General features: G+C 66.7%; 112 protein-coding genes and 12 tRNA genes (2 of these 124 only partly in view). 33 read left to right on the top strand and 91 right to left on the bottom strand.

Features of this window, described 5'->3' with window-relative positions:
• The 5 genes from ATSB10_RS04210 to ATSB10_RS04190 form a co-directional block, all read left to right on the top strand.
• A protein-coding gene (locus tag ATSB10_RS04210; protein ID WP_063670731.1) for a hypothetical protein crosses the window boundary here: on the top strand, nucleotides 1-347 show its 3' end. Its footprint begins 523 nt before the window's first position; only the last 347 of its 870 coding nucleotides appear in the window; its start codon lies beyond the left edge, outside the window; the stop codon is at nucleotides 345-347.
• Nucleotides 344-940: an IMPACT family protein gene (locus ATSB10_RS04205; RefSeq protein ID WP_063670730.1), complete on the top strand. Its 597-nt coding sequence runs from the start codon at nucleotides 344-346 to the stop codon at nucleotides 938-940. Before ATSB10_RS04210 ends, ATSB10_RS04205 begins: the two co-directional genes overlap by 4 nt.
• A 156-nt stretch (nucleotides 941-1,096) precedes the next feature.
• Entirely contained in the window at nucleotides 1,097-2,866 is a 1,770-nt protein-coding gene (locus ATSB10_RS04200; RefSeq protein WP_063670729.1) for an ABC transporter transmembrane domain-containing protein, read from the top strand.
• A gap of 54 nt (nucleotides 2,867-2,920) precedes the next feature.
• A complete protein-coding gene (locus ATSB10_RS04195) occupies nucleotides 2,921-3,478 on the top strand; it encodes a DUF3228 family protein (RefSeq protein WP_063670727.1) in 558 nt (185 codons plus the stop codon).
• A gap of 55 nt (nucleotides 3,479-3,533) precedes the next feature.
• Nucleotides 3,534-4,016, top strand: a complete 483-nt coding sequence (locus ATSB10_RS04190) for a L,D-transpeptidase family protein (RefSeq protein WP_063670725.1) — start codon at nucleotides 3,534-3,536, stop codon at nucleotides 4,014-4,016.
• Nucleotides 4,017-4,142: 126 nt separating this feature from the next.
• On the opposite strand, the gene ATSB10_RS04185 is transcribed toward ATSB10_RS04190, so the two are convergent.
• From ATSB10_RS04185 to ATSB10_RS04145, 9 genes are all read right to left on the bottom strand, one after another.
• Nucleotides 4,143-4,352: a cold-shock protein gene (locus tag ATSB10_RS04185; protein WP_063670723.1), complete on the bottom strand. Its 210-nt coding sequence runs from the start codon at nucleotides 4,350-4,352 to the stop codon at nucleotides 4,143-4,145.
• 161 nt (nucleotides 4,353-4,513) lie between these two features.
• Nucleotides 4,514-5,257 carry an S-methyl-5'-thioinosine phosphorylase gene (locus ATSB10_RS04180; protein WP_063670721.1) on the bottom strand — a complete coding sequence of 248 codons (744 nt, stop codon included), beginning with the start codon at nucleotides 5,255-5,257 and terminating at the stop codon, nucleotides 4,514-4,516.
• 23 nt (nucleotides 5,258-5,280) lie between these two features.
• Entirely contained in the window at nucleotides 5,281-5,832 is a 552-nt protein-coding gene (locus ATSB10_RS04175) for an NADPH-dependent FMN reductase (protein WP_063670719.1), read from the bottom strand.
• Nucleotides 5,833-5,863: 31 nt separating this feature from the next.
• Nucleotides 5,864-6,412 (bottom strand): hypoxanthine-guanine phosphoribosyltransferase, encoded by a 549-nt coding sequence (locus ATSB10_RS04170; protein ID WP_063670718.1) that lies wholly within the window; start codon nucleotides 6,410-6,412, stop codon nucleotides 5,864-5,866.
• Nucleotides 6,409-7,425, bottom strand: coding sequence for a beta-N-acetylhexosaminidase (gene nagZ, locus ATSB10_RS04165; RefSeq protein WP_063670716.1), 1,017 nt, complete (start codon nucleotides 7,423-7,425; stop codon nucleotides 6,409-6,411). The genes ATSB10_RS04170 and nagZ overlap by 4 nt, the downstream gene beginning before the upstream one ends.
• On the bottom strand, nucleotides 7,419-7,949 hold the full coding sequence (locus ATSB10_RS04160; RefSeq protein WP_063670714.1) for a CYTH domain-containing protein: 531 nt from the start codon (nucleotides 7,947-7,949) through the stop codon (nucleotides 7,419-7,421). Before ATSB10_RS04160 ends, nagZ begins: the two co-directional genes overlap by 7 nt.
• Before the next feature lie 11 nt (nucleotides 7,950-7,960).
• On the bottom strand, nucleotides 7,961-9,271 hold the full coding sequence (gene rlmD, locus ATSB10_RS04155; RefSeq protein WP_063670713.1) for a 23S rRNA (uracil(1939)-C(5))-methyltransferase RlmD: 1,311 nt from the start codon (nucleotides 9,269-9,271) through the stop codon (nucleotides 7,961-7,963).
• Between the two features lie 81 nt (nucleotides 9,272-9,352).
• Nucleotides 9,353-9,955 carry a YdbL family probable chaperone protein gene (locus ATSB10_RS04150; RefSeq protein ID WP_063670711.1) on the bottom strand — a complete coding sequence of 201 codons (603 nt, stop codon included), beginning with the start codon at nucleotides 9,953-9,955 and terminating at the stop codon, nucleotides 9,353-9,355.
• A gap of 27 nt (nucleotides 9,956-9,982) precedes the next feature.
• The gene (locus tag ATSB10_RS04145) at nucleotides 9,983-11,971 is read right to left on the bottom strand and encodes an AsmA family protein (protein WP_083966066.1); all 1,989 of its coding nucleotides are present in this window, start codon (nucleotides 11,969-11,971) and stop codon (nucleotides 9,983-9,985) included.
• Between the two features lie 78 nt (nucleotides 11,972-12,049).
• On the opposite strand from ATSB10_RS04145, the gene ATSB10_RS04140 reads away from it, so the two are divergent.
• A complete protein-coding gene (locus tag ATSB10_RS04140) occupies nucleotides 12,050-12,808 on the top strand; it encodes a response regulator (RefSeq protein WP_063670707.1) in 759 nt (252 codons plus the stop codon).
• 6 nt (nucleotides 12,809-12,814) lie between these two features.
• Here the strand turns inward: ATSB10_RS04140 and recO are convergent, their stop codons facing one another.
• From recO to ATSB10_RS04085, 11 genes are all read right to left on the bottom strand, one after another.
• On the bottom strand, nucleotides 12,815-13,525 hold the full coding sequence (gene recO / locus ATSB10_RS04135) for a DNA repair protein RecO (RefSeq protein WP_063670705.1): 711 nt from the start codon (nucleotides 13,523-13,525) through the stop codon (nucleotides 12,815-12,817).
• Between the two features lie 7 nt (nucleotides 13,526-13,532).
• Nucleotides 13,533-14,480, bottom strand: coding sequence for a GTPase Era (era, locus tag ATSB10_RS04130; RefSeq protein ID WP_063670702.1), 948 nt, complete (start codon nucleotides 14,478-14,480; stop codon nucleotides 13,533-13,535).
• 65 nt (nucleotides 14,481-14,545) lie between these two features.
• Nucleotides 14,546-15,202, bottom strand: coding sequence for a ribonuclease III (rnc, locus tag ATSB10_RS04125; protein WP_063670701.1), 657 nt, complete (start codon nucleotides 15,200-15,202; stop codon nucleotides 14,546-14,548).
• A 3-nt stretch (nucleotides 15,203-15,205) separates the two neighbouring features.
• Nucleotides 15,206-15,583, bottom strand: a complete 378-nt coding sequence (locus ATSB10_RS04120; RefSeq protein WP_063670700.1) for a DUF4845 domain-containing protein — start codon at nucleotides 15,581-15,583, stop codon at nucleotides 15,206-15,208.
• Between the two features lie 136 nt (nucleotides 15,584-15,719).
• Complete coding sequence (gene lepB / locus ATSB10_RS04115; protein ID WP_017461133.1) at nucleotides 15,720-16,667, bottom strand: signal peptidase I; 948 nt, start codon at nucleotides 16,665-16,667, stop codon at nucleotides 15,720-15,722.
• A gap of 71 nt (nucleotides 16,668-16,738) precedes the next feature.
• On the bottom strand, nucleotides 16,739-18,529 hold the full coding sequence (lepA, locus tag ATSB10_RS04110; RefSeq protein ID WP_063670698.1) for a translation elongation factor 4: 1,791 nt from the start codon (nucleotides 18,527-18,529) through the stop codon (nucleotides 16,739-16,741).
• A gap of 142 nt (nucleotides 18,530-18,671) precedes the next feature.
• Nucleotides 18,672-20,132: a DegQ family serine endoprotease gene (locus tag ATSB10_RS04105; protein ID WP_063670696.1), complete on the bottom strand. Its 1,461-nt coding sequence runs from the start codon at nucleotides 20,130-20,132 to the stop codon at nucleotides 18,672-18,674.
• 115 nt (nucleotides 20,133-20,247) lie between these two features.
• Nucleotides 20,248-20,898: a sigma-E factor negative regulatory protein gene (locus ATSB10_RS04100; RefSeq protein ID WP_063670694.1), complete on the bottom strand. Its 651-nt coding sequence runs from the start codon at nucleotides 20,896-20,898 to the stop codon at nucleotides 20,248-20,250.
• The gene (gene rpoE / locus ATSB10_RS04095; protein ID WP_063670692.1) at nucleotides 20,895-21,488 is read right to left on the bottom strand and encodes an RNA polymerase sigma factor RpoE; all 594 of its coding nucleotides are present in this window, start codon (nucleotides 21,486-21,488) and stop codon (nucleotides 20,895-20,897) included. The genes ATSB10_RS04100 and rpoE overlap by 4 nt, the downstream gene beginning before the upstream one ends.
• A gap of 129 nt (nucleotides 21,489-21,617) precedes the next feature.
• Complete coding sequence (locus ATSB10_RS04090) at nucleotides 21,618-24,176, bottom strand: putative bifunctional diguanylate cyclase/phosphodiesterase (RefSeq protein WP_063674327.1); 2,559 nt, start codon at nucleotides 24,174-24,176, stop codon at nucleotides 21,618-21,620.
• A 19-nt stretch (nucleotides 24,177-24,195) separates the two neighbouring features.
• Entirely contained in the window at nucleotides 24,196-24,690 is a 495-nt protein-coding gene (locus ATSB10_RS04085) for a hypothetical protein (protein ID WP_063670690.1), read from the bottom strand.
• A 161-nt stretch (nucleotides 24,691-24,851) separates the two neighbouring features.
• Between ATSB10_RS04085 and ATSB10_RS04080 the strand changes: the two genes are divergently transcribed.
• A complete protein-coding gene (locus ATSB10_RS04080) occupies nucleotides 24,852-26,921 on the top strand; it encodes a 3-hydroxyacyl-CoA dehydrogenase NAD-binding domain-containing protein (RefSeq protein WP_063674326.1) in 2,070 nt (689 codons plus the stop codon).
• A 43-nt stretch (nucleotides 26,922-26,964) separates the two neighbouring features.
• On the opposite strand, the gene ATSB10_RS04075 is transcribed toward ATSB10_RS04080, so the two are convergent.
• The 5 genes from ATSB10_RS04075 to ATSB10_RS04055 all read right to left on the bottom strand — a co-directional run bounded on the left by ATSB10_RS04075 (nucleotide 26,965) and on the right by ATSB10_RS04055 (nucleotide 31,914).
• A complete protein-coding gene (locus tag ATSB10_RS04075) occupies nucleotides 26,965-27,513 on the bottom strand; it encodes a DUF2058 domain-containing protein (protein ID WP_063670688.1) in 549 nt (182 codons plus the stop codon).
• A 24-nt stretch (nucleotides 27,514-27,537) separates the two neighbouring features.
• Entirely contained in the window at nucleotides 27,538-27,762 is a 225-nt protein-coding gene (locus ATSB10_RS04070) for a SlyX family protein (protein WP_063670685.1), read from the bottom strand.
• A gap of 5 nt (nucleotides 27,763-27,767) precedes the next feature.
• A complete protein-coding gene (locus ATSB10_RS04065; RefSeq protein ID WP_063670684.1) occupies nucleotides 27,768-29,108 on the bottom strand; it encodes a UDP-glucose dehydrogenase family protein in 1,341 nt (446 codons plus the stop codon).
• A gap of 125 nt (nucleotides 29,109-29,233) precedes the next feature.
• Nucleotides 29,234-30,001, bottom strand: coding sequence for an FKBP-type peptidyl-prolyl cis-trans isomerase (locus ATSB10_RS04060; protein ID WP_063670682.1), 768 nt, complete (start codon nucleotides 29,999-30,001; stop codon nucleotides 29,234-29,236).
• A 170-nt stretch (nucleotides 30,002-30,171) separates the two neighbouring features.
• The gene (locus ATSB10_RS04055) at nucleotides 30,172-31,914 is read right to left on the bottom strand and encodes a cation:proton antiporter (protein WP_063674325.1); all 1,743 of its coding nucleotides are present in this window, start codon (nucleotides 31,912-31,914) and stop codon (nucleotides 30,172-30,174) included.
• 156 nt (nucleotides 31,915-32,070) lie between these two features.
• Between ATSB10_RS04055 and ATSB10_RS04050 the strand changes: the two genes are divergently transcribed.
• The 3 genes from ATSB10_RS04050 to ATSB10_RS04040 all read left to right on the top strand — a co-directional run bounded on the left by ATSB10_RS04050 (nucleotide 32,071) and on the right by ATSB10_RS04040 (nucleotide 32,361).
• Nucleotides 32,071-32,146: transfer RNA gene (locus tag ATSB10_RS04050), tRNA-Ala, on the top strand.
• 8 nt (nucleotides 32,147-32,154) lie between these two features.
• Nucleotides 32,155-32,230, top strand: a tRNA-Glu gene (locus ATSB10_RS04045).
• Between the two features lie 54 nt (nucleotides 32,231-32,284).
• Nucleotides 32,285-32,361, top strand: a tRNA-Asp gene (locus ATSB10_RS04040).
• Between the two features lie 63 nt (nucleotides 32,362-32,424).
• Here the strand turns inward: ATSB10_RS04040 and ATSB10_RS04035 are convergent.
• On the bottom strand, nucleotides 32,425-32,907 hold the full coding sequence (locus ATSB10_RS04035; RefSeq protein ID WP_063670680.1) for a DUF1249 domain-containing protein: 483 nt from the start codon (nucleotides 32,905-32,907) through the stop codon (nucleotides 32,425-32,427).
• Between the two features lie 25 nt (nucleotides 32,908-32,932).
• Entirely contained in the window at nucleotides 32,933-33,748 is an 816-nt protein-coding gene (gene ppsR / locus ATSB10_RS04030; RefSeq protein ID WP_063670678.1) for a posphoenolpyruvate synthetase regulatory kinase/phosphorylase PpsR, read from the bottom strand.
• A gap of 224 nt (nucleotides 33,749-33,972) precedes the next feature.
• Between ppsR and ppsA the strand changes: the two genes are divergently transcribed.
• Together ppsA and ATSB10_RS04020 are read left to right on the top strand one after the other, a co-directional pair.
• Entirely contained in the window at nucleotides 33,973-36,345 is a 2,373-nt protein-coding gene (gene ppsA / locus ATSB10_RS04025; protein ID WP_063670676.1) for a phosphoenolpyruvate synthase, read from the top strand.
• 180 nt (nucleotides 36,346-36,525) lie between these two features.
• Nucleotides 36,526-37,278: a TetR/AcrR family transcriptional regulator gene (locus ATSB10_RS04020; RefSeq protein WP_063670674.1), complete on the top strand. Its 753-nt coding sequence runs from the start codon at nucleotides 36,526-36,528 to the stop codon at nucleotides 37,276-37,278.
• Nucleotides 37,279-37,332: 54 nt separating this feature from the next.
• Here the strand turns inward: ATSB10_RS04020 and ATSB10_RS04015 are convergent.
• Nucleotides 37,333-37,422, bottom strand: a tRNA-Ser gene (locus ATSB10_RS04015).
• A 111-nt stretch (nucleotides 37,423-37,533) separates the two neighbouring features.
• Between ATSB10_RS04015 and ATSB10_RS04010 the strand changes: the two genes are divergently transcribed.
• The gene (locus ATSB10_RS04010; RefSeq protein ID WP_063670672.1) at nucleotides 37,534-38,235 is read left to right on the top strand and encodes a PP2C family protein-serine/threonine phosphatase; all 702 of its coding nucleotides are present in this window, start codon (nucleotides 37,534-37,536) and stop codon (nucleotides 38,233-38,235) included.
• A 5-nt stretch (nucleotides 38,236-38,240) separates the two neighbouring features.
• On the opposite strand, the gene dnaQ is transcribed toward ATSB10_RS04010, so the two are convergent.
• Genes dnaQ through ATSB10_RS03995 form a run of 3 tightly spaced genes read right to left on the bottom strand, consistent with a single transcriptional unit; the run spans nucleotide 38,241 to nucleotide 40,107 of the window.
• On the bottom strand, nucleotides 38,241-38,960 hold the full coding sequence (dnaQ, locus tag ATSB10_RS04005) for a DNA polymerase III subunit epsilon (protein WP_063670670.1): 720 nt from the start codon (nucleotides 38,958-38,960) through the stop codon (nucleotides 38,241-38,243).
• Nucleotides 38,957-39,400: a ribonuclease HI gene (gene rnhA / locus ATSB10_RS04000; protein ID WP_063670668.1), complete on the bottom strand. Its 444-nt coding sequence runs from the start codon at nucleotides 39,398-39,400 to the stop codon at nucleotides 38,957-38,959. Before rnhA ends, dnaQ begins: the two co-directional genes overlap by 4 nt.
• A gap of 26 nt (nucleotides 39,401-39,426) precedes the next feature.
• On the bottom strand, nucleotides 39,427-40,107 hold the full coding sequence (locus ATSB10_RS03995; protein WP_063670666.1) for a methyltransferase domain-containing protein: 681 nt from the start codon (nucleotides 40,105-40,107) through the stop codon (nucleotides 39,427-39,429).
• 184 nt (nucleotides 40,108-40,291) lie between these two features.
• On the opposite strand from ATSB10_RS03995, the gene gloB reads away from it, so the two are divergent.
• Together gloB and ATSB10_RS03985 are read left to right on the top strand one after the other, a co-directional pair.
• Complete coding sequence (gene gloB, locus ATSB10_RS03990) at nucleotides 40,292-41,059, top strand: hydroxyacylglutathione hydrolase (protein WP_063670664.1); 768 nt, start codon at nucleotides 40,292-40,294, stop codon at nucleotides 41,057-41,059.
• An 8-nt stretch (nucleotides 41,060-41,067) separates the two neighbouring features.
• On the top strand, nucleotides 41,068-42,222 hold the full coding sequence (locus ATSB10_RS03985) for a LysM peptidoglycan-binding domain-containing protein (protein ID WP_335645879.1): 1,155 nt from the start codon (nucleotides 41,068-41,070) through the stop codon (nucleotides 42,220-42,222).
• A 79-nt stretch (nucleotides 42,223-42,301) separates the two neighbouring features.
• Here the strand turns inward: ATSB10_RS03985 and ATSB10_RS03980 are convergent, their stop codons facing one another.
• The 16 genes from ATSB10_RS03980 to rlmE form a co-directional block, all read right to left on the bottom strand.
• Nucleotides 42,302-44,206 carry a SurA N-terminal domain-containing protein gene (locus ATSB10_RS03980; RefSeq protein ID WP_063670660.1) on the bottom strand — a complete coding sequence of 635 codons (1,905 nt, stop codon included), beginning with the start codon at nucleotides 44,204-44,206 and terminating at the stop codon, nucleotides 42,302-42,304.
• Between the two features lie 84 nt (nucleotides 44,207-44,290).
• Nucleotides 44,291-44,367, bottom strand: a tRNA-Asp gene (locus ATSB10_RS03975).
• Nucleotides 44,368-44,377: 10 nt separating this feature from the next.
• Nucleotides 44,378-44,452, bottom strand: a tRNA-Val gene (locus ATSB10_RS03970).
• 20 nt (nucleotides 44,453-44,472) lie between these two features.
• Nucleotides 44,473-44,745 carry an HU family DNA-binding protein gene (locus ATSB10_RS03965; protein WP_017461157.1) on the bottom strand — a complete coding sequence of 91 codons (273 nt, stop codon included), beginning with the start codon at nucleotides 44,743-44,745 and terminating at the stop codon, nucleotides 44,473-44,475.
• Nucleotides 44,746-45,088: 343 nt separating this feature from the next.
• On the bottom strand, nucleotides 45,089-47,587 hold the full coding sequence (lon, locus tag ATSB10_RS03960) for an endopeptidase La (RefSeq protein ID WP_063670658.1): 2,499 nt from the start codon (nucleotides 47,585-47,587) through the stop codon (nucleotides 45,089-45,091).
• 155 nt (nucleotides 47,588-47,742) lie between these two features.
• Entirely contained in the window at nucleotides 47,743-49,035 is a 1,293-nt protein-coding gene (gene clpX, locus ATSB10_RS03955; RefSeq protein ID WP_063670656.1) for an ATP-dependent Clp protease ATP-binding subunit ClpX, read from the bottom strand.
• Nucleotides 49,036-49,140: 105 nt separating this feature from the next.
• Nucleotides 49,141-49,764, bottom strand: coding sequence for an ATP-dependent Clp endopeptidase proteolytic subunit ClpP (gene clpP / locus ATSB10_RS03950; RefSeq protein ID WP_425478157.1), 624 nt, complete (start codon nucleotides 49,762-49,764; stop codon nucleotides 49,141-49,143).
• Nucleotides 49,765-49,822: 58 nt separating this feature from the next.
• Entirely contained in the window at nucleotides 49,823-51,115 is a 1,293-nt protein-coding gene (gene tig / locus ATSB10_RS03945; protein ID WP_063670653.1) for a trigger factor, read from the bottom strand.
• Between the two features lie 81 nt (nucleotides 51,116-51,196).
• Nucleotides 51,197-51,282: transfer RNA gene (locus tag ATSB10_RS03940), tRNA-Leu, on the bottom strand.
• Nucleotides 51,283-51,533: 251 nt separating this feature from the next.
• A tRNA-Lys gene (locus ATSB10_RS03935) sits at nucleotides 51,534-51,609 on the bottom strand.
• Between the two features lie 14 nt (nucleotides 51,610-51,623).
• Nucleotides 51,624-51,700 (bottom strand) — tRNA-His (locus tag ATSB10_RS03930).
• A gap of 15 nt (nucleotides 51,701-51,715) precedes the next feature.
• Nucleotides 51,716-51,792: transfer RNA gene (locus tag ATSB10_RS03925), tRNA-Arg, on the bottom strand.
• Between the two features lie 25 nt (nucleotides 51,793-51,817).
• Nucleotides 51,818-51,894, bottom strand: a tRNA-Pro gene (locus ATSB10_RS03920).
• 170 nt (nucleotides 51,895-52,064) lie between these two features.
• Nucleotides 52,065-52,141 (bottom strand) — tRNA-Arg (locus ATSB10_RS03915).
• Between the two features lie 230 nt (nucleotides 52,142-52,371).
• Nucleotides 52,372-54,306 carry an ATP-dependent zinc metalloprotease FtsH gene (gene ftsH / locus ATSB10_RS03910; RefSeq protein WP_205631091.1) on the bottom strand — a complete coding sequence of 645 codons (1,935 nt, stop codon included), beginning with the start codon at nucleotides 54,304-54,306 and terminating at the stop codon, nucleotides 52,372-52,374.
• Nucleotides 54,303-54,953, bottom strand: coding sequence for a 23S rRNA (uridine(2552)-2'-O)-methyltransferase RlmE (rlmE, locus tag ATSB10_RS03905; RefSeq protein WP_063670651.1), 651 nt, complete (start codon nucleotides 54,951-54,953; stop codon nucleotides 54,303-54,305). The genes ftsH and rlmE overlap by 4 nt, the downstream gene beginning before the upstream one ends.
• An 82-nt stretch (nucleotides 54,954-55,035) precedes the next feature.
• On the opposite strand from rlmE, the gene yhbY reads away from it, so the two are divergent.
• Nucleotides 55,036-55,332, top strand: a complete 297-nt coding sequence (yhbY, locus tag ATSB10_RS03900) for a ribosome assembly RNA-binding protein YhbY (protein WP_017461164.1) — start codon at nucleotides 55,036-55,038, stop codon at nucleotides 55,330-55,332.
• Nucleotides 55,332-55,709 carry an Mth938-like domain-containing protein gene (locus ATSB10_RS03895; RefSeq protein WP_063670649.1) on the top strand — a complete coding sequence of 126 codons (378 nt, stop codon included), beginning with the start codon at nucleotides 55,332-55,334 and terminating at the stop codon, nucleotides 55,707-55,709. Before yhbY ends, ATSB10_RS03895 begins: the two co-directional genes overlap by 1 nt.
• An 18-nt stretch (nucleotides 55,710-55,727) precedes the next feature.
• On the opposite strand, the gene ATSB10_RS03890 is transcribed toward ATSB10_RS03895, so the two are convergent.
• From ATSB10_RS03890 to surE, 4 genes are all read right to left on the bottom strand, one after another.
• Nucleotides 55,728-56,645, bottom strand: coding sequence for a peptidoglycan DD-metalloendopeptidase family protein (locus ATSB10_RS03890; RefSeq protein ID WP_236886487.1), 918 nt, complete (start codon nucleotides 56,643-56,645; stop codon nucleotides 55,728-55,730).
• 62 nt (nucleotides 56,646-56,707) lie between these two features.
• Nucleotides 56,708-57,313, bottom strand: a complete 606-nt coding sequence (locus ATSB10_RS03885) for a YqaA family protein (protein WP_063670645.1) — start codon at nucleotides 57,311-57,313, stop codon at nucleotides 56,708-56,710.
• Nucleotides 57,313-57,993, bottom strand: a complete 681-nt coding sequence (locus ATSB10_RS03880; protein WP_063670644.1) for a protein-L-isoaspartate(D-aspartate) O-methyltransferase — start codon at nucleotides 57,991-57,993, stop codon at nucleotides 57,313-57,315. Before ATSB10_RS03880 ends, ATSB10_RS03885 begins: the two co-directional genes overlap by 1 nt.
• Nucleotides 57,994-57,996: 3 nt before the next feature.
• Nucleotides 57,997-58,776 (bottom strand): 5'/3'-nucleotidase SurE, encoded by a 780-nt coding sequence (surE, locus tag ATSB10_RS03875; RefSeq protein WP_017461170.1) that lies wholly within the window; start codon nucleotides 58,774-58,776, stop codon nucleotides 57,997-57,999.
• 155 nt (nucleotides 58,777-58,931) lie between these two features.
• Here surE and ATSB10_RS03870 point away from each other — a divergent pair, with 155 nt between their 5' ends.
• A complete protein-coding gene (locus ATSB10_RS03870; RefSeq protein ID WP_063670642.1) occupies nucleotides 58,932-59,483 on the top strand; it encodes a Smr/MutS family protein in 552 nt (183 codons plus the stop codon).
• 9 nt (nucleotides 59,484-59,492) lie between these two features.
• On the opposite strand, the gene truD is transcribed toward ATSB10_RS03870, so the two are convergent.
• The 13 genes from truD to cyoA all read right to left on the bottom strand — a co-directional run bounded on the left by truD (nucleotide 59,493) and on the right by cyoA (nucleotide 71,934).
• A complete protein-coding gene (gene truD / locus ATSB10_RS03865; protein WP_063670640.1) occupies nucleotides 59,493-60,509 on the bottom strand; it encodes a tRNA pseudouridine(13) synthase TruD in 1,017 nt (338 codons plus the stop codon).
• Between the two features lie 36 nt (nucleotides 60,510-60,545).
• Nucleotides 60,546-62,000, bottom strand: coding sequence for a magnesium transporter (gene mgtE, locus ATSB10_RS03860; protein WP_063670638.1), 1,455 nt, complete (start codon nucleotides 61,998-62,000; stop codon nucleotides 60,546-60,548).
• The gene (gene ispF / locus ATSB10_RS03855; RefSeq protein WP_269465619.1) at nucleotides 61,997-62,470 is read right to left on the bottom strand and encodes a 2-C-methyl-D-erythritol 2,4-cyclodiphosphate synthase; all 474 of its coding nucleotides are present in this window, start codon (nucleotides 62,468-62,470) and stop codon (nucleotides 61,997-61,999) included. Before ispF ends, mgtE begins: the two co-directional genes overlap by 4 nt.
• Nucleotides 62,471-62,474: 4 nt before the next feature.
• The gene (ispD, locus tag ATSB10_RS03850; RefSeq protein ID WP_063670634.1) at nucleotides 62,475-63,185 is read right to left on the bottom strand and encodes a 2-C-methyl-D-erythritol 4-phosphate cytidylyltransferase; all 711 of its coding nucleotides are present in this window, start codon (nucleotides 63,183-63,185) and stop codon (nucleotides 62,475-62,477) included.
• A complete protein-coding gene (gene ftsB / locus ATSB10_RS03845; protein WP_063670632.1) occupies nucleotides 63,182-63,508 on the bottom strand; it encodes a cell division protein FtsB in 327 nt (108 codons plus the stop codon). Before ftsB ends, ispD begins: the two co-directional genes overlap by 4 nt.
• A 16-nt stretch (nucleotides 63,509-63,524) precedes the next feature.
• Entirely contained in the window at nucleotides 63,525-64,838 is a 1,314-nt protein-coding gene (eno, locus tag ATSB10_RS03840; RefSeq protein WP_063670630.1) for a phosphopyruvate hydratase, read from the bottom strand.
• Nucleotides 64,839-64,860: 22 nt separating this feature from the next.
• Nucleotides 64,861-65,145, bottom strand: a complete 285-nt coding sequence (locus tag ATSB10_RS03835) for a hypothetical protein (RefSeq protein ID WP_157469043.1) — start codon at nucleotides 65,143-65,145, stop codon at nucleotides 64,861-64,863.
• Nucleotides 65,146-65,252: 107 nt separating this feature from the next.
• On the bottom strand, nucleotides 65,253-66,083 hold the full coding sequence (gene kdsA / locus ATSB10_RS03830; RefSeq protein WP_063670628.1) for a 3-deoxy-8-phosphooctulonate synthase: 831 nt from the start codon (nucleotides 66,081-66,083) through the stop codon (nucleotides 65,253-65,255).
• A complete protein-coding gene (gene pyrG, locus ATSB10_RS03825; protein WP_063670626.1) occupies nucleotides 66,080-67,756 on the bottom strand; it encodes a CTP synthase in 1,677 nt (558 codons plus the stop codon). Before pyrG ends, kdsA begins: the two co-directional genes overlap by 4 nt.
• A gap of 219 nt (nucleotides 67,757-67,975) precedes the next feature.
• Nucleotides 67,976-68,344, bottom strand: coding sequence for a cytochrome o ubiquinol oxidase subunit IV (gene cyoD, locus ATSB10_RS03820; RefSeq protein ID WP_063670623.1), 369 nt, complete (start codon nucleotides 68,342-68,344; stop codon nucleotides 67,976-67,978).
• A complete protein-coding gene (gene cyoC / locus ATSB10_RS03815) occupies nucleotides 68,344-68,976 on the bottom strand; it encodes a cytochrome o ubiquinol oxidase subunit III (protein WP_063670621.1) in 633 nt (210 codons plus the stop codon). The genes cyoD and cyoC overlap by 1 nt, the downstream gene beginning before the upstream one ends.
• 3 nt (nucleotides 68,977-68,979) lie before the next feature.
• Entirely contained in the window at nucleotides 68,980-71,001 is a 2,022-nt protein-coding gene (gene cyoB, locus ATSB10_RS03810; protein ID WP_063670619.1) for a cytochrome o ubiquinol oxidase subunit I, read from the bottom strand.
• A gap of 3 nt (nucleotides 71,002-71,004) precedes the next feature.
• Entirely contained in the window at nucleotides 71,005-71,934 is a 930-nt protein-coding gene (gene cyoA, locus ATSB10_RS03805; protein ID WP_083966064.1) for a ubiquinol oxidase subunit II, read from the bottom strand.
• 137 nt (nucleotides 71,935-72,071) lie between these two features.
• Between cyoA and ATSB10_RS03800 the strand changes: the two genes are divergently transcribed.
• The 3 genes from ATSB10_RS03800 to ATSB10_RS03790 all read left to right on the top strand — a co-directional run bounded on the left by ATSB10_RS03800 (nucleotide 72,072) and on the right by ATSB10_RS03790 (nucleotide 76,449).
• Nucleotides 72,072-73,880: an aminopeptidase P family protein gene (locus tag ATSB10_RS03800; RefSeq protein WP_205631090.1), complete on the top strand. Its 1,809-nt coding sequence runs from the start codon at nucleotides 72,072-72,074 to the stop codon at nucleotides 73,878-73,880.
• A 119-nt stretch (nucleotides 73,881-73,999) separates the two neighbouring features.
• A complete protein-coding gene (gene parE, locus ATSB10_RS03795) occupies nucleotides 74,000-75,889 on the top strand; it encodes a DNA topoisomerase IV subunit B (RefSeq protein ID WP_063670617.1) in 1,890 nt (629 codons plus the stop codon).
• 35 nt (nucleotides 75,890-75,924) lie between these two features.
• Nucleotides 75,925-76,449 carry a 3-hydroxyanthranilate 3,4-dioxygenase gene (locus ATSB10_RS03790; protein WP_063670614.1) on the top strand — a complete coding sequence of 175 codons (525 nt, stop codon included), beginning with the start codon at nucleotides 75,925-75,927 and terminating at the stop codon, nucleotides 76,447-76,449.
• A gap of 4 nt (nucleotides 76,450-76,453) precedes the next feature.
• Here ATSB10_RS03790 and ATSB10_RS03785 read toward each other — a convergent pair whose 3' ends face one another.
• The gene (locus ATSB10_RS03785) at nucleotides 76,454-76,975 is read right to left on the bottom strand and encodes an NUDIX hydrolase (protein ID WP_063670612.1); all 522 of its coding nucleotides are present in this window, start codon (nucleotides 76,973-76,975) and stop codon (nucleotides 76,454-76,456) included.
• A 210-nt stretch (nucleotides 76,976-77,185) separates the two neighbouring features.
• On the opposite strand from ATSB10_RS03785, the gene ATSB10_RS03780 reads away from it, so the two are divergent.
• Both ATSB10_RS03780 and ATSB10_RS03775 read left to right on the top strand, forming a co-directional pair.
• Nucleotides 77,186-78,700, top strand: coding sequence for an amino acid permease (locus ATSB10_RS03780; protein ID WP_063670610.1), 1,515 nt, complete (start codon nucleotides 77,186-77,188; stop codon nucleotides 78,698-78,700).
• Nucleotides 78,701-78,779: 79 nt separating this feature from the next.
• A complete protein-coding gene (locus ATSB10_RS03775; RefSeq protein ID WP_063670608.1) occupies nucleotides 78,780-80,219 on the top strand; it encodes an amino acid permease in 1,440 nt (479 codons plus the stop codon).
• Between the two features lie 399 nt (nucleotides 80,220-80,618).
• On the opposite strand, the gene ATSB10_RS03770 is transcribed toward ATSB10_RS03775, so the two are convergent.
• Nucleotides 80,619-80,948, bottom strand: a complete 330-nt coding sequence (locus ATSB10_RS03770; protein ID WP_017461192.1) for a high-potential iron-sulfur protein — start codon at nucleotides 80,946-80,948, stop codon at nucleotides 80,619-80,621.
• A 166-nt stretch (nucleotides 80,949-81,114) separates the two neighbouring features.
• On the opposite strand from ATSB10_RS03770, the gene ATSB10_RS03765 reads away from it, so the two are divergent.
• The 4 genes from ATSB10_RS03765 to ATSB10_RS03750 are packed head-to-tail and all read left to right on the top strand — an operon-like array spanning nucleotide 81,115 to nucleotide 84,094.
• Entirely contained in the window at nucleotides 81,115-81,762 is a 648-nt protein-coding gene (locus ATSB10_RS03765) for a methylthioribulose 1-phosphate dehydratase (protein WP_063674320.1), read from the top strand.
• Nucleotides 81,759-82,331, top strand: coding sequence for a 1,2-dihydroxy-3-keto-5-methylthiopentene dioxygenase (locus tag ATSB10_RS03760; RefSeq protein ID WP_063670606.1), 573 nt, complete (start codon nucleotides 81,759-81,761; stop codon nucleotides 82,329-82,331). Before ATSB10_RS03765 ends, ATSB10_RS03760 begins: the two co-directional genes overlap by 4 nt.
• A gap of 31 nt (nucleotides 82,332-82,362) precedes the next feature.
• Nucleotides 82,363-83,049: an acireductone synthase gene (gene mtnC, locus ATSB10_RS03755; protein WP_063670604.1), complete on the top strand. Its 687-nt coding sequence runs from the start codon at nucleotides 82,363-82,365 to the stop codon at nucleotides 83,047-83,049.
• Between the two features lie 22 nt (nucleotides 83,050-83,071).
• Complete coding sequence (locus ATSB10_RS03750; RefSeq protein ID WP_063670602.1) at nucleotides 83,072-84,094, top strand: C13 family peptidase; 1,023 nt, start codon at nucleotides 83,072-83,074, stop codon at nucleotides 84,092-84,094.
• A 6-nt stretch (nucleotides 84,095-84,100) separates the two neighbouring features.
• Here the strand turns inward: ATSB10_RS03750 and hisIE are convergent, their stop codons facing one another.
• From hisIE to ATSB10_RS18855, 23 genes are all read right to left on the bottom strand, one after another.
• Nucleotides 84,101-84,733: a bifunctional phosphoribosyl-AMP cyclohydrolase/phosphoribosyl-ATP diphosphatase HisIE gene (hisIE, locus tag ATSB10_RS03745; protein WP_063670600.1), complete on the bottom strand. Its 633-nt coding sequence runs from the start codon at nucleotides 84,731-84,733 to the stop codon at nucleotides 84,101-84,103.
• Nucleotides 84,734-84,771: 38 nt separating this feature from the next.
• Nucleotides 84,772-85,542, bottom strand: coding sequence for an imidazole glycerol phosphate synthase subunit HisF (gene hisF / locus ATSB10_RS03740; protein ID WP_063670598.1), 771 nt, complete (start codon nucleotides 85,540-85,542; stop codon nucleotides 84,772-84,774).
• On the bottom strand, nucleotides 85,536-86,264 hold the full coding sequence (gene hisA, locus ATSB10_RS03735; protein ID WP_063670596.1) for a 1-(5-phosphoribosyl)-5-[(5-phosphoribosylamino)methylideneamino]imidazole-4-carboxamide isomerase: 729 nt from the start codon (nucleotides 86,262-86,264) through the stop codon (nucleotides 85,536-85,538). Before hisA ends, hisF begins: the two co-directional genes overlap by 7 nt.
• Nucleotides 86,261-86,851 (bottom strand): imidazole glycerol phosphate synthase subunit HisH, encoded by a 591-nt coding sequence (gene hisH / locus ATSB10_RS03730; RefSeq protein WP_063670594.1) that lies wholly within the window; start codon nucleotides 86,849-86,851, stop codon nucleotides 86,261-86,263. Before hisH ends, hisA begins: the two co-directional genes overlap by 4 nt.
• A complete protein-coding gene (gene hisB, locus ATSB10_RS03725; protein ID WP_063670592.1) occupies nucleotides 86,851-87,915 on the bottom strand; it encodes a bifunctional histidinol-phosphatase/imidazoleglycerol-phosphate dehydratase HisB in 1,065 nt (354 codons plus the stop codon). Before hisB ends, hisH begins: the two co-directional genes overlap by 1 nt.
• 106 nt (nucleotides 87,916-88,021) lie before the next feature.
• On the bottom strand, nucleotides 88,022-89,080 hold the full coding sequence (gene hisC, locus ATSB10_RS03720; RefSeq protein WP_063670590.1) for a histidinol-phosphate transaminase: 1,059 nt from the start codon (nucleotides 89,078-89,080) through the stop codon (nucleotides 88,022-88,024).
• Complete coding sequence (hisD, locus tag ATSB10_RS03715; RefSeq protein ID WP_063670588.1) at nucleotides 89,077-90,384, bottom strand: histidinol dehydrogenase; 1,308 nt, start codon at nucleotides 90,382-90,384, stop codon at nucleotides 89,077-89,079. The genes hisC and hisD overlap by 4 nt, the downstream gene beginning before the upstream one ends.
• 20 nt (nucleotides 90,385-90,404) lie before the next feature.
• Nucleotides 90,405-91,298, bottom strand: a complete 894-nt coding sequence (gene hisG / locus ATSB10_RS03710) for an ATP phosphoribosyltransferase (RefSeq protein WP_063670587.1) — start codon at nucleotides 91,296-91,298, stop codon at nucleotides 90,405-90,407.
• Nucleotides 91,295-91,630 carry a YerC/YecD family TrpR-related protein gene (locus tag ATSB10_RS03705; RefSeq protein ID WP_063670586.1) on the bottom strand — a complete coding sequence of 112 codons (336 nt, stop codon included), beginning with the start codon at nucleotides 91,628-91,630 and terminating at the stop codon, nucleotides 91,295-91,297. The genes hisG and ATSB10_RS03705 overlap by 4 nt, the downstream gene beginning before the upstream one ends.
• Before the next feature lie 128 nt (nucleotides 91,631-91,758).
• Nucleotides 91,759-92,748 carry a tetraacyldisaccharide 4'-kinase gene (gene lpxK, locus ATSB10_RS03700; RefSeq protein ID WP_063670584.1) on the bottom strand — a complete coding sequence of 330 codons (990 nt, stop codon included), beginning with the start codon at nucleotides 92,746-92,748 and terminating at the stop codon, nucleotides 91,759-91,761.
• Nucleotides 92,749-92,754: 6 nt separating this feature from the next.
• Nucleotides 92,755-94,530 carry a lipid A export permease/ATP-binding protein MsbA gene (gene msbA / locus ATSB10_RS03695; protein WP_063670582.1) on the bottom strand — a complete coding sequence of 592 codons (1,776 nt, stop codon included), beginning with the start codon at nucleotides 94,528-94,530 and terminating at the stop codon, nucleotides 92,755-92,757.
• Nucleotides 94,527-94,958 (bottom strand): ExbD/TolR family protein, encoded by a 432-nt coding sequence (locus ATSB10_RS03690; RefSeq protein WP_063670580.1) that lies wholly within the window; start codon nucleotides 94,956-94,958, stop codon nucleotides 94,527-94,529. Before ATSB10_RS03690 ends, msbA begins: the two co-directional genes overlap by 4 nt.
• 5 nt (nucleotides 94,959-94,963) lie before the next feature.
• The gene (locus ATSB10_RS03685) at nucleotides 94,964-95,602 is read right to left on the bottom strand and encodes a MotA/TolQ/ExbB proton channel family protein (RefSeq protein WP_063670579.1); all 639 of its coding nucleotides are present in this window, start codon (nucleotides 95,600-95,602) and stop codon (nucleotides 94,964-94,966) included.
• A 117-nt stretch (nucleotides 95,603-95,719) separates the two neighbouring features.
• Complete coding sequence (locus ATSB10_RS03680; protein ID WP_083966063.1) at nucleotides 95,720-98,038, bottom strand: DNA internalization-related competence protein ComEC/Rec2; 2,319 nt, start codon at nucleotides 98,036-98,038, stop codon at nucleotides 95,720-95,722.
• Nucleotides 98,039-98,165: 127 nt separating this feature from the next.
• Nucleotides 98,166-98,891 carry a lipoprotein-releasing ABC transporter ATP-binding protein LolD gene (gene lolD, locus ATSB10_RS03675; RefSeq protein ID WP_063670577.1) on the bottom strand — a complete coding sequence of 242 codons (726 nt, stop codon included), beginning with the start codon at nucleotides 98,889-98,891 and terminating at the stop codon, nucleotides 98,166-98,168.
• A gap of 4 nt (nucleotides 98,892-98,895) precedes the next feature.
• Nucleotides 98,896-100,140, bottom strand: a complete 1,245-nt coding sequence (locus ATSB10_RS03670) for a lipoprotein-releasing ABC transporter permease subunit (RefSeq protein ID WP_063670575.1) — start codon at nucleotides 100,138-100,140, stop codon at nucleotides 98,896-98,898.
• 120 nt (nucleotides 100,141-100,260) lie between these two features.
• Nucleotides 100,261-100,692 carry a protein YgfX gene (locus ATSB10_RS03665; RefSeq protein ID WP_063670572.1) on the bottom strand — a complete coding sequence of 144 codons (432 nt, stop codon included), beginning with the start codon at nucleotides 100,690-100,692 and terminating at the stop codon, nucleotides 100,261-100,263.
• A complete protein-coding gene (locus ATSB10_RS03660) occupies nucleotides 100,664-100,912 on the bottom strand; it encodes an FAD assembly factor SdhE (protein WP_063670570.1) in 249 nt (82 codons plus the stop codon). The genes ATSB10_RS03665 and ATSB10_RS03660 overlap by 29 nt, the downstream gene beginning before the upstream one ends.
• Before the next feature lie 72 nt (nucleotides 100,913-100,984).
• Complete coding sequence (locus tag ATSB10_RS03655; protein ID WP_017461215.1) at nucleotides 100,985-101,767, bottom strand: succinate dehydrogenase iron-sulfur subunit; 783 nt, start codon at nucleotides 101,765-101,767, stop codon at nucleotides 100,985-100,987.
• Nucleotides 101,768-101,865: 98 nt separating this feature from the next.
• Nucleotides 101,866-103,653 carry a succinate dehydrogenase flavoprotein subunit gene (sdhA, locus tag ATSB10_RS03650; RefSeq protein ID WP_063670568.1) on the bottom strand — a complete coding sequence of 596 codons (1,788 nt, stop codon included), beginning with the start codon at nucleotides 103,651-103,653 and terminating at the stop codon, nucleotides 101,866-101,868.
• 1 nt (nucleotide 103,654) lies between these two features.
• Complete coding sequence (gene sdhD, locus ATSB10_RS03645) at nucleotides 103,655-104,044, bottom strand: succinate dehydrogenase, hydrophobic membrane anchor protein (protein ID WP_063670566.1); 390 nt, start codon at nucleotides 104,042-104,044, stop codon at nucleotides 103,655-103,657.
• Nucleotides 104,041-104,436, bottom strand: coding sequence for a succinate dehydrogenase, cytochrome b556 subunit (sdhC, locus tag ATSB10_RS03640; protein WP_063670564.1), 396 nt, complete (start codon nucleotides 104,434-104,436; stop codon nucleotides 104,041-104,043). The genes sdhD and sdhC overlap by 4 nt, the downstream gene beginning before the upstream one ends.
• A 70-nt stretch (nucleotides 104,437-104,506) precedes the next feature.
• A complete protein-coding gene (locus tag ATSB10_RS18855; RefSeq protein ID WP_083966310.1) occupies nucleotides 104,507-104,674 on the bottom strand; it encodes a DUF1674 domain-containing protein in 168 nt (55 codons plus the stop codon).
• A gap of 103 nt (nucleotides 104,675-104,777) precedes the next feature.
• Here ATSB10_RS18855 and ygfZ point away from each other — a divergent pair, with 103 nt between their 5' ends.
• The gene (ygfZ, locus tag ATSB10_RS03635; RefSeq protein WP_063670562.1) at nucleotides 104,778-105,590 is read left to right on the top strand and encodes a CAF17-like 4Fe-4S cluster assembly/insertion protein YgfZ; all 813 of its coding nucleotides are present in this window, start codon (nucleotides 104,778-104,780) and stop codon (nucleotides 105,588-105,590) included.
• Between the two features lie 438 nt (nucleotides 105,591-106,028).
• Nucleotides 106,029-106,463, top strand: a complete 435-nt coding sequence (locus ATSB10_RS03630) for a cell wall hydrolase (RefSeq protein WP_017461220.1) — start codon at nucleotides 106,029-106,031, stop codon at nucleotides 106,461-106,463.
• Between the two features lie 77 nt (nucleotides 106,464-106,540).
• Here ATSB10_RS03630 and ATSB10_RS03625 read toward each other — a convergent pair whose 3' ends face one another.
• Nucleotides 106,541-107,020: an outer membrane lipoprotein gene (locus ATSB10_RS03625; RefSeq protein ID WP_063670560.1), complete on the bottom strand. Its 480-nt coding sequence runs from the start codon at nucleotides 107,018-107,020 to the stop codon at nucleotides 106,541-106,543.
• 29 nt (nucleotides 107,021-107,049) lie between these two features.
• Nucleotides 107,050-107,619 (bottom strand): glycine zipper 2TM domain-containing protein, encoded by a 570-nt coding sequence (locus tag ATSB10_RS03620; protein WP_063670558.1) that lies wholly within the window; start codon nucleotides 107,617-107,619, stop codon nucleotides 107,050-107,052.
• A 180-nt stretch (nucleotides 107,620-107,799) separates the two neighbouring features.
• Here ATSB10_RS03620 and ATSB10_RS03615 point away from each other — a divergent pair, with 180 nt between their 5' ends.
• The 4 genes from ATSB10_RS03615 to ATSB10_RS03600 form a co-directional block, all read left to right on the top strand.
• Nucleotides 107,800-108,579, top strand: coding sequence for a TatD family hydrolase (locus tag ATSB10_RS03615; protein WP_063670556.1), 780 nt, complete (start codon nucleotides 107,800-107,802; stop codon nucleotides 108,577-108,579).
• An 83-nt stretch (nucleotides 108,580-108,662) separates the two neighbouring features.
• A complete protein-coding gene (locus tag ATSB10_RS03610) occupies nucleotides 108,663-109,187 on the top strand; it encodes a MarR family winged helix-turn-helix transcriptional regulator (protein ID WP_063670554.1) in 525 nt (174 codons plus the stop codon).
• Between the two features lie 26 nt (nucleotides 109,188-109,213).
• Nucleotides 109,214-110,695, top strand: coding sequence for an efflux transporter outer membrane subunit (locus ATSB10_RS03605; RefSeq protein WP_063670552.1), 1,482 nt, complete (start codon nucleotides 109,214-109,216; stop codon nucleotides 110,693-110,695).
• Nucleotides 110,692-110,716 carry the 5' end (the start) of an HlyD/EmrA/EmrK family protein gene (locus tag ATSB10_RS03600; protein WP_063670550.1) on the top strand. 1,181 nt of this gene lie beyond the right edge of the window, so 25 of the gene's 1,206 nt are visible here — the first part of the coding sequence; its start codon is at nucleotides 110,692-110,694; its stop codon lies beyond the right edge, outside the window. The genes ATSB10_RS03605 and ATSB10_RS03600 overlap by 4 nt, the downstream gene beginning before the upstream one ends.

Raw genomic sequence — 110,716 nt, 5'->3', positions numbered from 1 at the left:
CACCGACGCCGGCGCTTCGCGCAAAAGCGGACTCATCCGCAGTGGAACGGCCGATGGCCGTGCCGTTGGCCGTACCGATGGCGCCTGCGCCCCCGCCGCCTGCACCTCCCGCACCACCGGAGCCGATGGCGCCGACGCAGTTCGCCGAGCCCGCGCCGGCGCTGGCGCCGACCTTCGCTCCCGCCCAGAATGCGATGACTCCCGCCGCGGAGCTGGAGGCGATCCGCGGGCTGTATGCCAAGGGCGCGACCGTCGAGGCCGACAAGCGCCTGCGGGCCTTCCACGACAGCCATCCCGACTGGCCGCTGCCCGACGACCTCCGCCGCCATCTGGACAGGACCCCGTGAGCGACGCACTCGCCGCACTCGCGGGACGCTGCCGGCACGAGCAGGACATCAAGAAGAGCCGCTTCCTCGCCCTGGCCGCCCCGGTCGACTCGCCCGAGGAAGCGCTCGCCTTCGTGCAGGAAGTCGGCGATCCGGCAGCCACGCACAACTGCTGGGCCTACCGCATCGGCCAGGCCTACCGCTTCAACGACGACGGTGAGCCCGGCGGCACTGCGGGGCGTCCCATCCTGCAGGCAATCGAAGGCCAGGGCATCGACCGCGTCGTGGTCGTGGTCACCCGCTGGTACGGCGGCATCAAGCTCGGCGCCGGCGGCCTGGCCCGTGCCTACGGTGGCACCGCGGCCGAGTGCCTGCGGCTGGCCGAGCAGGTGCCGATCGTGCCCAGGGCCATGCTGGCCCTGGACTGCGAATTCGCCGACCTCGCCCTGCTCAAGGCACGGCTGGCGGAGCTGGAGGCCAGCGTGACCGACGAGCAGTTCCACGCCAGTGGTGCGCGGCTGCAGTTGCAGTTGCCGGAAAGCCGGGTGGCCGAAGCGCAGGCGCGCATCGTCGATCTCACCCGCGGTCGCAGCGAGGGCAAGCGCGTGGAGTGAGGCGGATGCGGGAGTCCGGTAACGGGCCGGTCCGTCATTCGCCAGGCGGCGATCGCCGGACCCGCACGCCTGGCGGTCGATGACGCAACAACCTGCGCATTGATTCCCCGCCGCCGCCCCCCAACTATGCGGGCTGATGCCCCGCAAGCGACTCCCATGACCGACGACGCCGGCAAGCCCCGTTCTCCCCGTCGCCTCACCTCCCTGCGCTCGCTCTGGCCATATCTGCGGCCGCACAAGGCCCTGGCGATTGGCTGGCTGGTGTTCCTCGGCCTGTCTTCCGGTGCCTCGCTGGTGCTGCCGATGGCGTTCCGCCACATCATCGACCAGGGCTTCGGCACCTCCAGCCTGGCGGTGATCAACGAGACCTTTCTCGCCCTGTTCGGCGTCGCGCTGGTGCTCGCCGTAGCCACGGCGGGGCGCTACTTCTGCATCACCCTGCTCAGCGAACGCTCGCTCGCCTCGCTGCGTGACGCGCTGTATGCCCACGTGATCCGGCTGGACGTGGAGTTCTTCGAGAAGAGCCGCGTCGGCGAGCTCACCTCGCGCCTCAGTGCCGACACCGAGGTGGTGCAGGCGCTGGTCGGTTCCGGCGTGTCGGTGGCCCTGCGCAGCGCGGTGATGCTGGTCGGCGCGGCGGTGGCGATGGTGTGGACCGCGCCGGCACTGGCCGGCCTCACCGCGCTGGTGATTCCCGGCGTGATGCTGCCGATCCTGGTCTTCGGCCGTCGCGTGCAGAAGCTCTCGCGCGCCAGCCAGGACCGGCTGGCCGACGCCGCGGCGATCGCCAACGAAACCCTCAATGCCGCCACCGCCGTGAAGGCCTATGCCCGCGAAGGCATCGAGAGCAGCCGCTACGGCAACGCCATCCGCCTGGCGCTGGCCACCGCGCGCCGTCGCATCGGCATGCGCGCGCTGCTCACCATGTCGGTGATCGTGCTGGTGTTCGGCGCGATCACCCTGGTGCTGTGGGCCGGCGCCCGCCACGTGCTGGCCGGCACGCTGGACGCCGGCGTGCTCGGCCAGTTCGTGCTGTACGCGGTGTTCGCCGCTGGCTCGGTGGCGGGTCTTTCCGAGGTGTGGGGCGACGTGCTTCGCGCGGCCGGCGCGATGGAGCGCATCGGCGAGCTGATGGCCGAGACCCCGCAGGTCACCGCCCCCGCCCAGCCGCTCGCCCTGCCCGCGCCGGCGCGCGGTGCGCTGGCCTTCGACCACGTGCGCTTCCACTACCCGACCCGCCCGAACACCGCCGCGCTGGAGGACTTCAGCCTGGTGGTGAATCCGGGCGAGACGGTCGCCCTGGTCGGCCCCTCCGGCGCCGGCAAGAGCACGGTGTTCGGCCTGCTGCTGCGCTTCTACGACCCGCAGTCCGGCCGCATCACCTTCGACGGCGTGGATTTGCGCGCGCTGACCTTGCCCGACCTGCGCGGCGCCATCGCGCTGGTGCCGCAGGAGACGGTGATCTTCAGCGGCACCGCCGCGGACAACATCCGCTTCGGTCGGCAGGACGCCAGCGACGAGCAGGTGACCGAGGCCGCCCGCGCCGCCGAGGCGCACGAGTTCATCAGCGCGCTGGACGACGGCTACCGCGCCGAAATGGGCGAACGCGGCGTGCGCCTGTCCGGCGGCCAGCGCCAGCGTGTGGCGATCGCCCGCGCGATCCTGCGCGATGCACCGCTGCTGCTGCTCGACGAGGCCACCTCGGCGCTGGACGCGCAGTCCGAGGCGGCAATCCAGCAGGCACTGGAGCGGCTGGAGAAAGGCCGCACCACCCTGGTCATCGCCCATCGACTGGCCACCGTGCAGCGCGCCGACCGCATCGTGGTGATGGACGGGGGACGTATCGTGGCGCAGGGCACGCACGAGAGCCTGCTGGCCGAGGGCGGCCTCTACGCCGAACTGGCCAGGCTGCAGTTCGTCGCCTGAGCCGAGGCGTCGCGGACGGGTTACTCTCGTCCGCTGTTCCACCGGTTGCCTGCCATGTCCATCGTCCTCACCCCGTTCGCCCGCGCCCGCCTGTTCCCACGCGAATCCCGCCGCAACACCATCCAGGATTGCAGCGCCGATGCCTTCGAGCGCCGCCTCAATGAAGAGTCCCCGCTGAAGGTGCTGGAAGGCTACGCGCCGTTCTGCCGCCTGCATGTGCACCGCAACTGGACCTCCACGCGCTGCATGGCCGTGCCGATCACCGACGCCAACCGCCATCTGCTGCACTCGGCCTACGAGGCGCGCACCAAACAGGAACTGCCGGTGCTGGTGCGCTGGTTCGAGGGTGTGGAGCCGCCGGTCGCCCACTACCTGCTGCCGATCCTCTACTGCCGCGAGCAATTGGCGAAGGAAGGCGAACCGATCGACGCCGACTGGGGTGTGGTCGGCTGCCTATACACGATGGAGCCGGAGGAAATCCCGATGGTGCCGATCACCATGCTGCGCAACGCGCTGGGCGTGGAAGAAGGCGGCTCCGGCGTGCCACTGGACCGTGATGCCTACCGGCAGGCAGCAGCGTTCTGGGACGTCCACGCGAACTGGCGCGGGTAGGCCCAACCGGCGCTACCCTGACGCAGCCCCCCGTCGCCAGTCCGGAGCAAGCGCCATGCGTTTTCTTGCCGCCACCCTCCTGATGCTCGCCGTCGCGCCCGCATCTGGCAGCGGAGCCGCGACGCGCGTGGTGCTGATCAAACACACGCGGACACTCCGCCTGTACGACGGCCAGCGCCTGCTGGGCACATACCGGGTTGCCCTGGGCTCGCGGCCCAAGGGCGCCAAACAGCGCGAAGGCGACGGTCGCACGCCTGAGGGGCACTACCTGCTCGACCGGAAGAACGCGCACAGTGCCTTCCACAAGGCGATCCACGTGTCCTATCCGAACACCCGGGACATCGCGCTGGCCAGGAACGCTGGGGTCTCCCCGGGCGGCGACATCATGATCCATGGCCAGAAAAACGGTCTGGGCTGGGCGTCTTCGATCACGCAGCGCATGGACTGGACGCGCGGCTGCATCGCCGTCAGCAATGCGGACATGGACCGGATCTGGGCCGCGGTACCAGCCGGTACGCCGATCGATATCGAACCCTAGGTTCGTCGCGCCATATCCTGCGGATACCGTCCGTGGCTTCGCGGCGACCGCATGCGGCGCCCCGAAAAGAAAACCCCGCGCCAGGCGCGGGGCTTTCCACTACAGGGTATTTCCTGGGTCGAGCGATCAGGCAGTCGCGAGCTCGACGCCCGAAGCCTGGGCACCCTTCGGGCCGTTGGTGACTTCGAACTTCACACGCTGACCTTCCTGCAGGCTGCGAAAGCCCTTGGAGTTGATCGCAGAAAAGTGGACGAAAACGTCCTCCCCACCGTCCTCGGGTGCGATGAAACCGAAACCCTTGGCGTCGTTGAACCACTTGACCGTACCGAAACGCATTGCGGCAACCTCTGAAGCTTAAGGATGGATGCACCAAGGTCTCGCGCTGAACCCCTGATCCCCTTGGTCCGCCGCCCCTGGCACCTCCGAAGTATCAGCATGTTTGTGGGTCGAGCGCAATATCCTGAACAGGTTCCCCGGCTAGGCCTTTTTCCGGGGTGCTAGCCGGCGAGCATCGCGGCGAGGATCTTCGGCACTTCGGCAGTCGCCGCCGCGAGATGGGCGAAGATCTCCTCGATGCTGATCTCCTCCTCGTCGCCGCAGCCGGCGGCGAAGTTGGCCACCAGCGCGAGGCAGGCGTATTCCAGCTCCAGCTCGCGGGCCAACGCGGCTTCGGGCATGCCGGTCATGCCGACCAGGTCGCAGCCATCGCGCTTCATGCGGGCGATCTCGGCGCGGGTCTCCAGCCGCGGCCCCTGCGTCGCGCCGTAGCAGCCGCCGTCGATCGCCGGCACGCCGGCACGCGCGGCTGCGGCGAGCAGGTCGCGCCGCAGCGACGCCGTGTAGGGCTCGCTGAAGTCGATGTGCTTCACCTCGGCCCCTTCCACGTCGCAGAAGCTGGTGAACCGGCCATGGGTGTAGTCGATGACCTGATCCGGCACCACGATCACCCGCGGCCCCATGTCGTCGCGGATGCCACCGACGGCGTTGACGCCGACCACCCGGCGCGCGCCGAGCTGGTGCAGCGCCCACAGGTTGGCGCGGTAGTTCACCCGGTGCGGCGGCAGGCTGTGGCTCTCGCCATGGCGCGCCAGGAAGGCCAGCTGTTTGCCGGCGAAATCGCCGGTCACCACATCGCCCGAGGCGGGGCCGAACGGCGTCTCCACCGATTGCCTCTGGGCGTTCTCCAGCCCGGGGAAGTTGTACAGGCCACTGCCGCCGATGACGGCCAGATCGATGCTCACGATATCGTTTCCGGTTCGATGGATCAGGAAGCGCGCTCAACCTGCGCGATGAAGTTCTGCAGATGGCGGGTCAGCGCCTCGCGGGTGCGCTCGTCGACCAGCCTGCCGTCGGCGATCTTGGTGTGTGCCTGGAACACCAGCACCTCGCCCTGCGGCTCGACGATGGCACCGGCCCGACGCAGCACCAGCCGCAGCGCGTCCTGGGCGCGCACGGTTCCGGTAATGCCGGGACTGGCACCGACGATGCACACGCGCTTGCCGGCCAGCGGCGCGACATCGCGCGCCGTGCCCTTGCGCGAGGCCCAGTCGATCGCGTTCTTCAGCACGCCGGTGATGCCGCCGTTGTACTCGGGTGAAGCCAGCAGCAAGCCGTCGGCGGCGGCCATGGCGTCCTTCAGAGCGACCACCTCGGCCGGATCGCCCTGCTCTTCCACATCCTGGTCGAACAGCGGCAGGCCATGCAGGTCATGAATGACCAGGCTGTTGCCGGCTGGCAACAGTTCCGCCGCCGCGTGCAGCAAGGCGGTATTGAACGAGGCCCGGCGCAGGCTGCCGGAGATCCCGAGGAGTTTCATGGCGCATCCCTCCCGTGTGTGGTGGACCCGATCAGTCCTCGCGCAGGGCGTAGATGCCCGGCAGGTTACGGCCCTGTTCGTGGTAGTCCATGCCGTAGCCGAACACATAGCGGTCCGGCAGTTCGAAGCCGTTGAAATCCGAGGCGACACCCTCGACCAGCCGGTCGTGCTTCTTGGTGCACAGGCTGGCGATCAGCACGCGGCGCGCGCCACGGTGCAGGCAGTCGTCGCGCACCGCCTTGAGCGTATGGCCTTCGTCGAGGATGTCGTCGACCAGCAGCACGGTGCGCCCTTCCATCGGCACCAGCGGTTCGCGCAGCCAGTGCAGGTCGTGGCCGGTGGTGTCGCCGCGATAGCGGGTGGCGTGCACGTAGTCGAACTCGAGATCGGTGCGGATCGCCAGCGCGAGGTGCCCGGCGAACATCAGCGCACCGTTCATCACGGTGAGGAACAGCGCACGCTCACCCTCGAGCACCACGTCGATCTCGCCACCCATGCGGGCGACGGCGGCGTCGATGGCGGCACGGTCGACCAGCAGGTCGGATTTCTTCAGTGCATCGGCGAGCGGCGGCAGGGTCATGCGGGGGTTCCTTCGGCGTCCAGCGCCGTGATGCGCGCGATGAAGCGGTCGCGCTGCGGGTTGTCGGTCAGCGAGTCCCAGCTGGCACCAATCGCGCCGCGCAGGGCCGCGAGGCGATGGGCGAAACCCGGCGCACGGCCGGCCACGGCGGCGATGGCCTCGTCCACCACGTCGGGGAAGCAGGCCAGCACCAGGTCGCAGCCGGCATCGAGGTGCGCATGCACACGCGCGGCCACGCCGCCGGCGGCACCGGCCGCGGCCATCGAGATGTCGTCGCTGATCACCGCGCCGTCGAAGCCGAGCCGGCCGCGCAGGACGTCGCCGATCCACACCGGCGAAAAGCCGGCCGGACGCTCGTCGACGGCCGGATAGATCACGTGCGCCATCATCACCGCCTCGACGCGCGACTCCAGGCACTGCGCGAACGGCACCAGGTCAGCCTGCTCGATGGCGGCCAGCGGGCGCGGGTCGATCGCCTGCGCCTTGTGCGTGTCGGCTGCCACCGAGCCGTGCCCCGGGAAATGCTTGAGCACCGCGGCCATCCCGGCCAGGTGCATGCCGCGCACGTAGGCCTGGCCCAACTCGGCGGCCACCGCCGGATCGGCGTGGAACGCGCGCAGGCCGATCGCCGCATTACCTCGGGCAAGATCCACCACCGGGGCGAAGCTGAAATCCACACCCATGGCGCGCAGTTCGCTGGCCATCACCCAGGCGTGCTCCTCGGCCAGCCGGATGGCATCGACCGGATCGCGGTCGTACGCCGCTCCCACCTTCGCCAGCGCCGGCAGCCGGGTGAAGCCGTCGCGGAAGCGCTGCACCGGGCCGCCCTCCTGGTCGACCGCGATCAGCATGTTCTCGCCGCCGACCTCGCGGATCGACTCGACCAGCGCACCCAGTTGCTCGCGCGAGGAGAAGTTGCGGGCGAACAGCAGCACGCCGGACACACCGGGCGCGACCAGCCAGTCGCGTTCGCGCGGCTCCAGGGCGAGCCCGGCCAGACCGATCATCAGCATGTGGGGGGTTCTCCGTCGAGAGCGTCGCGTTCGTCGGGCGTCCAGCGCACGTAAGGGTACGCAATGAGGTTGACGTTGTAGTAGCGCGCCAGCGTGCTGACTTCGCGACCGAGCCAGTCCGGCCGCGGGAACGGTGCATCCACGGCGGGCAGCTCGACCTCGGCCACGACCAGCCCGGCGTTGTCGCCCTCGAACTCGTCGATCTCGAACAGCACCCCGTCGACGGTCACGTAATGGCGCTGCTTGGCCAGCACGCCGTCGCACAGGGTAGCCAGCATGGCCTCGGCGTCGGCCACCGGCACCGCGTATTCGAACTCGGCGCGGGCGATGCCGAGCTGCGCCGACTTGATGTTGAGCCAGGCCCGGTCGCCGGCGATGCGCGCCCGCACCGACGACTTCGCCGTACCGTCGCGCAAAGCCTGCGCACCGACCAGGTAGCCCTGGGCCATCCGCTCGGTGCGCTCGATGCGCGCGCGCCAGCCGTCGCCGGTGAGGAGGAATTTGCGTTCGATCTCCAGTCCCATGGCAATCGGCCTCAGCGCTCGAACAGCGCGATGGACTCCACGTGCGCCGTGTGCGGGAACATGTCCATCACCCCGGCCGCGGACAGCCGGAAGCCGTGCTTTTCGACCAGGATGCCGGCGTCGCGTGCCAGCGAAGCCGGATGGCAGGACACGTAGACGATACGCTTCGTCGCCTTGTGCGGCAGGTACTCGAGCACCTTGTCGGCGCCGGCGCGCGGCGGATCGAGCAGCAGCTTGTCCCAGGGCTGGCGAGCCCACGCAGTGCCGCGCTGGTCCTCGAACAGGTTGGCCACGTGGAAGCTGGCGTTGGCCAGCCCGTTGCGCCGGGCGTTTTCCGCGGCCCGTTCGACCAGGCCGTGCTCGCCCTCGATGCCGACCACCTCGGCGACCCGGCGGGCGATCGGCAGGGTGAAGTTGCCCAGGCCGCAGAACAGATCCAGCACGCGGTCGGTCGGTTGCGGGTCGAGCAGTTCCAGCGCCCGCGCCATCATCTTCGCGTTCATGCCGGCATTGACCTGCACGAAGTCCAGCGGGCGGAACTCCAGCTCGACGTCGTCCACGCCCTCGCCCGCCGCGATGCGGAAGGCAAGCCGGTGATCGGCCGGCCACAGCGGATGCACGCTGCTGACGCCGCCCGGCTGCAGGTAGATGGCGAAACCGTGCTGCTGGCCGAAGGCCACCAAGGCGGTGCGGTCGCGCTCGCTCAGCGGGTTCATGTGACGGAACACCAGCGCCATGGTGTCGTCGCCCGCGGCGAACTCGACCTGCGGGATGTCGCGCGCGGCCTCCAGCGAACCGATCAGCTCGGCCAGCAGGCCGATCTTCGGCCCCAGCGCCGGATGCACCACTTCGCAGTGGCTGATGTCGGCGACGAAGCGCGGGTTGCTCTCCTCACGGAAGCCGACCAGCACGCGCTCCTTCTTCGCGACATAGCGCACCGACAGCCGGCCCTTGCGGCGGTAGCCCCAGGGGGTGTCCGTGAGCGGTTCCAGCCAGCGCTTCGGCTCGACCTTGCCGATGCGCGCGAAGTTGTCGGCGAGTACCTGCTGCTTGGCATGGATCTGCGCCGCGGCGTCCATGTGCTGCAGCGAGCAGCCGCCGCAGGCACCGAAATGGCGGCACTTCGGCTCGACGCGGTACGGCGAGGGCGTGAGCACCTCCACCATCTCGGCCTCGTCGAAATGACGATGGCGCTTGCGGATGCGCAGGTTGATCTGTTCGTCGACCAGCGCACCGCTGACGAAAGTGGTCTTGCCCTCGATGCGGGCGACGCCGCGGCCGTCGTGGCCCAGCGCGGTGATGGTGGCCTGGATCTCTTGCATGACGCTCCAAAAACAGCACGCCCGGGTCGTGAGGACCCGGGCGCGTCGATCGGGTGGATGTTGGCGGCGCCGACGGCGCGCTTACTTGCGCTTCCAGGCGCCCGAAGCATCCTGATAATACCAGCCGGCCGGCGCCCGCTCGATCCAGCCCTTGGCGAAGGTGGCCTGGATCTTCGATTGCCACTCGGGGTGCCCGTTGGCGTTCGCCACCTCGCGGTAGAGCGCGGCGCGGTCCCGGTTCTCCTCCGCCACGGTGGCATTGACCTGCGCACGCTGGCTCAGCGGCACCTTGGAGGCGTCGCGCACCGCGACCATGCCGTCATGGGTGAAACCCACCGCGCCGCTGGCGAACAGCGGGCCCAGGGTGCTGTTGAAGCGCGCCTGCATGCGCTTGCGGATCGCGTCGGTCGTGGCGTTCTCGATGCGGATGTTCGGCACGTCGGCCGCATAGGCTGCGGGCACCAGCAGGTCCAGCAGCATGGCCGAAGGACGTGCCGCCGGCTTGACCGGGGGTGGTGTGGACGAGGCCGGTGCAGGTGCCGGGGCGGCCCTGTCCAGCACGGTGCCGATGAACTGGTCGGCCGCCTTCTGCGCGGCGGCCTCGGGGAAATACACGTTGATCGTGACGCACCCCACCAAGGCGACCATCATCGTGGCCAGCAATCCAATGAATATCTTGCGCATGATCAGCTCCGTGGATGGGGAAAGGGGTCAGCGAACTTCCGGACCGCCACCGGCAACGGCCGCCTTGAGGCGACGGACCAGGGTGGGCCAATCGACGTCCGACTCGTGGCCGATGACTTCCAGATGCGGCAAACCGCTGCCCTCGACGATAGTGTAGCCGCCCGAGTTCGGCTCCAGTCCGCTCATGTGGCAGAGCGAGCCCTGCAACCGGCAATTGAGCCCGATCCGTTTGTAGCCGAAGGTCTTGAATAGCTTGAGCACGGCCCCCTGCAGCCCGGCCGCGATGCCACCGCCGCCGACCGAGGTCAGGTTGTTCACCGCACGCTGGCTGATCCGCCCGCCCTGGTCGGCGAGCAGTTGGGCGTCGAATGCCACCGGCTGCCAGTTCACCAGCCGCAACCCGTTGACGTGGCCATCGAGGGGGCCGGTGATGCTGCCGAAATCGAACACACTGGTGATCGCGCCCAGGTCGAGCTGACGCAGCGCGATGTCGCCAGCCAGTACCGGGTTGTCGCCGAATGGCTGCTGCAGCGACAGCCCGGTCACGTCCACGAACCCACCGAAGACACTGACCGACAGACCACCATTCAAGGCAATCCGGTCGTCGCTGACGGAAAGACCGGTGATTGCGCCACCGAGCGTTCCGGGGAAGGCAGGCCACCCCATCGTCCGGCTGAAGGCAGCCATGTCTACGCCGGTGACAGCGAGCGATGCGTTCAGTTGTTGCCCTTGCGCCGCCGCCGGCGCCCAGGCCAGTTGACTCAGCCGCACCTGGCCGCCCAGCAGCCCCATACTCACCGGCTTCTGCAGGTTGAGCGTGCCGTCGTCGCTCTGCCACCTCGACCGCACGGGGCCGTTGACCAGCTTGTAGACGCTGAGCGACTGCCAGTCGAGGTCGGTGGGCGGGCGGCTGCCGCTGCGGATCCAGTCGAACCCGCCTTTCAGCCTCTGCACCGCAAACCGGCCGTCGCCGTCGGCGAGGTCCAGGCCATCGGTGTCGAACTTGAATGCGTGGAGACCGTCCTGACGCAGATCCAGCGTGGCGTCCAGATCGCCACGAATGGTCATGTCGTGCAGCCCCATCGCCGCCAGCCATGCCTTGCCGTAGCGGTCGTAGGCGGCAGGGAACCCCAGCTCGAGGCGGGACAGATTGAGCGATTGGAGGTCCCCTTTCGCGTCGAACGCCATGGCGCCATTGAGCGCCAGTGCATCGGGGTCTCCCACGCGCAGACGATCGATCGCCAGCCTTCCCGCATCGGCCACGGCATCCATCGACAGCTGCACCGCGTGTGCCGGGAGGTTGGCGTAGACCGGACCGAGCAGGAGCTCGCCCCCACGCAGCGTGCTCTCCAGATTGATCTTTGCCGGCCCCTGCGTGGTATCCAGCGAGAAACGACCGCTGCCCCCCAGCCCCTGGGCCGCCAGCTTGCCGCTGGTCGAGTCCACACCGAGCGACGAAACGCTGAACTGGCCGGACGCCTGCAGCCCAGGGTCACGCAGGTCCAGCGCCATCAGCGCGTCGATCCGCCCGCCGGTGGCCTTTCCTGCCCAGACCGTGCCCAGCAGCCCCTGCAGCCAGCCGAACGGCAGCTTCTTCAACTGGATCTGTGCGTGGGTCGGCTGGTCCAGCGGCACGGCTACCGTGGCCTGCGCCACACCCTGTCGTACGTCGAGCAGCAGGGTATTGGCCGCCACGTCGACCTGCAGGTCCACCGTGGCATCGCTCATCGCGCTGCCGGGCGCGCTCTTGAGTTGCAGGGCGCCGGCCAGCAACCAGCGATGCTCGGGATCGCGCTGCAGCACGCCATCGAGATGCAGGGGTACGCGACGCCAGCCCATCGCGGGCAGATCGAGCCGGTCGGCATCGATGCGGACCCGCAGCCCGCCGCCGGCGGCCGGCACGATCTCTCCGTGCACCTGCTGGAGCGTCGCGCCGGGCAATTGCAGGGTCGTCGCTGAAAACACCGCTCCGGCGCGGACCGGTCCGGCCAGCACGCCGAGCAGCACCAGCAGCATGACTCTGTAAATGCGGCTTGATAGGAATTCCATGTCCCGCCATTCTGCCAAACTCTGCTGAACGACAAGGACCCGGTCATGACGCACCCTGCCCCAGCCGCCGCAGCCCCCCTCCCGGACCGGGTGCCGCCGAGCGTACTAGTCGCCGACGACGACGAGGCCAGCCTCCGTTTCCTGCATGACGCGCTCGAGGCACTTGGCGCCCGCGTGACCGGATGCAGCGACGGGCCGCAGGCGCTGCAAGCCGCGTCGTCCCAGCCGTTCGACCTGCTGCTGCTGGATTGCCGGATGCCAAACTCGGGCGCTCGCGAGGTGCTGGCCGCCCTGCGGGCGGACGGCGCCGCGGCCTCCCGTGATGCCGTCGCCATCGCGACCACCGCGGAACTGGCACCACCGCTTCGCGCCGAGCTGCTGGCTGAGGGCTTCGGCGAGATCCTGGTCAAGCCCTGCGTCATTGACGACCTGAGGCGGATCATGGGGCTCACTCCCGCCTATATGCGCCAGTTGCCCGTTCTCGATGATGCTGCGGCGCTTCTGGCCAGCGGCGACTCGGCCACCATGGCGGCATTGCGCCAACTGCTTCAGCAGGAACTGCTGGCCTTGTGCAACGAGTTCGATCGGTTGCGCGTGGATCCGGAGGCACTGCGCGACAGGCTGCACCGCCTGCGCTCGTCATGCGGGTTTTGCGGGACGGCGGCACTGTCCGCCCACGTGGTGGCGCTGCAGCAATCGATGACCGAACGGCCGACGATGGTCGAGAGAGACATGGCCCGGTTCCGCCTCGCCTTGATCCAGACTCTGCAGGCGCTGGACTGCCATTTGCCCGCACTGGCCTGAGCGGCCTCAGCGAGTGGGCGCGCTTCCGGCCAGGACATGCCAGGAGCGCAGTTCGCCTCCTCCGAGGTGAAACCGTATGACCTCGCGCATCATGCCGCGCAGGGCCTGCTGCCCGGCCGCATCGGGCGGCACGTCCCCGGCCAGCGCCGCCAGCCAGGCACCGAGCAAGGCACCGCCGGCCGTCGGCGGGCAACGCTGGGGGCCATGTTCGACGCGATATCGATAGGACAGCTCCGGCTCCAGCGGCAGACCGGTCTCCGCCTCATGCCCGAGCACCAGTGCATAACCGAGCGCGGCCAACAGATCGCGTTCGAAACGGCGCAAGGTCCACGCCGCTGGCTCGCCAGCGGCCAACCGCGACAGCGCCAGGGCGTAGGTATCGAAAACGCCCGCGTGCGGGTCCTGGCGACCGGTCAAGCGAACCAGCAGCTCATTGAGATAGAGGCCGGCGATCCCGGTATCGGCCGCCAGCCGCCGCGCCGTGCCTACCGGCTCGGCCGACCGCAGCGTGGCGAGTTCGCCGCGCAGCAGCAGGTCCATCGCCAGCAGCTGGAACGGCTCCAGCGAGGCCCGCAGCGCGCGGCCGCGCTCGCTGCGCACGCCACGTGCGATCACGCCGATCCGGCCATGGTCGCGGGTCAGGCATTCGAGCAGTAGCGAAGTCTCCCGGTAAGGCCGGGCATGCAGCACAAAAGCCGGCTGCTGGTCGATCCGCACGATCGCCTCAGTCGGTGTAGCCGAGGCGCTTGAGCATACCCTCGTCGTCCACCCAGCCCTCGCGGACCTTGACCCACAGCTTGAGGAATACCTTGCGCTCGAACATCTTCTCCATGTGCCGGCGCGCGGCACTGCCGATCGCCTTGAGCTGGGCGCCGCCCTGCCCGATCACGATCGCCTTCTGGCCCTCGCGCTCGACCCAGATGACCGCATGGATCTCCGCCACGCCATCGGGTCGATCCTCGAATCGCTCGATCTCCACCGTGGTGGCATAGGGAAGCTCCTGGTCCAGCCGCAGCATCAGCTGCTCACGCACCATCTCGGCGGCCAGGAAGCGTTCGCTGCGGTCGGTGACCTCGTCCTCGCCGTAGACCGGCGGCTGTACCGGCAGGCGCGCGAGCAATGCGCGCTCGAGCTCGGGCAGCCCCTTGCGCTTGAGTGCACTGACATAGTGGATCTCGTCGAAAGCATGCGTTTCGGCGAGTTTGGCCACGAACGGCAGCAGCACGCCCTTGTCCTTGCTGAGGTCGACCTTGTTGATCACCAGCAGGCGCGGCACCGCCTGCTCGACGAGCGCGGCGTAGACCGCCTCGTCCTCGTCGGTCCACCGCGCCGCCTCGATCACCTGCACCGCGACGTCGACGTCGCTGATGGCCGAGCGCGCGGCACGGTTGAGGCTGCGATTCATCGCCCGCTTGGCGCCCCGGTGCAGGCCTGGCGTATCGACGTAGAGGATCTGCCCCGCTTCGGTGGTGTTGATGCCGAGGATGCGATGGCGCGTGGTCTGCGGACGCGGACTGACAATGGACAGGCGAAAGCCGATCAGCGCGTTGAGCAAGGTGGACTTGCCCACGTTGGGGCGGCCGGCGAGGGCCACCAGGCCGCAACGGTAGTCCTCGTGCGGGAGCTCGCGGGGAGCCTGGTCGAAATCGGGCAGGTCGATGGGGGTGTTCATGGTCTTCGTTCTTTCGGGGAATGGCGCCAGCATCGCGCCGCGGAGGCCTCGACGCCAGCGGGAGGTCAGTCTTTCGACGCTTCCAGCAGGCGGGACAGCACCGATTCGGCAGCCTCCTGCTCCGCAGCACGGCGGCTCGAAGCGGTAGCGGCGGCTTCCACCACCAGCGGTTCGCTGACCAGGCAGAGCACGTCGAACTGCTTGGCATGGTCGTCGCCGTGGCTGGCAAGCAGCTCGTAACGCGGCAGCGGCAACCCAAGCGCCTGCAGATGCTCCTGCAGCCGGGTCTTGGCATCCTTGGACGAGCGTGGCAACGCTGCGACACGGTCGGAGAACAGGCGCTGCACGACCCCGCGGCAAGCATCGAACCCGCCGTCCAGGTACACCGCCGCGATCAGCGCCTCGAATGCGTCGGCAAGGATCGACTCGCGACGGAAGCCACCGCTCTTCAACTCGCCGGGACCAAGCCGAAGCCGATCACCCAGCTCGAGCTCCCGCGCGATCACCGCCAGTGCCTGGCCGTTCACGAGCTGCGCGCGAAGGCGGGAAAGCTCGCCCTCGCTGGCATTGGGATGCGCCTCGTAGAGCATCTCGGCGACGATCGCCCCAAGAAAGGCATCGCCGAGGAATTCAAGCCGCTCGTTGTTCGGCTTCCCGACGCTGCGATGGGTCAGCGCCAGGTCGACCAGCGACGGATCGCGGAAACGATAATCGAGCGCCAAGAATCACTCGCCCAGGGTGCCGGGAAGCTGCACGCTGTTGTTGAAATGCAGCAGGAAGTCGATATTGGCGATGAAGGGGATCTGCTTGTCGTAGCTGACGGTCAGCGTGTAGGCGCCGTTGTTGCGCGTGACATTGATGTCGTTCGGACCGACGGTGGCATCGTCGACGTACTGAAAGTCCAGCTTGCGCAGCAGGTCCTGACGAACAGCCTCGACCGAATGATCGCCACCATCGGTTGCGATCTGGGACATCGCCTTCTTGACGCCCATGAACTCGATATACGACGGCACCAGCTTCATCGCCATGTAGCCGAAAAAGGCGGCAATGATCAGGATGAACAGGAACCCGATCATCGTGATGCCCGACTGCTTTGATTTCATAGTCCCCTCGCTATGCCGCAAAGCGGCGACCCTCGGTGATGTGGATGATGTCCAGCCGCCCCATCGGCACGCGCTCGACCGCGCCGCAGATTCTGCACCCGGGCGCGGTGATCGTCACGCGCAGTCCGTCCCGGAATCAGTGGATCAACGTGCCGATGCGCTTCCAGTCGACGAAGCCGGTGTGCAGGCCCCGCCAGCTGAACCAGATCAGGAAGGCCTTGCCGGCAAGGTTCTTCTCCGGCAGGCAACCCCACCAGCGGCTGTCCAGACTGTTCTCTCGATCGTCGCCCATCACCAGATAGCACCCCTGCGGCACCTTCGACGGCACCAGCTCGTTGGGAATGGCGTTGGTGGACATGCGCGCCGGCATCCGTGCCACCAAATGGTTGACCGTCTTGCCATCGGCCCCCGGCAGGTGCTCGGTCCAGATCGAGGCGCCGTAATAGAGCAGCTCGGCGTCTTCCGCGCGCTGCGGATTGCCCACGTAGGGACCGAGCTCGTCCGACGGTACCGCCTTGCCGTTGATCACGATCTGGCTGTCCCGCACCTCGATCGTGTCGCCGGGCAGGCCGATCACCCGCTTGATCCAGTTCTGGCTCTGCACGGGCAGCGCATCGGCCGGACAGCGGTCGCCGGGCCCCAGGCGCGGCGGACCGTTCTCGTCACCGCCGACCCGGGTCAGCTTGCCCGAGGCATCGCGGCACAGGTAGCCGGGAAACCGGAACACGACCACGTCGCCGCGCTTGGGCTCGCCGAGGTCGAGGAACTTGGTGTTGAACGCCGGCAGTCGCAGGCCGTAGGCGAACTTGTTCACCAGGATGAAATCGCCGACATCCAGTGTGGGCATCATCGAGCCGGACGGGATGCGGAACGGCTCGGCGACGAACGAGCGCAACAGCAGCACCACGAAGACCACCGGAAACAGCGAACGGGCCCAATCCACCGGCACCGGATCGCGGTACTCCGCGCCGGCCGCGTCCAGCCGCGCCTTGCGACGTCGATACAGCAGCAGGCGATCCAGCCCCCACACCACGCCGAACAGCACGGTCAGCCCGAGCAGGATGGCGGAAAAATCGAAATCCATGTGTCGCTCCGTCAGCGGAAAACGCTCGACCCAATCCGGCGATCATGCCGGCGGGCCACCACCCCCGATCCCTACTTGTCGACCTTCAGCACCGCCAGGAAGGCCTCCTGCGGGATCTCCACCCGGCCGACCTGTTTCATGCGCTTCTTGCCTTCCTTCTGCTTCTCCAGCAGCTTCTTCTTGCGGCTCACGTCGCCGCCGTAGCACTTGGCCAGCACGTTCTTGCGCAGCGCCTTGACGGTGGATCGCGCGATGATCTGCGCGCCGATCGCCGCCTGGATCGCCACGTCGAACTGCTGCCGCGGAATCAGGTCCTTCATCCGCTCGACCAGCTCGCGGCCACGCCGCTCGGCATGCACCCGGTGCACGATCAGGCTGAGCGCGTCGACGCGGTCGCCGTTGATCAGCACGTCGGTCCGCACGAAGGGGCCGGCCTCGAAGCGGTCGAAGTGGTAGTCCATCGAGGCGTAGCCGCGCGAGACCGACTTCAACCGGTCGAAGAAATCCAGCACCACCTCGGCCAGCGGGATCTCGTAGGTGATCTGCACCTGGGTGGCCAGGTACTGGATCGAACGCTGCACACCGCGCTTCTCCTCGCACAGCGTGATGATGTTGCCGATGTAGTCCTGCGGCGTGAGGATGCTGGCGACCACGATCGGCTCGCGGATCTCGTCGATCTGCGGCACCGGCGGCAGCTTCGCCGGGTTGTCGAGCGACATCACGGTGCCATCGGTCTTGAGGACTTCATAGACCACAGTGGGCGCGGTGGTGATCAGGTCCAGGTCGTACTCGCGCTCCAGCCGTTCCTGCACGATCTCCATGTGCAGCATGCCGAGGAAGCCACAGCGGAAGCCGAAGCCCATCGCCTCGGACGATTCCGGCTCGAAGAACAGCGCCGCGTCGTTGAGGCGCAGCTTGTCCAGCGCCTCGCGCAGTGCCGGGTAATCGTCGGCGGAGACCGGAAACAGGCCGGCAAACACCCGCGGCTGCATGGTCTGGAAGCCCGGCAGGGGCTTCTCGGCCGGCTTACCGGCCAGGGTCAGCGTGTCGCCGACCGGGGCGCCGTGCACATCCTTGATCGAGGCGGTGATCCAGCCCACCTCGCCCGCGCCGAGCTTCGCCAGCTTCTTGCGCTTGGGCGTGAACACGCCCAGCTCGCCCACCTCGTGCGTGCGTCCGGTGGACATCACCAGCAGCTTGTCGCCGGGCTTGATCTCGCCCTGCATCACGCGCACCAGCGAGACCACGCCCAGGTAGTTGTCGAACCAGGAGTCGATGATCAGCGCCTGCAGCTTGTCGGTATCGCGCGGCCTCGGCGGCGGGATCCGGTGGATGATCGCCTCCAGTACCTCGATGACGTTCTGGCCGGTCTTGGCGCTGACCGGGATCGCGTCCGACGCGTCCAGCCCGATCACCGCCTCGATCTCGCCCTTGGCCTTTTCGATGTCGGCCGTGGGCAGGTCGATCTTGTTGAGGACGGGAATGACCTCCAGCCCCTGCTCGATGGCGGTGTAGCAGTTGGCCACCGACTGCGCTTCCACGCCCTGGGCCGCATCCACCACCAGCAGCGCGCCCTCGCAGGCCGAAAGCGAGCGGCTGACTTCGTAGCTGAAGTCCACGTGGCCCGGGGTATCGATGAAGTTCAGTTGGTAGGTCTTGCCATCGCGTGCCGTGTAGGGCAACGAGACCGACTGCGCCTTGATGGTGATGCCGCGCTCGCGCTCGATCGGGTTGTTGTCGAGCACCTGGGCTTCCATCTCGCGCTCGGACAGGCCACCGCAGAGCTGGATGATGCGATCGGCCAGCGTGGACTTGCCGTGGTCGATGTGCGCGATGATGGAGAAGTTGCGGATCAGTTCCATGGGCTACGCTGTCAGCTTGCACCGCGACGGGAGGGCCGTGGCGGCGTGCCGCCGGGCTGGCGGCACGAACCCGGCATTATCGCATGGAACGCCCCTTTCCCACCGCCCCCGGGGCCGGTTTGGACCCCGGGGTGTCCGTGGACTACTTGTCCTTCGGCACGGTGACGCCGAGGAAGCTGCTTTGGTCGCCACGGCGCACCAGCAGCAGCACCGTGCTGCCCGCCTTGACCTCCCTGGTGGCGGACTTGAAGTCGGCCACGCTGCCGATCGGTGTCTGGTCGACGCGCAGGATCACGTCGCCCGGCCGCAGGCCCGCCTGCGCGGCCGCCTCGCCGCTGATGTCGGTCACCTGCACGCCCTCGCCAGCACGCAGGCCCATCTGCTTGCGGTCGTCCGCGTCGAGCGGACCGACGGTGAGGCCGAGCGCCCGCGCCCCGGTCACCGACGCAGCGATGCTGCCGGTCGAGGACACCGCATCCGGGTCGCGCGGCGCCGAACCGACCGTCACCTCCAGCGTCTTGTGCTTGCCGTCGCGCAGGATCTCCAGCGGCACCTTGGTGCCGGGCTTGGTCAAGCCGACCAGCGGCGGCAGGTCACCCGGCTGGTCGATCTCCTGCCCGTTGTACTTGAGGATGATGTCGCCCGGCTCGATGCCCGCCTTTTCCGCCCCGCTGTCGGGGCTCACCTGGGTCACCGCGGCACCCGCGCCGCGGTCGAGCTTGTAGACCTTGACCATGTCGTCGCTGATGCCCTGCACCATCACGCCGAGCTGGCCGCGCGTGACAAAACCCTTGGTCTTGAGCTGTTCCACCGCGTTCATCGCCACGTCGATCGGGATCGAGAACGCCACGCCCTGGTAGCCGCCGGTGTTGGAGTAGATCTGCGAGTTGATGCCGACCACCTGACCCTGCAGGTTGAACAGCGGACCGCCGGAGTTGCCGCGGTTGATCGGAACGTCGGTCTGGATGAACGAGGTGTATGGCTGGTCGCCGCTGCCCAGGTTGCGCCCGATCGCGCTGACGATGCCCTGGGTCACGGTGTAGTCGAAGCCGAACGGCGAGCCGATCGCCAGCACCCACTGACCCGGCTTGAGCGACTGCGATTCGCCGATATGGACCGTCGGCAGCTTGCCCGGGACGTTTACCTTGAGCAAAGCGATGTCGTACTGCGGATCGGTCCCCACCACCTTGGCCGTCAGCGTGCGTCGATCCTGCAGGCGGACCGTGACCTCATCGGCATGATCCACCACGTGGTTGTTGGTCAGGATGTAGCCGTCACTGGAAATGATGAATCCGGAGCCCAGCGAGATGTGCTTCTGATCTTCGGGCGACGGCATCATGGGCATCCCGAAGAAGCGACGCAGAATCTCCGCCTGATCGTCGCCTCCGGCTCCGTTGCCGGCAATTCGCGGCTGGCTGCGACCGTTGTACTTGGCCTCGACGTGAACCACCGCCGGGGCGTTCTGCTGGACGATTCCAGTGAAATCAGGCAACGCGGCCGTAGCTGCCGCCGCAGGGGCGGCCACCTGGGCCTGCACGCCACCGGCGGCGGCCAGACCGATCAGGACACTGCAAGCAAGCAGGCGCAGGGTGGGACGACTCATGATCTCCTCCTGTGGGACTAAATCAGGCAAACGACGGCCGACGATGCGTCGCAGACGCATCGGACCGGAGGTCGGGAAAGGGATATGCGCCGCGGCTCAGCCACGCGGCGCTTCGTCACTGGGCCGTAGCGGCCTCGCGCACGGGGCGCCGGGCCGGCTGACGGGCCATACCGGGATCGACCAGCAACAGATAGCTGCCATCGGCGGCCGGGAGCGTGGTCTTCACACGGTACGGAGAAATGGATTGCTCGTAGGGGGAAATCGAATCGCCCTGCGGGTAGGATGCCATTTGCGTCATGCGCATCGGGTTGCTGTTGCTGAGCCAGCGCGGTACGGCCGCGGGCGCGGGCAATGCTGATGGCGCGGGACTGGTCGTCTGTCCTGGCGCGTTCGACTGGGCGATGGAAGTCGGGCCAGGAGCACTGCCGGCGACCGGACCGGTCGGACGGGCTGCCATCAGCGCGACCACCGCCACACCCGCTGCAATGGCGCCACCCGCCGACAGGCGGAGCCAGTGATGGCGCCGCGCACGAGGCATGGCGACCGAGGCCGAATCGCCTTCGATCGCATGCATCACCCGGTCGGTGAACGAGGCCGTGGCCAACGTCGGCAGCTCGCGGCGCAGGCTGGCCGAAGCCAGCTGGAACCGTTCCCAGCGCACCAGCAGAGCCCGATCATGGTCGAGCCCACGAAGCAGGAACCGAAGCTCCTCGCCAGTCAGCTCGCCGTCCATGCCGGCAGAAAGTTGTTCGGGTTGATGATTCATGCCTGATCCTCGCGATCGGACAACAGCGGACGCAACTTGTCATCGATAGCCTCCCGCGCACGGAAAATGCGGGAACGCACAGTGCCGATGGGACACTGCATTGCCTCGGCGATCTCTTCGTAGCTCAGACCATCCACCTCTCGTAGCGTGATTGCGGTCCGCAGCTCTTCGGGCAGGGCTTGGACCGCGGCGAACACGGTTTGTTCCACCTGCTGACGCATCATTTCGCGCTCGGGCGTCGCGGTCTCCTGCATGCGGTCGGAGCCCGGTACGAAGACGGCATCTTCCGCGTCGATGTCATCGGCCGGCGGACGCCGCCCCTGCGCGACCAAGTGATTCTTGGCGGTGTTGACGGCGATCTTGTACATCCACGTGTAGAAGGCACTGTCCCCACGGAACGAACCGATCGCCCGCCAGGCGCGGACAAACGCGTCCTGGGCGATGTCCTCTGCCTCGGCGTGATTGTTCGCATAGCGGGAGACCAGCCCGATGATCTTGTGCTGGTACTTCCGCACCAGCAGATCGAACGCCCGCTTGTCCCCTTTCTGGACGCGTTCGACCAGCGCCCGGTCCAGCTCGTTTTCGCCCATCCGGGCCGTCTCCTTGATTACTGTCGCCACGAATACCGGATTCTCGACGGGAGGATGGAGGCCGGTCAGACAAGTCGCGACGCCGCAAGTTCACCCCGCCCCTTCAGGTTGGGATGCACCCGGCCCGGCTCAAGCCGCCACCGTCCCACCCGACTCCACCAGACGCTGGCGTTCCGCCAAAAGCCGCTCGAAGCTGGACTGCGGCAGGGGGCGGCAGAACAGATAGCCCTGCAGCTCGTCGCACTGATTGGCCCGCAAGAACTCGAAGTGCTGCTCGATTTCCACGCCCTCCGCGACAACCCCGCGCTTGAGTCGATGAGCCATCTCTATGGTGGCGCGAACGATGGCCTCGTCGTCCGGATCGATGCCGATGTTGCGCACGAAGCTCTGATCGATCTTGATGCGGTCGGCCGGCAATCGCCGCAGGTAGTCCAGCGACGCCGCACCGGTACCAAAGTCGTCGATGGCGATCCGGCACCCGAGTTCGTGCAGGCCCTCGAGGTTCTCGACCAGATTCGGCACTTCCTTGATCGAGATGCTCTCGGTGACCTCCAGCTCCAGCAGATCGGGGTCGAGCCCGGTCTCCCCCAGCACCCCGGCGACCACTTCGAGAAGATTCCGTTCCATCAGCTGTACCGCCGACAGGTTGACCCCGAGCCGCAGGCGCAGACCATAGGCCCGCTCCCAGGCGTGCGCCTGAGCACAGGCCGTGCGCAGGACCCATTCGCCGATCGACACGATCAGGCCCGATTCCTCCGCCAGCGGGATGAAAACGCCGGGACTGATCCCCCCCAGCTCGGGATGCTCCCAGCGCACCAGCGCTTCCATGCCCACGATGTCCTCGGTACCCGCATCCACCTGCGGCTGGTAGAACACGCGCAGCTCGCCGTTGCGCTCGGCGTGGCGGAGCCGCGATATCAGGGCCACGTCCTGCTGCTGAGCCTGGTCCTGGCTCATCTCGTAGATCTGGAAATTGTTTCGTCCCAGATGCTTGGCCGCGTACATCGCCTCGTCGGCATGCCTGAGCAAGGTGTCGGCATCGGAGGCGTCATCCGGGAAGAAACTCACGCCGATCGAGGCGGTGACCTGCAACTCCTCACCACCGTCGAGGTGCAGCGGGGCTTCCATCACCTGCACGATCTTCTCCGCCACGCGCAGGACATCGTCGCTCTTGATGATGTGCCGGAGCACGACCGTGAATTCGTCGCCCGCGTAACGCGCCACCGTGTCGGAAGCGCGAATCGAACTGCACAGGCGTTGGGTCACCACGCGCAGGACCTGATCGCCGGCGGCGTGCCCAAGGGTGTCGTTGATCCCCTTGAAGTTGTCCAGATCCAGGAACAGCACGGCAAAGCACTCACCCGTACGGTGGGCCTCCCGCAGGATGGTTTCCAGGCGATCGTTGAACAGCAAGCGATTGGGCAGGCCGGTAAGCGCGTCGAGCAGGCCCTCCGCCCGCCCCTGCTCGCGCGTGCGTACCAGTTCGATCGACTGAGCGAAGCGCGCAGCCGCACAGTGCAGGACGGGCTCGACTATCTCGGCGCGACCCAGCCCCCGGCGGCGACCGACCAGCAGCGCGCCGATGACACTGCGGCGCTCGTCCAAAAGTGGCAGCCCGGCAAATCCCTCCAGCTGGAGCGACTGCAGCAGCGGATCATATTCGGCCAGTCGGCGGCCATCCTCGACGTGGAACATGCTCTTGCCCCCGAGCACTCGCCGCAGTGAGACCTGCTCCTGCGGCGGCGGCCAAGGCAAGTCTTCACCTTCCCAGTGCTGCAGCAACCGTATCGGTGTGGCGCTGTCCTCGGGACGTGCCGACCACAGCGCCAGGTAGTCGAGAGAAAGCTCGTCGACCAGCAACCGGGCGGTGGACGCGTGGGGGTCGACTCCCCCGCCGGATTGAACGATGCGCGACAGGAGTGCCAGCGCCGCCTCGCCGCGGGTTTCGGCACGATCGCTGCGAAAAGCGATGGCGACGGCGTCGCGTCCGCGATGCCTCACGCGCCGCGCATTCGCCTGTCCCGTATCGGTACCGTGCGGAGTCCTTCGCTGGCACGGATACCAGTGGCGGTCGGCCTCCCCGAGCACCTGCTCGAGCTCGACCCCCTCGAATCCCAGGAGCTGGGCGAGCGGCTTGCCGAGCAGATCGGTCACGGCAAGCTGCGAATGCCGGAGCAAGGCAGCATTGAGATCAAGCACGCGATCACCGGCCGGGTCCACGATCACCCATTCGGCATCGCCATCCTCGTCGTCGAAAGCAAAGCGGTAAGCGAGCGTCTCCTCTGGCGCCGGGCGGAGCGGCCCGACAGGGGATGACCCGCCGGCCGGCTGGCGCATGAGGACCCTTTGCCAACGGGCCACCAGGTCACGTTCGATGTTGGTGCTGTCCAACCAGTCGGCCACCGACTCGGGCAGCAGCGCCGGACCGATCTTGCAGTCCGGCGCGAACACCACAAGCATCGGCGCGGCGCGGCAGCTTTCCATCGCGCGAAGCTGCTCGCAGCAGGCGCGGGAAGCACGACCATCCCCTTCGAAAGCCAGAACGACCAGCGAGACAGGCCCGCGGCCAGCCAGCAGGATGGCCGCATGGGCGGCATCGCGAGCGCTCAGGATGCGATCGTGGTCCTCGCGATCGAGCACGTCGAACAGCCGCCGCCGCAACTCGCGGTGCGATGCGACCACCAGCATGTCGTTCGCGGCGGCCAAATCAGACCACCCAACGACCGTCGCGCAGCCGCGGGCGAACAGGCTGGTCGGCCTCGCCCCCGATCCGCACGATCGCCTCGCCAAGGTGCTCGACCAGCGCCGCGGGCGGATCGAGCAGCACCACCCGCCTCAGGTGCCCGCTGGGGGCCCGTGCCAGCTGGCGCAGCAAGGTCGCATCCATCGCGGAGAGGGGGAGTTCGATGCCCGATATCAGGTACACGCCGAAATGCATGCTCTGCTGCATGTAGCGCAGCGCATTGCCGAGCCGCTGGCACCCCGGCACCTTCGAGTGCGCCTCCCGCAGGCTGCCCAAGCCGACGTCCGGCTGCCACAGGTAGACCGCCTGCCCGGTATGCCGGGCAATCGCCCGGAAGTCCTGCAACAGGGTCGCCATGTCACCACCCTCGAGCGCTATCAGTCCTCCCGGTGCCGAGAGGATGCGCTCGAAGAGCTCGATACCCGCCTTGGGCGGACTGGAGGCCATCATGGTCTGCATACAGCGCGGTACGTTTGCGCACTGCCGGGCAATTGGCAATAGCTGACGTGACGCGGTTGGCACGGCGCGCTGCCGGCGCTTCCCGGAACGGCTGCGGCAACCTCGCAATCGACCGTCCGGGAGGGTATGGTTTGGCTCCCCTCCCTCGGCACCTCATGCCCATGTTCGAAGGATTGCGATTCATCCACTGGAAAACCAGCTTGGACGACAACGGCGTCGTCACGCTTTCGCTGGACAGGGCTGGCAGCAGCGCCAACGCCATCTCGCGGGCGGTGCTTGACGAACTGGAACAGATCGTCGAGCGCCTGGCCATCGAGAAGCCGGCCGGCGTGATCATCCACTCGGCAAAAGCCTCCGGGTTCGCCGTAGGCGCGGACATCCGGGAATTCGTGAACTACGCCGCACAGGGCACGGTGCGGGAAAACATCGAGCACGGACAGCGCGTATTCGAGCAGCTTGCGCGCCTGCCCTGCCCGACGGTCGCCGCCATCCATGGAGCCTGCATGGGGGGCGGCACGGAGCTGGTGCTGGCGTGTCGCCAGCGTATCGCCGCCGATGACGACTCGACGCGGATCGGCCTGCCCGAGGTGATGCTGGGGATCCATCCCGGCTGGGGCGGCTCGGCAAGACTGCCCCGCCTGATTGGCGCCACCGACGCCCTGCCGGTCATGCTCACCGGCAAGCCGCTGTCCGCCAGGCGCGCGCTGGCGCTCGGAGTGGTCGACCGGATCGCACCGGCGAACGAACTCCTGGCCGAGGCACGCACCCTGCTCCGACGCCCGCAGCAGCGTCCGCTTTCGCGACGCGTGAAGGCCTGGGCGACCAACCTGTGGCCGGTACGCCAGGCGTTGGCTCCGATGGTGGTCAAGCAGACCGCCGCCAAGGTGCGCCGCGAGCACTACCCGGCGCCGTTCGCCCTCATCGAGATCTGGCGTCGTGGCAACGGCTCGATCCAGCAACGGCTGAAGCTCGAGGCGCGCTCGGTGGCGAAGCTGGCCGATACACCAACGGCGCACAACCTGATCCGCATCTTCTTTCTGCAGGAACGCCTCAAGCATCAGGGGGCCGGCATCGAGCATGACATCGCGCATGTCCACGTGGTGGGCGCGGGCGTGATGGGCGGCGACATCGCCGCCTGGTGCGCGCTGAAGGGCTTCCAGGTGACCCTGCAGGACCGCGAGATGAAATACGTGCAACCTGCACTGGAGCGGGCGCGCAAGCTGTATGAGAAGAAGCTCAAGACGCAGGAAAAGATCGAGTCTGCCGCGCGCCGCCTGCGCGCAGATGTCGAGGGCAAAGGCGTAGCCGAAGCCGATCTGGCGATCGAAGCGATCTTCGAAAACGCGGAGGCCAAACGGGCACTTTATGCGGTGATCGAGCCGCAGTTCCAGGCCAGTGAAATCCTGGCAAGCAACACCTCGAGCATCCCCCTGGACGAGCTGAGCACCTCGCTGGCGCACCCCCAGCGCTTCCTGGGTCTGCATTTCTTCAACCCGGTGGCACAGATGCCGCTGGTCGAAGTGGTGCGACACAAGGGGCTCGACGACGCCGTGGAGAAACGCGCACTGGCCTTCTGCAAGGCCCTTGGCAAGCTGCCGGTCGCAGTGAAAGGTACGCCAGGCTTCCTGGTCAACCGCATTCTCATGCCCTACCTGCTCGAGTCGTTGCGTCTTTACAGCGAGGGCGTGCCGGGTCCGGTACTTGACCGCGAGGCGAAGAAATTCGGCATGCCGATGGGCCCGATCGAGCTGGCCGACACGGTCGGTCTGGATGTGTGCGCCTCGGTAGGCAAGGAGCTTGCCCCGTTCCTTGGTCTCGAGCTGCCTCCGGGGATCGAGGATCGCCTCGAAGCCGGGAAGCGCGGCAAGAAAGATGGGGCCGGCCTTTACCTCTGGGAAGACGGCAAACCGAAGAAGCCCGAAGTCGATCCGGACTACACTCCGGCCGCCGATTTGCAGGATCGCATGATCCTGCCCATGGTGAACGAAGCGGTCGCCTGTCTCGCCGAGAACGTGGTCGACGACGCGGATCTGCTCGATGCGGGCGTCATCTTCGGTACGGGTTTCGCGCCGTTCCGCGGCGGCCCGATCGCCTACGCACGCAGCGAGGGGGTCGAGGCGCTCAAGGGGCGACTGGAAAAGCTGGCCAGGGTCCACGGCATCCGCTTCACGCCCAAGGCCGGCTGGGACCTGCCTGAGCTGCGCGAGTCACCCAGGCTCGACGCGGGCTGAGCCCTTCGAACGGGCACCGACGCGCTGCCGCCGGTGCCCGGCGTTACCAGACCAGGTCGTCTGGGACGCCGTCGTTGGACGAATCCGGTGCATCCGGGTCGACGACCAGTGCCAAGGCTTCCGGGTCAACCATCTTCACCTGATCGGCCACGGCACGGCTGACCAGGATGTAGCGTCCGGCAAACTGGATCACCCCCAGCTCGCCCGCATTCAGTGCCAGCAACTGGCCGGCGTCCACGTAGACGCGACGGATCTTGCCGCCGTACTCGAAGTGACGGGCCTGATCGGCCTCCGGCTTGTTCAGCGCCTGCCCCTCGAGGAGCTTCTGGACCTGGGTACGGCGCTCACGCTTGACGCGCGCCCGCTCGGCTGCCTCCTGTTCCACCTTGCGCCGCTCGGCGGCTTCGGTTTGCGCCCGGATGGCGTATGCCTTGGCGAGATCGATCTCGCTACCGTCGGCACGACGCCCACCATCGCGCCTACCGGTTTTGGCCGGCTTGGGCCGGGCCCCGGGCGGCGCGGCTCGACGCTCGTCCCTGACCTGTTTGACGATGCCACTCTTCAGCAACTGGTCGCGCAAGGAGTCGCCCATGCTTCGATTCGTCTCCGTGATGATTCAGTAGTGCGGCGGCGGCGGCTCGTCTTGAGCGTCACTGCCAGCCCCGACCCGCACCGAAGCCAATTCGGTCCGCAGGTCGCGCACGATGCGCTCGAGTGCGGCAATCCGCAACGCCTGTTCGGCATCGGCGGTCCCCAGCGCATGCACCGTGTCGTCGATGAAGGTCAGCCTGACCTCCAGTTCGGTCAGCCGCTGCTCGAGATCGGGACGGTCCGAGGCCATGCGGATCAGCCCCTGCTCAAGCTGCGGCCGCGGCCAATGCCGTAATAGGCCAGTCCCGCTTCCTCTACCGCTGCCGGGGTGTAGAGATTGCGTCCATCAAAGATGACCGGGGTGCCCAGCGCCGCCTTGATACGCTCGAAATCGGGACTGCGGAAGGCTTTCCACTCGGTGACGATCGCCAGCGCGTCGGCTCCCTCGAGCGCCTCGTATGGGTGCTCGCACAGCACCAGGTCGTCGCGATCGCCGTAAATGCGCCGGGTTTCGTCCGCCGCCTCCGGATCGAAGGCGCGCACCCGGGCGCCCGCGTCCCAGAGCATCTCCATGAGGCGCCGACTGGATGCCTCGCGCATGTCATCGGTATTCGGCTTGAACGCGAGACCCCACAGCGCCACGGTCTTGCCAGCCAACTGGCCATCGAAATGACGGTGGATCAGCTCGAACAGCTTTCCCTTCTGGGTTCGGTTGACCTGCTCCACCGCCCCCAGCAGCCGGGCCTCGTAGCCGTGGGCCCGGGCGGTGCGCTCCAGTGCCTGGACATCCTTGGGAAAACAGGAACCGCCGTAGCCTGCCCCCGGGTAGATGAAGTGATAGCCGATGCGCGGATCCGACCCGATACCCTGTCGCACCAACTCCACGTCCGCTCCCACCCGCTCGGCGATATTGGCGATCTCGTTCATGAAGCTGATCTTGGTCGCCAGCATGGCGTTGGCTGCGTACTTGGTCAGCTCGGCGGAGCGGACGTCCATCAGCACTGTGCGGTCGTGGTTGCGATTGAACGGCGCGTAGAGCTTGCGCATCACCGCGACCGCCTTTTCGCTGTCGCTGCCGAGCACGATGCGATCCGGCCGGAGGCAGTCCTCGACAGCGTCTCCCTCCTTGAGGAACTCGGGGTTGGAGACCACGTCGAACGGCACCTGCACGCCGCGCATGGCGAGCTCTTCGGCGACCGCGGCGCGCACGCGGTCTGCGGTCCCCACCGGCACGGTCGACTTGTTGACGATCACCGCATAGCGCTCGAGCTGACGGCCAATCGTGCGAGCCACTGCCAGCACGTACTGAAGGTCGGCACTGCCGTCTTCGTCGGGAGGCGTACCCACCGCGATGAAGATCACTTCGCCATGCCTGATCGCCGGCGCGGGATCCGTCGTGAAGTCGAGCTGACCTTCCTCATGATTGCGGAGCACCATCGGCTCCAGTCCGGGCTCGAAGATCGGAATTTCACCGTTCTTCAGGCGCGCCACCTTCGCTTCATCGACGTCCACGCACAGCACGTGGTTGCCCATTTCCGCGAGGCACGCGCCCGTGACCAGACCTACGTAACCCGTGCCGAAGATGGTGACTTTCATCGCCTCGTGCGTCCCTGAAGATAAATTCCAATTGTAGCAGCCGGCCAGCAGCCGCAGCCGCAAACGAGAGAGGGCGCGAATCGCTTCGCGCCCTCTTCCGGTTCAGCCCTGGAAAAAAACCTGGATCAGTTACCCGGGCCCTGGGCCTGACCTGCCGGGGTCGGACCGGTCTTCTCGAGCGTGACGTCGAAGATCAGCGTCTCGTTCGGCGGGAAGCCGTTACCCGGCTGCGCGCCGTAGGCCAGGCTCGACGGGATGAACAGCTTGTAGTGGGCGCCGGTCTGCATGAGCATCAGGCCTTCGCGGAACCCCGGGATCACGCCAGCCAGCGGAATCGGCACGGAGGTACCACCCTTCGGCTCCGGATGATCCGCCGAAGCATCGAACTTCTCGCCATTGATGAACGTGCCGGTGTAGGCGATCTGCACCGTGTCGTTCGGGCCGGGGCGCGGGCCGCTGCCGGCGGAAATCACCTCGTACTGCAGACCGGAGGCGGTGGTCTTGACGCCCGGCTTGGTCTTGTTCTTGGCCAGGAACGCCTTGCCCTCGGACTCGTTCTGCGCGGCCACCTTCTCGTATTCGGCCTTTGCCTTGGCCTGCAGGTTGGCGATGAACGCCTGCTTGACCTGCTTGTACTCCTCCTCGCTCATCGTCGGCTTCTGGCCGGACAGCGCGGACTGCACGGCGCGCGCCACCGTGGCCGGGTCGACTTCGTCACGCACCAGCGGCGGGAGCGAGCTGGCCAGGTCCCAACCCACCACGTAGCTGGCCTTGGTCTTGTCGACCTTGCCGGCCGCGGAGGACTTGGCTGCCTGCGCATGGGCGCCGGCGGTCATGCCCAGCGCCACGGCCAGAGCGGCCGCCGTGAGCGTGGGACGCAGAAAATGCTTCATTCGAGACTCCCTCATATGGAATATGCCGGCGGCGCCGGACAAACCTCCGACCCGGAGGCTGGCCGTTCATTGTGCGGCCGCCGCCAGCGCTTGGCAACGACACGGGGCCTGCGACCCTTACCCCCGGGAAAGGTTCCCTTTCGCCCTCCAGCGGATGGACGTGACCGGGGTCACGGCTTGGCGATCGTGTCCCGCAGAGCCGCCTGTAGCCTGGCATGCACCTTGACCAGCCCCCGCCACATCACCACCGCCAGAAGTACCCCCGCAGCCGCCAGGGACAGAGCGATACCGCGGGGCGGCAGGATGGTCGAGCCGAGCGCCCCCACCAGAACCGCCAGAGCGAACAATGTGGCCAGGGGAATCAGCCTGGCCAGCACGCTGCGGATGGCACGGGTGTAGGCACCCGCGTGACGCTCCCGGATCCCCAGCTCGGCAAGCAGCATGCCGAGCGCCTCGGCCTTGCGATAGACCGCGATCAACAGCGGCAGCGACAGGAACAGCGCAGTCGCCCAGATCACTGTGTGCCTGGCGTCACGCGAAAGACCCAGTTGCGAGAACCAGGCCCAGTTGTGGGCGTTGATGTAGGCACCCACCACGAACAGCGTCACCACCAGCATCACATTCACCGCGATGTGCACGAGCAGGCGTCGCAGCATCGCGGCCAACGCGGCGTTCTCATCGACCGGCCGCAGGTTTTCGAGCCAACCGCTGTAGCTGGTGGCCAGCAGGCTGAGGGACGATGGCGCGACGCGGCGCAGACCATCGACCAACCCATCGGCCGAGCGGACCAGGTACGGCGACAGCGCCATGCAGATCACCGAAACGGCCACCGCGACCGGGTAGATGAAGTCGCTGACCGCTCCCAGCGAAAGGCCCAGCGTCGCGATCACGAAGGAAAATTCGCCGATCTGGGCCATGCTGACCCCCGTGCGCACCGCGGTACGTGGGTCATGGCCAATCACGAACACGCCAAGGCTGCAGGCCACTGTCTTGCCCACCATCACCACGGCGGCGATCAGCAGGGCCGGCAGCGCATATTGCGCCAGCATGACCGGATCGATCTTCAGGCCGATCGCCACGAAGAACAGCGCTGCGAACATGTCGCGTAGCGGCTCGATCAGGTGCATCACCTGGCCCGCACTGCGCGCCTCGGCCACCACTGCGCCCATGAGGAATGCGCCGAGTGCCACCGAAAACCCCATCCAGGCAGCAAACAGGCTCGCCCCGAAGCACAAACCCAGGGTGCTGACCAGCAACACTTCGGACCGGCCGAAGCCAGCCACGTAATCGACCAGCCGCGGCACCAGCAACAGGCCGACGATCATCCCCGCCACGACGAAGAGTCCGAGATGGCCGATCAGCGTAAACGCCGTGGACGCCTCCACCGACCCGCCGATCGCCACGGCGGTGAGCATGGTCAGCAACACGATGGTCAGCATGTCCTCGGCGACCAGCAAACCGACGACCAGGCGTGCGAACGGGCGATCACCCAGCCCCACTTCTGAAAGGGTCCGCGTGGCCACCATCGTGGACGACAACGCCACGATGCCACCCAGGAACAAGGCATCGGTGCCACGCCAGCCAAATGCCTCGCCCAGGCCGTAGCCGATCCAGAGCATCACCCCGACCTCGGCGACCGCGACGAGCAGGATGCCAAGCCCCACCTCGCGCAACTTGCGGATGCTGAACTCAAGACCGAGGGTGAACATCAGCAGCACGACACCAAGATTGGAGATGTCGTCGATGGCGCGCGGATCAGCCACCAGTACACCCGGGGTGTGGGGACCGATGAGCACTCCGGCGAGGATGTATCCGAGCAGTACCGGCTGGCGCAGACGGTGAAACAGGATGGTCGTGGCACCAGCCACGATCATCACGATCGCCAAGTCGCGGATGAAGCCGATCTCGTGCATGCGCGGTCCCATGAGACGTGCAGCCAGCTTAGTCGCTGGAGCCGACAGGCGGGTGCAATGGATGTCGAAGCGCTCCGCACGGGTCGGGTGAAAATTTTTCAAAATTTCGCTTGACGGAATCGCGAACCCTGCCTATTCTTTCGGGCTTCCAGCGGCGGGGCCATAGCTCAGCTGGGAGAGCGCCTGCATGGCATGCAGGAGGTCGGCGGTTCGATCCCGCCTGGCTCCACCAACTTATTTGTCCCCATCGTCTAGAGGCCTAGGACACCACCCTTTCACGGTGGCGACCGGGGTTCGAATCCCCGTGGGGACGCCAAGTTGGAACCCGCCGATTCGCGAAAGCGATGGAAGTTTAGCTGTACCAAAACGTGGAGCGGTAGTTCAGTCGGTTAGAATGCTGGCCTGTCACGCCGGAGGTCGCGGGTTCGAGTCCCGTCCGCTCCGCCACTTACGAGAAGCCCGCCTTGTGCGGGTTTTTTGTTGCCCGCGATTCGCGCGGCGCGCCCTCGCTCACCCCACCGGGGCCGGCGGCTCCAGCTCGCGCTCGAGCGTGCCAAGCGAATGTCCCTGCTCGGCCAGGTATTCCAGCCAACGGGTCAGGAACCCATTCATCCGCAGCCGGTGCTGCAGCACCGTGCGTGCAGGCGGAAACGGACCGAGCACCTGCCACAGGTGTCGTCCGGGATGACAGTGCAGCGCCTCGGCCACGTGTGCATCCGTGTATACCCGCAGCTGCGCCGACGGTGTGCGCAGCCCAGTCTGCTCGTCGACCAGGTCGTAGGTCAGTTCCAGCTCGAGTGTGTACGGATGACGTTCCAGCACCTGCAGGTGCACGTCCAGCCCATCGTCGATGCTCGACACGTAGCGTCCGGGAGAGAGCTCCTGGGGAGCAAACAGCCGTGCAAGCCGATGATAATTCTCGGCGTACAGCCCCATGAGGAACTCGAAGCGCCCGGGAAGCAGCGCGGTACGTCGATCCAGGACAACGCTCATACAGCCGGAAAGCTCCTCTGGAAATTCAGAACATGGTGCGCTCGATGCCGAAGCGCTCGAAGATCTTGCTGGCGATTTCCTCGATCGAAACATGCGTGGTGTTGAGGCTGGGAATAGCCTCGCGACGCATCAGCTTCTCCGCCTGCGCCAACTCCCAGCGGCACTGCTCGATCGTGGCATAACGACTGTTGGCGCGGCGCTGCTCGCGAATCTGCGCCAGACGCTGGGGGTCGATGGTGAGGCCGAACAGGCGGTCCTTGTAGGGGCGCAAGCGGACCGGTAGCTCCAGCTTGTCCAGGTCGTCGTCCGTGAGCGGATAGTTGGCGGCACTCACTCCGTAATGCAAGGCCATGTAGAGACAGGTCGGCGTCTTGCCCGAGCGGGACACACCCACCAGGATCAGATCGGCCTGGGCATAGTCGACATCGATGCCGTCGTCGTGGGTGAGCGCATAGTTGGTCGCATTGATGCGCGCCTCGTACTTGTCGAAATCGACCAGGCCGTGCGAACGATTCACCGCCCCGGACCGCTTCGCCCCCAATTCCACCTCCAGCGGGCCAATGAAGGGCGCGAACACATCCAGCATCAACGCTCCGCTGGTCGCGACGATATCGCACAAGGTGCGGTCTGCCATGGTGTTGACCACGATCGGTCGCTGCCCCGTCTGCGCGTATCGGGTCTTGATGCGCAGCGCGGCCGCCTCGGCCTTTTTCGCGTCGTCCACGAACGGCAGGCGATGCTTGTCGAAGGCCGTACCCTCGAATTGCGCCAGGATGCTGTTGCCGATGGTCTCTGCAGTAATACCAGTTGAGTCGGAAATGAAGAAAACAGTCCGCTGCATGATTCGATCCAAAAGAGGCTGTGTAGGGCGGTGGCTCACGTTATCGCATGCGCAAGGCACCGTGTGTCTTGATCCTTGGCTGACTGGTATGCAGGTGGAGCGGCGACGGATTGCATTGGTCTTCTTGTGCCATGCACCATCCACAGCGGACAATACCAGTTCTTTGTGACCCGCTTTCGGCTGGTCGCACCGACCTACCCACTTGAGTTCCGAGGAGATCCACCTTGAACGACCTGGTGCTTTGGCTTGACCAGCTTCGCATGACCGACCTGGGCAAGGTTGGTGGCAAGAATGCCTCGCTGGGCGAGATGATCGGCAACCTCAGCAAACTGGGCGTGTCGGTGCCGGGTGGTTTCGCCACCACGGCGGACGCCTTCCAGCAATACCTGGACAAGAGCGGCGTCGCCTCGCGCATCCGCGCCCGCCTGGAAGGCCTGGATGTGGAAGACGTCGATGCGCTGACCCGTGCCGGCAAGGAGATCCGCGAGTGGGTCACCGAGACGCCGCTGCCGGCCGATCTCGACCAGGCCATCCGCGGCGCCTACGCCAAGCTGTGCAAGGATGCCGGCAGCGACGACATCGCCGTGGCCGTGCGCTCTTCGGCCACCGCCGAGGACCTGCCGGACGCCTCGTTCGCCGGCCAGCAGGAAACCTTCCTCAACGTCGTCGGCATCGAGGACGTGCTGCACAAGGTCAAGGAGGTGTTCGCCTCGCTCTACAACGACCGCGCCATCGCCTACCGCGTGCACCAGGGCTTCGCCCACGAGGACGTGTTCCTGTCTGCCGGTGTGCAGCTGATGGTGCGCTCGGACGTGGGCGCCTCCGGCGTACTGTTCACCCTGGACACCGAGTCGGGCTTCCGTGATGTTGTCTTCGTCACCGGCTCCTACGGCCTCGGCGAGATGGTCGTGCAGGGCGCGGTGAACCCGGACGAGTTCTACGTCTTCAAGCCCACGCTCAAGGCCGGCAAGCCCGCCCTGCTCCGCCGCAGCCTCGGCGCCAAGCAGCAGCGCATGGTGTATTCGGACCAGCCCGGCGAGCGCGTGCGGATCGAGGAAACCCCGGCCGAGCTGCGCCACCGCTTCTGCGTGACCGACGCCGACGTGCAGGAACTGGCCAAGCAGGCACTGGTGATCGAGCAGCACTACGGTCGCCCGATGGACATCGAGTGGGCGAAGGATGGCCACACCGGCAAGCTCTATATCGTGCAGGCACGCCCGGAAACGGTGAAGTCGCGCGCCCATGCGACCCAGCTCGAGCGCTTCCAGCTGCACGGCAAGGGCAAGGTGCTGGCCGAGGGGCGCGCGATCGGCCAGAAGATCGGCGCCGGCAAGGCACGCGTGGTGAAGTCGCTGGCGCAGATGAATGAATTCCAGCCGGGCGACGTGCTGGTGGCCGACATGACCGACCCTGACTGGGAGCCGATCATGAAGCGCGCTGCCGCCATCGTCACCAACCGCGGCGGACGCACCTGCCATGCGGCGATCATCGCCCGCGAGCTGGGCGTGCCGGCGGTGGTCGGCACCGGCAACGGCCTGCAGTCGATTCCTGACGGCGCCGAGGTCACGGTGTCCTGCGCCGAAGGCGACACCGGCATGATCTACGAAGGCAAGCTGCCGTTCGAGCGCATCACCGCCGACCTCGGCGCGATGCCCGAGGCGCCACTGAAGATCATGATGAACGTGGCCAACCCCGAGCGTGCGTTCGACTTCGGCATGCTGCCGAACGCCGGCATCGGCCTGGCGCGGCTCGAGATGATCATCGCCAGCCACATCGGCGTGCATCCGAAAGCCTTGCTGGAATACAGCAGGCAGGACGCCGACACCAAGGCCAAGATCGACGAACGGATGGCCGGCTACGCCGATCCGGTGTCGTTCTATGTCGACCGGCTGGGCGAAGGCATCGCCACCATCGCCGCCTCGGTCTACCCGAAGCCGGTGATCGTGCGGCTGTCCGACTTCAAGTCGAACGAGTACGCCGGCCTGATCGGCGGTTCACGCTACGAACCGCATGAAGAAAACCCGATGATCGGCTTCCGCGGCGCCAGCCGCTACGTCGATCCGAGCTTCGCCGAGTCCTTCGGGCTGGAGTGCAAGGCGGTCAAGCACGTGCGCGAGACGATGAGCCTGGACAACGTCTGGGTGATGATCCCGTTCGTACGCACCCTGGGCGAGGGCCGCAAGGTGATCGACGTGCTGGCTGCCAACGGCCTGAAGCAGGGCGAGCACGGGCTGAAGGTGATCATGATGTGCGAGGTGCCGTCCAATGCGTTGCTCGCGGACGAGTTCCTCGACATCTTCGACGGCTTCTCCATCGGCTCCAACGACCTGACCCAGCTCACCCTGGGCCTGGACCGCGATTCGTCGATCGTCGCCAGCCTGTTCGACGAACGCGACCCGGCGGTGAAGAAGCTGCTCGCCATGGCCATCCAGACGGCCCGCGCCAAGGGCAAGTACATCGGCATCTGCGGCCAGGGCCCGAGCGATCATCCGGACCTGGCCGAGTGGCTGATGGAACAGGGCATCGAGTCGGTGTCGCTCAATCCCGACACCGTGGTCGACACCTGGTTGCGGCTGGCCAAGAAGAAGCACGGCTGATCCGATCCAGGGGATTGGAAACAGGGCGGGGGCAACCCCGCCCTTTTCTTTTCCCGTGCCGGCCATGACCGCGACGTCGTGCAGTGCAGCTTGCAGCCTGTCAGGCTCGCCCACTAGCGTCATACGCGCGTTTGACGCACGAGCGTCGGGGCACGATCCATCTGGCCACAGGGGCTCAACATGCGCACTACCGGGGGAAACCAGGCGGCAGAGACCCGGCGGCGACTGCTGGACGCCGCCGAGCACCTCTTCATCGACCGGGGCTACGAAGGCCTCTCGATGAGGCAGATCACCGCGCACGCCGGCACCAATCTGGCGGCCGTGAACTACCACTTCGGCAACAAGGACACCATGCTGCGCGAGTTGCTCTCCCAGCGGCTCGACCGGCTCAATGAGGAGCGGCTGCGGCTGCTCGACGCCTGCGAGGCAGCCGGGCAGGTACCGGATTGCGAGACCATCCTCGGGGTCCTCTTCGTTCCGGCCATGCAACTGGGGCGGGACCCCGGTGCCGGCCCGGCTTTCCTGAGACTGCTCGGCAGGGTCTACAGCGACGCCTCGCCGTTCATCCGCGACCACCTTCAGCAGCACTACCGGCCGATCTTCGGACGCTTTTTCGATGCATTCGCGCGCGCCCTGCCCCACGTGCCCCGCAGCGAGCTGGGCCTGCGGTTGCATTTCGCGCTCAAGTCGCTCTCCGGAGTGCTGGCGACCGACGACATGGACGAGCTCGTCGCCGAGCTGAGCATGGGCCAGTCGATCCCCGACACCGAGCTGCTCGCCCGCCTGGTGGCCCTGGTGTCTCCGGCCCTCACCGCGCCACTGGGCACCCCGACGCAGGTGGGAAAGATCCACCGGCTGCAGCAGCTCAGCCAGGCTCGATCAATCGGGTGCGATCGCAAACACGCGCCTCCGGCTGCCCCTGCGGAGGCGTGACGCTTCGATTAAGCCCCAATGAAAAAGCCCCGCATCGCTGCGGGGCCTTTCAATTGGCGGAGAGGGTGGGATTCGAACCCACGGTACGCTTACACGTACGCCTGATTTCGAGTCAGGTACATTCGACCACTCTGCCACCTCTCCAAAGGGGGCACGCGGTGGTTCGCGTGAGCCGGTAATGATACGCAGGCATGAGCGCCGTGACAACTGGGGATGCATCCGGCATGCTGCGCCGGTCAGCCACCACCCGCCCCCATGATCGAATTCGGACACGGAACCCACGTCGGCCTGCGCCGCACGCGCAACGAGGACACCTACTATGCCGATCCCGACCTCGGGCTGTTCCTTGTTGCCGATGGGATGGGTGGGCACCAGCACGGCGAGGTCGCGGCCGCGCTCGCGCGCGATGCGGTGGTCGAGCAGATCCGCCTCGGACAGCCCCTGCACGACGCGGTCCGGCTTGCGGCGGAACAGCTGGAACAACACGCGTATCGACGTCGCGACACGCTACCGATGGGAACGACACTGGCCGCTCTCCACCTGCACGATGAGGCCTATGACGTGGCCTGGGTCGGCGACAGCCGCATCTACCAGTTGGCCGGGGAGTTCCACTTGATCAGTCACGACCACTCGCTGGTGCAGGAACTGGTCAACGCCGGCCGGCTCGATCCGGAGCTTGCAGCGCGACACCCGCAGCGCAACGTACTGACCCAGGCGCTGGGGATCACCGCCGCCGGACAGTTGCACATAGGCGTCGCCGGCGGTCAGCAGCGCCCGGGCCACGCCTTCCTGCTATGCACCGACGGCCTGACCGATGGCCTCGACACCGCATCCCTGGCCGGCCTGGTTCAACGGAGTGACCTGGCCGCGCAGGAGTGCGTGGATCATCTGCTGTTGGCCGGTCTCGATGCGGGTGGCAACGACAACCTCACCGCGATCCTGATCCGCTTGCGCTAACCAGGTCAGACAGGAGTCACGGCTTCGCGGCGCCAGAGGCTGGTTCCCCCGGCGCTCTTGTCCAGGGTATCCAGCCGCTTTTCGTGCGCTGCCAGCTCGTCGGCCCCGGCCCGCAGCACCCGCGGGCGGCGCGAAAGCACCACTGGCGCCACCACCGCCGTCTGCTGTTCCTCGGATGCCTTCTCGAAGCCGAGATCGAGCGCGACCTGGCCCGAGGTCATGGCGATATAGACGTCTGCCAGCAACTGGCAGTCGATCAGGCCGCCATGGAGCTCGCGGGCGGAATTGTCCACGCCGAGACGCTTGCACAAGGCATCCAGGCTGTTGCGCTGGCCGGGATAGCGCTCGCGCGCCATCGCCAGGGTGTCGAGCACGGAACATCGATCGCCGATCGTCCCCGGATCGCCGGGGAGTCGTGCCAGCTCGGCGTTCAGGAAGGCCAGGTCGAACGCGGCGTTATGGATGATCAGTTCGGCGCCTTCGATGAAGGCCAGGAACTCCCCCGCCACGTCGGCGAACCGCGGCTTGTCCAGCAGGAACTCGTCCTCGATGCCGGTGACCTGGCGCGCGCCCTCGTCTATCGCGCGATCCGGATTCAGATAGGTCTGGTAACGGCGCCCGGTCAGTCGACGCTCCACCATCTCCAGGCAGGCGATCTCGATCAGCCGGTGCCCCTGACGAACCTCGAGGCCGGTTGTCTCGGTATCCAGCACGACCTGCCTCATGCGCGCCTCCTGTGCTGCTCGGCCTGCTCCCGCGCTGCTTCGTCGACACGCTCGTTCTCCGCGTGCCCGTTGTGCCCACGCACCCAGTGCCAGCGAACCGTATGGCGGGCCGCGGCATCGGACAGACGCACCCAGAGATCCTGGTTCTTGACCGGCTTGCGGTCAGCGGTACGCCAACCATTGGCGCGCCACTTCGGCACCCACTGCTCGATGCCCTGCATGACGTAGCGCGAATCGGTGGTCAGGTCGACGATACAGGGCCGACGCAGAGCCTCCAGCGCGGCGATCGCGGCCATCAGCTCCATCCGGTTGTTGGTGGTGTCCGGCTCGCCGTCGGCAAGCATGCGCTCCTTGCCGTTGGCGCGCAGCAGCGCCGCCCAGCCGCCCGGCCCCGGGTTCCCGAGGCAGGCGCCATCGGTGAATGCTTCCACTTGCGTCAAAACGTTTCCTCTTGTTCTCGGGTTGCTCAGGCGATGTTCCGCCGGGCACCGGGGGCCAGCCGCCCATCGACCGGGGCGCGAATCGGCCGCGGCACCAGCCGCAATGGCGCGGCTGCCCGCCGGCGCTTGCGGGCCATCAGGACGTACCCTCCGCCCAAGGCATCGCCGAGTCCGGTCGCGACATCGGCCAGCGGCCACACAGGCCCCAGTCGCCGCACGCATTCCACCTGCATGTCACGTCGCCGCAGCCACTCACCCAACTGCAACGGCATATGGAGACGCAGGGCCTGCCGACGCGTCCGCCAAGCCAGCCAGGGCAGCCACAGGCTGAGGGGATGAAGTCCGCTGACGGCGATCATTCCCCCCGGTGCCAGGACACGCAGCGACTCGTCCAGCAGGGCCATCGGCGCCGTAGCTGCTTCCAGCGCATGCCTGAGGACAACCAGCTCGAACGCATCATCCAGAAAAGGCAACGATTCGTCGCTACGCCCGGCGATATCGCCGCTGTAGCGCGTTTCGGCCACGGCGAGCCGGGTCCAGCAGGACAGCATCGGCACAGCCGGCAGCTGATCCTGTTCGATGGCCGACACCAGCAGGCCGTGATCACCCCGACAACGCTGCAGGTCGGGAGTCAGCCCGCGCACCTCATCGTCCAGCAGGCGCCGCAAGGGCGCGCTGGCATAGATGTCGGGGAACGCAGCGGACATGCAATACACCTGTGGGCTGATCGGTGGCAGTGTAGCGGTTGACCGCCCTGACCGGCAGCTGCACGCGACGAGCGAGGGTTAACGCCCGACTAACGAGCGCCCCTCCGCTCCGAGGCTATAGTCGGCGACCCGGCCTTGCTGCCATCCGCTTCGGAGAGCACATACGCCCCGCCTGGAGACAGCTTTGCATCTGATGGCGCTACCGGCCCTGGCCGACAACTACATCTGGCTGATGCATGACGACCAGGGACGCGCAGCGGTGGTCGACCCCGGTGACGCCGACGTGGTGGAGAAGGCCCTGGCCGAGCATGGCCTCTCGCTGCGCGCCATCCTGCTGACCCACCACCACCAGGACCACATTGGCGGAGTCGCGCAGTTGCAGCAGTCCCATCCGGTGGAGATCCATGCGCCGAACGACCCACGAATCGATCATGTCAACCAGCGGGTCGCCGATGGTGACGTGGTGGAACTGCGCGGACCGGATGTTCGCCTGGAGGTACTCGCAGTTCCCGGGCACACCCTGAGCCACATCGCCTATGTCGGTGCGGGCTGGCTCTTCTGCGGCGACACGCTTTTCAGCCTCGGTTGTGGGCGGCTGTTCGAGGGCAGTCCCGAGCAGATGCTTGCTTCGCTCGAGCGCCTGTCTGCGCTGCCCGGAACCACCCAGGTCTGCTGTGCGCACGAATACACGGCATCGAATGGGCGCTTTGCCCTCGCAGTGGACCCGGAGAATCCCGATCTGGCCGAACGACTCGCCGAGGTAGCCAGGCTTCGCGGCCTGTCCCTGCCCACCCTGCCGGTGCCGCTGGCACGCGAGCTGGAGACCAACCCCTTCCTTCGAATCGATCGCCCGGCCCTGGTGCGCTGGGGCGAGCGGAACGGCGCGGAGGCGGGCGACCGCGTCGGGCGCTTTGCCGCCCTGCGCCAGGCCAAGGACCATTTCCGGGGATGAGGCCATCGGTGAAAAAACGCGCCAGCCGGCTCGTCCCGCTGGCAGCTACGCTGCTGGCTTCCTGTGCGGCCATCCCTCCCGCACCGCCACAACGTCCAGCCGCGCGGCCACCGGTCCCGAGCATTGATGCCACGCCGCCTTCTGCTGCACAGGCACCACGGAAAGACCAGCAGCAACCCGCCGACCTGTGGACTGCCCTCCGGGCCAGCTTCGCCATGGACGACTGCGATGGCGACCCGGCCATCGAACATTGGGCCAGACGTTTCACCGCGAACAGGGCAGGTTTCGAACATCACCTGCAGTCTTCCCTGCCGCGGCTGCGCTTCATTCAGTCCGTTGCCGCCAAGCACGATGTCGCTGGCGAGTTCGTGCTGTTGCCATGGGTGGAAAGCCGTTATCGCCCAGTGCACGGACACGGCGGACAGCCCGGTGGAATGTGGCAGATCGTACCGGCGACGGCGGGCACGCTCGGACTGAAGGTTGGCCGCCACTTCGACGGACGCATGGACGTCGAAGCATCCACCGAAGCCGTCATGACCATGCTGCACCGCTACTACCAACAGTTCGGCGACTGGCGCCTGGTTGATTATGCGTTCAACGCCGGTGAGTTCTCGGTGCGAAGGCTTGTGGCCGCCCACGGCATGCCAGCACCCAGCCCGGCAATCCCGCAGCTGCCGGTCAGGCGGGTCACCCGGGAGCACCTGATCAAACTGCTCGCCATCGCCTGCGTGATCCGGGAGCCTGCGCGCTTTGACGTCACGCTACCGACCCTTCCCAAGGACGAGCACCTGGTGGCAGTGCCCGTCGAACACCCGATGACGGTCAGCACAGCCGCCGCGCATGCCGGCATGTCGGTGGATGCATTGCGCCGTTACAACGCCGGATTCCTCGACAACCGCATCGATCCGGCACATGCCAGCTCGCTGATGCTGCCGGGCAATCGCGTCGACCAATTCGTCGATGCCATGCGCAAAGCCGGCGCCGCGGCAGACGCCCCTCCTCCGCTGCATCCGATGGAACACACCGTCCGCAGGGGAGAGAGCCTCTGGGCAATCGCACACCAGTACGGCCTGTCGGTGCGAGAGCTGGCGCGGTGGAATGCGCTGCACGGCAACCGGATCCATCCGGGACAGACGCTCCGCCTGGAGCCACCCGGCAACTAGCTTCGAAATCCATCGCCGGGAAAAAAGAAGCGGCCGAGAGGCCGCTTCTGCTTTTCCGGCTCAAACTCCCCCGCAGGGATCAGAGCCGGTCCTTGAAGATGGTGATTTCAGTTCGGGACCTGAGCTGACCGATGAACTCCTGAGTCGCCTCCGCGCCGTACGCCTTGACCATCTGGCCGCGCAGCATCTCGCGCTCCTCGGGACGGATCTTGCTCATGTCCGCCCCCTCCACCTTGTCCAGGGCGAGCAGCGCAAAACTGCCGTCATCCAGCTCGACTTCGGTGTACTCGGGCTTGCCCGACTGCGGATGCGGCATCAGGAATGCCTGCTTCTCGAGCGCCGGCAACAGGCTCGGCTGGGCCCGCATGACGCCGTCGACCTTCTGGACTTTCGCACCCACCGAGTCGGCCACCGTATCGAGCGCCTCGCCCTTCTCGAGACGTGCGAGCAGTGCATCCGCCTGCTTCTTCGCCGCCGCGGTCTCGCGCTGCGCGATCACCTTCTGACGAACGGCATCCTCGACTTCGGCCAGCGGCTTAGTGGATGCGGCCACGTGCTTGTCGACGCGAATCACCACGGCATGCCCGGTGCCGAGCTCGATCAGATTGGAGTTGTTGCCCTGGGCCAGGACGTCGTCGCTGAAAGCAGCCTTGAGTACCTTCGGATCGGCCGCGATACCCGCCCCCCCTGCCCGCGAGAACAGCGGGGTCGACTGGATCTTCAGGCCCAGCTCCTGCGCCGCCGGCTCCAGCGAGGACGGGTTCTGATAGGTCTTGTCGGTGAGCTTGCCAGCCAGGTCGTTGTAGACGCGATCCTTGGAGCCGGCCTCCGCCTCCTTGAGCAACTCGTCCCGCACTTGCTCGAATGGCTTGGCGACTCCGCTGCGCACATCGCGCAGCCAGATGATGTGATAGCCCTCGTCAGACAGCACCGGCTGCGAGATCTGGCCTTTCTGCATCTTGAACATGGCCTCGTCGAACGCGGGCGTGGTCACGCCTTTCTCCAGCCAACCGAGATCACCACCCTGGCGCTTCGAACCGAGGTCGTCCGAATCCTGCTGCGCAAGCTTGGCGAAATCGGCGGGCGTGGCCTCTGCAGCGATCTTCTTTGCCTTGGCCAGAGCCGCCTTCTGCTGATCCGGCGTGGCATTCTTCGGAACGTTGATCAGGATGTGCGAGACCAGCCGCTGCTCGGGCTGCACGAACTTCGCCTTCTCATCCTGGTAGCGCTTGCGCAGGTCTTCGTCCGAGGGCGGGGCCGCAGGCTTCAGATCCGCCTCGTTGACCTCGATGTACTGCAAGGAGACCTGCTCGGGGATGCCGAACTCGTCCTTGTGCTGGTCGTAGTACGCCTGCGCCTGGGAGCTGGTCACCGGCGCGTCGTCGATCTTCGGCTGGGGCAGCTGGGCATACCGGACATCGCGCCGCTGCAGGCGCAGATTGATGAAGCGATCCACGTCGGCCGCAGTGACGATCGCACCGGCCGTGATCGCGTCGGGAATCAATGACGGCTCCAGCGATGCCTGTACCTCGCTCTGGAACATCTCCGGGGTCTTGCCCTGCATCGACAGCACGGTGCGATAGGTGGTCGGGTCGAACTTGCCATCGAGCTGGAACGCCGGAATCGCCGAGATGAAATCACGCAGCGCCTGGCTGGGGACCACCATGCCGAGATTGCTGTTCGCCTGTTCCAGCAGCTTCTCGTCGATCAGCTGATTCAGGATCGCCAGCTTGGTTGCCGGCTGCTCGAAGATGCTGCCGTCGAAGTTGTCGCCCTGCTGCTGGCTGGCTGTCTGCCGGGCCTGGTTCAGGCGATTCTGGAACTGCTGCTGGCTGATTTCCTGCTTGCCCACCTTCGCGACAAACGTGTCGTTGCGCGACATGAAGTAGGACTCGATGCCGAAGAACGACATGGCAAAGACAGCGACACCCAGAATGACGATGGACGGCCATCCGTGCATCTTGTTACGCAGAGCCTGCAGCATGGAGATGTTCCCGAGGATCGTGTTCGGCGCGCGAGGCGCGGTGCTCAAATGACAAGGGCGCCACGCGGGCGCCCTTGCTAACTCTGGCGGAGCGGACGGGACTCGAACCCGCGACCTCCGGCGTGACAGGCCAGCATTCTAACCGACTGAACTACCGCTCCGCATGTTTTCTGGTGGGTGCTGTAGGGATCGAACCTACGACCCTCGCCTTGTAAGGGCGACGCTCTACCGCTGAGCTAAGCACCCGAAACCAAGCAGCTAGCCGCTTAGTTTAGGGCATCCTTCAGGGTCTTGCCAGCCTTGAACGCCGGGACCTTCGAAGCCTTGATCTTGATCGTCTCGTTGGTGCGCGGATTGCGACCGGTGCGAGCAGCGCGCTTGCGAACGGTGAAGGTACCGAAGCCAACGACGGAGACGTCGTCACCCTTCTTGAGGGCCTTCTGCACGGTTTCGAAGAAAGCTTCGAGAGCGCGGCCGGCGTCGGCCTTGGTCAGCTCGGCCTTGTCGGCAATCGCATTGATCAGATCGGTTTTGTTCATTGAGACACTCCCTTAAACGGTTTGCGGCCCGCGTGGTCAGTTGGGACTGAGACAACGCCGACGTGGATGGTTGGCTCCGCATTGGCGCCGTCCGCTACCCCGCATCACTGCGCGAAAAATGAAGGCGCGGGGATTGCGGTACGCCTTTATACCAGTGGCTCGCGCAACTCCGCAATACAAGTTGCAGCAAGGGTTCCGGGCGATCCGGGAGGTATTCGCCGAGAGACTTTGAATGCTTGACAGGAGACCGGAAACATAGCTCCGGAGGGCACCTTTCTTGCTTCGCAAAATAAAAAAGCGCCCGATCGAACCGGGCGCTTCCCTGATTGGAACGATGGCGAATTCAGTGCGTCCGCGAGGCGTTTGTCGCCGAGTCGTCGGCCTTCACCTCGACCTTGGCGATCTCGCCGCCGGCGGCAGTCGGCTGCAAGGGGCGCTCAAGCGCGATGTCCAGTACCTGGTCGATCCAACGCACCGGGTGGATCTCCAGCGAACGGGTGATGTTTGCCGGGATATCCGCCAGGTCCTTCTGGTTTTCCTCCGGGATGATCACCGTCGTGATGCCACCCCGATGGGCCGCCAGAAGCTTCTCCTTGAGACCGCCGATCGGTAGCACCCGCCCACGCAGGGTGATCTCACCCGTCATGGCCACTTCCGAGCGGACCGGCACCTTGGTCAGCGCGGATACCAGGGCAGTGCACATCGCGATACCCGCACTGGGGCCGTCCTTCGGCGTCGCCCCCTCAGGCACGTGGATATGCATATCGAGCTTCTGATGGAAATCAGGATCGATACCCAGCGTCTCGGCCCGGGCCCGCACTACTGACAGCGCGGCCTGGATCGATTCCTTCATCACGTCACCGAGCTGGCCGGTGTGCACCAGCTTGCCTTTGCCGGGGACAATCGATGCCTCGATGCTCAGCAGGTCACCACCCACCTGGGTCCAGGCCAGCCCGGTCACCAGACCAACCTCGTTCTGCTGCTCCTTGCGACCGAAATCGAACCGGCGCACGCCCAGATAGTGCTCGAGGTTTTCACTCGACACGACCACGCCAGCGGGCTTGCGCCTGGCCTTGACCTTGGCAGAAGAAGTCGCCTTAGCCTTCTTCGCCACCTTCACCTCGCCGAGCGTGAGCTCCTTCACCACCTTGCGGCAGATCTTGGACACCTCGCGTTCGAGATTGCGCACGCCGGACTCTCGTGTGTAGTAGCGGACAGCATCGCGAAGCGCATCTTCCTCGATGGTCAGCTCGCCCTCCTTGAGGCCGTTCGCCTTGAGCTGCTTGGGCAGGAGGTAACGCTGAGCGATTGCCAGCTTCTCATCCTCGGTGTAGCCCGGAATGCGGATAACCTCCATGCGGTCCAGCAGCGGACCGGGGATGTTCAGCGAGTTGGCGGTGGCAATCCACATGACCTCCGAGAGATCCAGATCGACCTCCAGGTAATGGTCATTGAAAGCGTTGTTCTGTTCCGGGTCCAGCACCTCCAGCAGCGCCGACGATGGGTCGCCACGGAAATCCATCGACATCTTGTCGATCTCGTCAAGCACGAACAGCGGATTCTTGCTGCCCACCTTGTTGAGGTTCTGCACGATGCGTCCCGGCATCGAACCGATGTAGGTCCGGCGATGGCCGCGAATCTCGGCCTCATCGCGCACGCCGCCGAGACTCATGCGGACGAACTTGCGGTTGGTCGCCTTGGCGATCGACTGCCCGAGCGAGGTCTTGCCCACGCCGGGCGGGCCGACCAGGCAGAGGATCGGGCCCTTCATGGTGTTGACGCGCTGCTGCACGGCCAGATACTCGAGGATGCGCTCCTTGACCTTTTCCAGGCCGAAGTGGTCCGCATCGAGCACTTCCTGCGCAAGCTGCAGATCCTTGCGCACCTTGGACCGCTTCTTCCAGGGCACGCCCAGCAGCCAGTCGAGATAATTGCGCACCACGGTGGCTTCGGCGGACATCGGCGACATCTGCCTGAGCTTGGAGAACTCCTGTCTGGCCTTGGCAAGCACGGCCTTGGGCATACCCGCCGAGTCGATCCTGCGCTGCAGTTCCTCGACCTCGTTCGGCCCCTCCTCGCCCTCGCCCAACTCCTTCTGGATGGCCTTCATCTGCTCGTTGAGGTAGTACTCGCGCTGGCTCTTCTCCATCTGCGACTTGACGCGCCCACGGATGCGCTTTTCGACCTGCTGCAGGTCCATCTCGCCATCGACCAGGCCGATCAGCAATTCGAGGCGCTGGCCGACGTCTGCCGTCTCGAGCACCTTCTGCTTGTCCGCCATGCGAACGGTGAGATGGGCTGCGATGGAGTCCGCCAAGCGTGACGGATCCTCAATGCCCGACAAGGTCGCCAGCACCTCAGGTGGCAACTTGCGGCTCTGCTTGACCAGCTGTTCGAACAGCGAAACCAGCGTTCGGGACACCACGTCCAGCTCGCGCTCCTTCGAACTGTAGATAGGCTCGATCACGTGTGAACGGGCCATCAGCATGCCGGCCTCGTCGGTGTATTGCTCGATCGCTACGCGCGCCTGCCCCTCGACCAGCACCTTGACCGTGCCGTCGGGGAGCTTGAGCAACTGCAGTACGCCCGCGAGCGTTCCGACCTCGTGCAGATCGGCGATTTCCGGATCATCGATATCGGGGCTCTTCTGCGCGACCAGCAGAATCTGGCGCTCGCCCTCCATTGCACGCTCGAGAGCTCGCATCGACTTGTCGCGACCGACAAACAGCGGAATCACCATGTGTGGATAGACCACCACATCACGGAGCGGCAACACCGGCAGCGCATCGAGCGAAGCCGGGGTACCCGTGGTGACCGGGGCGGTAGAGGCGTTCTTTGCCATGGAGCAGTCTCGATTAAGGCTCGCCCCGACACTGCGCCGGGGACTCTGAGTCGTCAAGTGGAGGCGGGACTCCTCGGGCACAAGCCCGTGATGACGCTCGAAAAAAAGAAAGCCCGGCGACAGGCCGGGCTCGCGCGGACAATCGTCAGGTGCGGTCAGGCGGCGTCGCCGCCCTCTCCCACCGCCCGCTGCTGGAGGTTGCCCCGGTAGATGAGATAGGGCTCGGCCTGCCCCTCGATCACGGCATCGTCGACCACAACCTTGCTGACGTGATCGAGCGAGGGGAGCTCGTACATGGTATCGAGCAATACCTGCTCCAGAATGGTGCGCAGGCCGCGCGCGCCCGTCTTGCGCTTGAGCGCCTTGCGGGCGATCGCCTGCAGGGCTTCAGGACGGAACTCGAGCTCGGCCCCTTCCATCTCGAACAGTTTCCGGAACTGTTTGGTCACCGCATTCTTGGGCTCGGTGAGGATCTTCACCAACGCCGCCTCATCCAGTTCGTCCAGCGTGGCGATGACCGGGAGGCGACCGACGAACTCCGGGATCAGACCGAACCGCACCAGGTCGGCCGGCTCCACGTCGGCCAGCACCTTGCCCACGTTCGACGTCCGCTCCTTCGAGCGGACTTCAGCGGAAAAGCCGATGCCGGTAGTCTCCGAACGCTGCTGGATCACCTTCTCAAGGCCCGCGAAGGCGCCGCCGCAGATGAACAGGATGTTCTTGGTGTCGACCTGCAGGAATTCCTGCTGCGGATGCTTGCGGCCGCCCTGCGGCGGCACCGAGGCCAGCGTGCCCTCGATCAGCTTCAGCAGCGCCTGCTGCACACCCTCGCCCGAGACGTCTCGGGTGATCGACGGGTTCTCGCTCTTGCGCGAGATCTTGTCGATCTCATCGATGTAGACAATGCCCGACTGTGCCTTCTCGACGTCGTAATCGCACTTCTGGAGCAGCTTCTGGATGATGTTCTCGACATCCTCACCCACGTAGCCGGCCTCGGTCAGGGTCGTCGCGTCGGCGATGGTGAATGGGACGTTGAGGAGGCGGGCGAGCGTTTCGGCCAGCAGGGTCTTGCCCGAGCCGGTCGGACCGATCAGCAGGATGTTGGACTTGCCCAGCTCGACCTCGTCGCCCTTCTGGCGCGACTCCATCCGCTTGTAGTGGTTGTAGACGGCTACCGCAAGCGCCTTCTTGGCGCGCGTCTGCCCGACCACGTACTGATCAAGCGCTTCCATGATCTCGCGGGGCTTGGGAAGGTGCGTACGCCCGGAGGCGGCCTTCTCCTCCAACTCCTCGCGAATGATGTCGTTGCAAAGCTCCACGCATTCATCGCAGATGAACACGGACGGGCCGGCGATCAGCTTGCGCACTTCATGCTGGCTCTTGCCGCAGAAGGAGCAGTAGAGAATCTTGCCGCTGTCGGTGGAACGCCCCTGCCGCTCGTCGCTCATGCTAGTGATCCTGCCTTTGAATCGGTTTTCGGCCCGAGAATAGCACAGGGCTCCGCGCCTGAATCGAGGCGCGGAGCCCGCTGGAGACCTGAGTTTGAAGCCGGATCAGGCCGACTTGACGGTATCGACCGCCCGGCGGTCGAGAACGGCGTCGATCAGGCCATATTCCTTCGCCGCCTCGGCGCTCATGAAGCGGTCGCGCTCCATATCGCGCTCGATCTTTTCCAGCGGCTGGCCGGTATGGTCGACGTAGATCTGGTTCAGGCGCCGACGGAGATACAGGATTTCCTGGGCCTGGATCTCGATGTCGGTGGCCTGGCCCCGGGCACCACCGGAGGGCTGGTGGATCATCACCCGGGAATTCGGCAACGAATACCGCTTGCCCTTGGCCCCGGCCATCAGCAGCAGCGAAGCCGCACTGCAAGCCTGGCCAACGCACATGGTGCTCACGTCGGGCTTGATGAACTGCATGGTGTCGTAGATCGCCAGCCCGGCCGTGACCACACCGCCGGGGCTGTTGATGTACAGGTGGATGTCCTTCTCCGGGTTCTCCGACTCCAGGAACAGCATCTGTGCGACCAGCAGGTTCGCGACGTGATCGTTCACCTCGCCGACCAGGAAGATCACCCGCTCCTTAAGCAAACGGGAGTAGATGTCGTAGGAGCGCTCGCCGCGAGCCGTCTGCTCGACGACCATGGGCACCAGGTTGAGGTTCTTAATCGGATCCATGGTCATCTCTCCAGCTTTCCAGCCATTGGCCTGAACGTTTTACCCGAGGATACGCGACTCAGGCACCCGCAGGACGCATGACCTCGTCAAAGCTCAGGTTCTGTACGGTGGTGCTGGCGTGCTCGGCCACCCACTCGGCCACCTGATCTTCCATCACGCGGTTCTGCAGCCCGGACATCAGTTGGGGATCGGAGTTGTACAGTTCAATGACCTGCTCCGGCTCCTCGTAGGTCGAAGCGATGGCCGCAAGCTGCTCGGCCACGCGCTTACGGTCGACCACCAGCTCGTTCTTGCGGGCGATCTCACCCATCAGCAGGCCGGCAAGCACCCGCTTGCGCGCCATCGGCATGGCGGCCTCGATGAGCTGCGGCGGGGGCTGCTGCCCCTTCGGGACGCTTCCGGCGGCGAGCGCACGAGCTTCCGACTGGACCATCAGGTTCGGCACGTCGACCTCTGCATAGGTGTCGGCCAGCTTCTCGGCAACCTCGGCCTTCAGACGGCCCATCAGGGTCGCCTTGAGCTCGCGTTCAAGGTTGGCCCGGACTTCCTTGCGGAACGTCTCGAGATCACCGTCGGCAATACCGAAAAGCTTGGCGAACTCGGCATCGACCTCCGGCAGCTTCGGCTCCTGGACCTTGATGACCTTGAAGGCCACCTTCGAGGTCTTGCCAGCGAGGCTCTCATTGCGGAAGTCGGTCGGAAAATCGATGTCGGCACTGAACTCCTCAGCCGCACTGCGGCCGGTCAGCGCGTCATCGAGCGCCTTGAACAGGGTCCCCGAGCCGAGCACGCTGCCCGCCCGCTCCTGACCTTCGGCCGGAAAGCGGTAGTCACCCGCCTCGGCGGAATACTCGAACATCACGAAGTCGCCTTCCTTGGACGCGCGCTCGACCTCGTCGAAGGACCGACGCTGCTGGCGGAGGGTTTCGATCATCTTTTCGATATCGGCCTCGGTCACTTCCGAAGCAGGACGCTGGACGGCAAGAGTGGTCACGTCGATCGCCGGGAACTCCGGCATCACCTCGAAAGTGGCGGTATACGAGATCTCGCCATTCTCCGGGGTACCGGTGGTGTCCACCGACGGATTCGCCACCGGACGCAGGTTCTCCTGGTCAAACGCCTCGCGCAGCGTGGTTCCGATCAGGTCAGACAAGACCTCGCCACGGACCTGCGCACCGAAACGCTGCTGGATCACGGTGGTCGGCACCTTGCCGGGGCGGAAGCCCTTCAGCCGGACGGTACTGCCCATCTCAGCGATGCGCGCGCTGACCTGCGACTCGAAGCGCTCGGCGGGAAACTTCACCGTGAGCTTGCGCTCGAGCTTGCCGACGTTCTCAACCGAAACCTGCATGACGACTCCTGGGTTTTCCTGGGTAATGGGGCCTGTCACAGGCTCCAAGGCGGCCGGCAGCCGCCACAAATGAACAAGGGATGGTGCGAAAGGCGGGACTCGAACCCGCACGGGGATTACCCGCCAGAACCTAAATCTGGTGCGTCTACCAGTTCCGCCACTTTCGCAAGCCGCCTACCAAGCGTCGCAAACCATGGATTTGCAAAACAATTCGCAACTCCGCATCAAGCGGAACGCAAGCTGTCTCGCACACCCTGCCTTGCGCTGCTAAGTCGATGATTCCCTTACGCGAAAGCCCGCTATTCTAGGATCCTGCGAGCCCGCAGTACAAGCGCCCGAGGGCTCGTTCCGCACCCGGATGGCACCGCCCTGCCCACAAGCAAAGACGCCGGTCGTTTCCGACCGGCGTCTTGCGAATTGGTGGGCCGTGTAGGATTCGAACCTACGACCAATTGATTAAGAGTCAACTGCTCTACCAGCTGAGCTAACGGCCCTGAAACTTCAAATTTGGGGTGAGCGATGGGATTCGAACCCACGACATCCGGAATCACAATCCGGGACTCTAACCAGCTGAGCTACGCCCACCGTAAAACTGTTTGTTGGCGCGCCCGACAGGACTCGAACCTGCAACCGTCGGCTTAGAAGGCCGATGCTCTATCCGGTTGAGCTACAGGCGCAGTCACCGCATGGCAGAGCCCAGCGTGGTCGGGGCAGAGGGATTCGAACCCCCGACTTTTGCGTCCCAAACGCAACGCTCTACCAGACTGAGCTATACCCCGCCAGAGACACCGATCACTATCGCTACGCGAAGCTCTCGAATGCTACGGGTGACGTACTGTCCAGTCAATCCGTATTCGAGCACACCAGACTTGAAACTGTCTGGTCCGCAGTGCGATGTTCTGCCCCGCGAACTGGAAACCACCGCAAGCGGCGACCCCCGTCCTGAAGATGGCGCGCCCGGAGAGATTCGAACTCCCGACCGCCTGGTTCGTAGCCAGGTACTCTATCCAGCTGAGCTACGGGCGCACACTTCAAAACTGTTGATTCACTGCGTCTCAAGCATTGCGAGAGGCGCCGAACCGAGAAGCGGAATTATTCAGATACAGCGCGCAGGCGTCAACACTTTTTTGCAAAAATTTTTCCGCCGATCGCAGCGGCCTACCAGAAACTCCTTGACCAGGGCTTCCCGTTTGGCCGTCCAAACGAGAAGCGCCGCGAATGACCGCGGCGCCTCCGTATCCATCTCGAGTCGTCGGTCAGCTCTGGATGGCGGGGTTGCCCAGTTTGGTGGATCCTGCGTCCCCTCGCGGCGGCAGCGGAGGCACCGGACCGGAAGAACCTCCCGACTTGTTCCAGTCCGCCGGCGGGCCGGGGACGCGACCCGCCATGATCTCGTCGATCTGATGCGCGTCGATGGTCTCGTACTGAAGCAGCGCTTCAGCCATCAGATGCAGCTTGTCGATGTTCTCGGTCAGCAGCTGCCTGGTTCTCGCATAGGCCCTGTCCAGGATGCCCCGCACGACAGCGTCGATCTTGCTCGCCGTCTCGTTGGAGATGCTCTTGTGCTGGGTCACCGAACGTCCGAGGAACACCTCGTCCTCGTCCTCACCGTAGGTAATGGGGCCCAACTCGTCGGAAAGGCCCCACTTCGTGGCCATGTTGCGGGCCATCTTGGTGGCACGCTCGATGTCATTGGACGCACCGGTCGTTACCTTGTCCGCGCCGAAAATGATCTCTTCAGCCACGCGCCCACCATAGAGCGAGCACAGCTGCGACTGGATGGCGACCCGGTTGATGCTGTACTTGTCGTTCTCCGGCAGATACATGGTCACGCCCAGCGCGCGGCCTCGCGGAATGATCGTCACCTTGTAGACCGGGTCATGCTCGGGTACCAGCCGGCCCACGATCGCGTGCCCCGCCTCGTGGTAGGCGGTGAGCTTCTTCTCGTCCTCGCTCATCGCCATGGAGCGCCGCTCGGCCCCCATGAGGATCTTGTCGCGGGCCTTGTCCAGATGCGTCATGCGAACTTCGCGCGCGTTCTCGCGCGCGGCGAACAGGGCCGCCTCGTTGACGAGGTTGGCCAGGTCCGCACCCGAAAAGCCCGGCGTACCGCGAGCGATCACCATCGGATCGACATCGCTGGCCATCGGCACCTTGCGCAGATGAACCTTGAGGATCTGCTCCCTGCCCTTCACGTCCGGCAGGCCGACCACCACCTGGCGATCAAATCGGCCCGGCCGCAGCAGCGCCGGGTCGAGCACGTCGGGCCGGTTGGTTGCGGCGATGACGATGATGCCCTCGGTACCCTCGAAACCGTCCATCTCGACCAGCAACTGGTTGAGCGTCTGCTCGCGCTCATCGTGACCGCCACCCAGGCCGGCGCCGCGATGGCGGCCAACCGCATCGATCTCGTCGATGAAGATGATGCAGGGAGCATGCTTCTTGGCCTGCTCGAACATGTCACGCACGCGGCTGGCACCCACGCCCACGAACATTTCGACGAAGTCCGAGCCTGAGATCGAGAAGAACGGTACCTTCGCCTCCCCGGCGATCGCCTTGGCCAGCAGTGTCTTGCCGGTACCGGGAGGACCGACCATCAGCACGCCGCGCGGGATCTTGCCGCCGAGCTTCTGGAACTTGCCCGGGTCGCGGAGGAACTCCACCAGTTCGCCCACTTCCTCCTTGGCTTCGTCGCAACCGGCCACGTCGGAGAAATTCACCTTGACCTGGTCTTCGCCCTGAAGCTTGGCGCGAGAACGACCGAAGCTCATCGCCCCGCGTCCGCCCGCGCCTGACTGCATCTGCCGCATGAACCAGATGAACACGGCAGCGATCAGGATCACCGGCAGCCAACTGATCAGCAGGTTCATCAACGAAAACCCGGGAGCGGCATCCTGACGGACCTCCACACCCTTTTCCTGCATCTGCTTGACCACCGAATTGGTGGAGAAGCCCAGAACCGGAGCCACGGTCCGGAAGCTGCTGCCGTCCTTGAGCTTGCCGCTGATGGTCGCGGGATTCTCCGCGCTGATCGTGGCGCTGGATACGTTGCCGTTGTCGACGTTCTGCACGAACGCGCTGTACGGTAGATCCGAAGCGGCACCACCGTGCGGGTTGAAGCTCTGGAACACGGCGATGAGCACCACCGCGATGATCAGCCAGAGCAACAGGTTTTTCGCCATCTCGTTCATGCGCGGTTTCCGCCCGGTTGCGCGCCCGAGGCCTTCAGCCCCGTTGCCAGCGCGTACACCTCCCGCGAACGCGCGCGGGAGGCCTTAGGTTTACGCATAGTCACGCGCGAAAAGTCCGCGCGCAAGCTACGCAGGTAATCGTCGAAGCCCGTTCCCTGGAACAGCTTAATGAGGAACGACCCGCCGGGCTTGAGCCACTGCCGACTGAAATCCAGCGCCAGTTCAGCCAGATCCATAGACCGGATCTGGTCGGCCAAGGCCACCCCACTCATATTGGGGGCCATGTCCGAGAGGACAAGATCGAGCTTCTTTCCGTCCAGCATGGCCTCCAGTTGCGACAAAACGTCCGCCTCGCGGAAGTCGCCCTGCAGGAACTCGACCCCCGCGATGCCCTGCATCGGCAGGATGTCCAGCGCCACGACACGACCGGTATCGCCCAGCCGCTGCCGTACCAGCTGCGACCAGCCTCCCGGGGCCGCCCCGAGATCGACCACGGAGATCCCGGGCTTCAGCAGGTGATCGCGCTCGATCAGCTCCTCCAGCTTGTAGACGGCACGCGAGCGCACGCCCTCGGCTTGCGCCTTCTTCACGTAAACGTCGTCGAAATGTTCCCGCAGCCAGCGGGAACTGCTTTTGCTGCGAGACATGACCGGCAACACCACAGATGCGGAAAACGGTCGGCATGATACCCTTTGCGGTCCTGCAACCGCGAATCGAGCGTCGCTCCCCATGGCCCTGTCCCCCTCCCAGCGGCGCTACCTGCGCAGCCTCGCCCATGATCTGAACCCGGTGATCCTGCTGGGCGCGAAGGGAGCGACCGAGGCAGTGGTCAAGGAGCTCGGCCAGGCGCTCGACCATCATGAGCTGGTGAAGGTGAAGCTCTCCGGTGGCGACAAGGACGAGCGCCAGTCGCAGATCGATTTCCTCATCGAGGGCACCGGCGCGGAGAATGTGCAGGAGATCGGCCATATCGTGGTGCTGTTCCGTCGCAATGCCGACGACCCGAAGCTTGCCCTGCCGCGCTGATGGATCTCTCGCTCGACCTGCCCGGATCCTTCCTGTTCGTCCGGCGTACCGCCGCGAAGAGCATCACCGTAGTCGACCGGGAGATCGCCGCCAGCTTCGTGCTTGCCCCGGACCGACTGCTGGAGGACTGGCCCGTGGCGGACGCCCGGATGCTGGCCACCACCCATGCCGAGACGGTGCTCGGATTGCAGCCTGAGCTGGTACTACTCGGCAGCGGCGAGCGCCAGGTATTCCCACCGATGGCCTTCCTGGCCGCCTTTCTCGGCAAGGGCATCGGCATCGAAGTGATGGACAACGCAGCGGCCGCCCGCACTTACGATCTGCTGGCCGCCGAAGGCCGCCGGGTCGTGGCCTGCTTCATTCTTCCGGGCCACTGACCCGGGAGCCGCGTCCGCTCAGCGGGCAGGCAGGAAGTCCATGGGATTGACCGGATTGCCATTGCGGCGGATCTGGAACTGCAGCTCATCCTGCGACGCCCCCGTCGACCCCATCTCCGCGATGACCTGCCCGGCCGATACCCGCTGCCCCTCCTTCACGAGGCGCTTGCGGTTGTGCCCATAGGCGGAGAGGAAATCGTCGTTGTGCTTGACGATGATGAGCTCTCCATAGCCCACCAAACCGTTGCCGCTATAGACCACCACACCATCGGCGGCAGCCCGGACCGGGCTTCCCGCGCGGCCGCCGATCTCGATCCCGGGGATCGCGTCACCGCTCTGGAATCCCTTGATCACGGTGCCGTCCGCCGGCCAGCGCCAGGCGATGCCACTGACCCGGCGAGAGCCGCCGGGCGGCAAGGCCGGAGCAGGCGGCGGAGTTGGGCTCTGGACCGAGGCCTCGCCAGCCACCGGAACCGCATCAACCGCTGCGGGCACGGAAGCGGAATGTGCAGCGGCAGGGGCCACGGGCGCCCGAGCGACCGCCGACGCCTCGGCGCGGGATGCGGACGCGGTGCGCCCCGGTGCGCGGGCAACGGCCCGCACCGGCTCAGTCGTCGGTCGGGGCTTCCTGCTCGCCTCCGAGGGGTGCATGAGCAGCACCTGCCCGGGCCAGATCGTGTAGGGCGCCGAGATTCCGTTCCACTGCGCCACGTCGCGGAAGTCCTTGCCGTGGCGGAAGGCGATGGAATACAGCGTGTCGCCCTTCTCCACCCGGTAGGTGCCGGACGCGACGGGATGAGTAATGACGCGAGATGGAGCCCGATACGACGGGCCGCTCCGGCTGGCCGGCTGCACCACGACCGAACGGGGCGTCCCGCACGCAGCCAACAGACCGGCAGCAGCCACCAATCCGAATGCCTGGAGGTGTCCTTTCATGGCCCGAAGCATACCGATGCCGGCCCTGTCTGCCCATGCGCGTTCGGCGACATTCCGGACGCTCAACGCCACAGGACCCACCACGCACCCAGCGCCACGAGAATGACCACGGTCGCCCAGCCGATCCGCTCGATGTTCCGATGCAACACCTGTTCGGCACGCTCACCGACCAGCCGCACCAACAAGGCGAGCAGCCAGACCCGCTTGCCCCGACCCACGGCCATGCAGGCCAGGAAAGGAAGCACCGGCACACCCACGATACCGGCCGCCCAGGTCACGAACTTCATCGGGATCACCGGCTGCAGCGCGGCGAGCATCAGCGCACCCAGCATGGCCAGCCAGTGCCGGTTCATGTCGTCCTGCAGGTGCCCGACCCAGGTGCCGATGGTCTGCTGCATGCCCGGGCTCAGCAGCGGATGGATGCCCTGGTACGCCCAGTGGCCCAGCGCGTAGCCGACCAGCGAACCGAGCAACGAGAAAAGCAGGCTGATGTTGGCGTAGAAGAACGCCTTGTGCCGACGCCCAAGCATCATCGGCGCCAGCATCACCTCCGGCATCACCGGAAAGATGAAAGCCTCGATGAAGCTCAGTCCGCACAGGTAGGGCACCGCCCGGGGATGGCGCGCCCAGACCAGCGCGCGCGCGTACAGCGCGCCGAACAATCGCATCAGCCGATGCCCCCCAGCAGCGGCACGAAGCTCACCGGGCCGAGCTCTTCCTGCACGAAGTCGCCCTGCCCGTCACCGCGCATGCGTATCAGCGTCTGGCTGCTCGGCGAACCAACCGGCGCTACCAGCACGCCGGCAGGCGTCATCTGATCGAGGATGGCGTGGGGAATCGCATCGCCCGCGGCTGTGAGGATCACCGCATCGAACGGTCCCTCGTCCGGCCAGCCCAGCTTGCCGTCGTCGTAACGCGAACGCAGGTTGGTGATACCCAGCTGACGGAACCGGCGACGCGCCTGGCGCAACAGTTCCTCGATCCGCTCGACGGTGTAGACCTGCGGTACCAGCGCGGACAGCACGGCTGCCTGGTAGCCGGAGCCGGTGCCGATTTCCAGCACCTTCTGCGGCATGCCGAACTCGAGCAGCGCCTCGGTCATCCGCGCCACCACCCACGGCTGGGAGATGGTCTGGCCGTGGCCGATCGGCAACGCGGTGTTCTCGTACGCACGCGAATGCAGCGCCTGGTCGATGAAGTGATGCCGCGGCAGGTTGCGGATCACATCGATCACGCGGGCATCCTGGATGCCGCTTTCCTTCAACGTGGCGGCCAGACGGTCCCGCGCGCGTTGCGAGGTCATACCCTCGCCCTTCAATGCCGACGGCGGCAGCGGATGGATGTTCATCGCTCAGGCTGCCTCGTCGTCGATCGCATCGCTCATCGCCTGCATCCAGCCGCTCACCTTGTCCAGCGCCTGGTAGCGGGTGAGATCGACGTGGATCGGCGTCACCGAGACATAGCCGCGGCGCACGGCATCGAAATCGGTACCTGGGCCATCGTCCTCGGCGGGACCGGCCGGCCCGATCCACCAGATCGGGCGCCCGCGCGGATCGTTCTGCTCGATGCACGCCGCCGCCCGATGACGCTTGCCCAACCGGGCCACCTCGAAACCACGGATCTGTTCCCAGGGCAGGTCCGGCACATTGACGTTGAGGATGGTGTCGGCCGGCAGCGGATCGACCAGCAGGCGCTCCATCAGCAGGCGCACGGCACGCGCGGCCGACTCGTAATGTTCGCCCCGGTGATCCTTGCTGACCAGCGACACAGCGATCGCCGGCAGGCCGAGGAAACGTCCCTCCATCGCGGCCGACACGGTGCCGGAATAGATCACGTCATCGCCGAGGTTGGCCGAATTGTTGATGCCCGAAACGACGATATGCGGCTCTTCGTCGAGCAGGCCGGACAGTGCCAGGTGCACGCAGTCGGTCGGCGTCCCGGCGACGCGGTAGTAGCCGTTGTCCATGCGGGCGACGCGGATCGGCGCGTCCAGGGTAAGCGAGTTGCTGGCACCGGAGCGATCGCGGTCGGGCGCCACCACGGTTACTTTTCCCACTGCGCCGAGGCGCTCGGCGAGCACGCGGATGCCCGGGGCATCCACGCCATCATCGTTGCTTACCAGGACTCGCATGCTGTTCCGTCGAATGGCCGTGAATGGGGCGCCGCCAAACCGGCCTGCGCCCCCAGGTACAGGGCTTCGAGTCTAACCGAGCGGCCAATGTGTTTCACGAGAAAACCGGCCGAACAGGCTGTCCCGGATCGAGGCCCATTCGTTAGCATGGCGGCATGAAGCGCCACGCTCCCCCCACGGTCACCGAGGACGACGTCCGCCTGTTCCGGGAGGCGATCGGCGAGGTCCGCCGGCTGGAGGCCGAACCGGTGCTGCCGGCAGGCCCGCGCCCGGAGCCGCAGGCACGGATGCTGGAGGCAGACGAGGCGGCGGTGCCGGGCGAACTGCTCGACATGGCCTTCGATCCCGCCCTGATGGAGGTCGGCGAGGAACTGGGTTTCCTGCAGGATGGCTATCCGCCGAAACTGCTCAAGCAGCTCAAGCGCGGCCAGTTCAGCGTGCAGGACGACCTGGATCTCCACCACATGAACGCCGCCGCAGCGCAAGCCAGCATCACCGATTTCCTGGCCGAGGCGAAGGAACGGGGCCTGCGCTGCGTGCGCATCGTGCATGGCAAGGGATTGCGTTCGAAATCGGCCGGCCCGGTGCTCAAGGCCCTGACCGATCGACTGCTGCGCCGCCGCGCGGACGTCATCGCCTTCGCCTCCGCGCGCCCTGCGCAAGGCGGCACGGGTGCCGTGGTGGTGCTGCTGGCGGCACGCCGCTAGATTCGCCGCTCAGCCGGTCGTGGCCAACTCGCGGATCACCGTCGTCGCATAGGCGCCCGCCGGCAGTTCGAAGCGCAGCTCGAGCGCGTCCGCAGATAGCCAGTTCCAGGCCAGCCCGGCGGGCAGCAGGCGCAGCGCACGCCGGTCGTGACTCATCCGCGCAGCGGTCAATCCATCGGCAAGATCCTGCCAGCCGGCCGCGATGCGCTGCTCCAGCGCAGCCACCGCGCCCTGCGAGGCCGGATCGCCCTCACCCCACAACGGACCTGTCGGATGGATATCGCCCTGCGCCAGCCGCCCGGCCAGCACCGCATCGAACGGCTCCGGGCCGAACCACGAGCGCGATCCGGCCAGGGCCCAGATTTCACCCTCCAGCGCCGTGTCCCAGCTCCCCTGCTCCACCCGCTCGGCGAGCACGCTGTTGAAGATCTGCGAGCGCGCAGCGGACAGCAGCAGGCTGCGTTTGTCGCGGTCCACCCGGCGCCCGGCGAACATCGCGCGGGCCTGGGCCAGATTCCCGCCCTCGCGGCCGAATCGCTGTTCGCCGAAGTAGTTCGGCACACCGCGGGCGGCAATCTGCTGCAGCACGCGCTCGGCATCCTCGCGTCCGCCCTGCACCTCGCGCAGGACAATCACGAAGCGGTTGCCGCGCAAGCCACCGCGCTTGAGCTTGCGACTGTGGCGGGTGGCCCCGAGCACAGTCACCTCCTGATGGGGGAACGCCGACCAGTCCGGATCCGCGCGACCGGGCAGTTGTACCGAGAATGTCTGCCGGGTGACCGCATGGCGATCCTTCAGCCCCGCATAGCCCACGTTCACGGGCGGTACGCCGGCGAACTTCGCCAGCTCCCGCGCCACCCAGTCGGTGTTGGCACCGCGCTTCTCCACCCAAAGCAGGGCGTGCTCGCCGGCACCGTCGGCGTCGTAGCCGAGCAGTTCCTCGACCTGGAAATCCTCGGGCGTGGCGCGCAGCCGGGCGGTCAGCGGCACCGGGCCGTAGGCGGTGGGCAATTCGGAAACGGACATGGCACTCCGCCGGCCGCGCCGGCATGCAGGAAAGCGTTACATCAGGAACAGCGTGGCCAGCCCGAGGAAGATGAAAAAGCCGCCGCTGTCGGTCATGAAGGTGAGGAACACGCTGGCGCCCAGCGCCGGATCGCGCCCCAGGCGGATCAGCGCCATCGGGATGCCCACACCCATGAAGGCCGCCAGCAGCAGATTCAGCGTCATCGCCGCGGTCATCACCAGGCCGAGCATCGGACTTTCATACAGCAGAGCCGCCACGGTGCCGATCACCCCGCCCCAGATCAGTCCGTTGAAAAGCGCCACCCCCAGCTCCTTCTGCCACAGCCGGCGGATCGCGTTGGGGTTGACCTGATCCAGTGCCGAGGCGCGCACGATCATCGTGATGGTCTGGTTGCCCGAGTTGCCGCCGATACCGGCGACGATCGGCATAAGGGTGGCCAGCGCCACCAGCTTCTCGATCGAATTCTCGAACAGGCCGATCACGCGGGACGCCAGGAACGCGGTCACCAGGTTGATCGCCAGCCAGCTCCATCGGTTGCGCACCGAGGCCCAGATCGAGGCGAAGATGTCTTCTTCCTCGCGCAGGCCGCCGCGGCTGAGCGACTCGCTCTCGCCCTCCTCGCGGATCACGTCGACCATCGCGTCGATGGTGATGCGGCCGATCAGGTGGTTGCCCTCGTCGACCACCGGCGCGGTGACCAGGTCGTAGCGCTCGAATGCCTGGGCCACCTCGTAGGCGTCATCCCCCGGGTGGAACGTGTTGACGTCCGGCGCCATCAGCTCGCCCACCATCCGGTCGGGCGGATTGACCAGCAGCCAGTGCAGCGGCAGCACGCCGGTCAGCACGTTGTCGTGGTTGACCACGAACAGCTTGTCGGTCTGCGGGGGAAGCTCTTCGAAACGACGCAGGTAGCGCAGGACGGTCTCCAGGCTGACGTCCTCGCGGATCGTCACCATCTCGAAGTCCATCAGCGCGCCGATCTGGTCGTCCTCGTAGGACAGCGCCGACTGCAGCTGCTCGCGCTGCTGCGCATCGAGGCTGGCCATCAGCTCCGGCAGCACCTCGGTCGGCAGGTCCTCGACCAGGTCGGCCAGCTCGTCGGCGTCCAGCGGCTCGACTGCCGCCATGATCTCGCCCTGGTCCATGTCCGCGATCAGCGATTCGCGGACCGCGTCGGACACCTCCAGCAGGATCTCGCCGTCACGATCGGAACGCACCCGCTCCCAGACCGTCAGGCGCTCGTCCAGCGGCAGCGATTCCAGAATGAAAGCGATGTCGGCCGGGTGCAGCGGCTCGAGCTGCTGCTGCAGCACCTCGCCGCTGTCCTTCAGGGCTTCGGCGATCGGTGCGCGGGCCACCGGATCGACGTCGGCATCGCGCAGCGCATCGAGTTCATCGCGCATCCGTTGCTGCTGCCGCAACAGGTCGACGATGGTGTCCAGCTGCTCCTGCAGCCGCTGGCCGGCGCCGCGGGCCTCGGTCTCGCTCACGCGCGTTCCAGCAACACGCAGGCCTGTGCGGCTATGCCTTCGCCACGACCGGTGAATCCGAGCTTCTCGGTGGTGGTCGCCTTGATGCTGATGCGGTCGATGCCGCAGCCCAGGTCAGCGGCAAGGTTGTCCCGCATCACCGACGCATGCGGCCCGACCTTGGGTGCTTCGGCAATCACCGTGACGTCGGCGTTGCCGAGCCGGTAACCCTGCTCTTCCATCAGTCGTGCGGCATGGCGCAGGAACTGCCGGCTGTCGGCGTTACGCCACTGCGGGTCCGAAGGCGGAAAGTGCTTGCCGATGTCGCCCATCGCCAGCGCGCCGAAGATCGCATCGCACAGGGCGTGGATCACCACATCGCCGTCCGAGTGCGCGACCAGGCCGCGGCCGTGCGGCACACGCACACCGCCAAGGATGACGAAATCGCCCTCGCCGAATACGTGCACGTCGAAACCTTGTCCAATCCTCACCGCGTCACTCCTCATCCGCCGGCGCCGTGCGCCCGAGCAGGAACTCGGCCAGCGCGAAGTCCGCCGCGGTGGTCACCTTGATATTGTCTTCCGCGCCTTCCACCAGCAGCGGCGCGTGACCCGCCAGTTCCATGGCCATCGCCTCGTCGCTGACGGTAACGCCTCGACGTGACGCTTCACGCAACGCCTCCGAGAGTGCGCCGCGGCGGAACATCTGTGGCGTGAAGGCCCGCCAGCGCCGGTCTCGCGGCTCGGTGAGCGCGCTGCGGCCGACTTCGTCCGCCCGCTTGAGCGTATCGCGCAGCGGTGCGCCAAGCAGCCCGCCCTCGCCCGCGCCAGCGAGCTCGATCAATCGGGATATGTCGTCCAGCCGGACGCAGGGCCGGGCAGCATCATGCACCAGCACGTGCTCGGCCTCACCGACCCCGGGCGACAGAGCCCGCAGCCCGGCCAGCACGGAGTCGCAGCGTTCGGCACCGCCGGCGGTCGTCTGCACCGGCTTTCCGCGCAGGCTGGACAATCCGGGCCAGAGCTCGTCGCCCGGTGAAAGCACCACCATCAGGCCGGCGATACCCGGATGCCGCGCCAGCCGGTCCAGCGTGTGCTCGATCAGCAGCCGGCCGGCGATCGGCAGGTACTGCTTCGGGCGGTCACCACCGACGCGTAGGCCGCGCCCCGCCGCCGGGACCACGCACCACAACCCGGGCGTGCTCATGGGGTCCCGCTGCCGGCTGGAGCCGCTGTCGAGGACGCAGCGGACGCCGGACCTTCCACCACCTGGTAGAAGGTCTCGCCGGGCTTGACCAGGCCGAGTTCGGCGCGGGCGCGGGCCTCGACGGCCTGCTCGCCGCTCTTCAGATCGGTCACATCAGCAGCCAGTGCCTGGTTGCGCTGCTGCAGGCGCTGGTTTTCATCGGTCTGCTTCTTCACTGCCGCACGCAGGGTATCCACCTCACGCATGCCGCCCGCGTCGCTCCACAGCTTGAACTGCAGAGCGACGAGCAGTGCGATCAGGATCAGCGCGACCCAGCGCAGCATGGCGAAGGATTCCGGCTCAGCCAGGCAGGCGGCCGAGGCTCGGGAAAGCGTCGCGGCTGGCGTAACGTGCCGCCGAGCCCAACGCCTCCTCGATGCGCAGCAGCTGGTTGTACTTTGCCACGCGATCGGTGCGGCACAGCGAGCCGGTCTTGATCTGGGTTGCCGTGGTCGCCACCGCGATGTCGGCGATGGTGGTGTCCTCGGTCTCGCCCGAGCGGTGCGAGATGATCGCTGCATACTTGGCGGCATCGGCCATGGCGATCGCCTCGAGCGTCTCGGACAGCGTGCCGATCTGGTTCACCTTGATCAGGATCGCGTTGGCGATGCCCTTGTCGATGCCTTCCTTGAAGATCGCCGGGTTGGTGACGAACAGGTCGTCGCCGACCACCTGGACGTTCTTGCCGATCGCGTCGGTGAGCAGCTTCCAGCCCGCCCAGTCGCCCTCGGCCATGCCGTCCTCGATGGTGACGATCGGGTATTGCTTTGCCCAGCTTGCCAGCACGTCGACCCACTGCTCGGGGGTGTAAATCTTGCCCTCGCCTTCCAGGTCGTACTTGCCGTCCTTGAAGAACTCCGAACTGGCCGCATCCAGGCCCAGCAGAATCTCGCTGCCGACCTTGTAGCCGGCCTTGTTCACCGCTTCGAGGATGGTGTCCAGCGCCTCGATGTTGGAGCGCAGGTTGGGCGCGAAGCCACCCTCGTCGCCCACCGCGGTGTTCAGGCCCTTGCCCTTCAGCACACTCTTCAGCGCGTGGAAGATCTCCGCGCCGGCGCGCAGCGCCTCGGCGAAGCTGGACACGCCCACCGGCAGCACCATGAATTCCTGCACATCGACGTTGTTGTCGGCATGCGCGCCACCGTTGATGATGTTCATCATCGGCACCGGCAGCGCACCCGGCTCGCCGGTGGTGCCGTTGATGCCGGCCAGGTACTGCCACAGCGCCTGCTTGCGCTGGGCCGCGACGGCATGCGCCGCCGCCATGGAGACGCCGAGCAGCGCGTTGGCGCCCAGCTTGCCCTTGTTCGGCGTGCCATCGAGGTTGACCAGCTTGGCGTCGAGGCCGCCCTGGTTGGCCGCGTCGAAGCCCTTCAGCGCACTGGCGATGGCGCCGTTGACGTGGCCGACCGCGGTCTGCACGCCCTTGCCCAGGTAGCGCGCCTTGTCGCCGTCGCGCAGCTCCACCGCCTCACGCGTGCCGGTCGAGGCACCGCTCGGCACCGCCGCCCGACCGAAACCGCCACCGGCCAGGGTCACCTCCGCTTCCAACGTGGGATTGCCGCGGGAGTCGAGGATTTCGCGGGCGTGGATGCGGGTGATCTCGGTGCTCATGGTGGGGTCTACCTGTACAGGGTTAGGAACGGGACATGCCAAGGATAATCAGCCCGGCGGTGGACAGCACCGTGAAGACGGCGATACCCAGGCCGAGCGAGGCAAACAGTTTGCGGCGGCCGGTCTGGAACAGGCCGCCAACGCCGAGACCGACGGCGATCAGCGATACCAGCCCCATCAGGATCACCGCCAGGCCGACCAGGATCGAAGCCGGGTCGTGGGCCCCGGTCGGGACACCGCTGGCGCGCAGCACGCCCGCCACGGCGAAGGTGAGGAACATGCCGACGAAGCCGATCAGGGCGATCACGAACGAAGCGATGCCCAGCCCGGAATGACGCGGCGCCGGGGCGGGAGTAGGCGGAACCGCGAAGCGCGGCGGCGGGATCGGAGCCGGTCCCTGCAGTTCCGCCATGCTCAGGCCTGCTCGAGGAAGCCGTGCCGCTTGGTCACGGCATCGAGTTCGAGCAGGGTTTCCAGCAGGGCCTCCATCTTGCCCAGCGGCCAGGCGTTCGGACCGTCGGAGAGCGCCTTGTCCGGATCGGGATGGGTCTCGGCGAACAGGCCGTCGATGCCGACCGCCACCGCCGCCCGCGCCAGCACCGGCACGAATTCGCGCTGGCCACCGGAGCTGGTGCCCTGCCCGCCCGGCAGCTGCACCGAGTGGGTGGCGTCGAACACCACCGGGCAGCCGGTATCGCGCATCACGCTGAGCGAGCGCATGTCCGACACCAGGTTGTTGTAGCCGAAGCTCACGCCGCGCTCGCAGACCATGATGTCGTCGTTGCCGACCGCCTTGGCCTTGGCCACCACGTTCTTCATGTCCCACGGCGCGAGGAACTGGCCCTTCTTGATGTTCACCGGCTTGCCGGCGCGGGCCACGTTCTGGATGAAATCGGTCTGCCGGCACAGGAACGCCGGGGTCTGCAGCACGTCGACGACCGCGGCCACCTCGTTCATCGGGGTGTACTCGTGCACGTCGGTGAGCACCGGCACGCCGATCTGCCGCCTGACCTCGCCGAGGATGCGCAGCCCCTCCTCCATGCCCGGACCGCGGAAGCTCTGGCCCGAGGAACGGTTGGCCTTGTCGAAGCTCGACTTGAAGATGAAGTTCATGCCGAGCCGGCCGGTGATCTCCTTCAGCCGGCCGGCCACGTCCAACTGCAGCTGCTCGGACTCGACCACGCAGGGGCCGGCGATCAGGAACAGCCGCTGGTCCAGGCCGACGTCGAAACCACAGAGCTTCATGCCACCGACTCCTTCACCGCGGCGAGACGCTCGGCGCTCCCCACCGCTTTGTGCTCACGCGCTGCGCGCACGAAGCCGATGAACAGCGGATGGCCGTCGCGCGGGGTCGAGGTGAATTCCGGGTGCGCCTGGCAACCGAGGAACCACGGATGCTTCTGCTGCGGCAGCTCGACGATCTCCACCAGCAGGTCGTCCATCGACTTGCCGGAGATCACCAGCCCCAGGTCCTCGAAGGACTGGCGATAGCGGTTGTTGAACTCGTAGCGGTGACGGTGACGCTCGCGCACCACGTCCTGGCCGTACAGCTCGCGCGCCAGCGTGCCGGTCTTGAGCCGGCATTCCTGCGCGCCCAGGCGCATGGTGCCGCCCAGGTCCGAGCGCTCGCTGCGCTGCTCCACTTCGCCGGCCGCGGTGGTCCACTCGGTGATCAGCGCGATCACCGGGTTGGCCGTGTGGCGGTCATTCTCGCTGGAGTCGGCATCGGCCAGGCCGGCCACGTGGCGGGCGAAATCCACCACTGCCGCGTGCATGCCGTAGCAGATGCCGAAGTACGGCACGCGGTGCTCACGGGCGTACTTCGCCGCCAGCACCTTGCCCTCGAAGCCGCGCTTGCCGAAGCCGCCCGGCACGAGGATGGCGTCGGCGTGGCCGAGCACCTTGGCGGCCCCCTCGGCCTCGATCTGCTCGGAGTCGATCCACTCCAGGTTGACCCGGGTCTGCTGCTTGATGCCGCCGTGGCGCAGCGCCTCGCCCAGCGACTTGTAGGCGTCCTTGTGCTCGACGTACTTGCCGCAGATCGCGACGGTGACCTCGTCCTTCGGATGCAGCACCGCGTCAACGGTGCGCTGCCAGCCGCTGAGGTCGGCCGGCTTGGCGTCCAGGCCAAGCTTCCTCACCACAATGTCGTCCAGGCCCTGGCTGTGCAGCCACAGCGGGGTCTTGTAGATCACGTCCACATCCACCGCGCTGATCACCGCGTTCTCGGGCACGTTGGTGAACAGCGCGATCTTGCGCCGCTCGCCGTCGGGCAGCGCCTCTTCGCAGCGGCACAGCAGGATGTCCGGCTGGATACCGATCGAGCGCAGCTCCTTGACCGAATGCTGGGTCGGCTTGGTCTTGATCTCGCCGGCCGCGCGGATGTACGGCACCAGGGTCAGGTGCATGAACAGGCACTTCTCCGGCCCGTGCTCGATGCGCAGCTGGCGGATCGCCTCCAGGAACGGCAGCGACTCGATGTCACCGACCGTGCCGCCGATCTCCACCAGCGCCACGTCGAAGCCGCGGGTGGCCTCGTGGATGCAGTGCTTGATCTCGTCGGTGATGTGGGGAATCACCTGCACGGTGGCGCCCAGGTAGTCGCCGCGGCGCTCCTTGCGGATCACCGACTCGTAGATCTTGCCGGTGGTGATCGAGTTCTTGCCGGTCAGGCGGGTGTGGACGAAGCGCTCGTAGTGGCCCAGGTCCAGGTCGGTCTCGGCACCGTCGTCGGTGACGTAGACCTCGCCGTGCTGGAAGGGGCTCATCGTGCCTGGATCCACATTGATGTAGGGATCCAGCTTCATCATGGTGACCGAGAGGCCACGCGCTTCCAGGATGGAAGCCAGCGACGCCGCGGCGATGCCCTTGCCGAGCGAGGACACCACACCGCCGGTGACGAAAATCAGGGGGGTCATGGGATGCAGCCGTGCTGGAAATCGGCATTTTACGGGAAGAACGTGTCCGCTGCGAGAGCCGGATGGCCGCAAACTGACCGCCGCGTTCAACTTGCCGGGCCGGCCTGCCCCGCCACTCGGCCCGGTTCCCATGCCCCAGGTGCGACGAAGCCGGCCCCCGGGCCGGCTTCGTCGTGGCGCCCCGGACGCAACCGGGGGCTTGCCGCGGGGGAAGGCGGATTACTCCGTCGGCACCTGCGGGAAGCTCGGGTGCATCATGTTGGCGTTCATGTTGTGCAGCACCCACAGAGACCCGACCACCACGATGGCCAGGATCAGCATGGTGAAAAGCATGATCGTCAGGTTGCCCCGCTTGCCGGGCGAGGTACCCATGTGCAGGAAGAACACCAGCTGCACCAGCAGCTGGGCCACCGCGAACAGCACGATGCCCGGCATCATCAGGTGGTGCGGCACGACGCCACTCATCACCGTGCCGAACGAGGCCAGCGTGAGCAGGATCGACAGGCCAAAGCCGACCACGTACGACTTCAGGCTGCCGTGGGCGTCGTCGTGGCCCTGGCCGTGGGAGATATGACTGGAAGCGGCCATCAGATCGCCCCCCGCAGATAGACGAAGGTGAACACGCAGATCCACACGATATCGAGGAAGTGCCAGAACAGGCTGAGGCAGGACAGGCGACGACGGGTGTCATCGTTGAGCCCGCGGCGACGGACCTGGTCCATCATCACCAGCAGCCACAGCAGGCCGGCGGTCACATGCAGGCCGTGGGTACCCACCAGGGTGAAGTAGCCGGACAGGAACGCGCTGCGGTCCGGGCCGGCGCCCTCATGGATGAGATGCGCGAACTCATGCACTTCCATGCCGATGAAGCCGGCGCCCAGCAGGAACGTGGCCACCAGCCACGCCATCACCCGCTGGCGGCGACCGGCATGCATGTTCAGCATCGCCAGGCCGAACGTGAAGCTGGACACCAGCAGCAGGGCCGTTTCGCCCAGCACGTACGGCAGCTCGAACAGCTCCTTGCCGGTCGGACCGCCCGCGGTGGCGTTGGCCAGCACCGCGAAGGTCGCGAACAGCGCCGAGAAGATCAGGCAGTCGCTCATCAGGTAGATCCAGAACCCCAGCAGGGTCTTGGATCCGTCGTCGTGCCCGTGGTCGTGGCCATGGGCGGCCGGGACGTGCATCCCGTCCGCCGTGATGCTCATTGCAGCCTGCGACATGGATTACGCCGCCTTCTGCTCGTCGTCGGCCGGCACCGCCACCTTGACCAGGCCGACCTTCTGCAGCGGGGCCAGACGCGCCCGCTCGATGCGCTCGACCTCGGCCGCCGGCACCCAGTAGTCGATGTCGCGGTCGTAGACGCGGACCAGGAAGCTGCCGACCATGCCGGCCAGGCCCAGTGCGGCAATCCACCAGATGTGCCAGACCAGGGCGAAGCCGAGGACCACGCCGAACAGGCCCATGAACACGCCGACGCCGGTATTGCGGGGCATATGGATGTCTTCGTAACGATTCGGGCGCATATAGGCCACTCCGTCTTGTTTGTCGGTCCAGAACTGATCGAGCTCCCGCACTTGCGGCAGCACGGCGAAGTTGTAGAAAGGCGCGGGCGAGCTGGTGGACCACTCGAGGGTCCGGCCGCCCCAGGGGTCGCCACTGGGGTCACGCAGCGTCACGCGGTCGCGCACGCTCACGTACAGCTGAAGCACGGTGAAGAAGATGCCGAACAGGATGATCACCGCGCCGATCAGGGCGACGATCAGGTAGGGCTGCCAGTCCGGGTTGGCGTAGTGGTTCATGCGCCGGGTCATGCCCTTCAGGCCGAGGATGTACAGCGGCATGAAGGCCACGTAGAACCCGACCAGCCAGCACCAGAACGATGCCTTGCCCCAACGCTCGGCGAGCTTGAAGCCGAACGCCTTGGGGAACCAGTAGTTCATCGCCGCCAGGCAGCCGAACACCACGCCGCCGATGATCGTGTTGTGGAAGTGGGCGATCAGGAACAGGCTGTTGTGCAGCACGAAGTCCGCGCCCGGCACCGCCATCAGCACGCCGGTGACGCCGCCGATCACGAAGGTGACCATGAAGCCGATCGTCCACAGCACCGGCACGGTGAAGCGCACGCGGCCGCGGTACATGGTGAACAGCCAGTTGAACAGCTTCACTCCGGTGGGCACCGAAATGATCATCGTCATGATGCCGAAGAAGGCATTGACGCTGGCGCCCGAGCCCATGGTGAAGAAGTGGTGCAGCCACACCAGGAACGACAGCACGCCGATCGCCGCGGTGGCGTACACCATCGACTTGTAGCCGAACAGCGGCTTGCCGGAGAACGTGGCGATGATCTCCGAGTACGCACCGAAGCACGGCAGGATCAGGATGTAGACCTCCGGGTGGCCCCAGATCCAGATCAGGTTCACGTACATCATGGCGTTGCCGCCGGCGTCGTTCGTGAAGAAGTGCATGCCGAGGTAGCGGTCGGCACCGAGCAGCGCCAGCGCCACGGTCAGCACAGGGAATGCGGCCACGATCAGGATGTTGGTGACCAGCGCGGTCCAGGTGAACACCGGCATCTTCATCAGGGTCATGCCCGGCGCGCGCATCTTGAGGATGGTCACGATGAAGTTGATGCCGGACAGCGTGGTACCGAGACCTGACAGCTGCAGCGACCAGATGTAGTAGTCCACGCCCACGGTCGGGCTGTACTTGAGCTCCGACAGCGGCGGATAGGCCAGCCATCCGGTCGCGGCGAAGTCGCCGATGAACAGCGAGGCCATGATCAGCACCACGCCGCCGGCGGTCAGCCAGAAGCTGAGTGAGTTGAGGAACGGATAGGCAACGTCGCGCGCACCGATCTGCAGCGGCACCACCAGGTTCATCAGGCCGGTGATGAACGGCATCGCCATGAAGAAGATCATGATGTCGCCGTGCGCGGTGAACACCTGATCGAAGTGATGCGGCGGCAGGTAGCCCGCGGCATCCGCCGAGGCCATCGCCTGCTGGGTGCGCATCATGATCGCGTCGGCGAAGCCGCGCAGCAGCATCACCAGCGCCATGATGATGTACATGACGCCGATCTTCTTGTGGTCGACCGTGGTGAACCACTCCGACCACAGGTAGGCCCACTTGCGCTGGTAGGTGACAAAGCCCAGCAGGGCCGCGCCACCCAGCATCACCATGAGCAGGGTGCCCATGATGATGGGCTGGTCGAACGGGATCGCCGAGAGAGTGAGTTTTCCGAACATGCCTTACTCCGCAGCCTTGGCGTGCGTGTGATTCGAGGGAAGCGCCGCGACCTGGGCCTGCTTGCCGGCACACTGGCCGCCGACCGGCGTGTCGCCCATGTACTTGCCGATCACGCCGGCGAACAGACCAGGCGAGACCTGGCCGTAATAGGCCACCGGGTTCTTCTCGCTCGGCTTGGCCAGCGCCTCGTAGGTGCTGGTGTCGAGCGTCTTGGCCTGCGCCTTGACCTTGGCCACCCACGCATCGAAGCCCTGCTGGCTGGTGGCGATCGCCTGGAAGTGCATGTCCGAGAAGCCCGCGCCGCTGTAGTTGGACGACAGGCCGGCATAGGTGCCCGGCTCACGCGCGATCAGGTGCAGCTGGGTCTCCATCCCGGCCATGGCGTAGATCTGGCTGCCGAGCTGGGGAATGAAGAACGCGTTCATCACCGAATCGGAGGTGATGTGGAAATTCACCGGCACATCGGTCGGGAACGCGATCTGATTGACCGTGGCGATGCCCTGGTCGGGGTAGATGAACAGCCACTTCCAGTCCAGCGCCACCGCCTCGATGGTCACCGGCTTGGCCTTGGAAGCCAGCGGCTTGTAGGGATCGAGCGAGTGCGAGGTGTGCCAGGTGATGGCAGCGAGGATCGCGATGATCACCGCCGGCACCGACCACACCACCACTTCGATGGCGGTCGAGTGCGACCAGTTCGGCGCGTAGCGCGCCTTCTTGTTGCCGGCGCGATAGCGCCAGGCGAACACCAGGGTCATCACGATGACCGGCACCGCGACGATCGCCATCAGGCCGAGCGCGATGAGGATCAACGACTTTTCCTGAGCGCCGATGTCGCCCTTGGGGTTGAGCACCTCGGTGCTGCAGCCGGCGAGGAACAAAAACGCACTCACGCCTGCGTAGCGCAGGCGGGGGATCACTGCTTTGAATTTCACGGGACGGGGGTGTCTTGCGTACTTCGGGTGCGCAAAGGTTAATGACCTCGACAGCCAAATCCGCCCCCCTGAGACACAATGTCGCGCCGCAGCAAGATCTTGCTGGCACGCCCGGTGCGTGGGAGCTCGCTGCTACCATGGCGCGCATGTCCAGACCCTCTTCCGACAAGCTGTCCGCCCTGCGCCAGGCGATGCGCGCCAACGGCATCGCCGCCTGCCTCGCTCCCACCGCCGACCCCCATCTTTCCGAGTATCTGCCCGGACATTGGGCTGCTCGCGAATGGCTGTCCGGCTTCACCGGTTCGGCCGGCGTATTGCTGGTCACCGGCGATCACGCCGGCCTGTGGACCGACTCGCGCTACTTCTCGCAGGCCGAACAGCAACTGGCCGGAAGCGCCATCACACTGATGAAGCAGAAGGTGGCCCATGCCCCGGAACACCTGACCTGGCTGCAGCAGCACCTGCATCGGGGCGACGTGGTCGCCGTGGCGGGCGACAGCCTCTCCGTGGCGGGCCAGCGGCAGATCGCGCGCCTGCTCGACGAGGCCGGCGTGGCCCTGCGCACCGATCTGGATCTCCCGGCCGCCATCTGGGCTGATCGCCCGGCCCTGCCCCGAGCCCAGGTGTTCGAGCATGCGCTGGCTTGGGCCCACACCCCGCGAAGCGACAAGCTCGGACGTGTGCGCACCGCGATGCGCAAACTGGGCGCCACGCATCACCTGGTGTCCAGCCTGGACGACATCGCCTGGCTGACCAACCTCCGCGGTAGCGACGTGGAGTGCAATCCGGTGTTTCTCGCCCACCTGTTGGTGGAGGTCGACGGCCACGCGACACTCTTCGTCGACCGCGGCAAGCTGAGCGACACCCTGGTGGCGGCGCTTGCCCACGACGACATCCGCATCGCCGACTACGCCACCGTGACCGGTGCGCTGGGCGAACTTCGTGCCGGGCACACGCTCCTGCTGGACCCGGCCAAGGTCGTTTGCGCCATCGCCAGCGCGGTGCCGGCGACAGCCAGCCGGATCGAGGCGGCCAATCCCTCGACGGCCATGAAGGCGCGCAAGAGCGAAGCCGAACTGGAACACATCCGCGACACCATGCGACGCGATGGCGCCGCGCTGGTCCGCGCCTTCCGTCGGCTCGAGGAGCGCCTCGCCGCCGGCATGACCCAGACCGAGCTGGACGTCGATGCATTGGTCCGCGAGGAGCGCGGCGCCCAGCCGAACTTCATCGGCGAGAGCTTCGCCACCATCGCCGGCTATCAGGCCAACGGCGCCCTGCCGCATTACCGTGCCACGCCGGAACACCACAGCACGCTGGCCCGCAAAGGCCTGCTGCTGGTGGACTCGGGCGGCCAGTATCTCGGAGGCACCACCGACATCACCCGGATGCTGGCACTGGGCGAGACCTCGGCCGAACAGCGCCGCGACGCCACACTGGTGATGAAGGGCATGATCGCGCTGTCCCGAGCCCGGTTTCCGAGGGGTGCCAGCGGTCCGCAACTCGACGCGCTCGCCCGTGCCCCCCTATGGGCTGCCGGCATGGACTACGGCCACGGCACCGGCCACGGCGTGGGCTACTTCCTCAACGTGCATGAGGGGCCGCAAGGCATCCGCCCGCCCGTCGCCGGCGGCGCGCTGGTCGCGCTCGAGCCGGGCATGATCACCTCGATCGAGCCCGGCCTGTACAAGCCCGCGCGCCACGGCATCCGCCACGAGAACCTGGCCGTGGTGGTCGAAGCCGAGCAGACCGAATTCGGCGACTTCCTTGCCTTCGAGACGCTCACCCTGTGCCCGTTCGACCGTCGCGCGCTGGAGCCGCACCTGCTCAACCCGGAGGAGCGCGCCTGGCTGGACGACTACCACGCCACGGTGCGCGCCGCGCTGGCCCCACTGCTGGACGACGCCGACCTGGCCTGGCTGGAACGCCACTGCGCGCCACTCTGACCCGTCGTCTCGACGGGCGAGACGACGACCGGCCACGCTGCGGTTTCCGCGACCGGCCGGCTTGACCCTGCCGGCGCGTCCGCCCATGCTCCCGCGCCTTACCTGATCCGAAACGACCCATGAGCAGTCGCTACAACGCCGCCGATATCGAAGTCCTCTCCGGCCTGGATCCGGTCAAGCGCCGCCCCGGCATGTACACCGACACCTCGCGTCCGAACCATCTGGCGCAGGAAGTCATCGACAACTCGGTGGACGAGGCCCTCGCCGGCCACGCCAGGAACATCGAGGTGGTGCTGCACGTCGACGGCTCGGTCGAGGTCACCGACGACGGCCGCGGCATGCCGGTGGACATCCACCCGGAAGAAGGCGTGCCGGGTGTCGAGCTGATCCTCACCCGCCTGCATGCGGGCGGCAAGTTCAGCGGCAAGAACTACAACTTCTCCGGCGGCCTGCACGGCGTCGGCGTCTCGGTGGTGAATGCGCTGTCGCAACGTGTGGAGGTGACCATCCGCCGAGACGGCAGCGAATACCGCATGGCATTCGAGCACGGTGACCGGGTCAGCGAGCTGGAGGTGATCGGCTCGGTGCCGAAGAAGAAGACCGGCACCACCGTGCACTTCTGGGCCGACCCGAAATACTTCGACTCGCCGAAGATCTCGGTCTCCAGGCTCAAGCACCTGCTGCGCGCCAAGGCCGTGCTGTGCGCCGGCCTCAACGTCACCCTGGTCGACGAGGCCAGCGGCGAGACCACCCAGTGGCACTACGAGGACGGCCTGAGCGACTACCTGCGCGGCGAGCTCGAAGGCGCCGAGGCGCTGCCGGCCGAGCTGTTCGTGCACCACGTGGCGCGCGACACCGAAGGCCTGGACGTGGCCCTGACCTGGGTGCCGGAAGGCGAGCTGGTGCAGGAAAGCTACGTCAACCTGATCCCCACCGCGCAGGGCGGCACCCACGTCAACGGCCTGCGCACCGGCCTGACCAACGCCATCCGCGAGTTCTGCGACATCCGCAACCTGCTGCCGCGCGGCGTCAAGCTGGCGCCGGAAGACGTGTGGGAGCGGCTGGCCTTCGTGCTCAGCGCCAAGCTGCTCGATCCGCAGTTCGCCGGCCAGACCAAGGAGCGCCTGTCTTCGCGTCAGGCCGCCGCGCTGGTGGAGAATGTGATCCACGATGCCTTCAGCCTGTGGCTGAACCAGCACGTCGACCTCGGCGAGAGGATCGCCCAGCTCGCCATCGAGCGCGCAAGCGCGCGCCTGAAGGCGGCCAAGCAGGTGGTGCGCAAGAAGATCGTGCAGGGCCCCGCCCTGCCCGGCAAGCTGGCCGACTGTACCTCCACCGATCTTTCGCGCACCGAGCTGTTCCTGGTCGAGGGCGATTCGGCCGGCGGCTCGGCCAAGCAGGCGCGCGACAAGGAATTCCAGGCGATCCTGCCGCTGCGCGGCAAGATCCTGAACACCTGGGAGGTCGAGTCGACCTCGGTGCTCGCTTCCGAAGAAGTGCACAACCTGGCCGTGGCGATCGGCTGCGATCCCGGCAAGGACGACCTCTCCGGCCTGCGCTACGGCAAGGTGGTGATCCTCGCCGACGCGGATTCCGACGGCCTGCATATCGCCACCTTGCTGTCGGCACTGTTCCTGAGGCACTTCCCCGCCCTGGTGCGCGAGGGCCACGTGTTCGTGGCGATGCCGCCGCTGTTCCGCGTCGACGTGGGCAAGCAGGTGTTCTACTGCCTCGACGAGGGCGAGAAGCAGGCGATGCTCGACCGCATCGAACGCGAGAAGATGAAGGGCGCGGTCAGCACCACCCGCTTCAAGGGCCTGGGCGAGATGAACCCGGCGCAGCTGCGCGAGTCGACCATCCACCCGGACACCCGCCGCCTGGTCCAGCTCACCGTCGAGGACGGCGACGCCACCGCCCAGGTGATGGACCTGCTGCTGGGCAAGAAGCGCGCGGGCGACCGCAAGTCCTGGCTGGAAGAGAAAGGCGATCTCGCCACGCTCGAGGTCTGATTCTCCGCCCCATCCTGGAACACCGGGCTGTCGCCATGACTCTGTTGCCACCGATCAACCTGCAGCGCTGGATCGACGAGCACCGCCACCTGCTCCGACCGCCGGTGGGCAACAAGTGTATCGTCGACGGTGACTTCATCGTGATGATCGTCGGCGGGCCGAATGCGCGCACCGACTACCACTACGACGAAGGCCCGGAATTCTTCTACCAGCTCGAGGGCGAGATGGTGCTGAAGGTGCAGGATGCCGACGGCGCGCGCGACATCCCGATCCGCGCCGGCGAGCTGTTCTACCTGCCCCCGCGCGTGCCGCACTCGCCGCAGCGGTTTGCCGATTCGGTGGGACTGGTGATCGAACGCAAACGCGTCGCCGGCGAGCGCGACGGTCTGATGTGGTTCTGCCCCAACTGCAATCACAAGCTGTTCGAGGAGCACTTCGTCCTCGAGAGCATCGAACGCGACCTGCCGCCGGTGTTCGACCGCTTCTACCGGTCGCTCGAAGCGCGCACCTGCTCGCGCTGCGGCACGGTACACCCGGCACCCACCACCGAAGCGGACTGAGCGCTCAGTCCGACGCCACCCGCTGCCACCATCGCCGGGCCATCCGCCGCAGCGAGACATCGGTGCCGGGATCGTCCAGCAGGTCGGCGATGGGCCGCCAGGCCAGCGCCAGCGATTCCGCGCTCACCACGAAGTCCTCGCTGCCGGTGGCACGGACGACGTAGCGCACGTCGTAGTGCCAGTGTCCCGGCTCCTCGCCCCGCGTCGGGATCCAGTGCCGGTCGAGGTCGAAGATCGCCGGCTCTACCACTAGGTCGCCCAGCCCCGACTCCTCTCTGGCCTCTCGCAGTGCAACACGTGCGAGGTCGCGATCGCCATCGGCGTGCCCGCCCAACTGCAGCCAGCGACCGAGCTTGCGGTGATGGGTCAGCAGCACGCGTCCACCGTCGCCACTGACCAGCCACGCCGAGCCGGTGAAGTGTCCCGGGGCATGTTCGCGCCGGAACACCTCCGGCGACGAGTCGAGGAAAGCGAGGAACGTGGCGGGCGACGTGGCCTCGTCCGGCGAGTGCTGGAATCGCTGCAATGCAGCGCGAAAAGAGGCGATCGAGGTGTCCAGAAAGCAGCTCCATCCGGGGATTGCGGGCCGGTGATTGTATGGCCCGTCCATGGGTCCGTCGGCGCTTGTGGCCCCCATCGGGGTCGGCTAAGGTTGCCCGTCACCTCTGACTACCGAGGCACCAGCCCTCGCTCTGGCGCCATGGGGATGGCGTTTGTTTCCACGGGGAATCACTACATGCTTTTCCAGCGCGTCAAACCGCTCGACCAGATCCTTGCCACCGCCGAGAAGAAGAGCCTGACACGGCAGCTCGGCGCACTCCAGCTCACCCTGATGGGCGTCGGCGCCATCATCGGAACCGGTATTTTCGTGCTCACCGCCGAAGCGGGCCAGAAGGCCGGCCCGGGCATGATGGTCGCGTTCGTGATCGCCGCCGTGGTCTGCGCGCTGGCCGCCCTGGCCTATGCGGAACTGGCCTCGATGATCCCGGTCGCCGGCTCCGCCTACACCTACACCTACGGCGTCATGGGCGAACCGATCGCCTGGATCGTCGGCTGGGCCCTGGTGCTGGAGTACGCGATCGCGGCGGGCACCGTGGCGGTCGGCTGGTCCGGCTACATGAACGGCCTGCTGATGCATACCGACCTGTTCGGACTGGTGCAGCCGGGCGCGCTCGCACTGCCCGAGGCGCTGCGCGTGGGTCCGTACGAGGGCGGCGCCTTCAACCTGCTGGCCTTCGGCATCTCGCTGGTCATCGCGCTGCTGCTGCTCGTGGGCACCTCCAAGTCGGCCAAGGTCAACGCCATCCTGGTCGCGATCAAGATCGTCGCGCTCACCGCCTTCATCGTGATCGCCGTCCCCGCCGCCAAGAGCCCGAACTTCCATCCGTTCACGCCGAACGGCTGGGGATCGCCGCTGGGAGGCATCGGCGTGCTCGGCGCGGCGGCGTCGATCTTCTTCGCCTACGTCGGTTTCGATGCCGTCTCGACCGCCGCCGAGGAAACCAAGAACCCGAACCGCAACATCCCGATCGGCCTGATCGGCTCGCTGGCGATCTGTACCGTCTTCTACCTGCTGGTCGGCTACGGCGCGGTGGGTTCGGTCGGCTCGCAGCCGATGCTCGGTGCGGACGGCCAGGCGCTGCAGCCGGGCACGCTGGCGATGGCCGCGGCCTGCGAGGGCTCGAACGCGCTGGTCTGCAGCAAGGAGCCGCTGGCTCACGTGCTGCGCATGCTGGGCTTCCCCGCCATCGGCAACCTGGTGGGCCTCGCTGCCGTGCTGGCGCTGCCCTCGGTCATCCTCGTGATGATCTTCGGCCAGACCCGCATCTTCTTCACCATGTCGCGCGACGGCCTGCTGCCGGGGAGCCTGTCCAAGCTCCACCCCCGGTTCAATACCCCGCACGTGCTGACCATGATCACCGGCGTGGCCGTCTCGCTGTTCGCCGCGCTGTTCCCGGTCGGCAAGCTGGCGGCGATCACCAACTCCGGCACGCTGTTCGCCTTCATCATGGTGTCGATCGGCGTGATGGTGCTGCGCGTCCGCGATCCGCTGCGCCCGCGTCCGTTCCGCACTCCGATGGTCTGGGTGATCTGCCCGCTCGCGGTGGCCGGCTGCCTGATGCTGTTCCTCAACCTGGGCGTGTGGACGCTGGAGCTTTTCTTCGGCTGGGCCGTGATCGGCATAGCGGTGTACCTCCTCTACGGCCGCAAGCGAAGCCATCTCGCCAATGGCACCGAGGCCGCCGACTGAGGCCGCCCCACGCGCCGGTCATTGAACAAAGCCAGGACGGCACGGTGAAAGCCGTGCCGTCGCCTTTTACGGAAGACCCATGCTCAAGCAACTGCTCGCCCGCAAGACCGACTTCAGCGACATCACCGACGACAGCCACGGTCCCGGCCTGCGCCGCACGCTCGGTCCGTGGGGCATCACCGCGCTGGGCATCGGCGCGGTCATCGGTACCGGCATCTTCGTGGTCACCGGCACGGCGGCGGCCGAGCACGCCGGGCCGGCGGTACTCATCTCCTTCATCCTCGCGGCGATCTGCAGCGGCTTCAGCGCACTGTGCTACGCCGAGTTCGCCACCCTGATCCCGGTCTCCGGAAGCTCCTACTCCTACGCCTACGCAACCCTGGGCGAGCTGGTCGCCTGGTTCATCGGCTGGAACATGGTGCTGGAGTACGGCATCTCGGCTTCGGCCGTGGCGGCCAGCTGGACCGGCTACTTCACCAGCCTGCTCGATCACATCGGCATCCAACTGCCCGCCGCACTCACCGAGGCGCCGCTGGCCTATACCGGCGGTCACCTGGTCGCGACCGGACACCTGTTCAATCTGCCAGCGGTGGCCATCGTGCTTGCGCTGACCTGGCTGTGCTACGTGGGCATCAAGGAATCCTCGGGACTGAACACCCTGATGGTGCTGCTCAAGGTCGGCCTGATCGTGATGATCATCATCGCCGGCGCCCGCTACGTGAACACCGACAACTGGCACCCGTTCATCCCCGAGCAGAAGGGCGACGGCGAGTTCGGCTGGTCGGGCATCTTCCGCGGCGCGGCCATGGTTTTCTTCGCGTACATCGGCTTCGAGGCCACCTCGACCGCCGCGCAGGAATGCAAGAATCCGCAACGCGACCTGCCGTTCGGGATCATCCTCTCGCTGGTGCTGTGCACGGTGCTCTATCTGGGCATGGCCGCGGTAATGACCGGACTGGTGCCCTACACGCTGCTCAATACGGTCGACCCGGTGGTCACGGCACTGCGCGGCCACGCGGAACTGGGCTGGCTGCGTACCTGGGTCGAGGTCGGCGCGCTGATCGGCCTGTCCTCGGTGATCCTGGTGATGATCATCGCCCAGCCGCGCATCTTCATGATCATGGCCCGCGACGGCCTGCTGCCGAAGGTGTTCGCCAAGGTGCATCCGAAGCATCGCACGCCGCACATCAACACGCTGATCACCGGCTTCGGCATCGCGGCGCTGGCCGCCATCTTTCCGCTGGACCTGCTGGCCGACCTGACTTCGATGGGTACGCTGATCGCCTTCACTGCGGTCTGCGCCGGCGTTCTCATCCTGCGTTACACCGCCCCGGAAATGCCGCGCACATTCCGCGTGCCCTTCGCCCCGGCCATCTGCATCGCCGGCGTGCTCAGCTGCCTCGGTCTGCTGTCGACCATGAACTGGTTCAACTGGGCGCTGATGGGGGTGTGGACCCTGATCGGGCTGCTGATCTACTTCGGCTATGGACTGCGGCACAGCCGACTCCATCAAGCCTGATTGCCTCGAAAAGCGCCCAATTCGCGGCAAAAGTTCTGATTTGCCTCCAAATCCGCCAAACTTTCCGCCCATTGGCGTTTTTGATGTCACGGGCACGTGAGATCGAGAAAATGCACGCAACAAATTGATTGAAAAGACTTATTTAGCGAAAACTGCATCTCGCGCGCGGTTCGCACTCCCCAGGACACCGGAGTATCATCCGGGGTCCGCGGGTTGATCACTTGGCAGTGGGCCCCGGATCGCCACCCGGCGCGTCAGCCAGGGTCAGCTCCTCAAGCTGGCGCGCCGGGCGGCACTTTCAGAGGCAACCTGCTGCGCGATGCGCGCTTGCTCGATACATGAAAAAGGCCGGCGATTTCGCCGGCCTTCTTTTTTGCCCTGACGGCAGCTGGTCCCCGTTTACGCCTTGGCGGCGTGCGACACGCACCAGCCCTTCGCGCTGACTGCCTTGCCCGGGAACAGCTGGCAGGGACCGAAGCCGGTCGGGCCACCGCTGTAGAACTGGCAGTTCGCGCAGTTGGCGCCCGCCTTGTGCTTCGGATCCTTGGTCGTGCTGGCATCCTCGACGTAACCGAGCGCCTTGGCGGTCGGATCCGACTCCGACACATGGGGAAGGTCGGCGGCACGCGCAACGCGCGGCAGCGTCCCGATCACGGCAGCGGCGGCGGCCGTGCCGGCGGCGATCTTGAGGAACCGGCGACGCGACTCGATGCTCTCTTCTTTGGACATTGGTAAACCTCCGTCGTGGATGTAATGCTGCCGTGGCAGCGATCAACGTGTTGATGCTACGCCGTTCCCCTCAATCTGTCCTGACTTGCGAGAATGGCTCTTATTTGCCGGTGGCCGGGCCCACCCGCATGGTATCCTGAGCGCCTGTTTGGACGTCCAAATCATCATGTCGCAGACCTTTCCCCCGGGAGTTTCCTCCGAAGCGTTCTTCGCTTGTGCCGACGCCATCGCCGGGGCAGCGAAAGATCTCGCCGCCCTGGGCTGGACGCCCGCCACCAGCAGCAATTTCTCGATGCGGGTGGACGATTCGCACGCTGCCATCACGATCTCCGGACGAGACAAAGGCCGATTGGATCGCGATGACATCATGCTGATCGATCTCGACGGCCAGGCCGTCGGGACCGATGCGCGCCCCAGCGCCGAAACCGCCCTGCATACGCAGGTCTATCGCCGCTGGTCGGACATGCGGGTGGTACTACACACCCATTCGCGCACCCAGAGTGTGGCTTCGCGTCTATTTGCCGCACAGGGCTCGATCCGACTGGAGGGCTGGGAGCTCCAGAAGGCGATCACCGGCTTCCATACCCACGAGAGCATGCTGCAGATCCCGGTGTTTCCGAACACCCAGCACATGCCGGAACTGGTCGCACGCGTGGAGGCCTGGCTGGACGCCGGCAAACCGCTGCACGCATACCTGATCGACGGCCACGGCATCTACACCTGGGGGCGCGACATGGCCGAAACGCGTCGCCACCTCGAGGCCCTGGAATTTCTTCTGGCCTGCGAGCTCGACCTTAGGAGGCTTTCCGCATGAGTCGCCTGCGCATCTACGACGACCAGATCCCGGGCACCCCGCTCGCGGAATTCCACGACCACGCCGCCATAGAACACGAACTGCGCCAGGCCGGCGTACGCTTCGAGCGGTGGGAAGCCAATGAACCCGTCCGGCCCGGCGCCAGCCAGGAGCAGGTTATCGCCGCCTATCGCGGCGACATCGACCGGCTGATGGAGGACGAGGGCTATCAGGCCGTGGATGTCATCAGCCTGAAGCCGGACCATCCGGATCGTGCCACCCTGCGGCAGAAGTTCCTCGACGAGCACACCCACAGCGAGGACGAGGTGCGCTTCTTCGTGGCGGGCGCCGGCCAGTTCACCCTGCACATCGCGGGCAAGGTCTATGAGGTCCTGTGCGAACAGGGCGACCTGATCGGCGTGCCCGACGGTACCCGCCACTGGTTCGACATGAGCGAAGCGCCCTACTTCGTGGCGATCCGCCTGTTCACCAACAAGGACGGCTGGGTCGCCCATTTCACCGGGACCGACATCGCCAGCCAGTTCCCGCGCATGGCACCCCATCCGAGTGTGGCCGCCCTCGCCTCCTGACTCGACCACCTACTCCAAGGGAAACCACTCGATGATCGAAATTCGCGCCATCGTCACCGACATCGAGGGCACCACCAGCTCGATCCACTTCGTCAAGGACGTGCTGTTCCCCTATGCGCGCAAGCGGCTGCCGGCCTTCGTCGAGACCCACGGCGACCGCCCCGAAGTGCAGCACTGGCTGCATGAAGCCGCCAAGGAGGCCGGGTTCATCGAAGCCAGCCGCCAGGAAGTCATCGAGTTGCTGCTGCGCTGGATCGACGAGGACCGCAAGTCCACGGCGCTCAAGGCGCTGCAAGGCATGATCTGGCAGGAAGGCTACGAGGCCGGCGACTACCGCGCTCACGTCTACCCCGAGGTGCCTGCGCGCCTGCGCGCCTGGCGTGCGCAGGGGCTGAAGCTCTACGTGTATTCCTCCGGTTCGGTCCCTGCGCAGAAGCTGTTCTTCGGCTACAGCGAAGCCGGCGACCTCACGCCGCTGTTCGCCGGCTACTTCGATACCGGGACGGGCCCCAAACGGGAGCAGGCCTCGTACGAAGCGATCGCCGAGGCCATCGGCGAACAACCGGCGCACCTGCTGTTCCTGTCCGACATCGAGCAGGAACTCGACGCCGCGCGGGCGGCGGGTTTCCAGACCGGCTGGCTGCTGCGCGATGCCGCGACGCTGCCCGCTGCGAGCCCCCACCCCGCCTACCGCGATTTCGACGCCATCGCGGCCTGAACCCGGCGAAGCCCGGTCCGCCATGCGCACGCTGATCACCGCCTTGCTCGCCCTTGCCACCGGTGCCGCGATTACCGCGACCGCGCTGCATCCGCGGACCGGGACCGTACCATCCACGATCCCGGTGTCGGCCGCCGGCGCATCGGCAGCCGACACCGTCGGCACGGATACGGAGGCGACGCCCGACAGCGGCCTGCTGCCGACCGATAGCTGGCCCAGGAACGCGCCGTCACCCGAACAGGTGATGTACGCCCAGCCACGGCTGATGCAGCAGGCGCTCGACGGCCTTGCGCCACGCGTACCGGGTGTCCCCAACCTGTACCTGGTGAGCTTCGCCGGCGATGGTAGCGAGGATGTGTTCCGCAACGAGGCCGAGTACGCCGCCACCCTGTTCCGTCACCGCTACGGCGCCCGTGCCCACACGCTGGTGCTGGAGAACAACCCGGCCACGCTCGACAGCCGGCCGCTGGCCAGCTGGAGCAACCTGGAGGCCGCGCTGACCGGGGTGTCCAAGGTGATGGACCCGCAGCAGGACATCCTGATGCTCTATCTCACCAGCCACGGCGACCCGGAGCACACCCTGCTGGTGGACATGGATCCCCTGCCGCTGGACCAGATCGGCGCGCCGGACCTCGCCGGCATCCTGGCCGAGCATCCGTTCAAGTGGAAGGTGGTGGTGGTCAATGCCTGCTATTCGGGCGGCTTCGTACCGCCGCTGCAAAGTGACGGCACGCTGGTGATTACCGCCGCCCGCAGCGATCGCAGCTCGTTCGGCTGTGGCAACGATTCGGCCGCGACCTACTTCGGCCGCGCGTGGCTGGTCGATGCGCTCAACCGGACCGCCGACCCGATCGCCGCCTTCCGCCAGGCCCAAGCCGAAGTGGCCCGATGGGAGCGGCAGGACCAGCTCACCCCGTCCGATCCGCAGATCTCGATCGGCAAGGGCATTTCCGACCAGCTGGCGCGCTGGCGCCACGGCGACCCGATCGGGCCGCCGGTGCCCTTCCACCCCGACGCCGCCGGCAATACGCCAGCGACTCGCTGAGGAAACTCACTTCGCCGTGTGACGGGCCGCCAGCACGTCGACCACGTCGGCCAGGGACAGGCCCCGCTCACGCAGCAGTACGGTCAGGTGGAACACCAGGTCCGCCGCTTCCCCCAGCAGCTCCCCGTCGCCCTGGGCCACGCCGGCCAGCGCCGTCTCGACGCCCTCCTCGCCCACCTTCTGGGCGATGCGCCGCACGCCGCCCTCGAACAGGCGCGTGGTGTAGCTGCCGTCCGGGCGCTCGGCATGACGCTGGGCCACCAGGGCATCCAGTTCGGCAAGGAAGCCCAGCGCCGGTCGCACCGACTCGCCGAAGCAGCTCGACGTGCCGGTATGGCAGGTGGGACCGTGCGGCAACGCGCCGACCAGCAGGGTGTCGCCATCGCAGTCCACGCGCAGGGATGCCAGCGCCAGCACGTGCCCGGAGCTTTCGCCCTTGGTCCACAGGCGCTGCTTCGAACGGCTGAAGAAGGTGACGTGACCGGTCCGCTGCGTGGTGACCAACGCATCGGCATTCATGTAGCCGAGCATCAGCACCTCGCCGGTCAACGCGTGCTGCACGATCGCCGGTAGCAGGCCGCCGCCCTTGGCCCAGTCCAGGCGGGAGAGATCGGCGGGGTCGGGAAGCGTGTCGGTCATGGTGCGGTCTGCCAGTGGGTTGCGGACGGGGCCACGCCTCAGAGGCGGACGGCCACGCCCTCGCGCGCAAGGTAGCGCTTGAGCTCGGGAATCGCGATGGCACCGGAGTGGAACACGCTGGCGGCCAGCGCACCATCCACGTCGGCGCCCTGGAAGGCATCGCGGAAATGCTCCGGCGCGCCGGCGCCACCCGAAGCGATCAACGGCACGTGGCAGACCGCGCGGGCCGCATGCAGCTGTTCCAGATCGTAGCCTTGCCGGACGCCATCGCTGCCCATGCAGTTGAGCACGATCTCGCCGGCGCCACGCCGCTGCACCTCGACCATCCAGTCGAGCGTCCCGCGCGCCAGTGCCTGGGTCTTGTCCGGGTCGCCGGTGTACTGGCGCACCCGCCACTGGCCATCCGCATCGCGCAGCGAGTCGATGCCGACCACCACGCACTGCACGCCGAACGCCTCGGCCAGTTCGTCGATCAACTCAGGGCGTTCCAGCGCCGGCGAGTTCACCGAGATCTTGTCGGCACCGGCGTACAGCACGGCGCGCGCCTCGTTCACCGAACGGATGCCACCGGCGACGCAGAACGGGATGTCGATGACGCGCGCCACGCGCTCGACCCAGCCGTGATCGACGCTGCGCCCTTCCGGGCTGGCGGTGATGTCGTAGAACACCAGCTCGTCGGCACCCTCGTCGCGGTAGCGCAGCGCCAGATCCACGATCTCGCCCATCACCACGTGGTCGCGGAAACGCACGCCCTTGACCACCTGGCCATCGCGCACATCGAGACAGGGAATGATGCGGCGACTCAGCATGCCAGCGCCTCCTCCAGCGTGAAGCGCCCCTCGAGCAGCGCACGGCCGAGGATGACTCCGCGCGCGCCCACGTCGCGGGCCGCACGGATATCCGCCAGCGAACGCACGCCGCCGGAGGCCTGCACCGCCAGCTGCGGCAGGGTGTCGGCGAGATGGCGGTAGAGATCGAGATTGAAGCCGGCCAGCATGCCGTCGCGGTCGATATCGGTGCACAGCAGGTGGCGCGCGCCGTGGGCCGCATACCACGGCGCCAGTTCGTCCAGCGTGCGCGCTTCCACCGCGGTCCATCCGGCACTGGGCAGCAGCCAGTCCTCGCCGACCCGCCGCGTGTCCAGCGCGATCGTGATGCGCTCGCTGCCGTGGGTGTCCAGCCAGCGCGCCACCTGCTCGGGTTCGCGAATCGCCACGCTGCCCACCACCACGCGATCCACCCCGACGTCGAACAGGCGACGAAGATCGTCCTCCGTGCGCACCCCACCCCCCGCCTGCACCTGGATTCCCTCGGCCGCGATCGCACGGATCGTCGACAGGTTCTCCAGATCGCCGGAGCGGGCCCCGTCCAGATCCACTAGATGCAGCCAGCGCGCGCCGGCACGCAGGTAGCGCCGGGCAAGCTCGGCCGGATCGCTGCCGTAGATGGTCTGCTGTGCATAGTCGCCCTGGCGCAGGCGCACCACGCGCCCTTCCCGCAGGTCGATGGCCGGAATGACGTCGAAGTTCATAGGCTGAGGAAATTCTTCAGGAGGCGCGCCCCGACCCCGGCCGAACGCTCGGGATGGAACTGCATACCGTGGAAATTGCCGCGGGCGATCACCGCGGAGAACGGACCGCCGAAGTCGCTGGTGGCCAGCGTGTAGTCCCCGACCGGCACCGCGTAGCTGTGCACGAAATACGCCTGCTCGCCCGCAGCCAACCCGTCCAGCAACGGATGGGGGTGTACCGGCGCCAGCGCGTTCCAGCCCATGTGCGGCACGCGCAGGCCCGGTGCCTCATGGAAGCGGCGGACCGGCGCATCGATCACGCCAAGACACTCGGTATCGCCCTCCTCCGAATGCGCGCACAGCAGCTGCATGCCGAGGCACACGCCCAGCACCGGCTGGCTCAGCGAGCGCATCAGCTCGACCAAGCCCAGCTCGCGCAATCGCGCCATGCCGGGACCGGCCGCACCCACGCCGGGCAGGATCACCTTGTCGGCGCCACGGATCGCTGCCGGGTCGGCGGTGAGTGCCGCCTCCACGCCGAGGCGCTGCAGCGCGTAACGCACCGAGCCGATATTGGTGCCGCCTGCATCGACCAGGACCACGGCCATCAGAGCGTCCCCTTGGTGCTGGGCAGCTCGCTGCCCTCGCGGCGGATCGCCTGGCGCAGCGTGCGCGCCACCACCTTGAAGCAGGCTTCGACCATGTGGTGCGCGTTGTCGCCCTTCACCGTGAGGTGCAGGTTGGCGCCCAGCGTCTCGCACAGCGAGCGGAACACATGCGGCACCAGCTCGGTCGGGATGTCGCCCACGCGCTCGCGCGGAAAGCTGCCCTCGAACACGAAGTACGGCCGGCCGGAAAGATCCAGTGCGGCACTGGCGAAGGACTCGTCCATGGGCAGTGTGAAGCCGTAGCGGCCGATGCCGCGCTTGTCGCCCAGTGCCTGCTTCAGCGCCTGGCCCAGGGCCAGCGCGCAGTCCTCCATCGTGTGGTGTTCGTCGATGTGGGTGTCGCCGTCGCAGTTGAGCTCCAGCGCGAAGCCGCCGTGCTTGCCGATCTGCTCGAGCATGTGGTCGAAGAAGCCCAGCCCGGTATGCACCTTCGGCTCGGCCACCCGATCCAGATCCACGCTCACCGTGATCCGTGTTTCCTTCGTATTGCGCTGGACCGTGGCGGTACGCGGCGCATCGAGCAGGCGGTGGGCGATGGCGTCCCACGACTCGCCCTGCGGCCCCACGCGCAGGCCGCGCACGCCGAGGTTGGCGGCCAGTTGCATGTCGGTCTCGCGGTCGCCGATAACGGCCGAGGCCGCCCGGCTCCAGCCGTCGTCCGCCAGGTAATGGCGCAGCATGCCGATACCCGGCTTGCGCGTATCGAGCCCTTCGTGGGGGAAGCTGCGATCGATCAGCTGTTCGCGGAACACGATGCCCTGCGAGGCCAGGATGCGCAGCAGCAGCTGGTGCGGGCCGTCGAAGCTGTCCTGCGGAAAACTCGCGGTACCGAGGCCATCCTGGTTGGTGACCATAACCAGCTCGTAGCCGGCTGCCACGCAGCGCTGCAGCGCACCGATCACGCCGGGGAGAAGCTCGAGCTTCTCGTAGCTGTCGATCTGCTCGTCCGGCGGCTCGACGATCAGGCAGCCGTCGCGGTCGATGAAGAGGATCTTCCGGCTCATCGACAATCTCTCCAGACGATGTAGGAGCGCACCCTGTGCGCGACCTGCGGGATGCGGCATCGGTCTGACAGTCGCGCACAGGGTGCGCTCCTACGATTCGTGCGATTCATCGGGTCTGCTCCAGCACATCCAGCACGCGGGTGTTTTCTTCCGGCGTTCCGATGGTGATGCGCAGCGCATCGCCCAGGTTCGGATAGCGGCGCACGTCACGCACCACGATGCCGGCGGCCAGCAGGCGTTGGTAGACAGCGGCCGCATCATCGAAGCGCACGGCGATGAAGTTCGCCTGCGATGGCAGCACCTCGCGCACGCCGGGCACGGTGGCCAGCGCATCGGCCATGCGCGCGCGCTCGGCTTTGATCTGGTCGATATGCCCGCGCGCCTGCGCCTGCCCGGGCGGCGACAGTGCGGCCAGCGCAGCCTCGACGCAGGGCAGCGGCAGCGGATACGGCGGCATGATCCTGCGCAGCAGCGCAATGACCTCGGCATGCGCCAGCAGCGTGCCGATGCGTGCACCGGCCAGCGCCCAGGCCTTGGACAGCGTACGCAGGATGCCGACATGCTCGTAGCGGTCGATCAGGCCGGCCATGCTGGGCGCGTCGGCGAACTCGACGTAGGCCTCGTCGACGATCAGCAGCGCGCGACCTTCCAGCGCCTTTGCCAGCCGTTCGACCGAAGCGGCCGGGATCAGCTGCCCGGTCGGATTGTTCGGAGTGCAGACGAAGACCAGCTTCACCGCCGGGGTCATCGCGGCCAGCACGGCGTCGACGTCCAGCGCGAAGTCGGTGGCCAGCTGCGCCTCGATCACACCCGCGTTCTGGATGCGCGCGCACACCGCGTACATGCCGAAGGTCGGCGGCTGGATCAGGATCGCGTCCTCGCCGGCGCGGCAGAACGCGCGCACCAGCAGGTCGATCGCCTCGTCGCTGCCGCGGCCGACCAGCAACTGCTCGCGGCGCACGCCGTAGAGTGCAGCCAGCGCATCGACCAGCGCGGCCGGTTGCGGATCGGGATAGCGGTTGCAGCCGACGCCCGCCTCGCCGAACGGCGCCCACGCCGACTCGTTCGCGTTGAGCAGGATCTGCCCACCACTGGCCTCCATGCGCGCCGAGGAATACGGCTGCATCGCGCGGATCTCTGGGCGCGCCAGGTCGAGCACGCTCATGCGCGGCTCTCCAGCACGTCCAGCCGCATCGACACGGCGCGGCGGTGCGCCTCCAACTGCTCGGCGGCAGCCAGCGTGACCGTGCACGGACCGATCGCGCGAAGGCCATCGGCGCTCACCTCCTGCACGCTGATCTGCTTGACGAAGCTGGCCACCGACACGCCGCTGTAGCTGCGCGCGTAGCCGTAGGTCGGCAGCACGTGGTTGGAGCCGCTGCAGTAGTCGCCCACCGATTCCGGCGTCCAGGATCCCAGGAAGATCGAACCGGCGCTCTCGATGCCGTCGAGCAGGGCACGCGGCTCGTCAGTCTGGATGATCAGATGCTCGGGCGCGTAGCGGTTGCTCACCTCGACCGCCTGGGCCAGCGAGTCCACCGCGATCAGCCGGCTCTGCGCCAACGCCTTGAGCGCGGTCTCGCTGCGCGGCAGCGTCGCGACCTGCCGGTCCACTTCCGCGGCCACGGCGTCGAGCAGCGCGGCCGAGGGGCTGAGCAGCACCACCTGCGAGTCCTCTCCATGCTCGGCCTGCGACAGCAGGTCGGCCGCCACGAAGGCCGGACGGGCGACGTCGTCGGCGATCACCAGCACCTCGGATGGACCGGCCGGCATGTCGATGGCGGCACCCTCCGGGTCGCCCGACACCTGCAGCTTGGCCTCGGTAACCCAGGCGTTGCCCGGGCCGAACAGCTTTTCGCACTTGGGAACACTGTCCGTGCCGTAGGCCATCGCGGCGATCGCCTGGGCGCCGCCGAGCTTGAACACACGGTGCACGCCGGTCACGCGCGCCGCGAACAGCACGGCTTCGTCGCAGCGGCCGTCAGCACGCGCCGGGGAGCACAGCACCACCTCGCGGCAGCCGGCGATCGCCGCCGGCACGCCCAGCATCAGCGCGGTGGACGGCAGCGGTGCGGTACCGGCCGGCACGTAAAGACCAACCCGGGTGATCGGGCGCAGCATGCGCTCCACGCGCACGCCCGGCGCCGTCTCCACGCCCACTGACCTGGGTTGAGACGCGCGATGGTAGGTGTCGATACGCCCAGCCGCCTCGCGGATCGCCGACTTCAGCGCTTCATCGAGCGCAGCCTCGGCGGCGTCGAACTCGGCAGCCGTCACCTCGATGGCATCAAGCGCGCAGCGGTCGTACTTGGCGCTCAGTTCACGCAGCGCCACGTCACCGTGCGCGCGTACCTGGGCGATGATCGCCGCCACGCCCTGCTTCAGCTCATCCGCGCGGGCCTGCGCCGGGCGGGCCAGCGCCTCGCGGCGCGCCGTCTCGTCCAGGGTGTTCCAGTCCAGCCGTTTCATGGTCTTGCCCTCGGGCCCGCTCAGGCGAGCATCTTTTCCACCGGCAGTACGAACATCTCGCGTGCACCGGCCTTCTTGATCTCTTCCAGCTGGCGCCAGCTCACCTCGCCGGCGCACAGCGCCTGCAGCATCAGCTGGTCGGGCTGTCCGGCCACCGGCAGCAGGGTCGGCTGCGGGCCGCCCGGCAACAACCGGGTCACCGCCTCCAGTGCGCTGCGCGAGGTCTGCAGCAGCAGCAGGCGCGACTCGCTCACCTGGATCACGCCGTCCAGGCGCTTGAGCAGCAGTTCGATCATGTCGCCGCGCTCGTCGGTCGGCAGTGCTTCCGGCCCGGCCAGCACCGCCTCGCTCTCCAGCAACACGTCGACCTCGCGCAGCTGATTGGCAACCAGCGTGCCGCCGCTCTGCACCAGGTCGCAGATCGCGTCGGCGGTGCCGAGCTTGGGGGCGATCTCGACCGAACCGGCCAGCGTCACCACCTGGGCATCGACGCCCGCATCGCGCAGCCACCTGCCCAACAGACCGGGATACGAGGTGGCGATGCGCTGGCCGGCGAGGCTGGTGGCGCTTTCGTAGGCCATCTCCTGCGGCACCGCGACCGACAGCCGGCAACGGCCGAAACCGAGCGGACGCCACTCCTTCAGCGGCGCGCCATCGATGCCGGCGGTAAGCGAAAACTCATCCAGCACGTTGCGGCCGACGATACCCAGGTCGCACACGCCCTGCTCGATCAGCCCGGGAATGTCGTCGTCGCGGACCAGCAGCAGGTCCACCGGCTCACCCTCGCCGAAGCAGAACAGCTTGTCGCGGCTCTGCCGGAAGGTCAGCCCGCAGCGCTTGAGCAGGTCGAGCGCCGGCTCGGTAAGCCGGCCGGATTTCTGCATCGCAATGCGCAGGCGATCGCGCGTCTTCATGCCTTGTCCTTTTTCTGGTTCGTGCGGCGCCGGGCCGCGCGCGCGGCCGCCGCCAGGTAGCCGCCACTGCCCTGGTTGAGATACCGGGCCACCCGTCCGATCGTGGTGATGCTGACCGCGGTCCGCTCGTGGATCTCCCGGTAGGAGACGCCCTCGAGCAGATACGGAACCACCCGCCAGCGGTCGACCAGCACCTCCAGCTCCGCCGGCGTGCACAGGTCGTGCAGGAACGCCGACATCTCCCCGGCGTTCTTCAGCGACAGCAAAGCCTCGCAGAGGCTCAGCTCGGCGGACTCGGCGGGGGTTTCGGGGTCGACGGAACGGCGCTTCATAATGTGCTAATGCGTTAATACATTTGCACAGTCTAGCGAGCCGTCCTGCGCCTGTCGAGCGCCCGCTCCCGGAGGCCGGGTTTTCGTGTGGATCGGCGGAGCGAAGTGCTGCCGCCCAGGGAGAGCCGTCAGCGATCCCGGTGGGAGCGCGCCTGCTGCAGGCGCCGGTCGAGCGCATCGAGGAACGCCTCGGGCAACTCGGCCCGGATCGGCGCCCGCCACCAGCCCGGGCGGGCGAAGCGGACGCACTTGATGGCGTCCTTGTCGGTCATCAGCAACGGGCGCGCACCGGCGAATGCCAGTTCCGACGCGCGGAACGCGTGGTGGTCCGGAAAAGCATGGCCGTCCACCTCCAACCCCTGCGTACGCAGGCTTTCGAAGAAGCGGTCCGGGTGGCCGATGGCGGCCACCGCGGCCACCGGCGTACCGGCGAAGCTGGCCAGCGGGCGCTCCTCGCCGTCGAGCAGCGCAACCGCGGTGCCGCCGACCAGTCGCATCGGGAACTCATCGGGCCCTGCGGCACCGTTGGCGACGCGGAAATCGACCCGTCGCAGCCGCGACAGCGGCTCGCGCAGCGGCCCGGCCGGCAGCAGCCGGCCGTTGCCGAAACGCCGCGCGCCGTCGACCACGCAGATCTCGACATCACGCGCAAGGCGGTAGTGCTGCAGGCCATCGTCGGCGATCACCATGTCGCAACCGGCCTCAATCAGCAGCGCGGCGGCGGCGGGTCGGTCCCGCCCCACCGCCACCGGCGTGCCGCCGGCGCGGATCAGGCAGGGCTCGTCGCCGAATGTCGCCGGATCGGGCTGCGCGTCCAGCAACGCCGGCTCGCGCTGGGTGCCACCATAGCCACGACTGACCACGCCGGGCCGCCAGCCGCGCCGACGCAGCGCATCGACCAGCGCCAGGGTCAGCGGCGTCTTGCCGGTGCCGCCGGCTGTGAGGTTGCCGACCACCACCACCGGCACGGGCAGGCGGACACGATGCAGGATGCCAGCGCGGTACAGCATCCGCCGCAGGGCGGCGAGGCTGCCGTAGAGCGCGGCCAGCGGAAACGTCCAGGCCTGCGGGCGTCGATCGCCGTACCAGCTCGCCTGCAGCTCGTCGGCCAGCGCCATGGCGCGTCAGTCGCCCGCCGGCGCCTGGAACTGCATGCGGTGGAGCGCGGCGTAGTGGCCCTGCAGCGCCAGCAGTTCGGCGTGGGTGCCTTGCTCCACGATGCGACCGTGGTCCATCACGGCGATCTGGTCCGCCCCCTCGATGGTCGACAGCCGATGCGCGATCACCAGCGTCGTGCGGTGCTCCATGAGGCGCTGCAGTGCGTTCTGGATCAGCCGCTCGGATTCGGTATCGAGCGCGCTGGTGGCCTCGTCCAGCACCAGGATCGGCGCGTTCTTCAGGATCGCCCGGGCAATCGCGATGCGCTGGCGCTGGCCTCCGGAGAGCATGCCTCCGCCCTGACCGATCTGGCTTTGCAGTCCCTGCGGCATGCGGCCGATGAACTCCATCGCGTTGGCCGCCTCGGCCGCGGCGACGATCTCGGCCTCGCTGGCGCCGGACAGTTCGCCGTAGGCGATGTTCTCGGCCACCGTGCCGTCGAACAGCACGACGCTCTGCCCCACCCAGGCGATTTGCCGGCGTAGCGAGGCCAGGGTGTAGTCGAGGTAATCCTCGCCGTCGAGCACGATCCGGCCGGCGCTGGGCTCGTAGAACCGCGGCAGCAGACTGACCAGGGTGCTCTTGCCGCTGCCCGAGCGGCCGACCAGCGCGGTCACGGTGCCGGGCGGACAGCGCAGGTCCACCCCGCGCAGGGCCTCTGCCTCACTGCGTGGATAGCGCAGGCGGATGCCCTCGAACACGAGATCGCCGCGGGTGCGATCCAGCTCGATCCGGCCATGATCCCCTTCCGGCGCCATGTCCATCACGTCGAACAGATCTTCCGCCGCCGACATGCCGCGCTGGATGTTCGACTGCACGTTGGTCAGTCGCTTCAGCGAGGGAATCATCGCGCCCATCGCGGTGAGCACGGTGATGAACACGCCCGAGGTGATGTGGTCGATCACGTCAGCCCGCGTGCCCAGGAAGACCAGCACGGCCAGCGCAAACGCGGCGACCGTCTGGATCGCCGTGCTGGACGAGGCGCTGGTCAAGGCGATCTTCAGGTTGAGCCGCCGCGCGCGCCGGGTGACCTCGTCGAACCGCGCGCCCTCGTGGGGCTGGCCGCCGTAGATGCGGACTTCGCGGTAGGCGCCCACCGATTCCTCGACCGTGCCGGTGACCGAGCCCATCGACCCCTGGATACGCCGGCTGATGCTGCGGTAGCGGCGGCTGACCACGGTGGCGATCAGCGCCACGGCCGGCACCATCACCAGCAGGGCCAGCGTGAGGTAGGCACTGTTGTGCAGCATGACGTACAGCATGCTCACCACGGTGACGCCTTCGGTCACCGCGATCTTGATCGCATCGGTCGACGCCGACGCCACCTGCTCGCTGGTGTAGGTGATGCGCGAGATCTGCTGGCCGGACGGCTCCGCGCCAAAGAAGGTCGCCGGCAGCTTCAGGTAGGACCCGAACACATCCATCTGCATCGCCTGCACGACGTGGCGGCCGATGTAGGAGATGCCGTAGCTGCTGAGGAAGGTGCCGATGCCGCGCACGGCGAAGATGATCATGATCCAGATCGGCATCCAGAAGATCAGATGCGGATCCTTGTTCTTGAACAGGTCGTCGAACAGCGGCCTGAGCAAGTTGGTGAACACGGCCAGCGCACCGCCATCGATCGCCATGCCGAGAATCGCGAGCAGCCCGACCGTCCGGTACCGGCGGGTGTATCCGAACAGGCGCTTGTAGACCTCCCAGGTCTTGGCGTCCCAGACTCCTCGTCGCTCCGCGGCATTCACCGCTCCGCCCCCGGCTTCTCCGGCGTGGTAGCGATCGACAATCGGGTGAAGCCCAGTTGCCCCAGCGCATCCATCGCGGTCACCACGTACTGGTGCGGCGTCATCGCGTCGGCGCGGATCACGACCTGGCCGTCTCGCCGGCCGCCGGAGTTCTGTTCCAGCATCTGCTTGAGCGGCTCGATGCCTTCGCCAAGCACCTCGTCGCTACCTACGTAATAGCGGCCATCCTTGTCGATCATCACCGTGAGCAGCGGCGCCTGCACGTCGCGCTCCTCGGCGCTGGCCTTGGGCAGGGTCACCTGCATGCGCGAGTGCTGGATGAACGTGGTGGTGAGCACGAAGAACATCAGCAGCGTCAGCAGCACGTCGATCAACGGGATCACGTTGATCTCGAAGTCGTCGCGACGACGGTCCGAACCGATACGCATCGGTTTCAGCCTGCCGCCGGGGTGCGGCGCGGGCGCGGCGTCGCCGGTGCACCCGGCGTGCCGAAGGTGAGATCGTCCAGCAGGGCGATCGCCTCCTTCTCCATGTCGACGCAGTATCCGGCCACCTTGCTGCGGAAGTAGCGATGCAGCACATAGGCCGGGATCGCCACCACCAGACCCGTGGCCGTGCAGATCAGTGCCTCGCCGATGCCGCCGGCCATCTTCATCGGGTCGCCCACGCCGCCACGCATGACGTCGAGGAACATGCGGATCAGGCCGATCACCGTGCCGAACAGTCCCAGCAGCGGACCGATCAGCGCGATCGTGCCTAGCGTGTTGAGGTAACGCTCCATCCGATGCGCCACATGGCGGCCGGTGTCCTCCAGGCGCTCCTTGATGATGTCGCGCGAGCGGTCGCGCACGACCAGGGCCGAGGCCAGCAGTTCGCCCAGCGGGGAGCCGCTGGCCAGGGTTTCCAGGTGCTTGGGATCGAGCTGGCCCTTGCGGGCCCAGTCACGCACTTCCTGTCCCAGCCCGGGCGGGAGCACGGACGAACGGCGCAGCGTCCAGAAACGCTCCAGCACGATCGCCAGGGCGATCGCCGAACAAAACAGGATGGGCGCCATCGCCCAACCGCCAGCCATCAGGATTTCCAGCACAACGCCCCCGCAGGATGCAAAGCAGAACGAAGCCGGCATCATACCAGTCCGAACCGCGCGTTCCGTGGGCTGCGTCCGGCTGCCGAAAGCCGGCTCGTGATGCTAGCGCTCGCGCCAGTAGCGGCTTTGCCGAAGCCGCTCTCCAGGCCAGGCACGGACCGGGGCATCGACCGGAAAATCCAACCGCAGCGCACCCTCGCTCGCCGTATTGAGCAACGGCACGCCCGCGGCCCGGTAGCGGGCCACCACCGCCGGGCGAGGATGACCAAAGCGGTTGTGCCATCCGGCCGAAACCATCGCCAATGCGGGATGCAGCGCAGCGATGAAAGCCGCGCCGGACGAGGTTTCGCTGCCATGGTGTGGCACCGTCATCGCCACCGGCCGGCCGGAAGGCACGCCCGCAGCGACGTCCCCCTCCACCCGTCGGGTGATGTCCCCGGTAAGCAGCAGGCGATCGCCGCCACCCTCGACCAGCAGCACGCAGGAACGGTCGTTGTCGTGCGACGGCCGCCCGTGCGGATTGAGCACACGGAAAGTCACGCCGTCCCAATGCCAGGACTGACCCGCCACGCATGGCGCCATCGGCATCGGCATCCGCGAGGGCTCGCCAGCCAGTCGGCGCGGGACGTGAAACGCCTCCAGCACGGCGCCAGCACCGCCCGCATGATCATTGTCGCCATGGCTGATCATCAGCAGATCCAGCCGGCGCACGCCGAGTGCCCGCAACGAAGGCACCACGGCCGCCGCCCCGACGTCGAAGCCTGACGGATAGCGGGCACCGGCGTCGTAGAGCATGGCATGGCGATGCGTCCGCACCAGTACCGACAGCCCCTGCCCCACGTCGAATACCCAAGCCTGGAAGCCACCCGCAGGGATCGGTGGCCGCGCAGGCAGCAGCAGCGGCAGGAACAACAGGCCGCCGAGCCAGCGGCACGGCGTCCCGCGCGGCGCCAACATCCAGAGCGCGCCGAGCATCGCCAGCCCCAAAGCCCACGGAGTAACCGCCGGCAGGTACCACGCCGCTCCGGGCCACGAAGCCATGCGCGCCAGCAACCACCAGAGCGCGTGGCCGGTGGCGGCAGCCAGAGCCAGCATTGGCGCAGCCAGCGGTGGACACAGCAGCAGCGCGAGCACGGCCAGCAGGGTGGCCGGCACCATCAGCAGGCTGACCACCGGCACCGCGACCAGGTTGGACAGCGCCCCGACCAGCGAGGCCTGCCCGAAGAACCAGAGCGTCAACGGCAGCAGCGCAATGCTCATCACCCACTGACCGCGTACCAGCTCGCGGGCGAACGTCCGCCAGCTGCGGCCCTGCACGCCAAGGCAGAGCATCAGGAATGCCACTCCGACGAACGACAGCCAGAAGCCGGCCGCGAGCACCGACAGCGGATCCACCAGCAGCATCACCAGCAGCGCCATCGCCAGCGCATGGCGCCCATCCAGATGCCGCCGGCGACTGCGCGCAACCACCGCCACCGCGATCATCAGCAGGGTGCGCAGTGTCGGCAGGCCCATGCCCGCGAGCAGGCCATAGGCCAGGGCCGCGACCAGCGCCGCAGCCGCTTGCGCGCGGGATCGTGGACATCTCAACCCGAGCCCGGGAAACAGTGCATAGATCGGCCAGACCAGCCCGACCCCGAACGCCGCGGCCACGCCTACATGGAAGCCGGAAATGGCCAGCAGGTGGGAGACGCCGGTAGCCCTCGCCACCGCCCAATCGTCGGGGTCGAGTCCACGCGTATCGCCGACCGCGAGTGCACGCAGCAGTGCCGCGTCGTGCGGATCGGCCATCCGGGCGTCGATCGACGCTGCCAGGTGCAGGCGCAGGCGGTCGACACAGGCCGATGCACCCAGCCGCCGGTTGTCACCGCCTTCGCGAACGTAGCCCACCGCATCGATCCGGCGCTCCAATGCGGTGCGCTCGGTATCGGCGCCACCTGGATCGATCATCCCCCGCGGCCGCCTCAGGCGCACCCGCAACTGCCAGCGCTCGCAGGGACGCAACACGCGGGAAGGGTCGTACCAGGCCAGTCGAACCCGCCCATGCCACGCCACCTGACGTCCATCGAGCCGGGCCGAGTCGATCCGGAACGCAAATCGCGTACCGTCAGCGCGTGGGTCCGGCAGGTCGAGCAGTTGCCCGGTCACCAGCAGAACCTCGCCCTCCAGCGCATGCGGCAGGCGTGCATCCATCGCCGCTGCACCACGCCACATGGCCCATGCCACGCCAAACAGGATCCAACCGAGACTGCGCGCCCGGCGCGACAGCCAGCAAGCCGTCGCTCCGGCTCCAAGTCCTGTCACGGCCAGCGAGAGCACGAGGCCGCGCGGCAGCGCGGGAAACACCTGCACGACCAGCACGCCGAGCAGCAGCGCGACACTGGCCAGCGGAACGCCGGCCTTGAGCGATCGTTGCGGCAACGTCCATGTCCCCTGCGCCCGAACCTGCCTCCAAGGCTAGCGTCGGACGGGGGATCGTCAGGACGAAACGAGCGTAGGCGAGGGCCGTCGCACGACGCGCGGCAACCACCCCGATGTCATCGGGGAATCAGATCTCGCCAACCAGCGAGGCCGGATCGTTCCGCACCTGCTCGTTCAATACCCCGTTGTGCAGCACCAGGGTGCGGTCCATGCGCGCCGCCAGCCGGGTATCGTGGGTGACCAGGATGAAGCTGGTGCCGATCTCCCGGTTGAGTTCGAGCATCAGTGCATAGACCTGTGCCGCATTGGCCTCATCGAGGTTGCCGGTCGGCTCGTCGCCCAGCACGCAGGCTGGCCGGGTCACCAGCGCACGGGCCACCGCACAGCGCTGGCGCTCGCCGCCGGACAGCTCGGAGGGCTTGTGCCCGAGCCGCGCCGAAAGCCCGACCCGGCCGAGCAGTTCGGTAGCAGCACGCTGCGCCTTGGCGATCGACTCGCCCCGGATAAGCAGCGGCATGCATACGTTCTCCAGCGCGGTGAACTCGGGCAGCAGATGGTGGAACTGGTAGATGAAACCGAGCGAACGGTTGCGCACACGACCGCGGTCGGCGTCGGACAACGAGGACAACCGCTGGCCATCCACTTCCACTTCGCCGGCGCTCAGCGTGTCCAGCCCGCCAAGGATGTGCATCAGCGTGCTCTTGCCCGAACCCGACGCGCCGACGATGGCCGCCGTCTCGCCGCGCTTCAGCTCGAAGCTCACGTCGGTGAGCACGTCGGTGCGCAGCTCGCCGTCCTCGTAGCTCTTGGCGACGTGGCTGGCGCGCAGTACCACGTCGTTGCGTGCATTCATCGGCTTATTCATAGCGCAGCGCCTGGGCCGGCTGGGTGCGCGAGGCGCGCCAGGCGGGATAGAGGGTGGCCAGCAGCGAGAAGAGGAAAGTAACCAGGGAAATCCAGCCCACGTCCACCGCTTCCAGCTTGCTCGGCACGTTGGAGATGTAATAGACGTCCGGCGACAGGAACTGCACGTGAAACACATTCTGGATCCAGTCCACGATGTTCGGCAACTGCCACGACAGCAGCGAGCCCAACCCCACGCCCAGGCCGATACCGACGAAGCCGACCAGCACGCCCTGCACCATGAAGGTGGCCATGATGCTGCGCGGCGTGGCGCCGAGCGTCCGCAGGATGGCGATATCCGCCTGCTTGTCGGTGACCAGCATCATCAGCATCGAGATCAGGTTGATCACCGCCACCAGCACGATCAGCGACAGGATGATGCCCATCACCTTCTTCTCCATCGAGATCGCCGAGAAGAAGTTGCTGTTCTCCTGCATCCAGGTGCGCACGCTGTAGAGCTGGCCGAGGTCGCGACTCAGCTCGCGGGACACCGGGCCGGCGTTCCACAGGTCGTCCAGGCGCAGGCGGATGCCGGTGGGGCCGGACAACTCGCCGAGCTTTTCGGCATCGGTCATGTTGACCAGGGCCAGGCCCGAGTCGTACTGCTGCATGCCCATCTCGAACACCCCGGACACGCGGAAGCCGCGGATCCGCGGCACAGCACCCAGCGGCGTGGCCCGGAACTGCGGCACGAACATCGTCACGTGGTCGCCCACGGTGACGCCGAGCTGCATCGCCAGCTCCTTGCCCAGGATGATGTTCCAGCTGCCCGGGGTGAGTGAATCCCAGCGACCCTGCACCATGTGCTTGTCGATATCCGAGGCCTTCGGCTCCAGCGACGGCTCGATGCCGCGGACCATGGTGCCGGTGGAGCCGTAGGTGCCCTGCAGGAATGCCTGCAGGTCGACATAGGGCGCCGCACCGCGCACGTGCGGGTTGGCCTCGGCCTGCTTCACCGTGCCCTGCCAGTCGTGGATGCTCTCGCCCACGCCGGCGATGGTGGCGTGCGAGACCGCACCGAGAATGCGCGAGCGCAGTTCGTTGTCGAACCCGTTCATCACCGACATCACGGTGATCAGCGCCATCACGCTGATCGTGATGCAGATGATCGACACGGTGGAGATGAACGAGATGAACTGGTTGCGGCGTTTGGCGCGCGAGTAGCGCAGGCCGATGAAGAGTTCGAGCGGTCGGAACATGGCAACCTGATCTGTGGGGGCCGGCCAGGCGGCCGGCAGAGAGGCCTGATCGCTCAGGTCGTCCTTTGGGACCGCGCAAGCGCGCCAGAGTGCCCGATGCGCCGGCGGGGTACAACCGGCTCAGATGGCTGGCGGGGACGGCACGCCCTGCCCGGCCGCGAGCCGCATGCGCAGGCGACGCCGGGTATCGGGATCGCTGTTGTCCGGCAGCAGCCAGAGCACCTGCCGGCGCTCGCCGACGCGCAGTTCCAGCACCAGACAGCCGGCCAGCATGCGATGGGATGCCAACACGGCCGGGGTTTCGACCCCATCCCGTCCGAGCAGCAGCCAGCCCGCATCGGGACTCCAGCCGACCGAGGCCGGCGGCGTGGTCTGCCGCATGCGGCTCGCCAGCACGAGGGCCATCGCCGCGCTCGCGAGCACCAGCTTGCCCCAGCCCGGCAGCCCACTGAGCGCAACCGAGAGCATCGCCAGCGCCAGCATACCGATCAGGCCGAGCGCGAGCCCCCGCGATGGCCGGTATTCAAAGCCGATGGCGGGCGCGGATGTCATCGATGATCGCCTGCCAGTCCTCGCGTGGTGCGCGAGCATGCCCCATCACCCAGTCCCACAGGTCGGGGTCCTGCACGTCGAGCAGCTCGTCGAAAGCCATTCGCGCGGATTCGTCCGCCGCGGCGAACCGCTCGTCCAGCCAGCCGCCGAACAGCGCATCCAGCTCGCGGGTGCCGCGGCGGGTGCGCCAGCGCAGTCGTTTGATCCGGGCTTCTTCCACGATTCCTCGAGCCTCCAACGCATGCGGGCTGCCCTGGGGCAGCCCGCACGAAAAACGACGTCAGCCCATCGCTCAGGCCGCGCGGCGCTGCACGATCAGCTTCTTGATCTCCGCGATCGCCTTGGCCGGGTTCAGCCCCTTCGGGCAGGTGCGCGCGCAGTTCATGATGGTGTGGCAGCGGTACAGCTTGAACGGATCTTCCAGGTCGTCCAGGCGGGCACCGGTGTCCTCGTCGCGCGAATCGACGATCCAGCGGTAGGCCTGCAGCAGGATCGCCGGGCCGAGGTACTTGTCGCCGTTCCACCAGTAGCTCGGGCAGCTGGTCGAGCAGCAGGCGCACAGGATGCACTCGTACAGGCCGTCGAGATGCTTGCGGTCTTCCGGCGACTGCAGGCGCTCGCGGTCGGGCGCCGGGCTCTGCGTCCGCAGCCAAGGCTTGATCGAGGCGAACTGCGCATAGAAGTGGGTGAGGTCCGGGACCAGATCCTTGACCACCGGCATGTGCGGCAGCGGGTAGATCTTGACGTCGCCCGAGGCGCACTCCTCGATGGCACGGGTGCAGGCCAGCGTGTTGGTGCCGTCGATGTTCATCGCGCACGAGCCACAGATGCCCTCGCGGCACGAGCGGCGCAGCGTCAGCGTCGGATCGATCTCGTTCTTGATCTTCAGCAGCGCGTCCAGAACCATCGGACCGCACGCGGCAAGATCCACCTCGTAGGTGTCGATGCGCGGGTTCTGGCCGTCGTCCGGCGACCAGCGATAGATGCGGAATGTGCGCGGCTTTTTCGCGCCCTGGGCGGGGAAATGCTTGCCCGGCTGGATCTTCGAATTCTTCGGGAGGGTGAACTCTGCCATGTGCGGAACCCTTCAATCTCGTTAGGAGGGCCTGACGGCCCCGACCACCTGCGATGCGCGGGCGGTACCGGCGATACGCATCGCCGGTACCTGCCGAATCAGTAGACGCGCTTCTTCGGCGGCACCACCTCGACCTCGTCGGTCATCGTGTACATGTGCACCGGACGGAACTCGAAGCTGCTCTTGCCGGCCTGGTCCACCTTGACCAGGGTGTGCTTCATCCACTGCTCGTCGTTGCGGTCCGGGAAGTCCTCGCGGGCATGTGCGCCGCGGCTTTCCGGGCGCTGCTCGGCCGAGTGCATGGTCGCCACCGCCTGCGCCAGCAGGTTGGACAGCTCCAGCGTCTCGATCAGGTCGGAGTTCCAGACCAACGAGCGATCGGAAACCTTGACGTCCTTGAACGAGTCGTAGACCTCGGAGATCTTGCGCTTGCCTTCCTTGAGCGTGTCGCCGGTGCGGAACACCGCCGCATCGCTCTGCATGGTGCGCTGCATTTCCGCGCGGATCTTCGCCGTCGGCGTGCTGCCGCTGGCATTGCGCAGACCGTCGAAGCGGGTCAGTGCCTTGTCCAGCGCGCTGGCCGGCAGGTCCTTGTGCGCCGCGCCCGGCTTGATCACTTCGGCGCAACGGTTGGCCACTGCGCGGCCGAACACGACCAGGTCGAGCAGCGAATTGGAGCCCAGGCGGTTGGCGCCATGCACCGACACGCAGGCCGCCTCGCCGATGGCGAACAGGCCCGGCACCACCGAATCCGGGTTGCCGTCCTTCAGCTGCACCACTTCGCCGTGGTAGTTGGTCGGAATGCCGCCCATGTTGTAGTGCACGGTCGGCAGTACCGGGATCGGCTCCTTGGTCACGTCCACGCCGGCGAAGATGCGCGCCGACTCGGCGATGCCCGGCAGCCGCTCGTGGATCACCTCGGCGCCGAGATGCATCAGATTCAGGTGGATGTGATCCTTGTGCTCGCCGACGCCGCGACCTTCGCGGATCTCGATCGTCATCGCACGGCTGACCACGTCGCGGGAGGCCAGATCCTTCGCGTTCGGGGCATAGCGCTCCATGAAGCGCTCGCCCTCGGAGTTGGTGAGGTAACCACCCTCGCCACGCACACCCTCGGTGATCAGGCAGCCCGCGCCGTAGATGCCGGTCGGATGGAACTGCACGAACTCCATGTCCTGCAGCGGCAGGCCGGCACGCAACACCATGCCGCCGCCGTCGCCCGTACAGGTGTGTGCCGAAGTGGCGCTGAAGTACGCGCGACCGTAGCCGCCGGTCGCCAGCACCACCGCCTGGCCACGGAAGAAGTGCAGCGTGCCCTCGTTCATGTCCAGCGCCAGCACGCCGCGACACACACCTTCCTCGTCGAAGATCAGGTCGATCGCGAAGTACTCGATGAAGAACGAGGCATCGTGCGCCAGCGCCTGCTGGTACAGCGTGTGCAGGATCGCATGACCGGTGCGGTCGGCCGCGGCGCAGGTGCGCTGGGCGGTGCCCTTGCCGTAGTGCGTGGTCATGCCGCCGAACGGGCGCTGGTAGATCTTGCCTTCAGCCGTGCGCGAGAACGGCACGCCGTAGTGCTCCAGCTCGATGATCGCCGGGATCGCCTCGCGGCACATGTACTCGATGGCGTCCTGGTCACCGAGCCAGTCGGAGCCCTTGATGGTGTCGTAGAAGTGGAAGCGCCAGTCGTCCTCGCCCATGTTGCCGAGCGCGGCGGAAATGCCGCCCTGCGCCGCCACCGTGTGCGAGCGGGTCGGGAACACCTTCGTGATGCACGCAGCCTTCAGGCCCTTCTCGGCAAGGCCGAAGGTGGCACGCAGGCCGGCACCGCCGGCGCCCACCACGATCACGTCATACTTGTGCTGTTGGATCTTGTAGCTTTCCACGTCAGGCTCCCAGGGCGATGCGCAGCACAGCCAGCACGCTTGCCAGCGCGCCCAGCACCGCGAGGAATTTCACCAGCACCAGCAGGGAAACTTCCTTCCAGCGGGTGTGCACGTAATCTTCGATCACCACCTGCAGGCCGAGCACGGCGTGCCAGAACATGGCGATCACGAAAGCGATCAGCAGGACCGCGTTCCACGGGCGGGCCACCACCGCGTGCGCAGTCGCGTAATCGGCGTGCACCAGACGCAGCACCGTCGCCAGGAACCACAGGCCGAGTACGACGAGCGCGGCAGCGGTCACGCGCTGGGTCCACCAGTGTCCGACACCGGACTGGGCCGAGCCCAAGCCACGGGCACGCTTGATCGGATGGCGCAGATCCTTGGCGCTCATGCCGCACCTCCGGAGGTCAGCACGAAAGCCCAGACCAGCAGGGTGATCACGAAGCTGCCGATGATCGACAGCCAGCTCGAGCGGACGAACTGCGCGATGGCATAGCCCGCGCCAGCGTCCTGCACGAGATGACGGATGCCGTTGCACAGGTGGTAAGCGAACGCCCAGGTCCAGCCGAACATGACCACCATGCCGAGCGGACTGCCGACGCAGCTGGTGAACTGCGCGAATGCCTCGCTGCCGCCAGCCAGGGCCAGCAGCCCCCAGAGGACGATCAGGCTGCCGATGGCAAGCACGATGCCGGTCGCGCGATGCAGGATCGAGGTCAACATCTGCACCTGCCACTTGTAGATCTGCAGGTGCGGTGAGAGCGGTCGTGATGTGTCTGCCATGTTGGCTATCCTGGTGTGGAATCGCTTTTGCCCATGCCGGCCGACTCCGAGCGTCCGCCAGCGCGAAGCGTCAGAAGTCGATGCAGCGCCCATTCTTTTCCCAGTCGCCGTAGCGCGTGGGGTCGGGCGCAGGACGCTCCTCTGCCGGGTCTGGCCGATCGTTTCCGAACGGCAAAACGGCCCCCGCCGCTGGAGCGGCCGGCTGCTTCGATTCGGGAGGGGAGCGTGTGTCGGACATGGTTCTTGTTAGCTGAACAAGCGTAATACTTGTGCCCTGCCGGTACAACCTGAGGGGACCGTGCCCCTTGCCTGAAACGCCTTCGTCCCCAGTAACGAAAACCATGTCCCCAACCGCCCCCACCCTGCCCGCCGAAACCCTCGTCATCGAGGGCCCCGATGCCGCGCAGTTCATGCATGGCCAGTTCACTTCGCCGGTACTCGCGCTGTCCGTGGGATCGTGGCAGTTCAGCGCCTGGCTGGATGCGACGGGGCGTGTCCGCGCACTGTTTCATCTTGCACGGCTTGCCGACCAACGCTGGGTGCTGCTGCTGCGAGGAGGACAGGCCGGGGACCTGAAGAACGAACTTTCGCGCTTCGTGTTCCGCGCCCGGGTCGAACTGCTGGTGCAGCCAGTCGGTCTGCTGACCGCAGGACCGGCGATGGCGCTTCATGCGACAGAAGAAGCCGAAGGAATCCTGCATGTCGGCTGCGGCGATCACTCGATCGTCATCGCAGCCGAGGCCCCCGGCGACGATCTGCGTGCGATGCAGATCCGCGAGGGCTGGCCATGGCTGCCCGCCGGAGCGATCGGCCAGTACAACGCCGCGTCGCTCGGCCTTCATCACCTCGGCGCCGTCGCGCTCGACAAGGGTTGCTATCCGGGCCAGGAGATCGTGGCGCGACTGCACTATCGAGGAGGAAACAAGCGCAGGCTTTGCCGCGTCATGCTGTCGCAGGCGGTCGCGCCGGACACGCGGCTGAAACGTGTGGGTGATGGCGCAGAGCTGCATCTGCTCGATGCCGTGGGTGGAGACTCGGGCGTGACGGGACTCGCCGTTGCGCACGAGGACTGGCTGATCGCTTCGCAGGACAGTCATGATGCACTGCTTACGTGCGGCGCACGCGCACGGATCGTCGAATCATGGGGCGAATAGCCGCATGTTGCCATGCCGCAAAAGTGAGTGCCGCGTGAATTCCATGACCATGGCACTTGCCATCCCCGGAGGCCGCCACTAGGCTCCGCGAAAATTTTTGGCCGGCCACTCCTACCGCAGTGGCTCGAGCACGCGACGAACCGGAGGAGTCCGGATCGGCGCGACCCGGCAGAAATGCCGGAGAGAATTGCCGCCATACGAGGCGGAGATGTCGCAGATGCCCTGGACCATTCGATGGTGGCTGGCTGCGACTCTGGTCAGATCTGGCACAGACGTCGAACTGACTCGCCACAATCCCGTGGCAAGGACATCCGCGATCCCAAAGTTTCGATCCGGTGTCATCAATCCAGGTGGAACGGCCTGCCCGCCCGTCCACCGCAATGGCGCCTGAGAACCGGTTTCCTTCCGGCCATGCGTACAGCACGTTGGAGGCAGACTATGAAACTTTCCGTATTGCTGTGGATGGCCTCGTTGCTGCCCCAGCCGGTGGCCGACCAGACCTGTCTGGCGACGACCGTCTACCTGGAAGCCCGCAGCGAACCGACGATGGGGCAGCTGGCGGTTGCCGAAGTGGCGCTACGGCGTCGCGACCGCGGCCAGTGGGGCGATACCGTGTGCAAGGTCGTGACCGCACCGCACCAGTTCGCCACCACCACCACACCGGGCTCGTTCGACATCACCAACCCGGTCGCCTTCGCCAAAGCCTGGAAGATCGCCGGCGAGTCGATGACGAACTGGGAGCTGCCGCTCGCCGAACGCCATCTGGTCGTTCCACATGCGGACCATTTCGCTACCGTGGCGATCACTCCGGCTTGGTCGATCAACCGCACCGGCCGCACCATCGGCGAGCATCGTTTCTACGCCGTGAACTAACGAACCCGTATCGCGCAGAAAAGAAAAAGCCCTCCTTTCGGAGGGCTTTTTTTTGGACGTCCAAAGAGCAAAGTGGACTAGCGCGGATAGACGTGATCGCCCTGCACCTGCACGTAATCACCCTCGCGCACCCGGGGATCATCGCGCTGGGTCACGGTGACGTACCGGCCCCCGTCCAATCGCACGGTGACCTGCCAGGCCACGTCGGTCCCACTGTTGGCCGTGGCCACCTTGTTGCCGACCACACCGCCGGCCACCGCACCAGCAACGGTGGCAGCCTTGCGGCCATCCCCCTTGCCCACCGTATTGCCGAGAAGGCCGCCGGCGACCGCGCCGATCACGGCACCAAGCGTCCCGTTGCTCTTGCGCTCGACGTAGACCTGCTGCACCTCCTTGACCACGCCGCAGTTGTCGCATCGCGCGGGCCGGCTGTCGTAGACCGGAGCGGGCCGACTGTACCCCCCGTTGTTGTAGGGCGTGGTTTCGCACCCCGCGAGTGCAATGCTCGCGAGAGCTGCGGCGATCAGCAGTGGAATCCTGCGTGAAGTGGGCGACATGGGCTCCTCCTCGACTGGATGGTGGAAAATCAGCGCGCGTCGGAAACCGCCGTCACGCCTTCCTGGACCTGCACGCGGTCGCCGGGATCGTGATCCATCCGCACCGTGCGCGTGACCCCGTTGTATTCGTAACGGACGTCATAGCCGACGATCTTGGTGGTGCTGTCGTTCACTGTGGTGCACCGGCGCTGGACCGAGGACGTGGTGTTCGCATGCTGGCGACTCTCTTCGATCTTCTTGCCCGCGTAGCCACCGCCGAGCGCACCGGCCACCGTCGCGAGCGTCTTGCCCTTGCCACCACCCACCTGGTGGCCGAGTACGCCGCCGACCACGGCGCCGATCGCAGTGCCCGCGATCTGGTGCTGATCCTTCGGTGGCGTGGTGGTATTGACCACCTCGTCGTGGCAGACCTGCTTCGGGGTGCTGGTGGTCTTCCGAACCGGATCAACGCTCACAACCTTGGCGTACTTCGGGCCGTTGGCTGCGGCACCTGTCGCTACACCGGCGTCCGCACTCGCATCACGATTGCAAGCCGATACACTGGCCGCCAGCGCAGCCGCCACACACACGTGAAGCACGTTGACCATCAACCGTTTCATCAGATCTCTCCTTTTTGGATTCCCCGCGAGCAACGCGATCTGCGCCCCTCGCGTTTCGCCTGTTCATTGAAACCCTGCACAACTGAATACGACCTAGCTCCGACTCGTCATTTTTCCTTCACGTGATCGAAGACACGGATCGGAGTCGTACACCCCATCGGAAAGTGGCCGCCATCCATCATGACACCTCTCGTCGACAGCCACGTACACCTCGATGACGCCCGATTCGACGTGGATCGCGATCGGGTGCTGGAGCGCGCGCGAGATGCCGGCGTCGGGGCGATGATCGTGCCGGCCATTGCCGCACCTGGTTGGGAAGCCCTTGCAGACCTGGCGAAGGAGCACGGCGACGTCTTTCCCGCATACGGCATGCACCCGATGTTCCTGCCGCGGCACCGCCTCACCGATTGCGACCTGCTCGACCAATGGCTCGATACGCACCGGGCGGTAGCGGTTGGTGAAATCGGCCTGGACTACTTCGTCGAAGGCCTCGACCGGGATCGGCAGCAGGTCCTGTTCGACAGGCAACTGTCCGTCGCGGTGAATCACCGCCTGCCCGTGATCATCCATGCCCGCCGAGCCGTCGATGCCGTGATCGCCGCAATCCGCCGCCATCCGGGGACAAGGGGCGTCGTTCACAGCTTTTCCGGAAGCGCCGAGCAGGCGGCGCAGCTATTCAAGCAGGACTTCCTGGTCGGCATCGGTGGCCCCGTGACCTACCCCCGGGCGCAGCGGCTCAGGCGCGTCGTCGCCGAACTCCCAGCAGAGCAGTTGCTGCTGGAAAGCGACGCCCCGGACCAGCCCGGCATCATGCGCCGCGGACAGCGCAACGAGCCTTCGGCGATTACCGAAACCCTCGCGGACCTTGCCGCTCTCCGGGGCGAGCACGTCGAGCAGCTCGCCGCAGCCACCACCGAAAACGCTCGACGGCTCTTCGACCTCGGCACCCCTGCCCGCTGAGGCCCGTGCGCCGGAGGATGCTTGCCGGCAGATACGCATGACTGCTACCTTTTTAGTTCACCAGTGAAATATGAGCCAGTGAAATGGCCAGCCTCGGCAACTGCATCTGCATGATGGACGAGGGCGTCGATCGCCTCGGCGAAGCCCTACCCGGACTTCCGGCCGACAAAGCCAAGCTCAGTCGACTCATGTTGATGGTGGGCAGTCGCATGCAGGAAGAACTGGAGCACACGCTCAAACCGTACCGGCTCAACCACAGCGAATTCCTCACGCTGATGATCCTCTACAGCAGCCCAGACGGAAGCTCGACGCCGGGTGAGCTTTGCGACTACACATCCCAGGGCGCGACCAACATGACCCGCATCGGCAATGCGCTGGTCGGACGCGGCCTGGTCGTACGCGCGGCGAGCGAACAGGATCGTCGACGCGTGCGCATGGGCATCACGCCCAGCGGACGTCGCTTCGTCCAGAAGATGCTGCCGACCCTGTTCCCCCGCCTCAGCGCGATGTTCGACGGCTTCGGCGAGAACGACCGCCGCCAGCTCGGGCGCCTGCTGCGCAAGCTGGCGGACAACCTCGACCGGCTGGACGAGGAGATCGACCGTTGAAGGCCCTGCCCGATAAGGATGCCCAGATGAAACACGTCTACCGCGCCATGCGCCCGCTGGCCGTGTCGGCATTAGCGCTCGCACTGACGGCATGCGCGATGCCCCCCCATCGCCTCGATCCGCCCAGGCTCAGCGACAACGTCCCGTTGGCGGGCCTGGATGTCCCCGCCCGCGCAGGCTGGCCGGCGGCCGAATGGTGGAAGGCCTACCACGACGACCAGTTGGACAGGCTTGTCGCGATGGCGATGGACCAGGCCCCCGATCTCGCCATCGCACAGAGCCGCGTGGGCAGCGCTGAACAGTCGATACGGGCGGCGGCTGCACAGGCCGGACTGAGCATCAACGGAAACGCCCAGGTCGCCCGGCAAAGACTGAGCGAGCATGGACTCATCCCTGCTCGCTTCCTGGGATTCACCTGGTACAACCAGGCCGATCTCGGGGTGCAACTGCAATACGACTTCGATTGGTGGGGCAAGACCCGGGCCGCGGTCGAATCCGCGGTCGACCAGGCACACGCCGCCCAGGCGCAGCGCAGCGCCGCAGCGCTCGCGTTGCAGTACGCGGTGGCCGATACCTATTTCGGCTGGCAGGCCGATCAGGCCCGGCTGGCACTCGCGCAGCGGCAGTTGGCGGTCCAGGAACGCCTGACCAGGATCGCCCAGCTGCGCGTCGGCCAGGGTGTCGACCTGCCGGACGAAGCCTCGCGCGCGCAGGCCCAGCTCGCCGCGGCGCGGGAGATGAAGATCGCCATCGATCGCTCTGGACAGATCCGACTCGCCGCCCTGGCCTCGCTGGTCGGGGTCGCCCCGGCCGACCTGCCCAAGCTGCAGCCGAAACCTCTGCCGAATGTGTCGCACGGCCTGCCCGCGGATGCCGGCCTGGACCTCATCGCGCGCCGTCCGGATATCGCGGCCAGCCGCTGGCAGGTCGAGGCCGCGTTGCGCCAGACCGACGTCGCGCGCGCCCAGTTCCTGCCCGATCTCAGTCTGAGCGCACTGGCCGGGCTGTCGAGCATCGACCTTGGCAAGCTGTTCTCCGCCAGCAGCCGCACCTTCGCCGTGACTCCTGCCCTGCATCTACCGCTCTTCAACAGCGGCCTGCTGCAGGCAAATTACGGGCTGAGCAGGGCGCAGCTGGATGGCGCCATCGCGCAGTACTGCAGCGTGGTGCTGCAGGCCGCCCGTGACGTGTCGACCCAGGCGCTCACTGCCGAGATGCTGGCCGACCGTCGCGAGCAGCAGCAGACGCAGATCGCGGCCGACCGGCAGATCCTCCGCGCCGCGGAGGCCCGCGCGCACCAGGGTGTACGCGATGCCCGCGAGTCACTGGCGGCAGAGGCCCAACTGCTGCAGCAACAGGACGCAGCCGCCCAGTTGCAGGCCCAGGCCGTCAGCACCGACCTCGCCCTGATCAAAGCACTGGGGGGCGGCTATCGCATGCCCGAAGCACCTGCTTCGACCACCTCCACGAATTCTGCCAACGCCTCTTCCGGAGCCCACTCACGATGAGCGCCAACGACTCCCAAACGG

This window comes from Dyella thiooxydans (assembly GCF_001641285.1).
In the GTDB taxonomy this organism is placed as follows: Bacteria; Pseudomonadota; Gammaproteobacteria; order Xanthomonadales; family Rhodanobacteraceae; genus Dyella_A; species Dyella_A thiooxydans.
Note: the sequence above shows the minus strand (reverse complement) of the source record. Positions and strands in the feature narration are given on the sequence as shown.

Bases quoted from the DNA above. Each gene is read 5' to 3' on its own strand.
- rlmE (WP_063670651.1), bottom strand. From the start codon at position 54,953: ATGTCTCGCAGCAAAAGCAGTTCCCGCTGGCTGCGGGAACATTTCGAC.
- lepA (WP_063670698.1), bottom strand. From the start codon at position 18,529: ATGGAACTGATCCGCAACTTCTCCATCATCGCGCACATCGACCACGGC.
- ATSB10_RS03760 (WP_063670606.1), top strand. From the start codon at position 81,759: ATGAGTCGCCTGCGCATCTACGACGACCAGATCCCGGGCACCCCGCTC.
- hisF (WP_063670598.1), bottom strand. From the start codon at position 85,542: ATGCTGAGTCGCCGCATCATTCCCTGTCTCGATGTGCGCGATGGCCAG.
- ftsH (WP_205631091.1), bottom strand. From the start codon at position 54,306: ATGAACGAGATGGCGAAAAACCTGTTGCTCTGGCTGATCATCGCGGTG.
- ATSB10_RS04075 (WP_063670688.1), bottom strand. From the start codon at position 27,513: ATGGGCGACTCCTTGCGCGACCAGTTGCTGAAGAGTGGCATCGTCAAA.
- ispD (WP_063670634.1), bottom strand. From the start codon at position 63,185: ATGAGCACGCCCGGGTTGTGGTGCGTGGTCCCGGCGGCGGGGCGCGGC.
- ATSB10_RS03690 (WP_063670580.1), bottom strand. From the start codon at position 94,958: ATGCGTATCGGTTCGGACCGTCGTCGCGACGACTTCGAGATCAACGTG.
- cyoD (WP_063670623.1), bottom strand. From the start codon at position 68,344: ATGGCCGCTTCCAGTCATATCTCCCACGGCCAGGGCCACGACGACGCC.
- lon (WP_063670658.1), bottom strand. From the start codon at position 47,587: ATGGCAAAGAACGCCTCTACCGCCCCGGTCACCACGGGTACCCCGGCT.
- ATSB10_RS03890 (WP_236886487.1), bottom strand. From the start codon at position 56,645: ATGAAAGGACACCTCCAGGCATTCGGATTGGTGGCTGCTGCCGGTCTG.
- ATSB10_RS03630 (WP_017461220.1), top strand. From the start codon at position 106,029: ATGAAACTTTCCGTATTGCTGTGGATGGCCTCGTTGCTGCCCCAGCCG.
- era (WP_063670702.1), bottom strand. From the start codon at position 14,480: ATGAACACCCCCATCGACCTGCCCGATTTCGACCAGGCTCCCCGCGAG.
- ATSB10_RS04120 (WP_063670700.1), bottom strand. From the start codon at position 15,583: ATGAAATCAAAGCAGTCGGGCATCACGATGATCGGGTTCCTGTTCATC.
- sdhD (WP_063670566.1), bottom strand. From the start codon at position 104,044: ATGAGCGCCAAGGATCTGCGCCATCCGATCAAGCGTGCCCGTGGCTTG.
- tig (WP_063670653.1), bottom strand. From the start codon at position 51,115: ATGCAGGTTTCGGTTGAGAACGTCGGCAAGCTCGAGCGCAAGCTCACG.
- ATSB10_RS03605 (WP_063670552.1), top strand. From the start codon at position 109,214: ATGAAACACGTCTACCGCGCCATGCGCCCGCTGGCCGTGTCGGCATTA.
- mtnC (WP_063670604.1), top strand. From the start codon at position 82,363: ATGATCGAAATTCGCGCCATCGTCACCGACATCGAGGGCACCACCAGC.
- ATSB10_RS03620 (WP_063670558.1), bottom strand. From the start codon at position 107,619: ATGAAACGGTTGATGGTCAACGTGCTTCACGTGTGTGTGGCGGCTGCG.
- ATSB10_RS04020 (WP_063670674.1), top strand. From the start codon at position 36,526: ATGCGCACTACCGGGGGAAACCAGGCGGCAGAGACCCGGCGGCGACTG.
- ATSB10_RS03655 (WP_017461215.1), bottom strand. From the start codon at position 101,767: ATGGCAGAGTTCACCCTCCCGAAGAATTCGAAGATCCAGCCGGGCAAG.
- ATSB10_RS04185 (WP_063670723.1), bottom strand. From the start codon at position 4,352: ATGCGTTTCGGTACGGTCAAGTGGTTCAACGACGCCAAGGGTTTCGGT.
- ATSB10_RS04150 (WP_063670711.1), bottom strand. From the start codon at position 9,955: ATGCGCAAGATATTCATTGGATTGCTGGCCACGATGATGGTCGCCTTG.
- clpP (WP_425478157.1), bottom strand. From the start codon at position 49,764: ATGGATCCGATTAAGAACCTCAACCTGGTGCCCATGGTCGTCGAGCAG.
- ATSB10_RS03775 (WP_063670608.1), top strand. From the start codon at position 78,780: ATGCTCAAGCAACTGCTCGCCCGCAAGACCGACTTCAGCGACATCACC.
- ATSB10_RS04060 (WP_063670682.1), bottom strand. From the start codon at position 30,001: ATGAAGCATTTTCTGCGTCCCACGCTCACGGCGGCCGCTCTGGCCGTG.
- nagZ (WP_063670716.1), bottom strand. From the start codon at position 7,425: ATGCTGATGATCGGTCTGGCCGGGCTCGCCCTGGAGCCGCGCGAACGC.
- ATSB10_RS04190 (WP_063670725.1), top strand. From the start codon at position 3,534: ATGCGTTTTCTTGCCGCCACCCTCCTGATGCTCGCCGTCGCGCCCGCA.
- hisC (WP_063670590.1), bottom strand. From the start codon at position 89,080: ATGAGCGTGCTCGACCTGGCGCGCCCAGAGATCCGCGCGATGCAGCCG.
- cyoB (WP_063670619.1), bottom strand. From the start codon at position 71,001: ATGTTCGGAAAACTCACTCTCTCGGCGATCCCGTTCGACCAGCCCATC.
- ATSB10_RS04105 (WP_063670696.1), bottom strand. From the start codon at position 20,132: ATGAGTCGTCCCACCCTGCGCCTGCTTGCTTGCAGTGTCCTGATCGGT.
- ATSB10_RS04065 (WP_063670684.1), bottom strand. From the start codon at position 29,108: ATGAAAGTCACCATCTTCGGCACGGGTTACGTAGGTCTGGTCACGGGC.
- ATSB10_RS03790 (WP_063670614.1), top strand. From the start codon at position 75,925: ATGACTCTGTTGCCACCGATCAACCTGCAGCGCTGGATCGACGAGCAC.
- parE (WP_063670617.1), top strand. From the start codon at position 74,000: ATGAGCAGTCGCTACAACGCCGCCGATATCGAAGTCCTCTCCGGCCTG.
- ATSB10_RS03870 (WP_063670642.1), top strand. From the start codon at position 58,932: ATGAAGCGCCACGCTCCCCCCACGGTCACCGAGGACGACGTCCGCCTG.
- ATSB10_RS04145 (WP_083966066.1), bottom strand. From the start codon at position 11,971: ATGCTGCTGGTGCTGCTCGGCGTGCTGGCCGGACCGGTCCGCGCCGGA.
- ATSB10_RS03780 (WP_063670610.1), top strand. From the start codon at position 77,186: ATGCTTTTCCAGCGCGTCAAACCGCTCGACCAGATCCTTGCCACCGCC.
- cyoC (WP_063670621.1), bottom strand. From the start codon at position 68,976: ATGTCGCAGGCTGCAATGAGCATCACGGCGGACGGGATGCACGTCCCG.
- ATSB10_RS04080 (WP_063674326.1), top strand. From the start codon at position 24,852: ATGTTCGAAGGATTGCGATTCATCCACTGGAAAACCAGCTTGGACGAC.
- ATSB10_RS03765 (WP_063674320.1), top strand. From the start codon at position 81,115: ATGTCGCAGACCTTTCCCCCGGGAGTTTCCTCCGAAGCGTTCTTCGCT.
- ATSB10_RS03705 (WP_063670586.1), bottom strand. From the start codon at position 91,630: ATGAAGCGCCGTTCCGTCGACCCCGAAACCCCCGCCGAGTCCGCCGAG.
- rlmD (WP_063670713.1), bottom strand. From the start codon at position 9,271: ATGCAAGAGATCCAGGCCACCATCACCGCGCTGGGCCACGACGGCCGC.
- ATSB10_RS18855 (WP_083966310.1), bottom strand. From the start codon at position 104,674: ATGTCCGACACACGCTCCCCTCCCGAATCGAAGCAGCCGGCCGCTCCA.
- ATSB10_RS04195 (WP_063670727.1), top strand. From the start codon at position 2,921: ATGTCCATCGTCCTCACCCCGTTCGCCCGCGCCCGCCTGTTCCCACGC.
- ATSB10_RS03770 (WP_017461192.1), bottom strand. From the start codon at position 80,948: ATGTCCAAAGAAGAGAGCATCGAGTCGCGTCGCCGGTTCCTCAAGATC.
- ATSB10_RS03980 (WP_063670660.1), bottom strand. From the start codon at position 44,206: ATGCTGCAGGCTCTGCGTAACAAGATGCACGGATGGCCGTCCATCGTC.
- ygfZ (WP_063670562.1), top strand. From the start codon at position 104,778: ATGTCCCCAACCGCCCCCACCCTGCCCGCCGAAACCCTCGTCATCGAG.
- truD (WP_063670640.1), bottom strand. From the start codon at position 60,509: ATGTCCGTTTCCGAATTGCCCACCGCCTACGGCCCGGTGCCGCTGACC.
- ATSB10_RS03880 (WP_063670644.1), bottom strand. From the start codon at position 57,993: ATGAACATCCATCCGCTGCCGCCGTCGGCATTGAAGGGCGAGGGTATG.
- ATSB10_RS03685 (WP_063670579.1), bottom strand. From the start codon at position 95,602: ATGGCTGGCGGTTGGGCGATGGCGCCCATCCTGTTTTGTTCGGCGATC.
- hisD (WP_063670588.1), bottom strand. From the start codon at position 90,384: ATGAAACGGCTGGACTGGAACACCCTGGACGAGACGGCGCGCCGCGAG.
- pyrG (WP_063670626.1), bottom strand. From the start codon at position 67,756: ATGACCCCCCTGATTTTCGTCACCGGCGGTGTGGTGTCCTCGCTCGGC.
- ATSB10_RS04175 (WP_063670719.1), bottom strand. From the start codon at position 5,832: ATGAAACTCCTCGGGATCTCCGGCAGCCTGCGCCGGGCCTCGTTCAAT.
- ATSB10_RS03615 (WP_063670556.1), top strand. From the start codon at position 107,800: ATGACACCTCTCGTCGACAGCCACGTACACCTCGATGACGCCCGATTC.
- hisA (WP_063670596.1), bottom strand. From the start codon at position 86,264: ATGAACTTCGACGTCATTCCGGCCATCGACCTGCGGGAAGGGCGCGTG.
- ATSB10_RS04100 (WP_063670694.1), bottom strand. From the start codon at position 20,898: ATGAATCATCAACCCGAACAACTTTCTGCCGGCATGGACGGCGAGCTG.
- ATSB10_RS03965 (WP_017461157.1), bottom strand. From the start codon at position 44,745: ATGAACAAAACCGATCTGATCAATGCGATTGCCGACAAGGCCGAGCTG.
- lpxK (WP_063670584.1), bottom strand. From the start codon at position 92,748: ATGGCGCTGGCCGACGAGCTGCAGGCGAGCTGGTACGGCGATCGACGC.
- rpoE (WP_063670692.1), bottom strand. From the start codon at position 21,488: ATGGGCGAAAACGAGCTGGACCGGGCGCTGGTCGAACGCGTCCAGAAA.
- ATSB10_RS04070 (WP_063670685.1), bottom strand. From the start codon at position 27,762: ATGGCCTCGGACCGTCCCGATCTCGAGCAGCGGCTGACCGAACTGGAG.
- ATSB10_RS04085 (WP_063670690.1), bottom strand. From the start codon at position 24,690: ATGCAGACCATGATGGCCTCCAGTCCGCCCAAGGCGGGTATCGAGCTC.
- ATSB10_RS03885 (WP_063670645.1), bottom strand. From the start codon at position 57,313: ATGCGATTGTTCGGCGCGCTGTACGCGCGCGCGCTGGTCTGGGCGCGC.
- hisB (WP_063670592.1), bottom strand. From the start codon at position 87,915: ATGAGCCGGAAGATCCTCTTCATCGACCGCGACGGCTGCCTGATCGTC.
- ATSB10_RS04200 (WP_063670729.1), top strand. From the start codon at position 1,097: ATGACCGACGACGCCGGCAAGCCCCGTTCTCCCCGTCGCCTCACCTCC.
- ATSB10_RS03625 (WP_063670560.1), bottom strand. From the start codon at position 107,020: ATGTCGCCCACTTCACGCAGGATTCCACTGCTGATCGCCGCAGCTCTC.
- ATSB10_RS03750 (WP_063670602.1), top strand. From the start codon at position 83,072: ATGCGCACGCTGATCACCGCCTTGCTCGCCCTTGCCACCGGTGCCGCG.
- ATSB10_RS03610 (WP_063670554.1), top strand. From the start codon at position 108,663: ATGGCCAGCCTCGGCAACTGCATCTGCATGATGGACGAGGGCGTCGAT.
- eno (WP_063670630.1), bottom strand. From the start codon at position 64,838: ATGAGCACCGAGATCACCCGCATCCACGCCCGCGAAATCCTCGACTCC.
- ATSB10_RS03665 (WP_063670572.1), bottom strand. From the start codon at position 100,692: ATGACATCCGCGCCCGCCATCGGCTTTGAATACCGGCCATCGCGGGGG.
- ATSB10_RS03800 (WP_205631090.1), top strand. From the start codon at position 72,072: ATGGCGCGCATGTCCAGACCCTCTTCCGACAAGCTGTCCGCCCTGCGC.
- ATSB10_RS04055 (WP_063674325.1), bottom strand. From the start codon at position 31,914: ATGCACGAGATCGGCTTCATCCGCGACTTGGCGATCGTGATGATCGTG.
- surE (WP_017461170.1), bottom strand. From the start codon at position 58,776: ATGCGAGTCCTGGTAAGCAACGATGATGGCGTGGATGCCCCGGGCATC.
- ATSB10_RS03995 (WP_063670666.1), bottom strand. From the start codon at position 40,107: ATGTCCGCTGCGTTCCCCGACATCTATGCCAGCGCGCCCTTGCGGCGC.
- hisIE (WP_063670600.1), bottom strand. From the start codon at position 84,733: ATGACCGACACGCTTCCCGACCCCGCCGATCTCTCCCGCCTGGACTGG.
- ftsB (WP_063670632.1), bottom strand. From the start codon at position 63,508: ATGCTGCGCTGGGTCGCGCTGATCCTGATCGCACTGCTCGTCGCTCTG.
- ATSB10_RS04140 (WP_063670707.1), top strand. From the start codon at position 12,050: ATGACGCACCCTGCCCCAGCCGCCGCAGCCCCCCTCCCGGACCGGGTG.
- clpX (WP_063670656.1), bottom strand. From the start codon at position 49,035: ATGAGCGACGAGCGGCAGGGGCGTTCCACCGACAGCGGCAAGATTCTC.
- kdsA (WP_063670628.1), bottom strand. From the start codon at position 66,083: ATGAAGCTCTGTGGTTTCGACGTCGGCCTGGACCAGCGGCTGTTCCTG.
- ATSB10_RS04010 (WP_063670672.1), top strand. From the start codon at position 37,534: ATGATCGAATTCGGACACGGAACCCACGTCGGCCTGCGCCGCACGCGC.
- hisH (WP_063670594.1), bottom strand. From the start codon at position 86,851: ATGGCCGTGGTCCTGGTCGATGCAGGCGGCACCAATATCGGCTCGGTG.
- ATSB10_RS04170 (WP_063670718.1), bottom strand. From the start codon at position 6,412: ATGACCCTGCCGCCGCTCGCCGATGCACTGAAGAAATCCGACCTGCTG.
- lepB (WP_017461133.1), bottom strand. From the start codon at position 16,667: ATGGATTTCGATTTTTCCGCCATCCTGCTCGGGCTGACCGTGCTGTTC.
- ATSB10_RS03895 (WP_063670649.1), top strand. From the start codon at position 55,332: ATGGATCTCTCGCTCGACCTGCCCGGATCCTTCCTGTTCGTCCGGCGT.
- sdhC (WP_063670564.1), bottom strand. From the start codon at position 104,436: ATGGCAGACACATCACGACCGCTCTCACCGCACCTGCAGATCTACAAG.
- ATSB10_RS04090 (WP_063674327.1), bottom strand. From the start codon at position 24,176: ATGCTGGTGGTCGCATCGCACCGCGAGTTGCGGCGGCGGCTGTTCGAC.
- hisG (WP_063670587.1), bottom strand. From the start codon at position 91,298: ATGAAGACGCGCGATCGCCTGCGCATTGCGATGCAGAAATCCGGCCGG.
- yhbY (WP_017461164.1), top strand. From the start codon at position 55,036: ATGGCCCTGTCCCCCTCCCAGCGGCGCTACCTGCGCAGCCTCGCCCAT.
- ATSB10_RS03670 (WP_063670575.1), bottom strand. From the start codon at position 100,140: ATGTTCCGACCGCTCGAACTCTTCATCGGCCTGCGCTACTCGCGCGCC.
- lolD (WP_063670577.1), bottom strand. From the start codon at position 98,891: ATGAATGCACGCAACGACGTGGTACTGCGCGCCAGCCACGTCGCCAAG.
- dnaQ (WP_063670670.1), bottom strand. From the start codon at position 38,960: ATGAGGCAGGTCGTGCTGGATACCGAGACAACCGGCCTCGAGGTTCGT.
- ATSB10_RS04035 (WP_063670680.1), bottom strand. From the start codon at position 32,907: ATGAGCGTTGTCCTGGATCGACGTACCGCGCTGCTTCCCGGGCGCTTC.
- ATSB10_RS04160 (WP_063670714.1), bottom strand. From the start codon at position 7,949: ATGGGACTGGAGATCGAACGCAAATTCCTCCTCACCGGCGACGGCTGG.
- ppsR (WP_063670678.1), bottom strand. From the start codon at position 33,748: ATGCAGCGGACTGTTTTCTTCATTTCCGACTCAACTGGTATTACTGCA.